This window comes from Bacteroides xylanisolvens, from assembly GCF_018289135.1.
Classification (GTDB): domain Bacteria; phylum Bacteroidota; class Bacteroidia; order Bacteroidales; family Bacteroidaceae; genus Bacteroides; species Bacteroides xylanisolvens.
This window is the reverse complement of record NZ_CP072216.1, coordinates 576,714-692,056: the sequence shown is the minus strand read 5'-3', so window position 1 is coordinate 692,056 and position 115,343 is coordinate 576,714. Positions and strand designations below refer to the sequence as shown.

Below are 115,343 nucleotides of genomic sequence, written 5' to 3'. Positions count from 1 at the left end.
CAAGTATTTATCAATATGAGCAGCGGAAACAATACTGCTTCAGTTAGCATCAGCCCGAACTTCAGCAACAATAACCTGACATTGAACGGAAATATCGTTCCGCTTGACCAGTCAAATATCTTCAAAGGACGTTCCTGGTAATCCGGATACAAGAATCTTATCATAACTCCGCTACAAATCGCGCAAAATGCGTACATTTGTAGCGGAGTTTTTTTATTCATCGTTGCTTATGAGAGAATTTATCATCGCAGACAATCAGGATATCAGTAAGGCAGGAATGATGTTCCTGCTAAGTAAACAAAAGGAAGTGTCCCTCCTTTTAGAAGCTGATAACAAGGCTGAACTGATTCAGCAGCTACGATTGCATCCGCAAGCGGTGATTGTATTGGATTATACACTGTTCAATTTTGCCGGGGCGGATGAATTGATTGTCTTGCAGGAAAGATTCAAGGAAGCCGACTGGATTCTATTCTCTGACGAACTTAGCCTGAACTTTCTCCGCCAGGTACTGTTCAGCAGTATGGCTTTCGGGGTAGTGATGAAAGATAATTCAAAAGAAGAAATCATGACTGCCATTCAATGTGCCACCCGCAAACAACGGTATATTTGCAATCATGTCAGCAATCTGTTGCTTTCGGGCGCTTCTTCTCCGCTGGCTGCCTCAAGCGTAGACGATCATCTATTGACACAAACGGAGAAGAATATCCTAAAAGAAATTGCATTGGGAAAAACGACGAAAGAGATTGCAGCAGAGAAAAATCTTAGTTTCCATACGATAAACAGTCATCGTAAGAATATCTTTCGCAAATTGGGAGTAAATAATGTACATGAAGCTACTAAATATGCGATGAGGGCTGGGATTGTGGATTTAGCGGAATACTATATCTGAGATGCCGCCTTATAAGAATTACCCTACACATCCTATTAGCACAAACTAGTGAACAGTGCCTTTCTCTATTCTATTTCAATCCATTCTGTTTCAGAAGTTGTTCTATTTCCTTTTCTGATATAGACGCTCTATCTGCTTTATCATAAATATAAAGAAGATTCAAAACTGCATCTTGTTGAGAAACGACTAAAGTAAATGTTATAACCCTTGCTCCTCCACTTTTACCTTTTCCTTTTGAAGTTATTTTCATACGAACTTTGCGCAGTCCATGTCCCAAGTCCGTTCCTAGCAGAGGATTCTGTTCTAAATCATCAATCAATGAAACAAAATCCTCCTTAAAAGAGGAATAGTGTTTCGCCAACCTTTTAGCCTCCCGCTGAAATGTCGGCTTAACTATAATTTCATAATTCATTAATGAACTCTCTTGCAGTCTTTACCTCCAACTTACCTTCCATTGAAAGTTTTACCTCTTTCAGTCCGGCGTCAATCCCTGCTAGAACTTCTTCTTTCGTGATTTCTTCCTCTTCTTTTTCAGCTTCCATTTTTTTCAGTCGTTTCAAATAGTTCTTCACTCGATTGAGCATCTCTTTGTCATTCAAACTCAGGAGTTCCTCCACCAAGTCCATTTTCAGACTTTTCAATTCCATCGTTGTCATAAGCAATCCTCCTTTATTTATATTCTACGAAACAAAAGTAGTGAAAAATCTCCTGATAATCCAATCTTCACCAATCAAAATAAACTATTTAACAGATGATTTCACCGCTCCCCACACAAACTTTTACTTCTTCATCATAAATCACCCCAAACTGTCCCGGAGCAATGCCTTGCAACTTTTCGGACGACAAGATGTGAAACTGCTTCTCCCCTTCCTGTATCAGTTTTCCTTTTGTAAATTCGGGAGTGTGACGAATCTTGAAAGTAATGTCTACCTCCTTCTCCTGACCTTTCCAAGGATTATCAGTAATGAAATGGAAATCATGCATCCTGAATTCATTACCATATTGTGTCTCTACACCGTAGCCACGAGATACGTAGATAGTATTTTCCTCAATATCCTTCTTAACTACAAACCAGGGACCACCACTCAATCCGAGCCCTTTCCGCTGACCAATTGTGTGGAACCAATAACCGCGATGTGTACCCACTTTCTTTCCGGTTTCCAGTTCAACAATCGCCCCTTCCTTTTCTCCTAAAAAACGACGAACGAAATCATTGTAGTTTATCTTTCCAAGAAAACAAATCCCCTGACTGTCTTTCCTTTTGGCACTAGGCAATCCGGCACGGTTTGCAATCTCACGTACCTCCTGCTTCATCAACCCTCCAATGGGAAACATGAGTTTGGAAACTTGCAGGTAATCAATCTGGGCGAGAAAGTCTGTCTGATCTTTCACGGGATCTTTTGCCGTGCCCAGCCATGTTTTACCATCACGTTGTAAGGTGGTGGCATAGTGACCGGTTGCTGTAAAGTCGAAATCTTTCCCGACACGCTGTTCAAAGCAGCCGAATTTGATAAGCTTATTACACATCACGTCCGGATTCGGTGTCAATCCCTGCCGAATTTTATCAATGGCATACGCCGCCACATTCTCCCAATACTCCTGATGCAGGTCCACCACTTCCAAAGACAGACCGTATTTACGTGCCGTTGCAGTAGATAATTCAATATCCTCCTCTGCCGAACAGTCCATATATTCCGCTCCATCCATACCTATCTTAATGTAAAAAAGAGTAGGCTTATATCCTTGCTCACAAAGGAGATGTACGACAACCGAACTGTCGACACCTCCTGATAATAATGCAGCTATCTCCATGAATAAAAATCCGTCTATTAATAACTTTCTATATTTTAGCTAATACCTATCGAAAACTTTGATGTTACAAAGATAAGGCAAGATTCTCTAACACCCAATCACACATTGAAGGCATTTTTATACCATAAATGTGGTAGATAAGCAAAGTATTTCCTACATTTGCACAGTAAAAAGCTTTTTATGATGACGAAATTAAGAAAGATAATCCTCATACCTGCCCTGATCCTCGTATCTATCAGTGGTTTCTTCTCCTGTGGTGTCGACCGCTGGCCGGAGTATGCCCATCAAACTGCACTGGATACATGGATGTACGACATCATGCAACAGAACTATCTGTGGTATCAAGATCTACCTTCCTACGATGATGTGAATCTGTTTCTGGAACCTGCCTCGTTCTTATCTAAAGTGAAATCAAAAAAAGACAGCTACTCGTTTGTAGATTCTGTGATGGAGGCTCCGCTGCCTACTTATGGATTCGACTATTCACTGGTTCGCAACCCGGACATCGATACTGCCTACAACGCATTGATTACTTATGTAATTCCTGGTTCACCAGCTGCTGCCGTACTAAAGCGAGGCGACTGGATTGTAAAAGTAGATACATCGTATATCAGCAAAAAATATGAGGCCCAACTACTGCAAGGCACAGGACCTTTGGAAATAACTTTGGGAAAATATCAAAAAGTACCACCTACAGAGCCGCCAGTAGAAGGCGAGGAGGAAGAAGATATTTACCGAGTTGTACCGGTAGGCGACCCTGTAGAAATGGGAGCAGCTGTATCATTGGTAGACAACCCTATTCACTGCAAGAAAATATTAACGTTGACTGATGGAAGTGAAGTCGGTTACCTAATGTACAACAGCTTTACAGCAGGTACTAAAGACAATCCGGAAAAATACAACACCGAATTACGTGAATGGTCGGATGAGCTTGCCCAAAAGAATATCCATCAAGTGATACTCGACCTACGATATAACAAAGGAGGAAGCATTGATTGTACGCAACTATTAAGCACTATTCTTGTGTCTTCTTTTTACCTTGACCAAACAATGGCATTCTTGGAATATAATGATAAGAATACGGCAAAAGATGCAACTCTGATCTTTAATTCTGATTTATTAGGCACCTCCGGTGGCAAGAACCTGGATTTAACGACTCTTATCGTTTTGATTAGTGGAGAAACGGCAGGAGCTCCGGAAATGTTGATGCATAGCCTGAACGGAAAAATCCAACAGTTAATAGCTATCGGCAGTTCAACCAAAGGACAAAATGTAGCTACGGAACAATTTATCAATGAAGAATTTTTGTGGTCTATCAATCCGGCTGTATGCACTATCTATAATTCAGAACATGACACTTATGGTGGATTCAAACCGACATACGCAGTCAATGCTTCAACCGATTACTTAACTTTCCTACCTTTCGGTGATGAAAAAGAGACTTTGTTGAGTGTAGCTCTCGGGGTATTGAACAAAACTTATCCACCAAAGGACGAGGAAACCGAAGAGACGACAAAAGCGCAATTCAAGATAGAGAAAAGCGTAATAAGTCCGGCAAGTAGACGTTTTAGTAGTAACGGATTACGATTAAAATAAGAAAGGATGAAAAAAATAGCTATTTTATTGCTGGCAATACTGACATTCAGTTGTTCGGATGATGACGAAAAGGGCACAGTAGAGGATAAAGGGCAATGGGCTATGATTTTCAATGAAACCGTCAAGAGCGATTCAAATCCTGTAGATAGAACAGAGAAGTTTATGTTCGATGGCGAGCGCCTGATTCAACATATTATAAAACAACGTTATTTCGAAGAAGAAATCAGTAACGAAGTAAACTTGAGCTACTCTGATAATCAGGTAACAGTTACCACTGACTATCTCACTTTAGTATATACATTAAATAGCGAAGGCTATGCCAGTCAATGTGTATACAGTTTGTCTTCACAAAATCGTATTTATCAATTTTCTTACTCTGCAGAAGGATACTTAACCGGAATTGTCGAGAATATTGACGATACAGAATATTCATCAACATCACTTACATACGAGAACGGAGATATAACCTCTATCAGTTCCAAGATGAACGGCCTTGAAAACAAGTTCATTTATGAACCGGGAGAAGAAAGTTCGACATATCATTTGCCCTGCCTCGGTTTATTGGAAATACACCCTCTGACATTCCATATTGAAGCTCTTTACGCAGGGTTATTGGGTAAGGATCCGCGCCATTTCACCATGCACAGTTGTCCTGCAGGAAGTAACGACGAAAAGACAGTCTATTCGTATGGGTTTGATAAAAAAGGAAATCCATCCAGGATGATTTGTCAGACGACCTATGCCGGAGGACAGGCCAGCTATTATCCATACACACGCAACATTTCGATTTCTTTCGAATAATCTTTCATTCGGACATCGAATTCTCTTTTAAAGTAGCATAATCACTCTATTTCTGTCAAGAGCAGAATTATAGATTCTTAACCTATAAAGATACTTTTCATGCCTCAACTTTGTTTATTCCGAAACAAAGGCTCTGATTTTACCTAACAAAGGCTCTAACTTCTCCTAATGCAGCGTTTAATGAGTCGTAACGCACCGTCTAATTTTTATAAAGCTACGGTATAAAACACGTTAATCTCTGGTTTCATCCCTTTTATAAACCGGGATAAAGCTCACGACTCCCAAGGATACAACAAAAAAGGAGAAAGCTTCCGCTCCCTCCTTCTATCGTAGTTTAACCTCAATCTATTTTATGATTCTGTACCAAAGATACAACATTGAAAAGCCAAAGTCAAGTATTCCCGGTTTTATTTCTTGAAAAACTTATCAAAGAACAGAATCTGATAATCAATGGAATTATTCCAATACTGTCCATTATGCGCTCCCGGGCGGGTAATAAAATCATGATCGATCTTTCTTTCCAACAGGCGGTTATGCAAATCCTTGTTCACATTCAGGAAGAAATCATCTTCTCCACAATCGACAATGATAGCCAAATCGCCATTCTCTATCTTATCAATCTGATTGATAACGGTATGATTATCCCATACCTCCTTATTCGATTCATATTCTCCCAACTGTTTAGCCATGTCCCAGTTTTTCGGGAACGGGCGAATATCCATCCCTCCGCTTGTACTTCCACTGGCACCAAACGTATCTTTATGACGGATTGCATTCCACATCGCTCCGTGTCCACCCATACTCAATCCGGTGATGGCGCGTCCCTTACGGTCGGCAATCGTCTTGTAATGTTCGTCGATATACTTCACCAGTTCCGACGAAATAAAAGTTTCATAGCGGAAAGACGGATTGACCGGACTATCCCAGTACCAACTGGTCTTTCCGTCCGGACAAACGAATATGATTCCTTTTTCGTCCGCAATTTGGGGAAGATTCGGTTTAATGCCAATCCATGTTTTAGCATTTCCACCGTAACCGTGCAGTAAATAAATGGTGGGACAAGCCACCGCTTTCTTTCCTGATGCAGCATCCGGCGTAACAACGACCACTTGCACTTCCTTATTCATGGAAGGACTTTTAATTAACAAGGTATCTACTTTGGCAGCAAAAGAGGGAGCTACCCAAATTAAAAGAAGAGCAATTAATAGATTTTTTTTCTTTTCCATTGTGTGTTATAAATAGTTAGATATAATTATTCCTCTGGTTCTGCAGCAGGATTAAATTTAGCAACCGGCATTTCAAAGTTTTTATGACACTGTTTACAGGTATAGTTCCAGTGGTTGTCTCCCGGAGGAATGACCATTAATGCAGAAATGATAGCAGCCCCCATAGCACGCCAACGCTTTTCTTTTCTCAAAACCAACTGGATGTCCGATGAACCGCAGTACGGACAAAGCGTTAACTCTTCCGGCCAACTATCGTTATCCTTCAACACTTGGACAGCATTCTCGTAGTCTTCGTCTGCCACCAATATATCCACCCCTGCTATACTACTTACGCAACTTTTATACAAAGTAGAGAAATTCTCATTGTGCAGAATAGACTCGATGCCTTCATTCTCCAATGCTCCCTGAAGGATATGTGCCTTCATCGCATCATTACAAGTTATCAATTTTACAGTCTTCATAAGGAATCTGTTTTAATATGTCCCACAAAAATAAGATATAAAAATGAAATGTGAAACAAAACCCGACTAACTTTATCAGCAGGTAAAACGAACCAAATCAGAAGTGATTCTTTTTTTATTCACGGAAGGTATCATTATTTAATACTTTTTTCGTACTTTCGCACCGACAATTGGCAATCACATGAAAAAACTATTGACACTGCTACTATTTTCTAACATCCTGTTTTCCCTGTTACAGGCACAACCTGTACATCAAATAAAGGGAACGGTGATTGAGAAAAACAGCCGTCAGCCATTAGAATTCATTAACGTAATGGTTCTTGGGCTGAATAAAGGTGGTGTCACCAATGCGGAAGGTCATTTCACCATCGAACAAGTGCCTCCCGGCATCTACCGTCTGCAAGCGACAGCCATCGGCTACAAGAGTGTCACTACTCCCGAATATATCTTATCTACCAAAGATCTGAACATTTCGATAGAAATGGAAGAGAACCTGACCGAACTCGCAGGAGTAACCGTCACCGCTTCTCCTTTCCGGCGCGACTTGGAAAGTCCGGTCAGCCTGCGCATCATCGGATTGCAGGAAATAGAAAAGAGTCCGGGAGCCAATCGAGACATTTCGCGTATTGTTCAGTCTTATCCGGGAGTTGCCTTCTCTCCTATCGGCTACCGCAATGACTTGATTGTACGCGGTGGTTCTCCTTCTGAAAACCGTTTCTATCTGGACGGAGTGGAAATACCCAATATCAATCACTTCAGCACGCAAGGAGCATCCGGCGGTCCGGTGGGAATCCTTAATGCCGACCTGATACGTGAAGTAAATTTCTATACCGGTGCTTTTCCCACTGATAGAGGGAACGCACTTAGCTCCGTGCTTGATTTCAAATTGCGCGACGGAGACATGGAGCATAACTCACTAAAAGCTACCCTTGGAGCATCCGAAGTCTCTTTGGCCTCCAATGGGCATATTGGAAAAAAGACCTCGTATCTAGTATCCGTGCGTCAATCTTATCTGCAATTCCTGTTTGATATGCTCGACCTGCCTTTCCTGCCGACTTTCACCGATGCACAATTCAAATTGAAAACCCGGTTCAACGAACAGAACGAATTGACGGTATTGGGGCTTGGAGGAATCGACAATATGCGATTGAACACGAAAGCAGATAGCGAGGACAATGAATATATCCTTAGTTACCTGCCAAAAATCAAGCAGGAAACGTTTACCTTAGGTGCTGTATATCGTCACTATGCAGGGCCGCATGTGCAATCGGTGGTAGTCAGTCACAGTTATCTGAACAACCGCAATACCAAATACCGGCAGAATGATGAAAGCATTCCGGAGAATCTGATGCTCCGCTTCCGTTCTACCGAACAGGAAACGAAGTTCCGCTTCGAAAACAATTCTTCTTTCCGCAACTGGAAAGTCAATCTCGGAGTGAATCTGGATTATAGTCAATATACCAATACCACCTTTCAAAAGGCATATACCAATCAGGCACAAACGTTTGATTACCATACCTATTTGGGAATGATGCGTTGGGGACTTTTCGGCACTATCAGCTACTCTTCGATGGACGAACGTTTCACAGCTTCCTTGGGATTGAGAGCTGATGCCAACAATTATTCGTCGGCCATGAAGTCACTCTCCGACCAGCTTTCTCCCCGCATATCGCTTTCCTACCAACTTGCCGAGCACTGGTTCGTAAGCGGAAATGCAGGACTTTATTATCAGTTGCCTCCTTACACGGCACTCGGTTTTAAAGATAATAACGGAATGTATGTCAACAAATACAATCTGCGCTATATGAAAGTCAGCCAAGAAAGTCTGGGCATTAGTTGGCGCAAAGGAGATACGTTCGAAGTCTCCGTCGAAGGATTCTATAAAGACTATGACAAAATTCCGCTCTCCGTTGTAGACGGGATTCCTCTTACCTGCAAAGGAAATGACTATGGAGTGATTGGCAATGAGTTGCTGACTTCTACCGCTCAAGGACGTTCGTATGGCGCGGAGATTCTGGTAAAATGGCTGATCGCCAAGAAACTGAATCTGGCTTCCTCTTTCACCATCTTTAAAAGTGAATACCGCAACGACAAAAAGAGCGAATACATCGCATCCGCATGGGACAACCGATATATTTTCAATTTACGGGGAACTTACAATCTGCCCCACCAATGGAGTGTCGGCATGAAAGTCAGTTGCATCGGCGGTGCTCCTTATACCCCATACGATGAAGAAAAATCATCTTTGGTATCCGCCTGGGATGCACAAGGCAAAGCATATTACGACTATTCGAAATATAATAAGGAACGTCTTCCGGCCTTTGCACAGGTAGACCTCCGCATTGACAAGACATTTTATCTGAAACATTGCATGCTGGGATTCTATCTTGATTTGCAGAATATCACGGCCAGCAAACTGAAACAGCAGGATGTGCTGATGAGCACCGGCATCATCGAGAATCCGGAAGCTCCTGCCGACAGCCAACACTATAAAATGAAACGCCTCAAACAATCGAGCGGGACTTTGCTCCCCACATTAGGAATAACATTTGAGTATTAATTTATGCATAGAACATTAAACTAGAAAAAGAGTATGAAAAGAGAAATCGCTATGATTGCCTTCGTATTATTAGGCATGGGAATGACAGCTTCTGCACAATTCGGCAAGAAGATTAATTTAGGAAAAGCTTTGCAAGCAGGTAAAGATGTAGTATCAGCCGTTACGTTATCTGATGCGGACATTGCTAATATGAGTAAGGAATATATGGCATGGATGGACACTCATAATCCATTGACAAAACCTGATACTGAATACGGCAAACGGTTGGAGAAACTGACGGGACATATCAAAGAAGTGGACGGACTGAAACTTAACTTTGGCGTATATGAAGTAATAGACGTAAACGCCTTTGCCTGCGGTGACGGTAGTGTACGTATCTGCGCCGGTCTGATGGATGTTATGACGGATGAAGAAGTAATGGCAGTGGTAGGTCATGAAATCGGTCATGTGGTTCACACAGATTCCAAAGACGCTATGAAAAATGCCTACCTACGTTCAGCTGTGAAGAACGCGGCAGGTGCAGCCAACGACAAAGTAGCCAAACTGACAGACTCCGAACTGGGAGCCATGGCAGAAGCTCTTGCCGGTGCACAATTCTCACAAAAGCAAGAAAATGAAGCCGATGATTATGGTGTTGAATTCTGTGTAAAAAACGGCATCGACCCTTATGCAATGGCAAATGCCTTGAGTAAATTGGCAGAACTTGCAAAAGATGCTCCTAAAGCATCCTATGCACAAAGAATGTTCTCTTCACATCCGGACACTCAAAAGCGCATTGAACGTACAAAAGCCAAAGCAGACAGCTACGCTAAGAAGTAAAGAGTTTATCTAATATATAAGGAAGAGTTCAAAACTTCCTGTTGATTTTTATTAAGGCACGGATTACACGGATTAACACAGGTCTTATTTAATTGAAACTGTGAAATCTGCGTAATCCGTGCCTCAATTATATTATTATGATTACACAAAAAAGACAACACGATTATTAAATTTTCATTAATATATTACACATATTTGCATAGTGTCCCGATTTCTTGTAATTTCGACCCTATAACCATTTAAATCCATTTATGGAATTTCTTATCATACTTTTCTTACTTATACTGAATGGCATTTTTGCCATGTATGAAATTGCGTTGGTATCATCCAGCAAAGCACGTCTTGAAACACTTGTCGCAAAAGGCAACAAATCAGCCCGAGGAGTTTTAAAACAATTGGAAGAACCGGAAAAGTTCTTGTCTACCATTCAGATTGGTATCACGCTGATCGGTATCGTATCCGGTGCGTATGGTGGTGTGGCTATTGCCGACGACCTCGTACCTTTCTTTTCTCTCATTCCGGGCGCAGAAGCATACGCACGCAACCTGGCAATGATTACTACCGTAGCAATCATCACCTATCTTTCTCTGATTATCGGAGAGCTGGTTCCTAAATCCATTGCTCTTAGTAATCCGGAACGGTACGCCACTTTGTTCAGCCCGGTCATGATTCTGCTGACGAAGGTTTCTTATCCTTTTGTGTGGTTGCTAAGCGTCTCTACCCGGTTACTGAACAAACTTATCGGTCTGAAAAGCGAAGAACGCCCCATGACACAGGAAGAAATCAAAATGATCCTGCACCAAAGTTCGGAGCAGGGTGTGATTGACAAAGAGGAAACGGAAATGATACGCGACGTATTCCGTTTCTCTGATAAACGCGCCAACGAACTGATGACACATCGCAGAGATCTTATTATCCTTCATCCCGATGATACACAGGAAAAGGTGATGAAGATTATTGAAGAAGAACATTACAGTAAATATCTATTGGTAGACGAACGGAAAGATGAGATTATCGGTGTGGTTTCCGTAAAGGATATTATCCTGATGGTAGGCAACAAAAAGGTGTTTAACCTGCGCGAAATTGCCCGTCCTCCCCTCTTTATTCCGGAAAGTTTGTATGCAAATAAAGTTTTAGAGCTATTTAAGAAGAACAAAAACAAGTTCGGAGTTGTTGTTAACGAGTATGGCAGCACAGAAGGCATTATCACACTGCACGACCTGACCGAAAGTATCTTCGGAGACATCCTTGAAGAGGATGAAATGGAAGAAGAAGAAATCGTCACTAGGCAGGATGGTTCAATGCTGGTGGAAGCTTCAATGAATATCGACGACTTCATGGAGGAAATGGGTATCCTATCCTACGAAGATCTGGAATCGGAAGACTTCACCACTCTGGGTGGATTGGCCATGTTCCTGATTGGTCGCATCCCGAAAGCTGGAGACATCTTCACCTACAAGAATCTGCAATTCGAAGTGGTGGACATGGACCGCGGACGAGTAGACAAACTGCTTGTCATCAAACGGGACGATGAACAGGAATAGGATAGCAAAAAACGAGCAATAGCTCACTATATTTATATTAACTTAAAGCACTTAACGATGAAAAAAGTAATTATGTTAGCAGCAGTCGTAGCTGCTTTGGCATCATGCCAATCAAAAGCAAACAAAGCCGCAGAGGCACAAGCAGACAGTCTAGCTCTTGCGATGACTCCGATTACCGAATTGACTGAAGTTTATGAAGGTACTCTTCCTGCTGCCGACGGTCCGGGTATTGACTATGTACTGACCCTGAACGCTGCAACTGACGGTGTGGATACTGCGTATACACTGGATATGACTTACCTCGATGCTGAAGGTCAAGGACAAAACAAGACTTTCACTTCAAAAGGAAAACAACAAACAGTACACAAGGTTGTGAACAAAAAACCTGTTACTGCTGTTAAGTTAACTCCGAAGGATGGTGAAGCTCCGATGTATTTCGTGGTTGTTAACGACACCACTCTTCGTTTGGTGAACGATAGCTTGCAAGAAGCTGTCAGCGATCTGAATTATGACATCATCAAGGTAAAATAATAATAAGCCTAACCCTAACCAGTAAAAAAAGCTCTGCATAGAACCTTCGTTCTTGCAGAGCTTTTCCTTTTTTACACTATCACCTATTCTAATCGGACTATTCACTTTATTAGTTCTACCGATACTTTGATATTACCGTATTCATAAGCCCGGTAATACTGTTATCCCAATACCCCGTGTCCTTCTTGCAGACGTTTCAGCCTCAATAAGGCTTCGATATAATAATAATCTGCATAAATAATAGAAGCATCTATCTCGGAATGAGCCGGCCAATGTCCTACGCTATGAAGCAGGAAGGACGGTTTGCTCTTGCCACTCCGATAACTGTCAGAGTTCAGGCTTGCCAGCATTTCAATAGCTGCATCTTTATAACGTTTTCCTGTTCCATTCGGGAGGTAAGTGGATAATTCAAGCAAAGCAGAGGCCACCACTGCCGCAGCAGAAGCGTCACGCGGAGCATCCGGTATTCCCGGTGCACTGAAATCCCAATAAGGAACCTTGTCTTCCGGCAGACGTTCGAGATAGACATCGGTCACTTTCTGCGCGAAATCAAGATACTTAGGATCTTTCGTTTCACGATAAACTACCGTGTATCCATAGATTGCCCATGCCTGACCACGCGCCCACATGGTACTGTCGGCATAGCCTTGATGGGTTACTCCTTTTATCAGATTACCTGTAATGGTGTCGTATACCGCTACATGGTAAGATGTATAGTCAGGACGGAACTGGCATTTCATCGTTTTATCAGCATGAGAAACGGCAATATCATATAAATAAGGATTTCCACCATTCTTCGCTGCCCAGAAAAGCATTTCGAGGTTAATCATGTTATCCATGATGGTATTGTGCGGCCAGTTGCGGGGTTCCACTTCACGAGGCCATGAAAGGATAGTTCCTACAATGGGATTGAACAGAGTAGCCAACGTATCGGCTGTATCAAGAATCACTTGTTTGTAAGCCGGATTCTTGGTCAGGCGGTAACCATTTCCGTAGCTACAGAACACGAGGAAGCCCAAATCATGGTCGAAAGCCGGAGTCCTGGAAAGGAACTCCAGAGAGTTCGTGAACTTCTCCGCTTCTTCCTGAATCTGTTTATCTTTCGTATATTCGTAATCATACCACAATACTCCGGGCCAGAAACCGGCACACCATTCTTCCTTCGTCGCTTTCCGACAATTCCAATGGTGTTCGTCAGTCATGATATTACGTGGCATCATTGTATAGTCGATGCCGGAGTCTGTTTTCAGTTCCGCAAGCGTACGTTGTGTCTGCTCTGCACAATAGTCCAATGCCTTATTCACATCCAATGTACCGGACGGCTGATGAACACACGTACAGAAACCTAACATCACAGCCAAACCTACTACAATCTTTTTCATCTTAATCTGATATCTTCGAGTTAATTCTTAATCTTTATTTCTCTTTGTCAATTATTGATTGGTCAATTACTTATCCATCCGAAACCAATCGACATCTGCCCATCCCCGATTGCCTTCATTCGGAGTCACACAGAATAGTCCGACTTTGGCTCCAATCCATTTGCCTTGACGGGCTGTGAAAAACTCTCCCACTGTCGTATATTTCTTCCCGTCCAGACTATAAGCAAATGTACAAACAGCTCCTTTACGAACCTTTACCTGTAAATAAACTGTTTGCCATTCATTATCTGCTACTCCCGGCATCTTCAAATATTTTACCGGAATGTTTGCCAATTCTTTTATCTGTTCAGGGTTCTGCTGTTCCGCATCCTTGCAAACTGCTTGTTGCAGAATAAACTTATCTCCCGCTTTGCGGATAGAAAGATAACTGTAATCCCACCCCATCACAATGATTCCGGCTTGTTCTCCATCCTGCTTGGCAGTAAATGTCAGCTTGGTCGTAGCTGTAAATTCTTCAGCCGGAAACTTTTGCATCAGCAGGTTAGGAACTTCCCAGAAGTTCACAAACTCTTTCGAAAGGCTGCCTGCATAAAGACGGATAAATCCCAAATCGGTAGTAAACCCGTAAGTGTCTTTTTTATTGGCATGCCATTGCCATTGTAATCCCAAATGCCGGCTATTGAATTCGTCACTCTCCGGCGGAGTAGCTACCGGATAGGTCTTTCCCACATTCGGTTTCTTATAAGTCGTTACAGGTTCACCGCAACCGTCTTTATCCTTGTCCACTCCGATTACAGGCCAGTCATTTACCCACATCATCGGATTCAGATGAATCACACGTCCGTAAGCGCCTTTATCTTGAAAATGGACGAACCAGGATTCTCCTGTGTTGGTGTCTACCCAGCCACCCTGATGAGGTCCGTTTATCGTTGTCTTTCCTTGTGCCATCACGATTTTCGATTCGTAAGGGCCATAGATGTTCTTTGAGCGAAGTACCAATTGCCAACCGGCTGCGACACCTCCTGCCGGAGCAAAAATATAATAGTATCCGTTGCGTTTATAGAGCTTCGGTCCTTCTACGGTATGATTCTTTCCATCATTTCCATCGAACACCATCACCGGATCGGAAATAACTTCTGTTCCTTCTGGATTCAGTTCGCAAATGACGAGGATACTGTTCACCCCACTACGGCTTCCGGCATAAGCATGTATCAAATATACTTTTCCGTCTTCGTCCCACAAAGGAGTTGCATCAATCATTCCTTTCCCTGCTTTCACCAATACCGGTTTGCTCCATTTTCCTTTCGGGTCTTTGGTTTTAATCATATAGATTCCATAATCCGGATCCCCCCAGTAAATATAAAATTCTCCGTTATGAAAACGAATGGCCGGTGCCCATACGCCTTTGCCATGCTGTGCCTTATCGAAGAAGGTTTCCGGCTCCTGAACCGGTAATGCATAGTTTACCAGTGACCAATTGACCAAATCATTGGAATGAAGAATAGGAATTCCGGGAATACAGTTAAAACTGGATGCTGTCATATAGAAATCATCTCCGGCCGCACAGACATCCGGATCCGAATAGTCAGCATGGAGAACCGGGTTCTGATAAGTTCCATTCCCCTTATCAGCCACCCAGGTCTTAGAAATTTCTTGTGCGCCTGCCAATGAACTGCAAGCCATCATTCCTGCTAAAAACAGAATCTTTTTACGCATATACCTTACTAATCAATTTCATTCAAAACTAGATTCGTTACTCCTAAAAACAGGTTCTTTCTACCTTATATAAAAACCAAGCACTTTTAAAACTGAATCCTATCTCTGATTTCAAAACAATCTATTTACTGACCTATTTACTTATATATACGAAAGGGATTAGGTAAATACCTAATCCCTTTCCAACTTTTTTCTATTTATCTAAAAACTCATACCCATTTTATTCACGATATAACATTAACGTAGCCCAGCCCAATTGGTCAAAAGCGCCACTATTAGAACCATAGCGATTAGCAGTCTCTCCTGCCCCACCTTCAGGACGCATTTTATCCGCCAGTATTTGAGCATACTTATAACCACTGCTCAATCCCTTAATCTTTGCATAGTGAGTATAGAAAATTTCCCATCCGGGACGAACTTCCCCACGACCATCGTCAGATACTACCTTATGATCTTGTCCGTGATTTTTATCTTTACATGTACAATGTGTACAGTACTGATACTCTTTAAAAGGTATTTTTGTTATATCAATCAGCCATGTACCATCCGAATTGTCATTTTTCACTCCATCCGTTGCATTGCTAAGTGCTACATATTCACCCATTTTCATAACTGCGTTATTATTAGCCGCGAAGAAATCTAGTCGGGAAATGTCTTTATTATCCTGATAGAATGTATAAGCTATCTGACAAAGATTAGCTGTTACGGCTACCGACATTTGAGCATGCCCCTGGTCGCGTCCGCTTTCCTGATTCTGACATATCTCTTCACCAGACAGTGGATCAACATGAGTACCCTGGATTAAATTATTTAGAGCTCCATTGCCAACACCATTATAAAAGTAGTTCACAATATAGTTAACCATATCATCATCTTCAGTTAAAATACCAATAGACAAATAGGAGCACATATTAACTAAATCCCAATTCGACCAGTAATGTAAAGCACAATTGTTACTACCTTGATGATTATCCAGAAAATCTTTATTTTTAGAAGCGAATACTTTCACCATCCACGTTTTAAAAGTTGTTTTATCTGCTTCCGTCCAACCATCATAGGTTTGCATTATTTCTGCCGCATTAGCAAAAGTATATCCTTGCGCACCTGCCGCTAATTTATGATTAGCATCATTTGAAGTCACTTCCGTACAGGTTGCAGCCCATTGATTCAAAATGTTAACCACATTCTTTGCATACTGTTCAGTACCGGTAAGTTTCCATAAAAGCGCCATCTGATAAGCAGCTGCAGCATCCTCCATAGCATAGCTGTAGTTTTCACTACTAAATCCCGTTCCAGTTACATCACCACGAACAATCTTTGTCTGTGGTTGCGGGGTATAGGAAGAAGCTGATACATAACTGGAGTTTTTCAGATTTTCAAACTCATCCTTTACTTTTTGAGGTGCAGTCCCATCATTCAGCATTTTCTTTACCCTATCAAAATCTGCCTGATTAAACATCGCACAAGGATGATTGTAAGTATATTCAGCTTCTACCGGAACATATACTCCTTCCGGGAGTGTCAAATCCACTACTCCGAATTCATTCTCACGGCAGGAGCTCTGCACTGCTATCAGCAGTGCGAAAACCATTATCTTAATTGTATTTTTATTCATAAAGAATCTATTTTGAGCCTTAATTTATTATTCTATTATTTTATCACTTCATAAGTCAGCCCTTCTGACTTAATATATGCTTGCACATCCTGTAATGTTTTGAACGTCTGAACCCAGTAAACATTATAACTTACAGCTGTAGACGATACAATATCAGCATATTTGAATTGAAGAGTTGTAAACGATGCAACAGCAGTTGCCGGGAGTAAACCACCTGTACCCCATTTCTGACTGGCCATATCATAAATAAGCACATGACTTCCATCGCTACATTTATAATCATTCAGCCATTTATTGTTATTTCCGTCTAGACCACCGGAATATTTAGTACCATCACACATCCCGGATGCGTCAAGAGTTATATTACGTGCAGTTACTCCCTCATAATCTTTCACATCATCCATGCGAACTGCGAAAATAGGATAATTGCCAGAATGTAACCAAGAAGTTGTACTCTTACAAATCAAATCTCCACGGCATTTACCACCGGTTAATTTTGTATTGATCGTTATATAGCCTCCATCTTTATTCCATGTATGTGATTCCGCATTTGAAGCATTAGCCCATGTATAATTCTCATTACGGAAAAGCTCCCGTATTAATCCTTCTGCCAAATTCAACTCTATAGACGAAGAATTACCTGTTTCCGGACAGGTGGCAGTTATAGTAACCTTGCCAAACACTCCATTCGCATTGAAAGTAACAACACCTGCCTTCACCGTAGCAATAGTTTCATCACTTGATGTCCACTCTATCAATGACTTGGTACAATTCTCCGGCACTGTTGTAAAGTTCAAAGCAACGCTCTTTTCTGCAATAGCAAATTCATAGCCATTAGTCGATGAGTAATTTTGGTCAATAGCTACCTCCTCCGGTTGTACAATTGAGTTCACGATAATTTCTTTAGTTGCGATCACATTTGCGCCATCTAAAGAAGTTGCAGTAATAGTAACGGGCACAGCCGCACCTTTACCGCTGTCCAAACCTGTAACAACTCCATTCTTATCTACTATAGCAACAGTTTCGTCAGAACTTGACCACTTCACAGTTTTATAAGTCGCGTCAGATGGTAAAATCCCAGCTGTCAACTGTACAGTTTCTCCTGCATATACATTATCTGCACTTGAAGTAATCGTAATACTCTCCGCACTAATCAGTGAATTCACAACCAACACTTTCAAAGCACTAGCCACATCGCTACCCGAATAATAAACACTGGGGGCAACTTGAATCACCGCTACACCTGTACCGTCACCACTAATAGCATTTACTGTTCCATTAGCATCTACTGTAGCTACGTTTGCATTACTGGAAGTCCAATTTACCTCTTTATAAGTAACATCATCAGGAGTTATATTATAGCCCAACTCTATTTTCTCTCCTTTTACTAAGGGCAAGACTTTCACTTTCGTGTCATCCACATAAATAAGTTGTTGTAAATCTTCTGAAATAATCATTTCTACCGATTTAGGATAAATCGCTTTAGATAGTGGAGATACCTCATCATTATCATCACATGACAGAAATGTGGAAACGACCGCTGTCATAAACAGACAACCTAACCCATATTTTAATATCTGTTTCATACGTTTTTTCTTTTATTCATTATTACAATAATACATCTTAGTTTTTCCATCCCGGATTCTGTTCCAATTGTGGATTCAACTGCAACTGGTCAGAAGGTAGCGGATAAAGATAAAGTTTATCATTCCAGGTACGATCACTATAGAGTATAAGGCAGCCGTCACTACTAAGCGAACGTTTATGATCAGTCCAGTTGGTTTCAAACCAAGTCCCTGTAACTTGCACTCCAAGCTGATCTTGTGGCATCTCAACAGGTGCAGTAGCCCAACGTTTCAGATCATCAATGCGAAAACCTTCCAGTACAAGTTCAACAGTACGCTCCCTACGGATTTCTTCACGCATTGAAAGATTGTTTGCCGAAACCAATTTGCTACTCAATTTTGGCATATCCGGATTGACACGAAGACGAACCAGATTTAAAGAATAATCTAATTCCGGATCCGTTATAGTACCATTTAGTTCATAAACAGCTTCGGCATAATTCAGCAGCACTTCCGCATAACGAATAACCGGGAAGTCATAAGATTCGTAATAATCTTCCAACTGACGTTCTGTGCCCCACTTACGATTTTGATAGCCACTACCAGAACGTACATTAGCGGTCAGGCTACTTGTCAAATCTGCATCTGTCCAGGTTGTACGCCATTTTCCATCGTTATTCCAATACTGTTGTCCATGATACAGCATATTATTTCCCATACGGTTATCTCTATTTTGGAATTCATCAGTTACTCCGGCATATTGTTGAAACTTGGATGATTTCCCTATAGGCAACCCGTCAGAACAAAGGTACATATTCGCCAACTTACGAGTCACATAACAAGCATTTGCCACCATACCGTGAGTCAGATTCCATGCTGTTTTATCTCCATTACGATGACGTTTCACAAAGATATATTCTGTATTATCACTCTTTGAAAGGTTGGCCGGATTGCATTGTGCTCCATCTTCTAACGTAAACATATAACGATAACTCTCATTCGCTAATTTTTCATTATAGAAGATTTTATATTTACCACCTTTAATAACCTCATTAGCTGCATCCCTGGCAATAGTCAACAGTTCCGTGCTGCGAGTAGTATTTGAAGTAGCATCTTTTCCATTTGTATGAAATTTTTGCCAGGTACCTTCATATAATGCTACCCGTGACAACATGGCATAAGCGATATATTTATTCAATCGTCCGGCTTCGGAAGACGTTTCGGGTAAACTGCCGGCTGCCTCCTTCAAATCTTTAATTACCTGATCTATCACTTCACCGCGATCATTACGCTTCCCATACAATATTTCAGAGTCCAAGTCTAAAGGTTGCGTAAGAACGATGGCGTCTCCATAAAGCTGCACCAACTCAAAATGACTATATGCACGGAAGAATTTTGCTTCAGCAACAGGCACTGCAATATCTGCAGGTACAGCAAAACTTTCAGCATTCTTCAACAACAGGTTAGTATAATAGATACGTTTATATAGTCTAGTGTAATTAGCATCTGTAGCAGGAATAGCATTTGTACCCTGGCTATACACATTCATAGATGAACCCGCCACTAAATCTGAACGAAAATCACTATGAGGCTCGTCTGATACAGCACGGTTGAAGTCATGAGGCCAACTATAAAATTGATTGGCAAATAACTGGAAATTGGTAGCATTGTTCCACACCAGATTATCACCCAAATCCGACAATGGTTCTAAATTCATGCAGGAAGTTGTTACCGCCATGAAGGAAAAAAGACATGCAGCTTTTATATATTGCTTTAGTTTCATATTATCAATTATTTAAAAGGTTAAATTAGCTCCAATGGTAAAGTTACGAGTGAACGGATAACGTTTCACTCCCTTAGCAGCTTGAGTAGTATTATTGGTATCTCGAGCCGATGCTTCCGGATCCCATCCATCTTTAATTTTGGTGGTCTCCCATAAATCTGCTCCTGTCACATATATACGGGCACCTGAAATCGCTTTTGTTTTATTCAAAAGCTTGGCAGGAAACGTATAACCGATTGTCACATTCTTCAAACGAAGGTAACGGCCGTCTTGCGCTGTCAAAGAAGATGCCTGATAATTATAATTATTGATATTACTTTCATTAGTATATGGAGCGTAGTAAGCATCCCGGTTATTTTGACTCCATGTGTTACCAAGAGAAGCAGTGCTTGTATTGGTATAATTACTACGGAATGGAACAGTCCAGTTATCAATCGGACGATAAACAAATCGATTGGCAGCTCCTTGAAAAACGACATTTATATCAAATCCTTTATAATCTGCGCCAAAGTTGAAAGAATAAGATATTTCAGGAGTATCACTACCCAAATAGATATAATCTTTTTCATCCAACACACCATCTCCATTCTCATCGCAATACATATTGTCACCTACACGCAAGTTAGATGGCATACCAATACCATTATTATTATAATACTTAGTCTTGTAAGCAGCCAGCTGTTCCTCGTTTTGAATTTTACCTCCGTAACGCAGACCGAAAATTGAATTTAGTGGATAGCCTTGCTGTGTTTGTACATATCCTGATTTCAACACAGTTGTACCACCATAGTCGACTAATTCATTACGGGCAAAAGTAAAAGTACTACCTACATGATAATTTACGTCTCCAATCCGGTTACGATAATTAAGCTGACCTTCATATCCCCAACCTTCAAACTTTCCGGCATTAGCTTTCGGAGCAGAATCACCTAACGTCCCCGGAAAAGTAACATTCACTAACATATTATTATTATGCTTCATAAACGCTTCAACAGAACCGGTTAGAGTTCCATTTAAAAAGCCAAAGTCAACACCTATATTATAATTCTTAATACGTTCCCAACTACGTGTAGTGGAGGCCAGAGTTCCATTTGTTTTAATATAAGAAAGCTTATTGGAACCAATATATGCACCATCATCTCCAGCCGCAACCAGATTATAGAGCTGTACGCCATCATAATTTCCAATACCACTCTGATTACCCACTTCGGCATAGGAAAGACGTAATTTCAAATCACTTAACCAATCGACTTTCTGCAAAAAAGATTCTTCTTTTATACGCCATCCAAGTGAAACACCATAAAAGAAATCCCAACGGTTTTCAGGTAAGAATTTAGAAGAGCCGTCATAACGTCCATTCAATTCCAACAAATAACGTCCATCATAATCATAGTTGAAACGTCCGAAATAAGAGAGGTTTGCATTCTGATACTTCTTCTCATCACCAGTCAGAGTCACATCCCCCGAACCGTTTACTATTTCCATACCGTTCTGAATATCTTTAACCATTACACCGAAATAAGTGTATTCTTTAAATTCATACTGCGCGCCCAACGTCAAATTCAGCTTATGTTTTTGAGCAAATGTCTTATTAGCCGCCAAATATCCGGAGACAGAGTAAAAATCCGTTCGTGAACTTGTCTGTGTATAAGTTGAGTTTGCCTGGCTTGGGTCTGTCCGTACCTCTACATCACCCATATAATTATAAAAAGTAACAGCGTTTGTTGTTTTATTACGAGCTGCCGTACTTGTACTATATCCTACATTGGCATTAGCTGACAGCCAATCAAAAATCTGATAATTCAAAGTTTCGCTTAATGAAATAGCAGAAACAGAGAGTTTATTGTCGCCTCCATCACGTACAACAGCTGCAGGAGATCCCCATGTTCCCCAAGCATATGGTTTTCCATTCAATGATTCAAAAGGAAGACCGGGCATAGGTAAAGTGGCAGACAAAGCTGATTCAATCTGCGTTGGCGCAACTTGTTCCTGACGATTATACGAAATAGAAGAATCTAATTTCAGGTTCTTAGTAAACTTATACGTATTGTTCATACGAAAGTTATAACGTTGGTTGTTGTTATTACCAAATTGCAAGGTAGAACCATCATAAAGATAACTCATGGAAATACGATAAGATGATTTCTCCGAACCACCGGAAACACTTAAACTATGTTCTGTACTCCATGTATCGCCAAAAAGCGTATCCAGCCAATTTACATCATCCGTAAATACAAAATCAGCAACATCAGTAAAATTGGTTGAGCCGAATGGATTAGGACTGTAACGCATATCAAGATAAGAACCTTTATATTTCTTCGCTAATTCGGCATAAGTATACCATACGTCAGATGTCTTTTTATCATTAGTCAATGCTGTCATTACACCATCTGCCCATTGGTCGATATTCATAGCAGAGGCCATCAAACCAACAGTCTTCAAAGTAGCACTACCACTATACTCTACCTTTACTTTACCTTCAGCACCTTTCTTTGTAGTAATTAAAACAACACCACCGGCAGCGCGTGAACCATAGATTGCAGCCGCACCGTCTTTCAAAAAGTTCATTGATTCAATATCATTGGGATTCAACAGCCGAAGTTCGTTCACACTCTCATACGCCACACCATCAATGATAATTAATGGTTCTGTGCTATTCACAGACACTGAACCGCGCAAACTCAATCCCCAACTCTCATCTCCCGGAGCAGAGGAACTACGAGTAATCATGACACCTGGCACCTGCCCCTGTAAAGCTTCCAATGGACTAGACAGTCCTCCTTTTTCCTGAAGCATTTTAGCTCCTACAACCGTAACAGCACCTGTTAATGAAGATTTTTTTTGGGTACCATAGCCTACAACCACCACTTCATCCAAAACTTCAGAATCTTCCTGCAATATAATTTTCACAGGTGCGCTACCATTCACATTAATTTCTCTTGTTTTATATCCAATATAAGAAACAACCAAAGTCCCCGGATTGATATTGCTAAGTGTAAAGTTTCCATCTATATCCGTGATTGTACCATTAGTAGTTCCTTTCATCAGCACACTAGCACCAATTATTGGTTCATTATTTGCATCCAACACAGTTCCCTTCACAGTCACAGTCTGCATCACAGATTGTGACCTGTCAACTTCTGCATAAGTCTTCTGGGGTATTCCTGTCAATAAGGCAGAAGCAACCACCATTGAAAATAAAAATCTTTTCGGCGAACATTTTAAGATATCATTCATAAAATTAAATTTGAGGTTTAAAAATAGTATTAAATTTTTGTTCTCTAAAATAAGGTGAGGCATACAAGTACCTCTTTGTAAATTCTGACTCCTTTTCCATAAGCACAAAGGGTTATTTATTAATGAATAAGATTATATACAATTCCGGAAAAACTCGCGCATTTCACGACGTCCCAGAAACAGATGGTTTTCCACCGTCCTGCAACTTAAATTCAGTTCATTTGCGATTTCCGGAGACGTTTTATTTTCGAAGCGGTTCAATGTATAAATTAACCGACGTTGTTCGGGCATAGCTGCCAAGCGGGTCCGTTCCATTGTCATTAAATCATCACCGATAATTTTTTCTTCGGTTTCATTGGTAGAAGTGGACATAGTATCATAGATATAGCTGTCTATCTCCTGTTTCTTATAATAACGACGGATATAGTCGATTACAATATTGCGGGCAATGGTGAACAAGAAATATTTCACTGTGTCCGGACGGAGCATTTGCTTGTAGTCCAGCAGACGTACAAATACATCCTGGGTTAGATCCTCCGCTTCGTAGCGATGAGTGATACGATAAGTAATATAGGTAAGAATCACCTGATAATATTCTTCATAAGAACGGGTGATAATGTTGTCGGAAGTGTTAGCTGTTGTCTCCATAATACTATCTTTTTCGGTTTTGATCACGATGCAAATATAGAGGTGATTTTGGATATAACAGCCAGAAAATAAAGCAGATCAATCTCAATGAATCTAGGTAGACTTATTTAAACATATAATTCTAATTATCAATATATTACGTTCACAAAAAGAGAGTATCACTTTATAAAATGAGACTCAAATCACTCAAATCAACGTATCTTTGCTCCACTTACGCTCGTTTGCTCCCATCCTCTTCCCCTCTTCAATTTTATTATTTGATCGTTTCATTGTCACATCAAAGCTATTAATGAAGTACGAACATTAATAGATAAATTCCGTTTCATTAAAGATAAACTTGCTTTGCACTTATTGCAAAGTTACGTTTGATTAAGGGCAAACTATAAATGAAAGCTTCAATTATATAATTGCAAGCTTTGTTTTTATAAACGCAAGTTGCATTTATAAAAACAAAGCTTGCGTTTATAGATTACTCCCTATAGAAAACAACTTTACAATAGGACCAAAAGAAGTTTATATAGGGAGAAGAAGAACTTATCTATTAATAGATTACGAGAAAAAGACTAGTAAAAGGAAAATCCACTTGGTGAAGGGAGGTCCTTCACCCTATAACCCCGATGAATAGGGCGGTGTGAAGGGTGAAAGGGATATGAGTATAAAATAGATTTCAGTGATAATAAGTCGAAAAGTTACTCTTCTTTGGCTGTTCCACCTATACTACGAATATATTCATTCGGAGTGACTCCCGTACTCTTTTTGAATGAGCGGAAGAAAGAAGCACGAGAACTGAAGCCGCAAAGTTCTGCCAGTGCAGTTAATGTATAGCGGGAATATTGACTATCCACCACCATTTTCTTGAATTGAGTGACGCGGTATTCGTTTATAAAATCATAATAAGACTGATTGAGATATTGATTCAAAAGATACGATAATGAATGCGAAGAAGTATCCAGAGCAGAAGCCAGGTCGCCCATTTTCAAATCAGGATTAATATATGGCTTTTCTTTCTCCACATAAGCAACCAGTTTCTTATGGAGTTCTTTACATTCTTCTTCAGTCAGCCTGTTGGTTTTATACTTTTCTTCGGTTGCAGCGATAGAAGACTCTTCAGAAATCACTTCCGCCTGTTCTATCGTTCGGTCTTTCTGCTGTGTCTTCTCTATGGACGCGGAGATTGCCGATGCAGGAGAAGTAAGCAGGCGGCGCATACGATTCCACACATAATATCGTATAAAAGCAATAATGCCTACAATTAATAAAACAGAAAGTGCCCATCCCCACCAAGGTATCATAGGACGCACCGTCACTTGATAAACAGCTTCCGACTGTTCATTTCCCGGAAGGCGCACACGGAACGTATAAGTTCCGGAAGATAATCCATAATAGGAAACCTCATTCTGCGCAGCCAATAGTTTCCAGTCTTTATCCACTCCTTCCAACTGATATTCGTACAATAGAGCAGAAGGCAGACCATAAGCAAAATCCGTAAAGCAGAAAGTCAGATTATTCTGATTATATTTTAAAGACGGGTTGGTAAAAGAAATACCATTAGCCAATATATCCGTAAACACAATCGGACGGACTTTACCACGCACTTCATCCACGCGCTTCGGATCGACATAAATCAAACCTTTGGTGTTGCCGAACCATAATATTCCTTTTTCATCTTTATAAGCTGCCCCATTCGTAAAAGTGGGTCCCGGTACTCCATCATTGAAAGTGAAGGCATCGTACTCTTCTCCTTCTTCCTTTATGCGTAACAATCCATCATTGCAAGCCACCCACAACCAACCCTGGTTATCTTCCACGATCGACATCAGCGAATTGTCAGGAAGCGTAGAAAAGACGGAACGGTTCCGAAAACGATCCATCGTTAAAGTAGAGGTAAACAGACTTCCCTTTTCACGAATAAAATAAAGGTTGTGTCCTGTATCTTCATAAATGGTACGCACCTTATCCCTATGCACAAATCCTTCAGGGAACACATTCGATCGTAAACTTTGAGAAGCAGGATCATATATACACATACCGGTTTCCGTGGCAATCCATCCTTTGCCGGTAGAGTCAAAACTAACTTCATAAACGTTACCTTCCGGCAATTGGGAATTGGCGCTGGTAAAGTGTTTGATCTGTTTTGCCTGTTTATTATAACAGAACAATCCCTGTGAAGTGCCTATCCAGAGATTTCCTTTCTCATCCGGTCGCACACAGAAGATATGTCCTTTCTGAAACAGCTCTGCATCTCCATCTCCTCCCTGGGCAAAATATTTTAGAGATAACGTCTCCGGATTCAACACCATCATGCCTCCGCCATACGTACCAATATAATATTCGCCTTCATAAAAACAGATAGTCAATATCAAATCCGAAGTCAAAACAGGTTTCACAAAACTCTTTACGACTCCGGTAGCTTCATTTATATAATACAAGCCGTCACGTGAACCGATGACTTTTTCGTGTCCTCTGTTGACAAAAGAACGAATGGAAAGATTGGCAGAGTTAAACAGAGGAGGATAAGCATAAGTTTGGAAAAGACCATTCTGATAAAGTGAGTAATCTAAACCTGCCTGAAAGTGCCCCACCCAAACAGCACCTCTGTCATCCACCAATAGTGAATAAATGGAATTACTGCGAATACCTTCTTTATCACTTACATCGTGACAAAAACGACGTGTCACTTGTTGGGCTTTATGCGAAAGGAAATGAACGCCATTGCCATCTGTTGCAATATATACTGTCTCCTTTCCATCACTGGATATGTCGGAAATGACATCACAGCCTAAAGACACTGTATGCGAAAAGCTCTTTTTGTTTATATCGAAACGAACTACTCCCTGACTCATTGTACCTAAATAAAGGGTTTCTCCGATACGAGTCAGGCAGCGGAAATAATCGGCCTCGGGAACATTCTCCTGGAAATGCCAGGAATCAATCTTACCATCTTTCAATGAATAAGAGAACAAACCTTGCACTGTAGCCAGCCATAACGCACTTTTATCTTCATTCAGACAGAGATCCATAATTCGATTACAGGCAGCCAGCATATTCCGGTCGGTCAAGACTTGGAGCAATTGCCCGTCCTTTTGAATGAACAATCCTTTCTCCGTACCGATATAGAGAATATCTCCATCCGGAAGTAAGGTATTTACAGCAAAATCTATTTTTTCGGGAACAATTCTCTCCAACTGGCCGTTTGCACGATTCAGACGCCAAAGTCCGATACCGTTTCCTACCCAAAGCTGATTATCGGCTGTTTCCGTGATGCAGTTCACCCGTTTCTTCCTTCCGGAATCCACGCCTCGAAATTCATAATGTCGAACTTTCACACCATCAAAACGATCGAGACAATTATCTGTTCCTAGCCAGACAAAACCTTCCGAGTCTTTATAAATGGCGTTCACCAATAGCCCGGACAGTCCATCGGACATGACTACATTACGAAATGTATAATTCTGGGCTTGCAGATTTACACCACAAACCAAGTATATGATTAAAAGAATCAGATATTTAATCGTGTTCTTCACTTACAACCGCTTCCTTTCATATTAAACATGTGACAAACATACATAAAAATCTCCAAAAGAGCACATTCCTTCTTATAAAAAAAGTCTCCCCTTCGTATCTGTTATATGTGATAAACAAATACGAAGGGGAGAAATTATTTACTCAATGCTATTGAAGATTTATTGATATTTCACTTTCACATGAGCGTTTTTGTAAACAACAGGGAAGTTATTACCATTCACAATAACAGTTGTCGGTTTCTTCTCACTTCTGAACGTTGCATGAATCTTCGGTTGCCCGTCTATCCAAAGGTTCAACTTTTTACCTTCTTCTTTCTGAATTACAAATAATTTGGAAAGAGAAGAAAAATAAGTCTCCTTATCGCGTCTCAATGCACTGCCATGACAGATAAAGAAATCTTTTGCGTCAGCAGCTTCAGTACCTTCGGGATAAGAGACAGCAAACATATAAGCATCTGTCATCCAGCCGTCCGGCATAATCCATGAGTTGCTGTGCATTAGCCTGCCGTCTGCTAATTGATTAATATAAAGATCAGTCACTTTCCCTTTATGACGGATACGAAGCCCAATCCAATCTTGTCCTTCCCGCCGTTCCATTTGTGGCAAGTCTTTCTCATTGGGAGTCTCCTTTAATATAATGGCTGTCAGCCCTTTTACACGATTGACTTCTGCCGGCAAATGAAATGAATAATAGGTTTCAGTGCCTTTCAAATCTTCAGTGGGAGCTTCTATTTCCTCCCAATACAAATCTTCCGGGTAGTCATGCACAAAATCGGATTTAGCCAGCAAACGAGGATATAACGGACGAATCACAACCGATGAGTTACCATTCGTCACATTCACGTCAACTCCCGACTTTTTATATGTCCCGTTTGTATGCCATAACCATTCAAATTGTCCTATTTTATGTGTTTTCAAATCATCAATCATATAAATAACATTATCCATCCAAAGGAAATGGCGGAAATTACGGCTGAAATTGTTTGAAACAGGCCCCGTTCCATTAGCCAGGACATACTTCACATTTCCCGCATCCAGAAGATGATGCAAATATCCTCTCAAAGTAGAACCGCCGTACTGCTGCTCACGAGGTTGTCCCTCTCCATTAAACAATACTACATTATGCGCTTGGCTTTGAAAGAAATAATTCCGATAAGCAGGATTAGGATACCAGCAGTTTCCCCCGTCTTTAATAATATCTACCCCTTTATGAAAGACAATAAATGAATTGGCATCTGCGTGAGAATGATTCCATGTATGACCGCTTTTTACAGCCAGCATCGTAGCATCCTTTTCCCACGAATCACGCATCGTAGCCCAACCAAAATCGGCAAATAATTGAGAAGTCGGCAGTTGAGGGACAGCGGGCGCCTTACTCAAATCAGGAGTGTAAAGGAAGCCCATGGGACGATTCAGGAAAAAGCCATCACGATGTTGTCCTTGTTCCACCTGGGCTATATACCACAAAATAGTTGGATCTTTCACCCCCAATGCATACAATAACATCATGCTGGATTCTGCTGATACATTTTTATGGCTATCTCCAAAATTCAAACTATGCAGCATACCTGTACGCGGATAGCAGACTTGTGAGAAGTAACTCGGCAATTTTGCCAATTGAGGAATATCACCCGGATTCTGTCCGGGATGAGTATTTATCCAAGCTATCCTAAACAACAAAGCTTCCTGAATACCAAAGTTGGCGTAATTCAGACTTTCATACATTCCACCGGCCTCATCAAAACTCTTTGCTTTCTGTTGCAATACATCACCGGCAAAATCAAACCATTCAGGAAGTGATTCGTGAAGTTGCTCCACCCATTCTTTAACTTCAGGAAGTTCATTTTGAAGACTCAAAGCCAATATTCCACCCTGACAAACACAGGAGGTCCACCAATTATGTCCCATCGAATTCAATGAGTGAATACGGGTCGGTTCCAACAACCAGTCTCCCAATGCCGGTTCTACGGCTAACCGTTTCAATCCTTCGGCTATCTTTTTTCTTTCTGAAGAAGACATGACATTGTATGCAGCATCATACCCCACTGCGGAAAGAAAACTCTTATGAGCCATACCCAGTTGTGAACGCCATGCAGGAATACGTGCCATCATTTCCACATCTCCCCATGATTCGGCTTCCACAGCTTTCAGGAGGATTTCTTTGATTGCGTCTGCATACTCCTTATTATCAGTCATCAAATAAGCTAACGACAAATAGTCTAATCGATTAAAATCTTTCTTTTGCAAAGCTTTATCTGCTGTTTTCTTAATATCTCCCCATGCTTCCTGCAATTTAGGTTCATGCTGCATACGCTGTTTCACTTGCTGTATGCGTTGTGGAGTATACAGTAATGAAGGATGATTTATTTTTTGTGCTTGTATATATAATGAAGAAACACACAAAAAACAGATAACAGCAATAATAGTTTGTTTCATGGTACTTAGTCTATTCTATATATAATCAGTTACAATATTATTCTTTATTGAACGTTTTTCAAAAATTCTTCCAATGCTGCATTAAATTCTTCCGGGCGTTCCATATTCAGCATGTGTCCGCAATCGTCAATTACTTTCAGTTTTCCATTGGGAAGATATTGTAAGATGGGAGGTTCTTTTGAGAATCGGTTGCCGGAAGAATGACCTTCAACAATTAAAGCAGGTACATCGGGATGATTCTTTTTCAATTCCTCAATGGCATCCAAACCAGCTACCACCCGTACTTCTTTGTGTAAAGGTTGCCACGCATCCCACTCATCGATCATTTGCCATAGAGACTCACGCATTCGTTCCCGCTGACTTCCTCCTGACTTCATTAATCCTTCAAACCACTCTTTCTTCATCACATCTACCCCTTTCTCTTTCAAAGCAGCAATCTCCTTATCACGTACTCTTGCTTCTTCCGGAGTCATCGGTTCACTGGGACCTTTCGATTTCCGAATGTTTCCACTGGCTAAAAAAGCAGATAACATCCGGTCAGGGAAATACGCCAACATATCAGCAGTAATAAACCCACCTAAAGAAAGTCCGACGATATGCGCTTTCTTGATGTGCAAAGAATCCATCAAAGTAACTAAATCTTCAGCGTGTGTGAATTGATAGTCTTCCGTTTGTGAAGACGAAATGCCATATCCTCTCAAATCATAGCGGATCACACGATATTTTTTTGCCAGTACAGAAAATTGTTCATCCCACATACGATGATCCAAGGAATGCCCATGAACAAAGATGACGGGGGCACCTGTGCCGGCTTCCTCATAGTAAAGAGAACCGTTGCCCACTTTAACGCGGCCTTGTTTAACAACCAACGGATGTCCCTTTACAATCTCTGAAACAGTTCTCGAAATTACAGGACTACCATAAAAAGATGAGAAACCATCTTCTTTACTGGAAGCACCGACTACATGAGCAATAAAGAAGCCATAAACATTCTCCCGTTTATTGATCCACGGGTAAGCGCCAGCCCATCCTGGTGAACTGATTTGATAGGCTTCTCCTGTCTTTTTATCGACCAGTTCACGCCACTCACCTAATCCGTAAATGCCATTATGAGACTGTCCCAATGCTCTTTCCGTATATTCTTCGGGAGAAACAACAGCATTTTTCACTTGGTCGGCCTGCATTTCCTTTACAGTTTTTGCTGATATAATCCGCTTATCGTTATACATTCCATCATGATAAATCATAGATAGGAAATGAATATAATCGTTCAAGGTAGTACACAGACCACCACCTAACATCGGGGCATGTCCGCCATCTGTATTTATCGGAGTAAAATGAGAATTTTTCATTTCTAATGGCTGTGCTAATAATTCCTGAAAAAGAGTTTCAAACTCTTTCCCCATTGCCACTTCCGCCATTCTTCCGGCAATCTGCATGGCAAGTCCTCCATATTGGAACCGGCTTCCCGGAGTAAAAACCGTATCTAACGGCAATATCTCAATAATGGCGGAATCCAGATGATTGTAATTATCTACGCGCGGTTCAGGAAGATAGGGACGCACTCCGGAAGTATGAGATAACAATTGTCGCAAAAGGATTTTTCCTTTAGCATCTCCCTTAAATTCCGGCAACCACTTTTCCACAGGGTCATCCCAGTCCAAACTGGTACTGTCCACTACCGCTCCGATAACAGCAGCCGCCACCCATTTTCCGGCAGAGGCTACGTATACTTTTGTATCAGGAGTATAGCTACCATAGTTCTTCTGAAAAATGACAGAATCATTCTTTACTACACAAATAGAAGCACCGGGATAGTACTCTTTACTCACCCAGCCTTGAATAACAGAATCTAATGAAGAGAAGTTATAACGACTCCCTTGTACGGATGATACATTGCAGGAACCTGCAATAAAACAGATACTTATAAAAATTATGATTAATAATCTTCCCTTCATTTTCGTTATCTATTAACTTCGTATTAAACACAAATTACACGAACTACGCTGTTGTTTGATGCAATTATATTTGATGCAATTATAATTATAAAACCGCGTAATTCGTGTAATTCGTTCTTAAAATTTTCTATTTCGACTGCAAATCCCAATATACCACATAACGCTGATGATGCAAATCATAAAGCGGACGAATCACATCTCCTTGTTCTGTTGTAAATTCCAGTTCTTTTCCTGTACGCTGCAAAGTACGTTCCGGATGTTTCATATCTACTTTCAATGAGGTACGCAAATCGGCAGGTACATGGAAATTATAAGTATAATAATCATTATAAAGAGCTGGATTAGAGAAAGGTGCGGGAGCCTGCATACCTTCCGTACCCCGTTCTCCGGCAAGCACTAACGGGCCATACAATAAAGCTACCTTATTCGGATTATCGGGAGTGGCTTCCAATGCAATCTGCATCGGGTAAGTAGCCGAGATACGGTCATTATCTTTCCAGTCACGGGTGATAGCGATATAAGAACCTGGCTTTTGTTTTACTGCTACTTTTTTACCGTTCACAAGAACTTCCGCTTTTTTACTCCATGAAGGATATCTTAGATAAACAGTAGTACGAACCGGTTTCTCGGCACGAATAGTAAACCGGGTCGTTTCCTCTTTCGGAAATTCCGTTTCCTGGAGAAGGGTTAACCCTTTTTCTTTCCAGGTGACTTGGGAAGGAATAAACAGATTTACGTAGATTCCCTGGTTGTTGCGGTAGTAGATAGCTTCTCCATACTTAGCATGATTTTCGAATCCACTGCCGACACAACACCAGAAAGAGTTCTCTTTGGTACTATACAGTTTATGTGAGCCCGAAAGTAAGGGCAAGAAATAAGTGACCATTCCTGTTTCCGGATCTTGCTGTCCCAGGATATGATTATATAGTGCCCTTTCATAATAATCGGCAATAGATGAATCGCCCGTCCAACAGAAAAGATGACGACTAAGTTTCAACATATTATAAGTACAGCAGGTTTCTCCCGTATAGCCGGTCAAGTGTTTAGAAAATTTCTTCGGGTCGAAAAAATGCTCCTTATCACTACTGCATCCCGGAGCAAAAGTATGGTGGTCAATCATGGTATGCCAGAAGAATTCCGAGAGCTTTTTGCTGGTCTCATTCTCTGTCAACTCATAGTTACGCGCTTCGGCTATGACTTTCGGGATAAACGTATTCGTATGTTTGGTTCCCAAATCGTCCCGAAGTTCTTTCAACGGGTCAATTACATCATTATGGTAGAAATATTCAGCCAACCAACGGTAACGTTCATCTCCTGTGATAGCATACAAATTGTAGAATGATTCATTGACACCTCCAAACTCATTACGTATCATGAGTTTGCGGGTTTCTTCACTAAGTGGTTTCAGTTTGTTATAAGCCCAGTCGCCCATTTTGGTCACTGTTTTCAAGGCCTGCTGATTATCCGCATACAGATATTGGTCTATCAGGCCGGAATAAAGCTTATGCAAAGTGTACCAAGGTGCCCAAACACTCTTTCCCCGGATATTACGGTTTATCAGTTCTTCGGGAAAAGCACTTAAATATCCGCCTTTCAAAGCATTCTGAACTTCGGTCAGCCCGTTGACAAGGCTATCCCCTTTCAACTTGAAAATCTCACTTCCGGTAGCAGCATACATCAAAGCGTAAGCCGAAAGCAGATGTCCGGTAGTATGTCCGCGAAGCTCACAGTCCAAGGATTCCCAACCACCGAGTTTTTTCACTGTCATATAACCGCCTTCACGACCGGCAAAGACTCCGGCATTTGTCCGGAAACTATGCAACAGACGACTTACGTCGATAGAGGTCATCCATGCGGAATCCCGCAACATATTGTCACGAAAACGACTCGGTAATAAACGGACGTCTTTCAAATCAAAACTTTCTACCCGAACAGGAGCCACTGTCTCTTTTTTCATTTTCCCCTGGTGCTGTCCAGGGTACACAGATTGAGCCGACGATATAGCCGATACTGCCAATAATGCGATTGCAACTAAAGATTTCTTATTCATAATCATTTTTAATATCCTTATTTATTATTGGATACGAATAGACTCCGCCTATTACTCAATGCAAAAAAACGAATTCCAACTTATAGTGCCATAATCTTTCATTTATCAATTGCCTATTGATAAATGAAGAAACTCCGTTCTACCGATTCGGCTGTCTGCACTTCTCCTGCCAATCCATATTGCCATGCCACCACAGTCACTTTCAATGGGAACTTACTGCGTGGGGGAATTCGAGTAAATACCAACTTGTTTCCCTCTATTTCTGCCGGCCCTTCTTTCACGTAGTAATATACGGGTAGCCCGCAATCGGAGGTTGCATGTAAAGAGATAGTTTCCGTGCCTTTCCTCACATCGTCAAGACCCGGGAAAAGAATATGCTGGCGTTTACCTTCCGTATTGCGATAGGGAATCCGAAAACTAAGTTCCTGAACTGTGCTTTTATAATGTTTGTCACCATCATTACCAGCTAGAAGGCAAATATCTCCCGTACGACGCTTATTGTACATTCCCATACGGTAGAAACGGACAGTAAAGGTGGTGTCGTTCACTTTCTGAACCGGGCCACAGATACGGGTTATTTCAGGAGGAGTGAGCGAATGTTCGTCAGAAATTGCAGTATGCAAACTATCCGTATATACAGCTTTCAGATGAAAAGTCAATCCGTCTTTTTCCGGCAGGAAGCTGGCGGCAACTTTCACATGGGATTTGGGATTATATGTGAGTAATTGCCCCTTTTGTACAAAACCTAAGTATTGTGGTTTCTTCCCTCTCTCCCGGCGATAGCGTTCTTCCGTCATTTCAGCCATTTCCTTATCGAAATACCAGAATGCGTCGTGCGAGTCTCCTTTATACTCTTTATAAGGAGCAGCTTTTGCACGTTTCTTCTGATTCGGATACCACCTTTCGGCAAGCCAGCCATTCTGCGGATTCAGCTTCTTCAATTCCACAGGCTTATTCAAATCATACGTTGCAGGCATACGATATTCCAGTGCTTTCTTTAAGAACAACGCAATATAACCAGCGGTGCGGTCGGCTATATCGAAATGTCCTCGTCCTGTGTCGCAAAGGAAAGAGACGCAACTTTTAGGATACATCATACGGAATGCCAAAGCCGGATTTACACGGTCTTCCCACCATTCGTATTCGCCTTCAATCATCAATCCAGGGATGCCGTCAATCGTACGTTTCCCCCACTCCATATTGTCACGACCATATCCGGTAAGGTTGGTGCGTGGCGCATCTCCATGCAAAGAGATAATGGCTAGTGTGCGGTCGGGATTCCAGGCTGCGAAGTTCCACGGATAGGTAGCCATTGCCGAATGTCCGAACGGAACAATAGGCGCATATTTCAATTCACTATAGCCACTGACATTCGCAAAATCCTCCATCATCTTTTCAAAAGCTTCCTGACATCCGGTAGTTATATCCCATCTTTGATCCCATCCGGGAGTAATCCATATCAGTGCTATACCCGCTTCTGATAATCTTTCACGAAATAGAGAATTTTCAAACAAAGTTTCCTCTGTCATATTATGATTGCCTATTATCACAGCTTTCAATTGAGTACAATCGGAAGGTATCCACAAGAATGCTTGCGGATGATCGTTCGTTTCGTTGGAAATAATACTTGGTAGTTGTACAGACCACTGCCATTCGGCTGCTATAATGCTGGGTAACAGAATAACGGACATTATTCCAAACACCAAAAATCGAAGTAGTTTCATGTTTAATTCATTTATCATTGTTTTATATAATACGTAGCAGGAAGAAAGTATACTCAACCGAAAAATATAAAAAAACTATTATTATAGGAAGCCTTTCACTGACTATTCCATAAAAACGTTGTATCTTTATTCTCAATTTAAGAAAGGAGTGATATGGATTTACGTACAGCAAACGTAACAAGATATATTCTTCCCTTGCGGGAAGGAGGGTCATTGCCGGCTTTGGCTGAAGCGGATGATGAATTTAAATATGTCGTAAAATTCAGAGGAGCAGGACATGGGACTAAAGCCCTTATTGCCGAATTGATAGGGGGAGAAATAGCCCGTACACTGGGATTCAGAGTTCCGGAGATTATATTTTTGAATCTGGATGAGGCTTTCGGGCGGACAGAAGCGGATGAAGAAATACAGGATTTACTGCAATGGAGCCGTGGGTTGAACATGGGTCTGCATTTCCTGTCCGGTTCATTGACGTTCGACCCTGTTGTGCATAAGGTGGACGGTAAAACTGCTTCGCAAATTGTATGGCTGGATGCGTTATTGACCAATGTAGACCGTACAATCAAGAATACGAATATGCTGATGTGGCATAAAGAATTGTGGTTAATCGATCATGGAGCTTCCCTTTATTTCCATCATTCGTGGACGAATTGGCAGAAACACGCACTTAGTCCGTTCGTACAAATAAAAGATCATGTACTATTGCCGTTTGCCGATCAGCTGGAAGAAGTAGACGCAACATTCAAACAACTACTTACCGATGACAAGATACGAGAGATAGTCAATGCCGTCCCTGACGACTGGCTGAACTGGACGGAAGGACAGGAAACTCCGCAAGACTTGAGAGATGTTTATATTCAATTTTTAGAAGAAAGGATCAAGCATTCCGAAATATTTGTAAATGAAGCGCAAAATGCAAGAAAGGCACTTATATGAATACGCAGTTATCCGTTTCGTTCCTAAAGTAGAACGTGAGGAATTTATTAATGTAGGTATTGTACTGTTTTCCAAACGGTGCAAATATCTCAAATCTCTTTATACAATAGATGAAAACAAATTGAAACTGTTCTCTTCCGAATTGGACATCAACTGTCTGATAGAAGGTCTGAAAGTCTTCGACAAGATTTGTCAGGGAAATAAAGAAGGAGGAGTTATTGCCAATATGGACATTCCGGACCGCTTCCGGTGGCTGACTGCGGTAAAAAGCTCCTGTATTCAAGTATCCCGTCCTCATCCGGGATTCTCTACAGATTTAGATAATACTTTAGAAAGGTTGTTCAAGGAATTAGTTCTTTAATTCCTTGAATAACCTTTCCACTCAATGAATGAGAAAACTCTCCTCTTCTCTCATTACGACCCGGAAATGGTGAAGTGGTTGATTAATTATAGCAAATAATACCTCACTATATTTTTCAGGCACGGATTACACGGATTTCACGGTTTTAGAAATGATGGTTGCATAAAGCAACAGTGTAATCTGCGTTATCCGTGCCTAAAAAGAAACATAAACTTGCCTACTTAAGCGGAATAAAATGCAATGCGGTTCCGCCACTTGCTTTTAGCTTCAAAACAAGCTTATCTCCGGCTTTTATCTTTTTATGAGTACTGCGTACTTTCGTTCGTGTATTCAGCTTGTCATCATCTTCGTACAGATGAAGCATATACTTCTTACCCGGTTCCAGAAAATCCGTAGTCAATGTAATTGTGCGGGCTTCCGTATTCGTCATTGCTCCTACAAACCAGTCATTCCCCGAACGACGTGCTTGAACGATATATTCACCAATTTCTCCATCTAACGCGCGGCTGTCATCCCATACACTCGGAATTGCTTTCCAAAATTCCAGTTCTTCTTCTCCCTGGTAGAATTCCGGTCTGTCATACCAAAACATAAATTGCAAAGGACTGTAATACACAGCTGCCATCGCCAACTGATGTGCTTTCGTATTCTTCACCCGATTATTGAAATAGCAAAGCGTATAGTCTCCTGCACCTGCCAGATAGCGGGTAAAAGGAAGAGTCGTATTGTGTGTGGCATCCGGCATTTCTTCATTTCCACGAATACCTTCCTGCGTCATCAGGTTAGGATAAGTACGGCTGAAACCTGTCGGACGATATTCGTCATGAATATCTACCATCAGACCATATTCTCCACATTTACGAACTGCATCATGCAGCCAAGTACTCCAACGCTGATTACCTATCTGTACAAAACCGAACTTGATACCCTTCAATCCCCATTTTTTATACAAAGGCAACAGAGTATCCAACTGCTGCACTAATGCACGCTGATTGACATACACCATAAGTCCGATTCCTTTCGATTCGGCATATTTACACAAAGCGGGTATATCAAGGTCTTTATCAGGAGAAACAGTAGTAGCGTCCGAACTCATTTTCATCTCTGGTCCGTACCATCCTGCATCCATGTGCACATACTGAATACCACGTTCTGCCGCAAAGTCAATGGCTGCTTTTACTCTATCTTGTTTCAAGTCGCCCGAACGGAATACCTTCCCGGGTTTAATCCAAGAAGTATCAGCCAGCTTACAAGCCGGATTCAGATTCAAGACAATATCATTGTTATTAATTAAATCGACCGGACGTTCGGCAGCCATGATTACACGCCACGGAGTGCTGTAAGGAGAAATAATATCAACGCTACTATACAGGCTTGTCTCCAAAGTGGAAGGTTTCTCTGCCGATAAACGGAATTTACCACGAACATAATCCACCATTTCCGCTTCCAACAAAGCTACAGATAATCCATCAGGCAGTTTCAAGGTCAAAGGACGCTCACTCTCCTCTTTGCCCCATCCTTCCAACGGACGAAGTTCATAAGATCCTTGCGCCCAACGTTCATAATACGCCATCGTTCCTTCAGGCATTGTGAAGCTAGTCTGCTCACCGACGATATGCAAGAAAAGCCCGTTTGTCATTTCCGGAAAATGATAGCGGAAAGCAACTCCTTCATTATAGGCGCGAACTATGATATTCATAAAGTAATTCTTACGCTTATCATAACCACCGTCCTGATTGCCATTTCCTTCTCCCTTCTTGAGTTTCAAAGTCATCTCATTGTAGCAATCACGTACTTCCGCACGTTCGCCATATACAGGCTTCCATCTCTCGTCCGTCTTTTGATGTTCAGTCTCTGTCAACTTCAGATTCTCACACCAAAAATGACAAGTATCATTCGGTATACCCAACGCCGATTCAAATAACTGATTTTCAATCAGAACACCCAGTTTACTTTCTTCAATTACCGGACGATTCTTATAAGTCAAGGTATAATACATTTGTGCATTATCCTCTCCTACCGCACGTTGATAAAAGGTAAAACGATAAGCTCCATCAGGAGACGTCAGTTCCTGACGGGTTTCTGTCATCACATCTTGCGCTTTTATCAATGCCGGTATCACCAACAACAAAAGCAAAATTCTTTTCTTCATTCTATTTACGTTCATGTTTATTCATCTTTCCTATTATATACGAACGAGAAAGAAATTATACTCAAATGTTTATTGCCTGAAAAGCTTATTCCATCTGTTCCCTATAAAAAGTAGGTGTCATTCCTGTCACCCTTTTAAAAATGCGGTTAAAATGTACAGGTGATTCAAATCCGCAAGTAGCACTGATTTGAGATATATTCATCATACTACTATTCAATAGTTTACAAGCATATCCGATACGCATATCAAGTACATACTCTTTGAATGTTTTTCCTGTGTTTTCTTTAAAGTATCGGCAGAAAGCAGTAGGGTTCATCGCTGTATAAGAAGCAATTTCATCCAGACCGATAGACTCGGTATAATGTTTATTCAAATAGGCAATCACTTTTTCCATTCTTTCATTACGCATAATCGAAGGAGACGGAGTATAATGAGAAGTAGTCAGATACTTCCTGTGATTACTGGTAGCCATCATTTGTAGGAGTGAAAGCAACAGGATAATTTGATCTACTCCTTTGGCAGAAGGTATTTGTTTTAATAGCTTAATGATTTTCCCCGAACGGGTAATTGTGAATTTAATTCCTCTGCAAGCATCCTCCAATAAATTCCTGATAGGAATAAACTGGGAGTATTGAGATATAGAATAATGCATGAAGTCTTTTTCAAACTGAATATTGACTCCTCTTACTTTCAGTTCGGATTTTTCTTCGTTATCAGATTCTTCCCCGCCGTCCGGTGGACTTTGCATACTATGAGGCAGTTCGGAACCGAAAAGAATCAAATCACCTTTTGAATAGGAGATAATGCTGTCACCCACCAGACAATCCCCCTCTCCCTTCTCCACATAAATAATTTCATACTCACTATGAAAATGCCACGGATACGTGAAACGTGGATATTCATAAAAGCGGGCACGGACGGGATTAGAAGTCGTAATAGTCAACTTCTCATTCATTATCTTCTTCATAAATCTCCTTTCTAAACTGCTTTTGCAAAGATAGGTAAATATCTTGCAAAAATACGCATCATAGCATGTATAAAAACCCGCTATTTTTGCATCCATTCATAAAAACATTTGATAGAAAACATGAACGAATTATTTAGTATTGCCGGTAAAGTTGCTGTTATTACCGGAGCAGGTGGTGTACTGGGCGGAAATATTGCCCAACACTTTGTACAGCAGGGAGCAAAAGTTGTAGCTATTGACATTCGTCAGGAGCAACTGGACAACCGCGTAGCTGAACTTAAGCAATATGGTAACGATGTAATCGGCATCATTGGTAATGTACTTGACATCGCCAGCCTGGAGAAAGTAGCCGAAGAAGTTGTAGCCAAATGGGGAAAGATCGATATTCTATTGAACATTGCCGGTGGCAATATGCCGGGAGCCACTCTCGAACCGGATCAGCACTTCTATGATATGGACATCTCTTGCTGGGAAAAAGTGACTAACCTGAATATGAATGGGACAGTCTATCCGTCTATGATATTCGGTAAGGTAATGGCAAAACAGAAGAAAGGATGCATCATCAATGTATCTTCTATGGCTGCTTATAGTGCTATCACCCGTGTACCGGGTTACTCGGCCGCTAAAACTGCAGTAGCCAACTTCACCCAATGGCTGGCAAGCGAAATGGCACTGAAATACGGTGATGGTATCCGTGTTAATGCTATCGCTCCGGGATTCTTTATCGGTGACCAAAACCGTCGTGTACTTATCAACCCGGATGGTTCATTGACCGACAGAAGTAAAAAGGTGTTAGCCAAAACTCCGATGAATCGTTTCGGCGACATCAAAGAATTGAATGGTGCTGTACAATTCCTGTGTAGTGAAGCCGCTAGTTTCGTAACGGGAGCTATGTTGCCTATCGATGGTGGTTTCAGTGCATTCAGCGGCGTTTAATATTTAATCTTTTAATTTATTCAAACGCTATGATGGAAAAAACATGGAGATGGTTCGGCAAGAAAGATAAAATCACCTTGCCGATGCTCCGTCAGATAGGTGTTGAAGGAATCGTCACTGCATTACACGAGGTACCGAACGGAGAGATTTGGACAGTAGAAGCCATCAACGATTTAAAATCGTATATTGAATCGTATGGGTTGCGCTGGTCGGTCGTGGAAAGCCTTCCGGTTTGTGAGGCAATCAAGTATGCGGGTACGGAACGTGAACAGTTGATTGAAAATTATAAAGTAAGTCTTGCCAACCTGGGTAAATGCGGAGTGAAAACAGTCTGTTACAACTTCATGCCGGTAATCGACTGGATACGTACGGATTTACAGTACCCTTGGCCGGACGGTACCAGTTCGCTTTACTACGACCGTATTCGTTTCGCTTACTTCGACATCAAAATACTAGAACGTGAAGGAGCTGAAAAAGACTATACAGAAGAAGAACTGCATAAAGTTGCCGAACTGGACAAAGTGATTACAGAGACCGAAAAGGATGATTTGATTGATACTATTATCGTCAAGACACAAGGATTTGTGAACGGTAATATCAAAGAAGGAGATAAAAACCCGGTTGCTATATTCAAACGTCTGTTAGGTTTATATAAAGACATAGACCGGGACGCTTTACGAGAGAATATGTGTTACTTCCTTTCTGCAATTATGCCTGTATGCGATGAATATGGTATCAACATGTGCGTACACCCGGATGATCCTCCATTCCAGGTTCTCGGCCTACCCCGTATTGTCACCAATGAAGAAGATATAGCCTGGTTCCTGAATGCCGTAGACAATCCGCATAATGGGCTGACTTTCTGTGCAGGTTCTCTTAGCGCAGGCGCACATAATGATACTCGTGAATTGGCAAAGAAGTTTGCAGGAAGAACCCATTTCGTTCATCTACGCAGTACAGAGGCCATGCCGGGTGGAAACTTCATCGAAAGTTCTCATCTATCAGGAAGAGGACATCTGATTGATCTCATCCGCATTTTCGAGAAAGAGAATCCGGGACTTCCCATGCGCGTAGATCATGGACGAATGATGCTCGGAGATGAGGATAAAGGCTACAATGCCGGTTATTCTTTCCACGGACGTATGCTGGCTTTAGCACAGGTAGAAGGAATGATGGCTGTGGTGGATGATGAGAAACAACATAAGATAGAGTTTTAATCTTATTTTTCATCAATATACTTTGAAATACAGGAAAGGAGCTTTACTTTTGTGAAGAAATAAAAAAGAAGAATATTATGAAAGCAAAAATGGCGAAGCTCTGTCTACTATTTATTCTATTATGCTCCCTTCCTGTATTTTATTCATGCAGCGACGAAGCTGATGCTTTTTACCTATATGAATATTGGGAAGTGATGTTCGACCCGGAACCTCCAATTAGTGAAACCAGTTTGTCAATCACGGGAGGAACAAAGTTGGGAATTAAAGGTGGCGTAGCTCCTTATACAGCAGAAATAGCCGATGGGCAAATTGCTACAGCTTATGTGGACGAAAACAATGATATTCGGATCAGCTCTATAAAACTGGGCAGCACGTCATTGATGGTGAAAGACGCTGATGGAAGAATCATAAAAATAGGACTAAAGGTCGTCAACGGCAAACAATCTTTTTCAGTAAATTCCGTGGAAGCAAGAATCACAGGAATAGATGAAAGTCTGTTGGATGAACAACAAAAAGAAAAACTAGAAGCGGTCATAAAAATGATAAAGGATGAAGCGGGTATACAAGCTACAGGAGGAATAGCTTTCTCTTATGACCAAAAAAGTAGTGGTAAAGTGACAATTGTTACTAGTAAAGATAATGCTCCGAAAATAGAAGGAAGCTTCTCCCGCTCCACATCAGAGTCAGGCACTACATTCCAAATTACAATCAATGGTAAAGAGTATGACTGCAAATTTAAACTTCCCGAACGTCCCGATACTTCAAAGAGTATCACCACACGAGACCTTGGCCCGATTCCTTATTGGTTAGTGGAAGATGTGACTGAAGATTATAAATCAGATGTGACCGACCTATTCGGAATAAATGCCACCTCCCTGAAAATAGAACGCATTTATATAGGTTCATTCACTCCTTTACGATAGGTTTATTCCTCTTTCTATAAAATAGATGCGGCAAAAAGCACGAAAAACTGTTTTTTGTCGCATCTTTCATCTTTTAGTTATTAGCTACTTTATCCGTATTTTCTCTACAAAATCTTTTTTATCTATATTCAATTCTTCCAAAGAAGTGATCCGCCTACCGTTCAACACAATGTTTTCGAACAAAATATTCTCAATCTTCCTATTTTTATCATAACCTTCTATTAAAGAAGAATTGATATATTTCCCGGTACATGAAATATTACGGAATGTTATGTTCTTGACACCTCTGCCGGGACCTGTATTGTATTTTTGATTATACATCACCCGAAGATGAAATAACTGTCCTTCCTGAATATGTTCCACACGAATGTCCTCAAAAGTAATGTTTTGTGCCAGGTTGTGATCCCCTACATTGATAGTCATACAGCCTTGGTAATCACGATCATCCTCATCATGCTCCAATATATCAATATTCCTGAATACTATATCTTCCAAAACTTCATCTCCCGTTTCCGTATTTCCATGTGTACCGATATTGATAGGATGCGCAATATCTGCCCATAGAGTAGAATTAAGTACATGAACATTGCGACAGTCTCCATAATAATTCCAACGATGCGTATAAAGAGCTATACAATCATCCGAATTACGAAGAAACACATCATCAATCATCACATCCGAGCAGGACATAAAATCCAGCCCATCACTCCAACCCTGATAGCTGAATGATTTCAGATTTTTAATAGTAATTCCGGTAGATTGTCCCCCAGAGACAGTATAATGCCGTGGATTTACCACCGTAACTCCATCAATCAGTACATTCCGGGAGTAGGTAACCGAAATTCCCTGTTGCGGTTCAAGCAACATGCCATGTCCCAATATTTTCACATTCTCTACACTGTCGCAAGTGAGACAACCTTTCAAAACGGCACCACCTTCTAAATAAACCGTCGTATTACTGGGAATACGGAAGCATTTTCCAGCCGTATCAGTCGGTTCATGTATTCCAGCTTCAAAATAAATCACGTTCGGATCATTCTTATCCGGCACATTTTTGATGATAGGATTGGCAAATACATGCAAATTATTCAGGCGATCTCCATTAAACTCGACCGACAACTTTTGTGGTTTATCTATCGTAAACAATAGAAAGTTACCATCAATCTCCGGTTGGATACCTTTGGATAAAGGACGCACCACTGCCGAACGGATCTCCCCATTGTTCTTTTGTACCAATACTTCCACTTTCCCTGAAAAGTCGAACTGAACCATCGTGGCATCGGACTTCGTATCCATATCCACCTTTACGTTATACTCATAAAGGTCTACCCAGTCTTTTTCTCCCACTTGCCGTACTTTTACCGTATAGTCATCATTGTGACGGGCATAATAGATGCCTTGAGGTACCGGATAGATGACTATTTCTGCTTGTATGACTCCTGTGGTCATTACAAGTAAAAATGTGAGCGCTATTCTTATTAGTTTATTCATTTCAAGTTTTTACTAATACCGTTAATGTCCTGGAATTCACCACAGATTGAAACAAATAATCCATCCACACTGGCATATCCGAATCTGTGGCGAAGTCTAACACATTTTATTCATTTTATCTTGCATACATCAGCGTACCGAGCCCAAGTACGTCATAGCCACCGGAGTTAGCGTCATAATACCCACCTCCTCCTTCTATTCCTACATATTCCGTAGCTATCTTAGTATATTTGAGATTATCATTCGAGATATTTTTTATCCCTTTGTAATGATAATAAGGCAATGCCCATATTGCACGTTTGATCCATTTGCCGCCACCAAGTGTTGTTTGCTCTTCCGGAATCGGATATCCCCATTGACTCTGTTTTTGCCATATATAAGTAGTATATGGTACAGTCTCATTAGTGTAATTACAACAAGCAGCATATTCACAAGCCCGCATGAACAGATTGTCATCATAAGCAAAGAAATCGTCTCCCTGACTCCATGCCAACTGACAAATAACTCCCATCAATCCGACACACATCAACGTGTGCCCTTGGTCACGTCCACTTTCCTGCCATTGAGCAAAGTTATAGTCCGGTGCATAATCGTGATAGATAGCACGACGTAAACGTCCGTTTGTATCACCCGTCTGCAAATGGTCGATACCTTCATTATAAATATCACGACGATCGGTTACAATGCCGATAGCCATTTTAGCCGCTATATTACAAAGACACCAGTTAGCCCAATAATGTAACGCATTCGTATCGTGATGACGTTTCAAGAAATCATCATTAGCAGGATAGAACACTTTAAGCAACCAATTCTGGAACGCTGCGAAGTCCGCACGATCCCATCCTTCATAATCCCTCAATAATTCACCGGCAATAGCAAATTCATAACCATAAAGTCCTGCGGCAAGCGATAAATTCGTATTACCTGTTACACCTACACAAGTCTGTACCCACTTATTCAGATTCTCCACTGCTTTTGCCGCATATTCATCATCCTGTTCAATCTTCCAACGAAGCGCCTGCTGATATGCAATAGTGGCCCCTCTGGCTGCATTCATATAATTTTCATCACCGGAAACTCCACGTTTAATCCATTCCGTAGGATAAGTATCTGCCGTCTTCTGCGAAAACTGACTTTCTACTAATAATTGATAAGCGCTAACCCAAGGCTCTTCTCCGGCAGCTTTTTTATCCCGGATACGCTGGAAGTCTTCCTCCGTATGCAACCCTTCATGCAGCATGGGTTCCGTTGACGGTTTAAGTTCAACCTGTTCCAAATTTACGTTATTATCAGGAAGAGGAATTTTATTCAAATCAGTTTCCACATTGACACCCGGAAGGTCAATGCCGTCACCACATCCTGCCAAAAACAGGATAGCGAATACCACGGCTATATAATATATCTTTTTCATCATATTTTTGGTTTAATGGTACACCGTACCATTGATTACGGTGCACCCAATTATAGTTTATTGCTCTACTAACTCTAATTTGAAATTATCTATCTTAGCCCGTCCTTGTTTTACTGTAATCGTACATACAAAACCAATGACAACATCGGTAGGCTCTTCAACAAGAATATCAACTACTACATCACCCGTACCCGAAATAGAAGCGTTTGCCAGACTCTTACTTGGTATATCACTCGTATTTGCCATCTCGTTACCTTTACAAACCGCAACATAACCGGTAAAACCTCTGCCGTCATATTCATAAACGTGTGCCGTCAACTTATATTTTCCTTTTTGAAGATGAGAAGTCTGATATACCTTACCATCATTTTTAGGATTGTCAAATCCCCAATCTGTTTGTAAAGCCAAACCTGCATCACTTCCATCACCATATTTCGTTTTAAATGCCAAATCAACAGCAGCACCTCCTTCACCAGCAGTCAAGTTAGAGTTCTGAACTATCCAATAAGCAGCTTTTGCCCACTCTCCTTTTTTATGGAATCCTTTATCCCCACCTTCTTTTACATATTCAAAAGGCTGTTTATAGTTCATGAGTACATATTGAGAAATATCTCCATCCACCGGCAGAGGTTGTAACATATCACTCTCTACGGGTTGTGCAATACCTTCAAACACCATTGTTACTTTTCCACCATTGAAACCTTGCGGAACCGTTACAGTAATAGAAGTCGTAGTAATCTCTTTAACCGTAACGGGTACGGATATTCCCTCAAAAGTAACTGTAACAGAATTCTTATCCGTTCCAAAACCTTTTCCTGTAAATGTTATTTCCTGCCCGGCTTTTACTAATGTACCATAAGGATAAATATACGGTGTTTCAACAGAAGTGATTTCCGGAGTTTCCCAAACCTCAAATGTGCCCGATTCGCCCATCTCTATTTCCTTACCCTGAATTATCAGCTTAATCTTCACCGGAGCTTCCGATGAAACTCCTTTGGGAACATTCACTACGATATTACCTTTATCATTCAGTGTCACTTTATCACAAACTGTTTCTCCGAAAAAGACCTGAATATTTTCAGCTTTCGTACCAAAGTTCTGACCAATGATCGTTACTTCCGTATTAATATATCCGGCTTTCGTTGAAATGCCTGTTACTGTAGGCATCGGTAATACCGTATATTTCAACTGTGTCCCGATAGTTTCAAACGGAGTAATGACAGTAATTGTATAATCTCCAGCTTCCAACGAAGCAGGTACAGTGAGTGGAATACTCTTATCCGTCAAATTATCTGTATCTATTACAGCTTCTACAGGTTCTCCGCCAGCTTTAGAAAAAGTTACTTTCAAAGGCTCCAACCCTTCAACAGACTTATCCAGCAATTCTTGCACAAGATTGGTTCCTGTTATTGCAAATTTACTGCCAGCAAAACCTGATGTAACCGGTTCGTCTTCCTTAGGAATATCAAGCGTTGCATGCTTCAACACCGTGAAAGGATAAGAAGTCAAATCAATCGTTTGTTCTGCCATAACAAGTGTCATGACTCCACTGACAGCCGTCTCGGGAACTTTTGCTGTAAATTCGGTATCAGTAGGCGTTCCCACAATCTCTGCCTTATCCGTAGAAGTTCCGAAAGTCAAAGTATATAATGTTTTGGAAGACACAAACTCTTGTCCTTCGAAAACAATACTGGTACCGGGAAAACCATAAGAAGGTTTCACTGCGCTAACACCCGGTTTACCAAGTACACGATAAACAAGATCAGTTTCTACACGTTGTCCGAAGACTTCAACAGTTATTTTTCCGTTTGTAGCCAATTGCGGCACTTTCGCTAGAATAGCATCATCGGCACAGGAGATGACTGTTGCCTCCTGGGAACCGATAAATACTTTTACATCTTCGGTTCTGATTCCAAAATCATCACCATTAATGGTAAATTCATTTCCAACATATCCTTCGACGGGTTCTATCTTTGTTACGGTCGCCACAGGATCAGTGTAACTCATTGGAACAATTTCTTCATTGTCCTCGTCACAAGCAGCTAATGCGAAAAACGAGAGAAAAACGGGAAACAGATAGTTATATATTTTCTTCATAATCTTAATTATATTATCATGATGGATTACTCTTTTTTCTTTTCCACATTATTCAAGAATCAATTTCAATTCTGTCACCTTAAAGTATGAATTACCCTTTGCCAATGAAGTCAGGAATCCAATAACAACGTCCGTTGTCTCCGTTACTTCAAATGAAGGTGTAACCAACGTACCCGAATCATTCGCTGTTCCCATTTTATCATAGGCCACATAAACTCCATTTAATTGCTCAAGATCAGCGACATTCGGTATATCACTTTCACTATCTCCTTTAGCTATCAATACGGAAATAAAGTTCCCCGCATCAGTAACTACCAATGTATATGCATAAGTGACTTCCAGTCTGTATTTACCAGGACGGAGCGTAGCAACCTGCCACATTTTCCCATTCGTATAAGCTTCTTTATCCCATCCATTCTGGAATGCTAACGTTAAGCCTTCTTCTGATTTATATTGCATTCCGGAAACAGTCGTATTGCCTTTTGCATTGAACGATGCTGCATTTTGATTCCACACTGCCGGAGTCCACCATTCACCGTTCTTCCAACTTTCATCATTTGCCTTGGCAAACGGCTGCTTATAGTTTTGAAGATAAAGCACTGTCACATCACCCTTCGAATTAGGATTGAACATTGCACCACCTGTCATTGTATATCCGTGAATAGTCACAGTCACACTACCTGTCTGATAATCAGCAGGAGTTGTCGCAACAATAGTAGACTCATCCACCAGCTCAAATTCGGCCGGCGTTCCATTGAAACTAACAGAAATATCGGATGGATCCGTACCAAAGTTTTCACCTGTTATAGTAACCTTGTCTCCCGTATCGGCTACCCCTTCACCGTCTTCACTATCAGAAGTCACTGTAATGACACGTGGTGTAGGTAGTACTGTATAATGACCGATATTCTCCACCTTTTTATTATAAATCTGTAAAGACAGATTGCCTGTTACTGCCGTTTCCGGCACCTCCACTACCAAACGGTTGTTCTTGCAGTCGAGCACTTTATTGGATTGGGCTTCACCGAAGAAAACTTTCACTGCTTCAGCACGATCACCGAAATTGGTTCCTGTAATAACAACCTGCGTAGTGACATATCCGTCTGTGGGATATATACTCTCCACTACCGGCACAGGATAATCATAAACTCTGTACTTGGGGTCTTGCTCACAACCGGAGAAAAGTGCGGAAACATAAGCAAGTATTGCCAAGTGAAATGTATATTTGAATAAAAACTTCATATAATCTATGGTATTATACGTTAAACAATTGAATGATTAATATCCCGGATTTTGTACCAGATTCGAATTCAGATTGATTTGATTTCTTGGAATCGCCCACAAATAATCTCCTTTAGTAAATGCACAGTCAGATGATTTGAGAAGCACTACACAAGGTAACTTACCTTTACCTGTTTCTACAACTTCCGTTCCTTTCGTAAAAATAGCCGGATTGAAAGCACTGGTAGCATTCCCGTTTTCGTCTACAAATGCTGTAGGATAACTAGCATTACCTACCACCGCACCGCAACGAGACTCATTCAGATTCTCTTCCGCAATACCCCAACGTTTCAGGTCGTCACAACGGAAACCTTCCATATAGAGTTCCAATGCACGTTCACGACGGATCTCATCCAGCATCACCTGATTGACTGTCTTATTCGCATTTGCCGGTACCCCTTCCTGAATTCGCTTTGCCAATGCATTTGTCAAGTTGGCAATTCCAGCACGAGCACGGATCTTATTGATAGATTTATTCAACTGGTCATCCGATATTTCACCATAACGCTCCATCACAGCTTCGGCATAGTTCAAGTATACTTCTGCTAACCGAAGTACCGGATAATTGGCCGATTCATCTTTACTTTGGCGTTGAATATCGGTAATAGCAAACTTGGAAACACCATACCCACAGTTCTCAACTGTCAGGCTCGTAGCATATGAACCTACATAAGAAGTCAAACGGAAATCCCGATTCTGAAATTCATCTCCCGGATTCTTATATCCCTGGAACTTATCAGACATGCTGACCGGAAGCCCGTCAGTGCATAAAAACATATCAATCAATTTCCGGCTGGGACGCATATCCGTATAAATCACCCGATTCAAATCTACCTGTCCTTTACGCGTTTCCTGACTATATACAGAAGCGATGATAAATTCCTTGTTCGTCGCTCTTCCGGCACCGGCAGGATTACTAGCTTCTTCTTCAATATTAAACAGGTAACGATTGCTCATATTTCTCATAGCTGCTACATTGTTATAATTCCAAAGGGAATAAGCAGCATCTCCCATCACTGTTTCGGATAGTTGAACAGATTCTTCCAGGAAAGTATTTACCTGATCGGAAGCCGGACCGGCAGAACCTTCAAAATCAGTAGAAGTGCCATTGTACTTACGCCAGGTAGCTTCATAAAGTAACACACGAGCCTTAAAAGCCTGTGCAGCCTGTTTGCTAATTTTGCCTTTGTCGGCAGAAGTGATATTCTGTTCCAACGGCAATCCTGCGATAGCTTCATCCAAGTCGGACAAAATCAAATCGACAACTTCATAACGACTGTTACGTTTTCCATATAACTCCGGTGAAGTCACGTCGAGAACCTTCGTAACGACAGGCACTCCGCCAAAAAACTTCAATAAGTAAAAGTAGTTGTAGGCACGAAAAAAATGACCTTCGGCTAATTCTTTTTTAATATCTGCCAAATTACCTGTATAGGAAGAAACAGCTCTTTCAAACATGTGATTAGTGGCACGAATATTGCCATAGCAATTACCCCAACGACTATCGTCATTAGGAACTCCCATCACACCGGTTCCCACACCATACGAATATCTGAAACAAGTAGAAAGATCGGATGCCGCATCCATGTGATCGAATATACTTCCATAAGAAGACTGCCATCCCAATAATTGCCCGTAAAGCCCGTTAGCATATTCACGGAAATGTTCCGGTGTCTTGAAATAAATCACATCTGTCTTGGCATCTAGGGGTTCCAAATCAAGGAACGTATTCACGCATGAAGAAAATCCCAATGCGCAGGTACAAATTAATATATAGTTCGTTATCTTTTTCATATCTTCTGTTCTGTATTTAATTTTCCATAGCTACTATAAAGTGATGTTCAGACCGAACGACCAAGTACGTGCAAACGGGTATCCACTGTTGTTGGAGGCTGCTCCCATTTCCGGGTCGAAACCGTCTCGAATACTGGTAGCTTCCCATAAATCATTACCAGAGAAGTAAACACGCACTTTTTCCAGTTTCACCTTGCGCGTCCAAATCTGCGGCAATGTGTAGCCGACTATTAATGTTTTCAAACGGATATAGCGGTTATTCTGCATCATAAAGTCGTTATTCTGATAATTCCAGCGTGCAAGATTCGCATTAGTAGTCAGACGAGGGAATTCCGCATTCGGATTGCTCTCTGTCCATGTTTTGCCCAAATATGTCGGATTCTGATTGGCAGTACGTGTTTGAAAAGGATAAGCCATCCAGTCATTACGGATAACATACTGCTTACCGACACCTTGGAACATCGCGTTCACATCAAAACCTTTCCATGATCCTCCCAATGTGAAACCGAAAACAAAATGTGGATTGGAGTCACCGAGATATTGCAAATCGCTATTCTCATTCCCTGCACCGGAAATCTTATAATCACCATTCAAATCCAAACGTTTGGTATCACCCGGACGCAACCGGCTTGCACTTCCTGCTCCTACACCAGTCAGATCTTCTTTACCCTCTCCATAGAGTGCATAATAGCGGTCTACTTCTGCCTGATCTTTAAAGTAACCATCTGTACGATAAAGGAAGTACGAATTCAAAGGATACCCATTCACGGCTGCATTCCAACCAGCCCCATAAGAATCTGCTCCTTCCATCTCTTTCAACAGACTCTTTGTATCACCAATATTAAAGTTGGCATAGTAAGAAAAGTCTTTAATCTGATCGCGCCATCCAATAGTGAACTCCCAACCTTTTACATTCAAATGACCACTATTCGTTTTAGGAGCTTTACCTCCTAAAACACCCGGATATGTGACATTTACCAACATACCGGTATTATCTTTTATAAAATAATCGAATGTAGCTTTCAAACGATTATCGAAAAAGTTAAGATCGATACCAAAGTTTTTCTGTGAAACTTTCTCCCAAGTACGGTCATAAGAAATTAAACCGCCAAAACCTGAAGATACTTGATTAGCAGGTATAGTTCCAAAACCGGCTGTTCCAAGAGAGACAGTAGACACATAATCGTAATCACCCAGCCCGACATCATTACCCGAACTACCGTAACTTAAACGCAACTTACCAAAAGAAAGAACAGGTTTTAAAAATTCTACAAATTGTTCTTCCGAGAACGCCCAGCCCAAAGAAACGGAACCGAAGCTCTTAAAACGATAACCGGGAGCAAACTTGGAATTTCCGTCACGACGCCCCATCAATTCAACCATATATTTTTCCGCATAGTTATAATTCAAACGGGCAATATATGAATAGGTACCATTATGAGTCTTTCCTCCACCGTTACCCTGTGTACCCGTAGCCAAATTCAAATCGTAAATTCCGGCATCCTCAAACTTCTCACGGGCGGTAACGACTTTTTTATTTACCCACTTCTCGGCACTGATACCGAACATAGCATCTATATTATGTACTTCGGCAAATGTACGCTTATATTTCAATAACCCTGAATAGTACTGATACCGGGCATTATTTGCCTGTACCAAATATCCCGGCTGATGAGAATCTTTAAAGTTCATCACATCTTGCGGAGTACTAAGGGTTTGTGTTGTTTCATATACTAACTTCGCCGTCTGCTCGCCGAACCAATTGTAACACTGTACCGGAAGCGAATAGCGTTCTCTACGGTATTCCTCATTTTGAAAGGAAGCAGTACCCTCGAAAGTGATTCCTTTCCAAATATCCACCAATGCTTTGAAATCGACACGGGTAGTCAGTTTTTCCCTCTCGTCACGTCCTCCATCTGTTGTAGCTGCCGCCGCATTGCGGTCGCCCACATTACCAAAGTTGGCATACCATTGTCCATAGGGATTCTTAGCCGGAAAAAACGGAGCATCATTTCCGTAAAGTGTACGGTCGATACCATGTGTCGGTGTTTCAGTATTTGTTTTAATCATACTTGCCGAAGTTTCCAATTTGAACCAATCAGTCAATTTGATTCCATAATTCAAACGCAAGTTCAACTGTTTCTGCCCGTCATAGGCAGTGGCCAAATTGGCTTGATTATCAGCATAAGCCAAAGAAATACGGTAATCAGATTTATCCGTAGAACCTGCTACACTCAAATTATGCTGATAAGAATAACGACGGGCAAACAATTCATCCAAGCGATTGGCATTGCCCACAAACATTGTACCCCAATCGGCTACAGTCGACTCGTAAATTCCTTCAATGCCTTGAGCCATCTTTTTCAGGTTTTCTTCTCCCCAGCCCCACCAGTCATGTTCCGGCATTTCTTTATTGGCTTCCAACCACATGGTGGCATATTCCTGCATACTGGGAGAAAAAGCCATAATACCATTGGTAGTGAAACGCATATTGAAGCCATAATCTACCGTTGTCTTGCCTTTACCTTTTTTGGTAGTTACCAATATAACACCATTAGCTGCTTTTGCACCGTAAATGGAAGCTGAACCGTCTTTCAATACACTAATATTCTCAATATCATCCGAATTTAGATTTTGAAATGACTCTGAATTCAATACGGGTACTCCATCCACAATAATCAACGGACTACCGCCATTGACAGATGTCAAACCACGAATCTGAAAATTTAATCCTTCATTACCCGGACGTGAAGAAGAACGAGTGACCACCAATCCCGGAGTAGCTCCTTGCAAAGCAGCACCGACATTGGTAATGGCACGACTTTCCAATACCTGGCTACCAATTTGTTCTACCGCCCCTGTCAACGTCGCTTTTTTCTGCGTACCATAACCTACTACCACCACTTCGTCCAATGCATTATTATCTTCTTTCAACACAACCTTGAAATCTGACCGCCCATTCAAATTGACAATCTGATCTGCATACCCGATATAAGTAATTCTAATTTGTTTTGCATCCGCAGGAACATTCAGCGCGAACCGACCGTCAATATCGGTAATTACCCCTGCATTGCTTCCTACGACCACCACATTACAACCAATCAGCGGTTCACCATTCGCGTCCGTAACAAGTCCTTTGATGGTACGCCCTGCCTGGGCTACCATCAAACTCTCTTCTACAGAATCATTTGCATAGAGCAATACACCGGGCGAACCACCCAGCAGCATGGCGAAAGCCAATGCGACTCCTTTTGAACATAAGAATTTGGATTTAATTTCCATAATACTATTAAATTGTTAAAGTTAATATGTGTTTTTCCGAATCTGGTATCTAACCGACTTTGGAGAATTCATTTTTCAAATAAGTACGAACCGTTTTACGAGCCAGTAATAATTGACATTCTACTGTACGGGGAGATAAGGACAGCTTTCCTGCAATGGCAGGACAAGAGAGTTCATGATTGAAACTAAGTTCATAAATCTGACGGCGTTTGACAGGAAGAGTTTCCATTACCTGGTCGTGCATCTTCTTTAGTTCACGAAAATGAATGGTATCTTCTGTGGTATTCCGACTGGTGTCTTCCATCCTATTATATACGTAGGCGACGAAATCTTCCTGCTTATAATAACGACGTATCTTGTCCGTTACGATATTGCGGGCGATGGTGAAGAGCAAAGACCAGACAGTGTCTTTATTCACGAATGCCCTGTGTTCCCATAAGCGGACAAAGACATCCTGTGCCAGATCTTCCGCTTCGTGCGGATGGCAAATGCGGATAGCGATATAATTTTTGATATACTCCCTATATTTAAGGTAGCATTCGGAGAAGAAGTCGTCAAATGTAGTCTGCTGTTTATTCATGGCATTAAATTTATCCGTTTAACGATGATACAAAAGTAGGAACAAGTTTCAAATTCAAATATCACAAAAGTAACAGATAACAAAACTATCGTAACAAGCGTGTATTTTTGCAAAAACTTCCCATTTCATCGGGATAAATCTAACCGTCACACCAATAAAAAAGGGGAGGTCGTTACATTTGACGACTCCCCTGTTCTTATATTTGCATGGATGAAAGCTTTCATCCGGAAGGATTCATTATTTATTTTCCTGTGATGCCTGGAAATCCGGTATACGTTTTACGTTCGCACCTTTCATCACACCTCTTTTGATCGCTTCATTCGTATCGGTGATTTCTTTCTTCACACGTTTATAGTATTCTTTTGTCAGTCCTTTCTCTACTGCTTCCGATTCTGTTACGGCCCAAAGATACTGATAATCCATCAACATCAAATCCGGTGCCACTATTTTAAAGAAAACACTATCATTTGCAAATTTTTCACGTAAGTCTCCCAAATAGATGGTATCTGCAGGATTTACCTCCTTAACATTTGCATTATTTTTTGAACTGCTACCTCCGCAAGAGGATAACATCAAACCTCCTACCAATGAAATTAAAACTAATACTTTCATATCAACATATATTATAAAATAAAACTTCTTCTGCCCCAATGTGAACAAGAACTTACAATTATCTCACTTATTCAGCGCAAATGTAATAATTAAACTACAAACACAGGCACAATGTCATTCTTTTCTTCCCGATTCCTCGGCATATTGCTTGGGAAGCATACCGAACATTTCTCTAAAACACTTCGAGAAATAGCTGGGTGAACTGAATCCTACCCGGTTCGCTATTTCAACAATCGGCAACTGACTTCCTTGTAATAATTGTGCCGCCCGTTTCAAACGGATGCTGCGAATAAAGTCTGTCGGTGTGTGTCCGGTGATGGATTGTAACTTACGGTAAAGGCTCATACGCACCATCCCCAGATCGCCACTCAATTCTTCTACGCCATATTCCGGATTATCCATGTTCTTTTCTATGTATTCCAGACACTTCTGTATGAGCTGCTCGTCTACTGAAGTAATGGTGATAGCACTCGGATTTACTTCTATGTTCTTACGGAATTCTTGTTTTCTCTTTTCCTGCTGCTCTATCAGCTTTTCAATGCGTACCATCAGCATATCAAAGTTGAAAGGTTTCGACATATAAGAGTCTGCTCCTACTTCATAGCTGTTAATCTTGATGTCATCGGCAGTACGGGCTGTCAATAATATCACAGGTATATGGGATGTCTGCACGTTCGTCTTGATCCGACGGCAAAGCTCGATACCGTCTACTTTTGGCATCATGATGTCACTGATAATCAAGTTCGGGTTTTCCTCTATCGCTTTCCGCTCTCCTTCCTCGCCGTCTGCCGCTTCAATAATCTGATAGAAATCTTCCAGCTGTTCTTTCAGGAAAGTACGGAATTCCTGATTGTCCTCCACTAACAACAGTTTCTTCAGGTTATCATCGACTGTAGATGTAGTGGTTTCTTTCTCTTTAACATCTGATGCTTCCGTTCCGATGATTTCTTCCGGCAGTTCGTCCGGTTCCGGTTTCAGGTCCATCGGCAACCAAACGGTGAATACTGATCCACGATCTATCCGGCTGTCCACTTTAATACGGCCACCATGTATATTTACATATTCCCTTACCAAATGAAGTCCGATGCCACTACCTATTTTTTCGTCTCCTTCATTTCCTACCTGATAGAAACGGTCGAAGATATAAGGAAGGTCTGATTCGGATATTCCGATTCCAGTGTCGGATACGGATATTCTCACGTAGTTTCTTCCTTCTATTTCTTCTGTTGCAAGCAGTAAGTCGACCGTCCCGCCTTCCGGCGTATATTTGAAGGCATTGGACAAAAGATTATTCACAATCTTATGTACCTTATCCCGGTCGAAGAACATATAAAGCGCTCTATGTTCCGATTGGTTCACAAAGTTAAGGTGCTTCTCTACTGCCATTGGCATGAAGTTGTTATAGGCAGAAACAATAAATTCCTCCATATCGCCGTTCATCAGATGCAACCTCTCTCCTTTCATTTCCAGTTTGCGGAAATCGAGTAGCTGATTCACCAATGACAATAGGTTTTGAGCATTCTTATAGATGGTATTCAGTTGTTTTTTCATCGCATCGTCTGTCAATCGACGTATCACCATGTCTAATGGCGTGATAATCAATGTCAGCGGAGTGCGGAGTTCATGGCTTATATTTGTGAAGAAGCGGAATTTCATCTGATCCAGTTCTTCTTTCTGCTTCAACGCTTCCTCTTCTTGCATACGAATCATCTTCTGCCGGTTGCGGCGGTTTATTACGTAGATCAACCCGAAGATTAAGAGAATAACTAAAATTGCATAGAAAAAACGAGCGGCCAGTGTATCCCAGAACGGGGGATGAATTACAATTTTGAATGCAGACTCCGGTCCCCATATCCGGTCGTTTCCGGCAGCGGACACACGGAAAATGTATTCGCCCGAAGGGAGATTATTATAGACCACACGTCCTTGTCCATTCTCAAAAAGGGTTTCCGTCCATTCTTTGTCAAATCCTTCCAGTTGGTAACGGAAAGAGGTTTGAGAAGGATTAGGGAAGTTCAGACCGGAGAACTCAAGTGTAATATAGTTCTCATCATATTTTAATTGTACTTCGCCCGAATAACTTAATGCTTTATCAAATAAGACACGTCCGTTATATGTTTCGCCCGAAACAACCGGAACATTAAACAAGCGGAATGAGGTAAACAGAGGACGATTGAGGCACTGATTATCTATCATGTTTTCTGGTGAGAAAGCGATAAAGCCGTTCATCAGCCCCAGGAAAAGCTGATTGTCCCTGGTCATTAACGAAGGGAAACTATATAAATCATCCTGACGGATTTCATCTTCCGACAGACAGCTGATTACATGAAAGCTGTATTTATCTGCTCTTCTGTCTACTTTTATCTTATAAATAGAAGTGACTGTCGAAATCCATATATCATGGTTCTTATCTTCCACTACGTTCAGGATAGCTTTAGACAGACCTTCTTCTTTCCCTAATGTGTAGCTTTGCCCATTGTAAGTCAAAACGCTCAAGCCATATTGTGTAGCAAACCATAAAGTTCCCTCATGGTCTTTGAGTATCTGATTATACTTGATACTTCCCTGATTGAATATAGAATTAGCCTGGCCATCTTCCTCCGGTATCCATATTTTATTCGTTGCAGGATCGTAAATGTAGAGTCCGTTATCACTGCCTACGACCAACCGGGATTGATTATCTATGGCCAATGCATTCGCTACTTTGTATTTTTTGAGTTCGGGAAACTGTTCGGACAATAAGTTTATTTGCCCGTTTTCAGGATTAAATAATCCTACACCCCCATATATACTTACCCACAATCGACCGGAAGAATCTTCGACCATGACACGGATATTACTGAAATCCAATTCATTCTGATAATCCGTATCGGGATAATCGTAAGATTGTACCTTTCCATGATCTATGCAGTAGAGCCCATCGTGGTATGTTCCGACCCAAACACGCTTCTTGCTATCCTCATAAAGTACACGGCAATTCTTCTGACTGAATTCATGATAGAATCTGTTCATGCTTTTAGTCTCCGGTTCATAGCGATAGACACCCTGCGTAGTACCCATCAGAATTTCTCCTTTAGATGTTTCGAGCATACAACGGATTTCCTCTCCTTTCCAGTCGCCATTTATCATCTTCTTATTGTACAGCACTATTTTATTCATGCTGGGATGATAATAACACATTCCCTGATTATAAAGTCCTATCCAAACGGAATTATTTTCCCGGTCGCAATAGATGCTTTGAATACCGTTTCGTACTGTATTACCTGATAATAAAGGAATATCCAGTGTCCGGGTTACAGAGAAATTGTGCATATCAATGATATAGAATCCATCAATAACGGTTCCTACCCATGCATTTCCACCTTTATCCACATCCATAGAAGTAAACCATGAATAGTGTCCGAGTTGGATACCTGAAATTTGGTTCCATTTTTTATTATAGACATCATAATAGCCTACTCCACGATCCCACATCAACCAAAAGTCACCATTATCGAGTATCTTCAAAACCACACGGTCATCCGGTTTCAGTTGGTCTTTCAGGAAATCAAGTTGATGCACGAAACGTTTCTTTTCCAAATCGTAGCAACGGATAGCCCCTTTCTGATGAACCATCCAACTGTATTTTCCATGACTTTCTACTCCGAGTAATCCTCCATAGTATTCCATAAACTCATCATTCCTGCAAACCTGTTCGATTGACTTTGTCTCTGCATCGTACATATAGACAGAGGAACCCGGCGTCAGAAACCAACAATGTTTCTCTGAATCAATAATCAGGTCCGCCACTTTATCCTTTAAGCCGAATTGTTGAAATAAAGAATCTACGTTATAGATGTACTGTTCGGTAGTCAAATCGAAGACGCGTAGGCTCTTGCGTTCTTTCATCCACAAACGTTTGTCGGCATCAATATATTGTTCGGGAATAATATGGTTATATGCTATCGAATATTCGCCATGAATATTGAAAGGGAAATTTGAATAGTTCGCACCATCATACAGGCTTAATAACACAGTACTTCGCACACCGATACGTCCGTCGGGAATGGGGAAAACGCTTTTTACATAGTTATCCGGTAATCCTTCGACAACTCCAATCTGGCGGAATACATAAGGGGATTCTTGCGAGCTAATATAACCCGGATACAATAATCCCATTAGTATGATTAACAAACATATTCGAATTTTCATGGCCATCTTTTTTTGTAGTACTATTATTAAGTACGAACGAAGAATCAAATCCCCTTATCCTACTTTACTATTATTTTCTGAATTTCGAGTTTATCTCCGGCTTGCTCTATCTGTAAACGAAGTACACAAGCTCCTGCGGGAAGAGTGAGTTTTCCTATTTCTCTTTCCGTCCATTGTATAGAACTGGGTAATTGCATGGGTTCTGTCTTTACTTCTGAATCAGAAGCTACGGACAATAAAGAATTTCCTTTTGATTGATAAACAAGATAAACGGTATAATCTCCATCGGTAGGAATACTTACAGTATAATTCATCCATTCTCCATCTTCTATTTGGGTAACGACGTAATTATCTTCTTCTTTTCGTAGCTCTACTGCTCCGTCAGGTCTGTATTCGTTGCCACGTTTCTTTCCTACATTGTGATAGGTATGCCCTTCGGGATCTTCCGCAAGACAATAATAATCGTAATCGGCAGCCGATATTTCACAAGGTAGCAAATGAATTCCTGATACACGCTTTCCCGTAGAGAAAGAAACGGGATCGCCTGCCATCCAGGGAGTCAATCGCTTGGTCAATGTTCCCCAGCCAGTCCATTCATAAAACCAGTTGGGTGCTATCCCCCAGTTTTCGCAACCGTGATGTTCTATCATATAATCACGGTAACGTTTCAACCAGGTATAGTTGTTCTCCGGCAATCCAGCACGTACTGCATAATGCGCCAATGCCATTTCACGAGTTCCGCCACTACCTGCTACGTCTCCACGTCCGTGAGGAGATACGGCTACGGATTCCCAACGTCCACTACGGCTTTTTATCTGGAGAAATTTTCCGTTCTCAAAGGTAACTTCATTTGAATTCTTACTATAACTTGTCGGTTCCCAAGGCTCTTTTTGCTCTTCATAGGTCTGGACTTTAGAGAGGTTATAACGATAGTTCCATTCCAAACCAAGAAGCAAACGGTTATTGAGACAATTATACAAAGAATCTCCCTGATTCCATGCCATTTCTGCGATAGCTACATAATTGTGGATACCTGCCAATACATGTCCCTGGTCGCGACTCGACTCCTGACATTGACCGTTTGGATAGATATAATACTGTAGCTGTTCATCGTATCCATAATCTGAAATCTTGTTTTCTCTTCCTTCCAATTTATAATCAAGCATGGTTGGTGATTTCTTAATCGGTTCTTTGCTAGTGACCGTCGGTCCTGAAGGATAAGGTAAATCATCCGGTCGATGCTTCATTCCCAATAAATAACGGTAAGCACGGTCATACATTACTTCGTTATCTAAGTAAATCCCCATTGCCATCATTCCACGAGCAGCGAAAAGTCCTTGATTACCAAACCTTGCGGCATCGAAATTAAAAATATTCCAATAGAATGTAACTCCGTTCTTTGAATCATCCCAGTAATTTGCATATTTGGAAGAGAAATCTTCCGTATTGCTATATCCAGGATAGACCAACATATTTTTAAAACGTTGCTGGTCTTCTACTTTCCAACCGGAATAATCACGCATTAATTCGGCGGCATCAATTAAAAGGTAAATCTTTCCGTTATCTAATGGTCCTGTTCCACGACTACTTGTATTGGTATAATAAGAATTAGCATTCAGATATTCGACCGCTTTACGGGCATAAGCCTCATCGCCCGTCAGATGCCAAAGCAATGCTAAGTCATGTGCCCGCCTGCCATCTACTCCGATAGTAGCATTAAAACGTCCTTCTCTGATTTGTTTTCCCCGATTGATAACTTGCGTATTGAGTGAAGAATAGGGAGATTCCTTTAATTTCAGAAAAGTAGAATAATAAGGCTCATGTTTCGCCTTGACCATAGCTTTCATCCGGTCTAAATCACCTTGGGTATAGGTGATTCCGGGATGGATAAAGTTACGTCGTTGCGCTTGCACTCCATTTTGAATATTCCCAATCCATACAATCCCAATAATCCATATAATTTTGTTAATCATAGTGCGATTCGTTTTTTATACAAGTGATAAGCAAAGATAGTATTTAGTAATAAAAAGGAGTTCAAAGTGAATGAAACATTTACTTTGATTAGCATAAACCCGGGAATAAAACTCTTGTATTTATACTCATGGTTCTCTTCCAGACTCCTTAATTCTGATTCCAGTGCAGCTTTGCTCTCATCTATTAATAGATAAGTTATTATCTTCCTATTGCAAAGTTCTTTCCTTCTAATACTAAAGTTACTCTTATCTAATAGAAATCTATAATTGCAAGCTTTGATTATAAAAACGAAAGTTTCATTTATATAATTGCAAGTTCTAATTATATAAATGAAACTTGCATTTATAGTTTATGTTTAACCTAAAGAAAGTTTGATATTAGAAGAAAAGAAGTTTGCACCTAATACAAAGAGATTTTTCCATTCATACTTCATATACCAGATTATGCTATTTGACTGTGATATTCTTTATGTATTCATTCGTGATAAAATCATCTATATTTTTCATCTTCATGCCGTTGATAATCACATTATCGAAGATGATATTCTTGACGGAACGTTCTTTATCAAACCCTTTCAATAGAGATGGATTCTCCCCTACTCCATTATAAATGATATTCCGAAAAATAATATCTTCAATTCCCCGGCCGGGTTGCTTATCATACTTTGAATTGAAACGAACATTAATATGAAACAATCTTCCCTCCTGGATATTCTCTACACGGATATCCTCAAATAATACTTTGCGTACCAAGTTTTTATCACCGCAATCCACTGCCATACAGCCCTGATAAAGAAGATCATCTTCATCATGTTCCAGAATATCGACATTACGGACAGTTATATTCTCAAGAATCTCTCCAACCTTATCGTCCGGGTTACCGTGTCCTCCAATGTTGATCGGATGAGCAATATCCGCCCAAAGGATTGAATTCTGTAAAGTCACGTTACGACTTCCTCCGTAATAGTTCCAGCGATGGGCATAGATGGCAATACAATCATCACTGTTCCGCATAAAAACATTGTCTATTAATACGTCACTGCAACACATCAGATCTATGCCATCACTCCATCCTTTACAACTAAAAGACTTTAAATTATTGATGGTCAACCCTGTAGACTCACCACCAAATACTGTATAGTGATCTGGATTTATAACTGTAATACCGTCAATCCATATATTTTTAGAATGGGTAACTTCTATTCCACGGATCGGATGGTCGAGAATACCACGCCCGACAATGCGTACATTTTCAGCTTTGTCAATCAATAATTTAGCTTTTACAACAGCTCCGGGAGCTAAATAAACAGTAGTATTGGAAGGAATCTGTATCTGTGTGTTCGGCAAATCTTTCGGACGATGGACACCCGGTCCGAAATACATTACTTTGTCACTGCTTTCAGTATAAGTTTCTGTTTCCAAAGGATTAGCAAACAAATGAAGATTATGCAAACGATCACCGTTAAACTCAATCGACAGGCATTGAGGTCTAGTGAGTGTAAAAAAGATAGCATTGTGGTTTACCGTATGTTGTATACCTATTGCTAACGGACGGATTTTCACATCCTGAATGGTGCCATTGTTCTTTTTCACCATCACTTCTACGGGACTGCCTATATCAAACTGTACCATTGAAGCAGATTGTACCCGATCCATATCTACTTGGACTTCATATTCGAATACATCTTTCCATTCACCACCTGCTTCACGTACTTTGACTGTATAATCATCATTATGTGGCATACCAGTGTTCAATCCTTCCGGATAGGTTACTAATTGGGCATTCCCGAATGTCGAAAATGCAATAGCTATTGCTAACAAACATTTTCTTTTACCTGATAAAACTCCTACTATATTCATATCACTAAACTATGTTATATTTTAATTATTCTGTTTATTGAAGTTCTTTCTAAAACTATACTTTCTATTCCACCCAGGTTGGCAAACTGGTAACAGAAACTATAGAAAAAATAACCAATGCAAAAAATCTCCTTTATTGTCTATTACGAACAATAAAGGAGATTTACCTAGAACATTCCAGTTTTTTCTGTCTTCTTATTTTTTACTTTTTACATACGGTTCTGCATATTGAGTCGGCAGTGCTCTCGATATGTCTTTGAAACATTTAGTAAAACTAGTATACAATACACCTTCCTATTCTTTATTATAGCTTTATTCGAACGGAACTGCCAAGTACTAGAATATGAATTGAAAACGTCCCTGTACTACACTAAAGTTTGTGCTTTCGATCTCTTTGATATGCGAGCCGGGGATGAAGTAGCTATAATTCAATTTGACAGCAATGTGTTTATTGATATAGTAATTCAATCCGAAGGAGAGGTCTTTCTGTGTTCCGCCTTTTATTCCGGCATCATTCAGAGAGAGATAATTGAAACGGGCACATAGTTCGAGTGCTTTTCCTTCCGGTCTTCCGGGACAGGCTACTTCTTCGTCATACAGATAATTCTGTCCCAACAATAGCCAGGAACATTGCAGATAAGCTCCTTGTGCCGTATAGTTCTCAAAACCCTTTTCCCGTTTTACATGGGCGCGGATGTATTCACCCTGAAGAAAGAATTTATGATAGTAAATTAGCAGTTCGGTTCCTATTTTAAATTGGGATGCTGCATGATCTACATCTGCTTGTATTAATGTACGATTATCAATCGTGCTCACGCCCGGAGATTTATAAGTAAACGTATTCCTGTTCTCATCTTCGGGAAGCGTGCCGTCCGGTGTACGATGGATAGCTGCTAATCCTATATGTACCAGTTTCGCTTGCTCATAAAGTGGACGGTAAACCAAACGTCCGTCAATGGCATATCCTTGCGATGCGTTTTTCAGGTTGCTCAAATCATTATCGGTAAAGAATCCGCCACACAGATAGTAATATTGGGTACGATAGGAATAGGCTACTCCCATACGTCGGCTATTTGTCAATGCCAGCACAGCTCCCGGAGATTGGTTGAAGCGAAGATCAAATGTACTACAAATCATATCGAGACTGAATGGCTCATAGAATTGTCCTATCTGAATGGAACTATTCTTATAGGAATAGGTGGCAAAAGCATCTTTGATGGCTACTTTGTTTCCGGCATATCCCATTTCCAGTTTCATTCCCCAGTTCTGATAGGTAGCTTTTACACCGATGCGAAGGTCATTAAATTCCGTGCCGTTGCCAAAGTTATTCGGATTCTTCAGATACACTCCTCCATCCATTAATAGACGCCCGGTGATTTTATATTGTATGCCATCGGGCAGATTCTGTGCCGTTATCCGGGAAGTCGTTAGTATTAGAGATAGAAGGAAGGAGAATTTCAAATATAGTCCTATTATTTTCATCGTCCACCTTTTATCAAATTTGTGAAAAAGTAGTTGGCTCCATACCTTCTCCCGTAAATTTTATCCCGTTGCTCATTTCGGCTTCTTTCGCTTTCTTCAGTTGTTTCTCTTTTTTATAGCGCTGTATCAGGTAAATCATGGAGCAGGTGAAAGCAACCGTACAGATCAGTCCTACGTAACCGGATAATATATTATAAAATTCCAACCAGTTTATGTCTGCATGGGCAAATTCTTTGAACATCAAGACAAGTACAGTTCCCGTATATCCGATAAAATCAATGGTCACAATGAAGAAACCGACATTTCCTTTTATCTTGAAACAAGCGATGAAGCGGTCGAAAAAAATGCTTTGAAAACAGAGGTAGGCAATATACAGACAGAGACTTTGGACAAACAGCCAGGTGATTGCATCCAATTGCAGAGAATCATAATTGAAAGATATAAAACTCATGGTGGCTGTCCCAAGTACGACCAATCCCAGCAGGGCAACCAAAACTTTTATGTTACTTTTCACAAAGGCCATCGCTCCGAATAACGCCAGAATTATTAATGTAACGACTGTATCTACCTGCGCAAACATCCATGAGGACTGTCCGTTCATATCAATAATCTTCACCAGGAAATCTTCCTTAATATCTCTAAGCACTACCAACATTAGGTTAGCTACAAACAATAATACAAGAAATGGCATAAAGTCGATGAACAGTTCTTTCCGTTGCTTGCCATTCAGAGTTACACGACTACTTTTTTGTTCTATATCTTGTGCCGTAGGTTGTGGCAAACGGGTTAAGCTATATCCCAAAAGAGCCAATAAAGGAAGTGCAAAAGCACCGATAAGTGCCGGCATCCAAAATTCGCTGACGTTCAATGTATTCATAACGAACAATCCGATGGATTTTGCCGTTCCCGAACTGATAACAATACTGATTCCTAAAAGACTGGCCAAAATATCCGTAGTGCGGCGACCTTCGATAAAACTGAAAATAACTCCCCACATACAGCCCAATGACAATCCATTGAAGAACATGGCAAACATATTATAAGGAGTGGGAAGTGCTCCGAACGCAACCAATGACAATTCCGCTACGGCAATGGAAACGAGTATAAACTTCAGGCGATTCTCTCTCTTCAATTCGGAAATCAACTTGATACCTATAAACTTGGCTATCAGATAACCTGCTATCTGAATGATAGTAACCAGTACTTTATAATCAAAACCGAATGCTTCTATCCCGTCAAAAGTAGCAGCTGTGAAAGGTTTACGCAATGCATAAACCAGTGAGTAAGAAAGAAGGGCTGCTCCACCTGCCCATAGAATAAAGAGGAAATCGGCTAATCTTCTGTTTGAACTTTGTTTCGATATTGCTTCAGTAATCGTTTTCATACGTTTTCGTTTTAATTTCTGGAGCAAAAGTAGAGGAGAATAGCAAGGGAGAAAATGAATTCTAAAGATTCATTTTATTCATTATCAGGTAGAAATGGAAGTAATATTAATGTAACGTTTATGTAACCGTAATTTCTTGGAAATGGAATACAAAAAGGGTTGCACAATCACTAATCCGGTATTGCGCAACCCTTTTTATTCGATTTCTTATTTTTCTTCTTATTGGAAAGTAGGCATCTTGAATCTGTACAATAATCCACCTACCATGGAAGCTACGCGGTCAGGTCTTCCCTGTTCGGAGCCATCGTATGTATCGGTACGGATACCGACTTTAGGTTCGGCATACAGATACAAAGAAGAAGCCACTTTCAGCTTTACCTGCACACCGGCATCCAGTCCCGGCACTGCTCGGAACTTACCGTAACGGCGTACCAGTCCGGCCGTAACTCCCACAAAAGGAACAACATCTATCACATGGTCGGGGCTGTATCCTTTTGCCAATGTGGCCAGACTCATCATATAATCCATACCCAAACCGGCATAATGAAGATTCATCTTCGACGACGTTTTGGCCTTGTACATAATTGTTCCATTTACCCGCCATGCAGATAACGGAGTGTACCATTTACCTATGCTTCCTTTTGCTTCTACACCTGCATTCTTCACCAAATCTTTGTTGGCTACGAGCAAGCTACCCAATCCAAGTGCACCGGAGATGAAGTAACGCTTGTCATCCTGACCAAACACGCTGCGATTGGCTGCTTTTGAATAAGGAACAAAGCGATAGTGGAAACCTGCATTGACTCCTACCATTACGTCTTTCTGCATAAAGCCCAGATTACCTTCAATGAATTTATCTCCATACAAGCGAATCTGCGGTTCAATGTACAAACCGAGAAAATCATTCACATGCCATAATCCCTGTATGCCTGCATTAATACCCAGTTGGAACTTATGGTCTGATTTGGAAGTATAAGCAAGGTTGACACCTACCGAACCTATTAAATCAAAGATACGATCGGAATTATATCCACTCATGGTAGACGTTATGTTCCACAAGTAATCAAGACCACCACTGACGCTGGCATGTCTAAGTTTGCCCGCTTTAACACTTCCCGGAACTACATAGTTCGTAAAGAATCCACCCGTACCCACCAGGCGCAAACCGGAATAAGGGCTCAACCACTTACCGATAGAGACAGAAGCCTGCGGACCTAAAGAACCAAGGTTTTCAAGATTCGTCTTATTCAGGAACATTTGCACACCGATTCCCGAAGTCATAAACAGATTGTCTGCGATGTGATTGCTTGAGAATCCGTTCTTCGGACGTGCCGCACGGTCAATCGTATGATAAGTCAAACCAAAATTCAACTCTCCGAGCTGATCCGTATTGCCACCTACTCCGCGACCTCCTGCATATCTCTTATTATACACATTGAGGCGAGGTTCTATAAATAAATCCACAGAACGGTTGATACGGAAACTTCCTTGCACACCGACTCCTATTCCCGGAGCATACTTGGCGGTTTTATCCACTCCTTTCGTACCTGCCAGGTTAACTCCGGCAATACCGATCAGACTAAATATTCTGTCTTCATCATATCCCCAAAGAACATTATTGATATTCAACAGATAGTCCGCATGCAGATCGACATGTTTAAAGTAGCCGCTTGCACTGCCCGAAGGGGTGTCTGAAAGTCCAACCGTCCCGGACAAACGCAGACCGGAAGAAGGACTGAACCATTTACCGATTCCGGCAGAGAACTGGGGACCTAATCCTTTAATCGTATTCTTGATTCCCGGAACTTTCAGTGTACTGATACCACCGGATAAAGAGATAAACATATGATTCAGGAAGGAACTTTTATCGAAATCATCGAAATGAATCTTAGTTCCCATCGGAGCAGCAGGCATATAGGTCAGACCTACCAGAACCGAACCAGCCATTTTATAGTTTCTCCAACTTTCCGTATACGCAAAACCGTCATTATACCATCCGATCCGCGGTTCTACAAACAAATCCAATGTAGAAGAAAGACGTACATTTCCCTGTAAACCGAGATGAGCGCCGTAATAAAGCTGACCGCCGCCTTTCAAATCCGGATACTTTTCGGAACGATCGCTATTGTCGCCCACCTTAGAATAACCGGCTTCTATACCTGCAATCCCTACTAACTCAAAACAACGGTTTGCATTGTATCCGTATGCCAGGGAGGACATATTCAACAGATAGTCCAGGCTGCCGCCACCCATTTTTATTTTAGAATCGTAGATACTCGACGGCAGATAACCTAAATTCACCCCTATCCGAAGTCCATGAACCGGAGTAATCCACTTTCCCATAAAGAGATGGGCGGTCATTCCCATTCCATCCTGACTATCTCCACTTGTTAACAAGCTGTATGGCCCTATTCCGGCAGAGAAAAAGAGATGTTCATTGAATTTATTGCTCTCGAACTTTTCATTTGCAGGCCGTTTCTGTAACATATATTGCAATGCACCATAATCCTGTGCCTGTAAGGTAACAGCAAGCATCAGGAAGATTGCCACTGCTACATATTTATTGTTGATTCTGAAGATATTCATCGTTTACTCTTGTTGTATATATCATTATTTAATTTTCTGCTCTTCCGGCAGCAAGTCAATAATATCACCGTCCACCTTCGCTACTTCCAATAAGGAAGGATCAAGTTCAAGGGCCTTCTCAATGCTCATAATCGCATCACCTATTTTCTCCAGGCGGTTGGCGGCAATCGCTTTTATATAATATTCGCGGGCGGTCTCTACATCTATGGTAGAAATCTTATCCCATGCTTCCTGATTCTTCTTCATTGCCAGCAGCATCACCACCTCATTGAAAGGGCTGGTAGCCGCCACCTTTTCGAAAGCATCATTATAATAACCGGCCAATGCCTGAACGATGGCCTGCAAATCTTCAGAAACCGCTTCTTCGGGAACCAATGTCAAGACTGAATCCGCTTTTGTATATTTCCCTTCGTGTAGCAAGGCAATAGCCTGATTAGACAATAACTCCGCCGGTGCCGATTTACTGACAAACGGTTCGAGAATACGTGAATCCGGAGTATCTTTCTGTATCGTTGCCACTGCCAGTTCATTGGCTGCATACGTAAAGTTATCATAAAGTTCAAGAGCTTCCCTACAATACTTTTCCCTTTCGTCGGGAGTTTTTGCTGTCGTAATCATACGGTAATATTCGAAACGGGTCAGTTCCTTCGGATTCTTTCTGTAAAGTTCTCTAATCTCGTCGTCCGTCAAAGAACGGAAGATTGAATAACCATAGGTATATTGCACCTTTCTCAATTTAGGCAAATAAGTAGCCGCAAGTTCCTTGTAGAAAGGTTTCGATTTCAAGACCCCATTCAACCGGTAAGGAGTAGCTGTATATTGTTTGATTAAGTCCTCTACTTCTTTAGCCAGTTCCGGCTTGGAGTTTTTTTTCAGCAATTCAGCTACCTCCTTCCAGGAGGCAACCGATGCATCCGATTTCACCTCCAACAGTTTACGTGTTTCCGGGTCCAGTTGTGCCAGTATACGTTCCAGGGCCTTATCCGTACGCAATTTTGCCAGACGAAGATTCGTCGCGTAAGAACCGTCCGGCGAAGCCACCCCCGTAATATGAAAACTCTTCAAAGAGGCATCCGGGTTCGTCTCAATACCACGCAATTCCTGATTCAACCGGTTCAGTTCCACCTGATTTTGTGGATTCTTATCATCCAGGTCGGCTTTACCTACCAGGAAGGTTAAGTTTACCTCACCTTTCGTATCCCGCAACTGCATCACGGGTTTCGGAAGGTATTTCTCGTCCGTCAGGCTGAAAGCGGAGAATTTATACTCCAAGAAGCGAAGCGGGTTGACCGTTCCGCGTGCAATGGAGAAAGAGTCACGATAAATGATATTCCGGTAATTTTCCATCGCCAGATGCACATCTGCACGGTAGTCATGTTGCAGATATTCTATATAGATAGAATCATGGTAAGCAATAATATCCCCCTTGCGTGAAGAAGTAGTTTTCACACGGATGTAATCGTGCAAAGGATCTTTATCCATATCATAATCGTACATTCGATTTTGCGTTGTATTATAAGTATCCCCGTCGAATACAACAGGACGCATCAACAGACGCTTTTTCAGTGTCACATCATAAATGGAAGGCTGCAATACCAAGCGACGATGTGAGTTAAACATCTCCTTAGGCACCGGGACACGAGTTTTCAGATGGAAATAATTACCTTTGATTTCGATGTCCGTAGGTTCCGGAATCACTTTGTCCTTCACTTTGGAAGTAATTGTAACTTCGTCCAGTTCGATGACGGCATCTTTCAATACTACATTCAGAATCTGCTTTCCTGCCACCTTCACTGTTTTGTCTTCATAACCGACACATGTAAACTTCAACGAGCCGTTTTTCTCAACCAAGACACTGTAACGGCCATCCTCGTCGGACATTTCTATACGTTCGTCATTGACCGGATTCAACACATTTACATTCGGAACACTTTTTCCCTGCGGGTTTGTGATATGCCCCTGCACGCGGATCCGTTGGGCGGATACATTCATACCGACGAACATCATCGCCACGAGAAGTATACCTGTTAATCTATCACGTTTCAAATTGATTTTCATTCTCTTTTCTGACTAGCTAATGTTCGTTATCGAATAATATAAACAAAGGATACCCCCAGTTTGACAGGTGCAATGGTGGTCTTACTATCGTTGACCGCACCCGGTTTCGGAGTACCCTTATCATACTTAAACTGACGGTAGCGCAACACACCCACTCCGGCAGTTGCTTCGATGTTCCAATGATCGCCCAGCACCCATGCGTATCCATAGGTCAAACCAGCGGCGTATGCATCGCCTTTGTGATGCACATCTTTTACCATCATATCAAAATTATTCACGAAAGCGGTGATTCCAAGAAAATGACTCACCATCGGACGATTTAGCCAGTAACGAACTTCAGGCTGAAAATGCGTGAAAGTCGTTTTAAAGTTGTCTGTACTGATTGGGTTCGCAGCAATCCCCATGTTCAAGGAGACATGACTACCCAATACAAATTCTGCTTCTACATTCGGACTGGCGGTCAGCCAACCCAATGCATTTGTCTTTACAGCCACCCGTTGTGCGTGCACATGTACACCACAACATAATAACAGAAATGATAACGCAGCTATTACCCTGCGACCATTTCTCATCACATATACCATCATTTATTTCCCACTAAATATTTCCCACTAAATATTTACCCACAAAAAAGGGCTTACTGTCCATTTTATATACTACTTGGACAGAAAGCCACAAAATTAGAAAAAATATAGTATTAAAAACGTTTAAACACGCTTTTTTTGTTTTTTATTGCAACAATTTCCATCTTAGGCCATAATATACCATACTACGGATAAGATATACAATTTTTCTTTATTACCAATGAAACATCAGATACGCAACAACATAGGCTCCGACGCAGCATCGGGTTTTATCTTCTTATCGCCGATAACAACCGTACAGGGAGCAGAAGAAATAATATACCATTTCCCTTCTTTCTTTTCGAGCAATACATTAGCGGCATTGTCGGTCTGAATCATTACCCCGGGTGCAACCAATTGGGTTCCATTCCCTAAAAACAACGTCCGGTTTCCTGCATATTCATTGCTAATAACAGCATAATCCGCTTTCACTTTCATTCCTTGATAAGTAGCGGTTTGTGCAGCATCAGATAGAGAGAAGATATGATCTATACGTCCGTTTTTGCTTTTCACACAGATTCCGGCAAAATCTTCCAAACCTGCTCCTTCTGCATCAAAGTAAGAGACGGACTGAATAGCAGACGGTTCCTTTTTCGTACTCGGTTCATATATCGAGACAAAAGGACGATTCCAAGCTTCTCCATGCTGACGGGCAACAAATGTCAGCGTCGGCTGCTCCTTTATATTATAGGGCATATTCGGTGTACGGCTTAGCCCTTCGGTCATTGGCGCCAAAGCCGTAAAGACTTCACGATCCGGTTCGCCTTTCATCCAAAGATTCATGTATATATCATCGCCGTCCTTATCTTTCATATCTATGGTGAAAGTTGCCTTGACATCCTTATTGGTCGCAGCCACTTTCTTATCATATAAATAGGAATAAGCGTAAAGATGTGCGCCTGCAAAGGCGAGTTCTTCCGTAGGCTGGAGATTCAGGTCGCTGCCATCTGCTGCCGTCAATGTCAAAGTCTGCCCAAGGTTGTGATAGAAGTAATCGTGCATCTTATCGCCTCCTTTCTCTTTCCGGCTGCGGAATACATCGACATAATACCCCGTCTCCGCCCCAGTAGTGACAATACTCATCATACGGGTCTGATCCGCCCTGCTTTCCGGTTCACGAAAATAAAGGTTACTGTAAGTAACGGACGTAAATGCTTTGCCCGGTTCCGCTGATGCCGGGAAACAGGAAAGCAAATCAAAAGAATGGTTACTTTTCATCACCGGATAGCTCGATATTCCATCCACACAAACTGTATTATGACTGGGGAATTGAGAATAATATTCCGCATAATCAAGTCCGCTATACAGGAAAAGCCCGATACCTGCATCCGGCCCCAGTACGTATCCTTTTCCATAAAGTTCCATCGAAATGCCGTTAGCGTGCATGTGGTTCCCTTCACTGCCATTCAACGAAATCATCAAACTGTTGCGCGGATGCATACCGTTGCGCTGTACCAGCCATGACACATTGGGAGCATAAAACAAAGGAGAAACATAATCTTCTATCTTTCCCGGCTGCACTTTGGGATTTAGCGCCAGCGGTTTATCTTCAAAGAAAGAATTGACAGATACACGCACATTCTTCTTTTCTGTTTTATCATTTCCCAAATCCGGGTTCAGGCATTTCAGCAAAGCCGTGAAATAATTTTCCTGTTCTTTCTTCCCGTTCGCCTGTGCATTCTGTATCATACGGATAAAGAAATTCGTACTCAAATATCCCGGATGCGTATCTCCAAAGCCACAAATCATACGGTTGGGAAACAGATATTCGGGAGTGGTTGCTACCGCTTTCGACAATATAGGCATTGCTTTCACCAAATCATATTGCAGATTCGTATCAAACTGATTCACAAAATTGGCATAATCATTGATTACCACACTGCTATATCCCGGACATTCTGCCCAAATTCCCGTATTTATATCGAAACCATAATCTGCCAATCGCGTCAGACTCCACTGGCGGATGCTGGAACGGTTCATCACATAGTCGATATAATATTCACGTCCTTTTCCGTCGGCATATTCTTTATTGTCTTCCAATACCAATCCGACATTCATAACAAACCGTGCCTGTAGCAAATTCCAGTTGTTATGAGGTACACCGTTCGCAATGATATTATCCGCCCATTTCTTAAAAGCTCCGGCGTAGATTTCCATTTTATCCGGGTAATTGGCCTTTAGGTAATTATATAGAAAATCATATAAAGGGACAGCGATATGGAGTGCGTCTTCATGGATGACTTCGAAAGAAGTCAATCCTACCAATGTTTGCTGATGGCCGTGATTCAGGTCGATGGGCACGTTTCTATAATAAATGCCTGTCATATATGTATCAAAGACCCCTGCGGCAAGTTTAGCGAATTTCTCTTCATCCGTCATCCAATAAAGGAAAGCGGCATCACGGGCAATTCCCAGGATTTCGCAGTTCAGGCTTTCAATATTCCGGCCTGTTTTGGATGGGTGTACACTTTCCATAGGACGGTCAGGAAGTGCATTATTGCAGAAAGTGACATTCCCGTCCTCATCATCATAAGGAACGACATCCGCCAATTTGGGACGACCGTGGGTGGCAGCTGTGCCACGGGTTCCCGTGTAGCGCACAGTGGGATAAGGAGCTCTTTCACCACCTGCATGGTCGAACGTTTCACCTTTCACATATACTTCCGTGGCATGAGACTTCCAGTACATTGCCAAACGAGACAGCAACCACGCCGGTTGAGCATCCGTCAGGTTCGTATATACTTCCGTCCGTTCCTTCAATTTATTGAAAACATCTTTCGCCCATTCTTCTTTTTTAATCAGCTTCCATGTTTCCTGCTTTCCCGCCGGAGTAGTCAGTACCCGCGGATGTGTCTGCGGCATCTTTTCCGGCAAAGGAATCTCTTGTCCGGATGCGCTGTTCAGAAAAGATAGAAAACATAGTCCAAGTAAAATTCGTCTCATACTTCAGTTATATTTTTTAGGTTTGATACCTATTAAATACGAAGATAGAGATTTATTTACCTAAATCCTCCGTCAAAGAACAATTTTATTTGTACGAGACTACGCTGTTATTTCAAACAAAGAATTATATTTGCAAAAAACCGACTAACAATTCTGATACTTATGAAAATTTTATCTATCCATGATTTGGCAACAATCAGGAAGAGAGCAGAGCACAATCTTTCATTGCGCGAAGAAAGTAATGAAAAGGTGACTGAAAAGTGTTACGGACTGGCATCCGGTGCGCAACATCTTCAGATTCTGATCTGCGGTGGTACAGGCTGTAAGGCATCTTCCAGCCAGGGTATTACAGACAATCTTCTAAAAGCCATCAAAAAGAACGAAATCACCGATAAAGTAGAAGTCATCACCGTAGGCTGTTTCGGCTTCTGTGAAAAAGGTCCTATCGTGAAAATTATCCCCGATAATACCTTTTACACCCAAGTCACTCCCGAAGATGCGGAAGAAATCATCAACGAGCATATCATCGGAGGACGAAGAATCGAACGGTTGCTGTATGTAGATCCTAAAACGGAACATACCGTCAGCGACTCCAAGCACATGGATTTCTACCGGAAACAACTCCGCATCGCATTGCGTAACTGTGGTTTTATCGACCCCGAAAATATTGAAGAATATATCGCCCGTGAAGGATACTTTGCATTGGCCGATTGCCTGCTTAACAAACAGCCGACGGACGTTATTGATATTATCAAACGTTCGGGACTTCGCGGACGTGGCGGTGGCGGTTTCCCGACGGGACTGAAATGGGAATTTGCCAACAAACAACAGTCGGATGTCAAATACGTGGTTTGTAACGCCGACGAAGGAGATCCCGGTGCATTCATGGACCGTTCCATTATGGAGGGCGACCCACATTCGATTGTAGAAGCGATGTGTGTCTGCGGTTATTCCATCGGGTCCACCAAAGGATTAGTATATATCCGTGCGGAATATCCGCTAGCCATCAACCGACTGAAAACAGCTATCAATCAGGCACGCGAATACGGATTACTGGGGGATCATATCTTAGGAACAGATTTCAGTTTCGACATAGAAATACGATATGGAGCCGGAGCTTTTGTCTGCGGAGAAGAAACTGCCCTTATTCATTCGATGGAAGGAAAACGGGGAGAGCCGACTCTGAAACCTCCCTTCCCTGCCGAATCCGGTTATCTGGGAAAACCAACCAATGTAAATAATGTGGAAACGCTTGCCAATATTCCCATTATTCTAACCAAAGGAGCCGACTGGTTTGCAACGATTGGCACAGAACGTTCCAAAGGAACCAAAGTGTTTGCTCTTGCCGGAAAGATTAATAATGTCGGACTGATCGAAGTGCCGATGGGAACTACTCTTCGGGAAGTAATCTACGAAATCGGAGGAGGCATCAAAGGCGGAAAGAAGTTCAAAGCTGTACAAACAGGAGGACCGTCAGGCGGCTGTCTGACAGAAAAACATCTGGACACTCCCATTGACTTTGACAACCTTCTCTCGGCCGGTTCCATGATGGGTTCAGGAGGGATGATTGTCATGGATGAGGACGACTGCATGGTATCCGTAGCCCGCTTTTATCTGGATTTTACAGTGGAAGAGTCCTGCGGGAAATGCACACCTTGCCGCATTGGAAACAAACGTCTGTTGGAACTACTGAACAAGATTACAGAAGGAAAAGGCACAGAAAAAGACCTGGACACACTTGCCACTTTGGGACAAGTCATCAAAGATACGGCCCTCTGCGGACTGGGACAAACCTCTCCGAATCCCGTTTTATCCACATTGGATAACTTCTACGATGAATATATGGAACACGTACGGGATAAGACTTGTCGTTCCAAGCAATGTAAATCACTATTAACATATACCATCAGTCCGGAACGTTGCATTGGTTGTCATCTATGCGCCAAAAACTGTCCGGCGGATGCTATCAGCGGGCTGGTGCGCAAGCCACATGTCATTGCTCCTGATAAATGTATCAAGTGCGGCATGTGCATGGCACGCTGCAAATTCAATGCTATTCTTGTCTGCTAAAATCTTATTTACTATGGAAGAAAAACAAATTACTCTCCAGATAGACGGTCATTTCATCACTGTGCCCGAGGGAAGCACTATTCTTGAAGCCGCTATCAAAATCGGTATCAATATACCTACGCTGTGTCATATCGACCTGAAAGGAACCTGTATAAAAAATAATCCGGCTTCCTGCCGTATTTGTGTGGTTGAAGTGATGGGACGGCGCAACCTGGCTCCTGCCTGCGCTACCCGTTGCACGGAGGGCATGGTAGTAAAAACCAGTACCCTGCGCGTAATGAACGCTCGCAAAGTGGTGGCTGAACTGATCCTTTCGGATCACCCCAATGACTGCCTCACTTGCCCTAAATGCGGCAACTGCGAGCTCCAAACGTTAGCACTGCGTTTCAACATTCGCGAAATGCCTTTCAATGGCGGTGAACTGTCCCCCCGCAAACGGGAAATTACCGCTTCTATCGTCCGTAATATGGATAAATGTATTTTCTGTCGCCGTTGTGAAAGTGTTTGCAATGATGTACAGACGGTCGGAGCATTGGGTGCCATCCGTCGCGGATTCAATACAACCATCGCTCCTGCCTTTGACCGAATGATGACGGAAAGTGAATGTACTTACTGCGGTCAGTGCGTGGCTGTCTGTCCCGTAGGCGCATTAACAGAACGTGACTACACCAACCGTCTGCTCGACGATCTGGCTAATCCGGACAAAGTAGTGATTGTGCAGACCGCACCTGCCGTACGGGCGGCCCTAGGTGAAGAATTCGGATTTCCTCCCGGCACTCTGGTAACCGGGAAAATGGTGTATGCACTTCGCGAACTGGGATTCGACTATGTATTCGATACTGATTTTGCAGCCGACCTTACCATTATGGAAGAGGGTTCTGAAATTCTGAACCGCCTGACACGTTATCTCAACGGAGATAAATCCGTACGATTACCTATCCTGACTTCCTGCTGTCCGGCATGGGTCAACTTCTTCGAACATCATTTCCCGGACATGCTGGACATTCCGTCCACCGCCCGCTCCCCACAACAGATGTTCGGTTCCATTGCTAAATCCTATTGGGCGGAGAAAATGGGCATACCCAGAGAAAAACTGGTTGTCGTATCTATCATGCCTTGTCTGGCTAAAAAGTACGAATGTGCACGTGATGAATTCAAAGTGAACGGTATCCCCGATGTGGATTATTCTATCTCTACCCGTGAACTGGCACGACTAATTAAACGTGCCAATATCGGGTTCCCTCTCGTACTGGACAGCCCATTCGACAACCCGATGGGTGAATCGACAGGTGCCGGTGTCATTTTCGGAACAACAGGTGGTGTAATGGAAGCCGCCCTCCGTTCTGTCTATGAAATCTATACCGGAGAACCTTTGAAAAATGTAAATTTCGAACAGGTACGCGGACTAAATGGCGTCCGTCGTGCTACCATTAACCTAAACGGATTTGAATTAAAAGTAGGCATCGCACACGGACTAGGCAACGCTCGTCATCTACTGGAAGATATACGGAACGGACATAACGAATATCATGTAATCGAAATTATGGCTTGCCCCGGAGGCTGTATCGGTGGCGGCGGGCAGCCTTTGCATCACGGCAACTCGGAAATACTCTATGCACGCGCCAACGCACTTTACCGTGAAGACGCCAACAAACCTTTGCGCAAATCGCACGAGAATCCGTATATCAAGACATTATACGAGGATTATCTCGGCAAACCGCTAGGTGAGAAATCGGAAACTCTCCTGCATACGCATTATTTCAACAAAGCGATTGATTAACTTTTAAATGAAGAGTATTATGTCAGATATCAAACTAGCCTGTGACATGGCAGAGCAAATCAAAACGATCTGCGACAAGCATGGAAACAAACCGGGCGAACTTATCAATATTTTGCATGAGGCACAGCATTTGCAAGGGTATCTACCCGAGGAAACGCAACGGATTATCGCTTCCAAACTTGGAATTCCCGTATCGAAAGTGTATGGTGTCGTCACTTTCTATACTTTCTTTACCATGACTCCCAAAGGAAAACATCCCATCTCTGTTTGCATGGGTACAGCTTGTTATGTACGTGGTTCAGAAAAACTGCTGGAAGAGTTCAAACGTGTATTAGGTATCGAAGTCGGTGACACTACCCCGGACGGAAAGTTCTCATTAGACTGTCTGCGTTGTGTAGGCGCCTGCGGACTGGCTCCGGTAGTGATGATCGGCGAGAAGGTATATGGTCGATTACAACCGGTAGATGTAAAGAAGATTATTGAAGAATTGGAATAACCGAATTCCCGAAAACAATATAAAACAAACGGCTGCCTTGATAAGTCAAAACAGCCGTTCATTAATATTAAAATGTAAAAAAATGATGCGGAGAGAACGAGATTCGAACTCGTGATACCCTTTAGGGGTATACACGCTTTCCAGGCGTGCCTCTTCAACCACTCGAGCACCTCTCCTTACAATTACCAACTAGAGAAAAAACTCTCCATAAAAACAGAAAGCAGCAAAAAGCTGCTTTCTAGCGGAGAGACAGGCTCTTGAACCTATACTTTCAAGAAATATCATAAAATTGCAAATCACTGATAATCATATACTATCCAAGGTGTAGAGTAAATCTAAATCTTTCTAAATGCCTTTTGCTATTCCGAATATTGGGTGTATATTTGGGTGTAGAATTTCAAACGCACCCAATTATGAATATCAAACGTAACATCATTTTTGCATTGGAGAGCCGGAAGAAGAACGGTGTGCCAATCGTGGAAAACGTCCCCATCCGTATGCGTGTCATATATGCAAGCCAACGCATCGAGTTTACAACAGGCTACCGGATTGACGTAGCCAAATGGGATGCCGACAAACAACGGGTAAAGAACGGATGCACCAACAAGTTGAAGCAAAGCGCATCCGAAATCAATGCGGACTTGCTGAAATACTATGCCGAGATTCAAAACGTGTTCAAGGAATTTGAGGTACAGGAAGCCATGCCAACCACCCAACAGCTAAAGGATGCGTTCAACCTGCGGATGAAAGATGCCAACGAAGAGCAGCAGGAAGAAACACAGATAAATTTTTGGGAAGTATTCGATGAGTTTGTAAAGGAGTGTGGCAATCAGAATAATTGGACGGCATCCACCTACGAGAAATTCTCAGCAGTGAAAAACCACCTCAAAGAGTTCAAGGAAGATGCAACCTTTGAATACTTCAACGAGTTCGGCTTGAACGAGTATGTGAACTTCCTGCGTGACAAAAAGGACATGAGGAACAGTACCATCGGCAAACAGATGGGATTCCTCAAATGGTTTCTGCGCTGGAGCTTCAAGAAAGGACATCATCAGAACATGGCATACGATACATTCAAACCCAAATTGAAAACTACCTCTAAAAAGGTGATATTCCTGACTTGGGACGAATTGAACAGGCTGAAAGATTACCAGATACCAAAAGAAAAACAATATTTGGAACGTGTCAGGGATGTCTTTTTGTTTTGCTGCTTCACGAGTTTACGATATTCGGATGTCCGTAACTTGAAAAGAAGCGATGTGAAACCTGACCACATAGAAGTTACCACAGTCAAAACGGCAGACAGCCTGATTATTGAACTGAACGACCACAGCAAAGCCATACTTGAAAAATACAAGGAAATCCATTTTGAAAACCACATGGCATTGCCTGTCATCAGTAACCAAAAGATGAACGATTACTTGAAAGAGTTGGGAGAACTGGCTGAAATCAACGAACCTGTACGGGAAACATATTATAAAGGGAATGAACGTATAGATGAAGTCACCCCAAAATACGCATTGCTAAGCACCCATGCAGGAAGAAGAACATTCATTTGCAATGCGCTGGCTCTCGGTATTCCGGCACAGGTCGTAATGAAATGGACGGGGCATAGTGACTATAAAGCCATGAAACCCTACATTGACATAGCGGATGATATTAAGGCAAACGCCATGAACAAGTTTAACCAACTATAAAAGTATCAATCAGTTTCATAGATTATCCGCTATTTGAATTATATTTGCGACAACAATAGACATTAAAACATGGAAAACAACAAAGAACATCATATAGAAAGAACGGACTTTGACGCATTTGTTCATGCTGTTGGTTCGGAAATAGAACAGGCACAAGTCAGGTTGATTACCGCAGCCAATGCGCAAATGCTGTTCCATTACTGGAAAATAGGCAACTATATCCTGTATCATCAGAACCTACAAGGCTGGGGAAGCAAAATCATCAAGCAACTGGCAAAGGCTATCCGATTCAATTATCCTGAAAAAAAAGGCTATTCGGAACGCAACCTTACTTATATGTGCCAATTCGCACGGTCATATCCGCTGAACGTGCTACGAAGTTTCATTGATACGGATGCAAAGCTATCTGTTCCAAGCATACAGAATGTCACAGATGAAGTCTTGAAACTAAACAACGGACAATTTACGCAAGAACTTACTGCGCAAATACAATCCACTGATAGTCAGTTGTTAGAATTTACGCAAGAACCTCTTGCGCAAATTCAGAATGTTGCCAAAACTGTATCTGCCATTTACCGGATAACGATTGAGGATATAGAAAAATTATTTTTGGCATCCCCTGTTGCCAGAATAAATTGGGCAAGTCATGTAATCATGCTCAATAATTCGCTTCCATTAGGTGTAAAATATTGGTACATGAAGCAATCGGTAGAAATGGGCTGGAGCAGCAATGTTCTCAAAATACAAATTGAAACCAACCTATATAACAGACAAATCAGCAACAACAAGGTAAACAATTTTACAGCCATACTCCCGGCACCACAAAGTGACCTTGCCAATTACTTGTTGAAAGACCCGTATATCTTCGATTTGGCAGGAGCGAAAGAAAAGGCAGACGAAAGGGATATAGAAGAGCAACTGGTAAAGCACGTTACCCGTTATTTGTTGGAAATGGGCAATGGTTTTGCCTTTGTCGCCCGGCAGAAGCATTTTCAAATAGGAAACAACGATTTCTTTGCCGACCTTATTCTATATTCCATTCCCTTACACGCATACATCGTAGTGGAATTAAAGGCTACCCAATTCAAACCGGAGTATGCAGGACAACTGAACTTCTACATCAATGTGGTGGATGACAAGATGAGGGGAGAGAATGACAACAAGACTATCGGGTTGTTGCTGTGCAAAGGAAAAGACGAAGTTGTAGCACAATACGCATTGACAGGCTACGACCAGCCGATAGGTATCAGCGATTACCAGTTGAGCAAGGCTATACCTGAGAATTTAAAATCAGTTCTGCCAAGTATAGAAGAAGTAGAGGAAGAACTGACTTCCTTTCTTGATAAAGATAAGAATCCATAAACTAAGTGTACATGGCAGTAGAAATACAGATTATGATTCCCCAATATGGCGAACTCAATCGAATATACAGCGATTTTATAATCAGCCATACTTTCTCTTTTGACAAGCAGAAATTCATCACGGATTTCTATAAGCAATACAATGATACAACAGCTTTTGAAGCCGCTATCCTTGAACTGGTGCTTGACAAACATAAAGAACAATATACTCTGATTCTCAACAGCCTGAGAACCGAGATAGAGAAGAACATACTGATTTACGAAAAACACCCATTGTTTGATAATGAGATAATTTCCCGTGTATGCTACAACTTCGCTGGCAGATATGACACTGATATAGAAGCGCAGTTGAGAGTTACACAAAAATTAAGCAAGCCCTTGAATGAAGCATATAACAGACATGATTCCATTGGCTACAGAGAACATACGGCAGAGGAAGAGAAGCAAGCCGAGAAGGAGTATGAACGCTGCAAGGCTGAATATGACAAGGAAAAGAAGGAATTGGACAAACTCTATGAACTGCAAAAGCAAGACAGAAAAGAGGCTTTTCAATATATGGAGAACCTTTCCGGTGATGTTTACCGCCTGAGCCTTCTTTTTATGGAAATCCTGAAAAAGTACCTTCCTGATGATGTGGAAGTAAAACGACAGGATGAACCGGTCAAGCAAAATGAGCAAGAAGAAATGCAGAATACACCGGAGGGACAGCATGAATATTTTGACATGAAGTCGCTTTCGTCCATTCATGAAACCTGTGTCGGGGAACAGTTCGAAGCCATTACTATATCGGATTTTTATGCCAATATAAATCTGCACCCCTGCAAGAACAGACTAAAAATCAAGGCAAGGGAAAAGATACGGGTGTGTTACCTGATATTCCTGATGAGCGAAAAACTATCCAAGCAATACAGGGACGAATGGCGAGACAAGATATTGAAACTACTGGATATTGACGAGAGCTATTACAGATCGAAGTACAAAGAACCCGTTTCCGATTTTCCGAGTGATAGTAACCAGAAATTCGCCAAAGAAATGGAAAGCATATTCAGATAATTCGTGATATATCCTGACATTCCACGAAATTACCACTTTTACCACTCAAATTAATTTTTGAGTGGTATTTTTATTGACTGATATTCAGTGAGATATAATAGATTCAGATTTATATCATCCACATCCTTACCACTTATAACCATACCTAATTTTGCATCGTTCGAGAACAGAAATAACAGCCAGTGCGCAGGGCTAATTGTTTAACGACTAAATAGATTGGACGATGACAAATCTTCAAGAGTTATTATTAAAACCCGTCTGGCAGATGACAGGCGAAGAGTTCATATTCCTAAGCAAGCACGCTTCCAACCAAACGGAAGCGCAACCGCAATCCGTCACGGACACAGAAAGAAAGTATGTGTACGGAATACTTGGCATTGCCAAACTGTTCGGATGCAGTCTGCCCACCGCCAACCGTATAAAGAAAAGCGGAAAGATTGACAAAGCCATTACGCAAATAGGGCGCAAGATTATCGTTGATGCGGAACTTGCCCTTGAACTGGCCGGAAAGAAAACCGGAGGACGAAAATAACGGGAGGTGTACTTATGGATTATATGAAAGACAACAAGGAAATATCGGCAGAAGAAGCCGTAATCCTTTGGCAAGCCTCACGTTTGAGCCTGTCGAAAAGTTACGAGAAAGCACCTGAAATTCTCAAAGTACATGGTTCCGTCATAGGGACATTGGGGAATTTCAGCGCATCCATCGGCAAAGCCAAGAGCAAAAAGACGTTCAATGTGTCGGCTATCGTAGCCGCCGCATTGAAGAACGGCACCGTATTGCGATATGTGGCGGAACTTCCGGAAGACAAACGGAAAATCCTTTATGTGGACACGGAACAGAGCCCTTATCATTGCCTGAAAGTCATGAAACGTATTTTACGGATGGCCGGGCTTCCCGATGACAGGGACAATGAGCATCTGGAATTTCTCGCTTTGAGGAAATACACGCCCGAACAGCGTATCAGAATTGTAGAGCAGGCTATTTACAATACGCCCGACATAGCCCTTGTAATCATAGACGGTATCCGTGACATGGTATATGACATCAACAGTCCCGGTGAATCGACACGCATCATATCCAAACTAATGCAGTGGACGGACGACAGGCAGATACATATCCACACGATACTCCACCAGAACAAGGGGGATGAGAACGCGAGGGGGCATATCGGTACTGAACTGAACAACAAGGCAGAAACCGTACTCCTTGTAGAAAAGGACAAAAGCAACGGGGATATAAGCAACGTTTCAGCCATGCACATACGGGCAATGGATTTCGAGCCTTTCGCATTCCATATCAACGACAACGCCCTGCCCGAACTCATGGAGGGGTACAAGCCCGAAGCCAAGAAGCCGGGAAGACCGGAAGAAGAAAAGTTCGACCCTTACAGACATATCACCGAACAGCAGCACCGCATCGCGCTGGAAGCAGTTTTCGGACTGAAAAAGGAATACGGCTACAAGGAGCTGGAAGATGCCTTAATCAAAAGCTACACGTCAATAGGTGTAAAGCTGAACCATCAAAAGGCGGTACCGCTCATCATCATGCTTCGCAACAAACGGATGATAGTGCAGGAGAACGGCAGGAAGTACACGTTCATGCCCGACTTCCACTATTAGCCCACACCTTACAATCACTTCACTTTATTCCGAGGGTCTATATATTAGGGATAAAGCGAAGTGGTTGCGGAATGTGGCAAAACCACTTCACTTTATTACCGTATTCTATATATACGAGAATAAAGTGAAGTGATTATAGACCGTACTTCATAAAGAGGTACGAGCGAAAAGAGAAATAAACCAATTCAATTATCATTAAACCTATCATTTTATGGATATACAGACAGCGAAACAAATCAAAATAGCAGATTATCTGCACAGTTTGGGCTTTTCTCCAGTCAAACAACAGGGCATAAATCTGTGGTATAAATCACCGCTAAGGGAAGAAACGGAAGCCTCGTTCAAGGTGAATACAGAACGTAACCAATGGTATGATTTTGCACTCGGCAAGGGTGGGAATATCATCGCACTGGCACAGGAACTTTATTGTTCCGACCATGTGCCATATCTCCTGCAAAGAATCGAAGAACAGACACCCAGTATTCGTCCCGTGTCTTTTTCTTTTGGCAAGCAATCATTTTCCGAGCCAAGTTTCCAACAACTGGAGATTGTACCGCTTTCTTCTCCTGCCCTGTTCGCCTACTTGCAGGAAAGGGGAATCAACATTGCACTGGCAAAAAGAGAATGCCTTGAAACACATTTCACCCATCATGGCAAACGCTATTTCGCCATCGCCTTTCCTAACGTATCGGGCGGATATGAAATTCGCAACCGCTATTTCAAAGGCTGTATCGCACCAAAGGAAATATCCCACATCAGACAATCAGGAACAGCGAGGGAAACGTGTTATGTGTTCGAGGGATTTATGGACTATCTTTCATTTCTTACTTTGAGATTGGAGAATTGTCCGAAATATCCCGAACTGGACAGGCAAGATTATATGGTGCTGAATTCCGTAGCCAATGTTTCCAAAGCTCTCTATCCGTTGGGGAACTACGAGCGCATCCATTGTTTCTTTGACAATGACCGTGCAGGGATGGAAGCACTCCAACAAATCCGTATGGAATACGGCAGAGACTTATACATCCGTGACGCTTCGCAGACATACAGCGGATGCAAAGACTTGAACGAATATTTACAGAAACAGACTGAAAGAAACAGGCAAGTCCAATCTGTAAAAGGGACACGCAACCAGCCACCGAAAAAGAAAAACGGCTTTCGGTTATAGCCCACTATAACTACACGCTTCGCTTTCGTAGTTGTGGGCTCTCCCGAGGGGCTTATGGCTCTGCCCTAAGAACCCGGCAAGGGCTGTCAGCCCTATGCAACCCGATCAAAGAGTGACCCTCTCTTTGGAAACTCCGCTTATGGGTTGCACCCCTAAGTACCCCTCTGCGAAAGCGAACAAAGTAATCTATCGTAAACAATAAATCAGAATAGTAGTATGGCAATAAAATCAAGCATACATATCAAACCTTGCAACACCAAATCAAACGAGGCTCATAACCGCAGGACTGCCGAATACATGCACAATATCGGAGAGTCCAAAATCTACATCGTGTCCGAACTCTCTGCCGACAACGAGCAGTGGATAAACCCGGACTTCGGTAGTCCCGACCTGCAAACACACTACGACAACATCAAACAGATGGTAAAGGAAAAGACTGGCCGTGCTATGCAGGAGAAAGAGCGTGAGCGCAAAAGCAGGAACGGAAAAATCATCAAAGTGGCAGGATGCTCGCCCATCCGTGAGGGTGTGTTGCTCATCAAACCGGACACCACACTGGCAGACGTGAAGAAATTTGGCGAAGAGTGCCAAAGACGCTGGGGTATCACTCCGCTTCAAATCTTCCTGCACAAAGACGAGGGGCATTGGATGAACGGACAGCCTAATGCAGAGGACAAGGAGAGTTTCCAAATAGGTGAAAAATGGTTCAAGCCGAATTACCATGCACATATCGTATTCGACTGGATGAACCATGACACAGGCAAGAGCCAAAAGCTCAATGACAATGATATGATGGAAATGCAGACTTTGGCATCCGACATCCTATTTATGGAACGTGGAAAATCCAAAACCATTACAGGCAAGGAGCATCTGGAACGAAACGATTTCATCATTGAGAAGCAGAAAGCCGAACTACAACGTATAGACGCTGCAAAACGGCACAAAGAAGAACAGATAGGTCTTGCTGAACAGGAGCTGAAACAGGTGAAATCAAAAATACGCACTGACAAGCTAAAGAAAACAGCCACCAATGCAGCCACCGCCATAGCAAGCGGTGTCGGTTCTCTTTTCGGCAGTGGAAAATTGAAAGATTTGGAACAAGCCAATGAAAAATTGCGTCAGGAAGTTGCCAAGCGTGATAAAGGCATTGATGAATTAAAAGCCAAGATGCAACAAATGCAAGAACAGCACGGCAAACAAATACGCAATCTTCAAGGAATACATAATCAAGAACTTGAAGCCAAAGACAGAGAAATATCAAGACTGAACACCTTGCTTGAAAAGGCATTCAACTGGTTTCCGATGCTCAAAGAAATGTTGAAAATGGAAAAGTTGTGCACAGTCATTGGATTTACCAAAGATATGATAGATTGTCTTCTAACAAAGAAAGAGGCTATCAGATGCAATGGAAAAATCTATTTCGAAGAGCATAAACGAAGATTTGAAATCAAAAATGATGTTTTCAAAGTTGAGAAAAGTTCGGTTGATAATAATAAATTGGTGCTTACAATAAACAGGCAACCAATAAGCGAATGGTTCAAAGAGCAATGGGAAAAACTTCGACAAGGTCTGCGACAATCAGCAGAAGAACCAAGAAAAAGTAGAGGATTCAAATTATAAATTTTGCTCTCTATAATGCAAAACATCAACAAAATAACTATTTTTGTATTCGGATTGAAGCAACTCTCTCCGAGACATATTAGAAATTGAAGAAGCGTTATGCTTGTCTTATAGTTGAAAACCTAGGAAATTTTCAAATGAACAAAGAGAGCATAGTGGTTCTCACGCTATAGCGTGGGCTGCTATTCTTACATCTTGTTCATTGGGTTTTCCTAGGACCTTCAGCTAAGACGTAATTTTGCAGTGCCACGCTTTTTTTGCAAATTTACCGTGACAGGTAAGACGTTTTTTGTCTGAGGAGTAGAGTTATTTTGTAACCGAATAAAGAAAAACACTATGGGAAAACTTGAAAAATGCCTGTACATCATAGAGCTTCTGTCGCGTGGCAAACCGATGTCGCTCAAGGAAATCAACCATCATTGGGAATATTCCTCTCTCTATGACGGAGAAATCATACCCAAAACATTCGGACGATACAAGGAGTATGTCTCCAATGTCTTCGCCATTGACATAGAGTATGATACGGGAGCAAGGAAGTATTACATCTCCAATTTTGACTATATAAAGAACAACTCGCTTTACAAATATCTGCTTTCCGCTTTCCACATGCAAGGGCTCTCCGAACTGGCCATGAAGCATCGCAGAGAGTTGGTCTTGGAAGATGTGCCCAGCGGTGTGGAGCATCTGCATGCTATTCTCGAAGCCATTGACCGCAAGGTAGTGGTTGAGTTCGACTATCACTCTTTCAACCGGCAAGCAGTAAAGCACCACGAATGTATTCCTTGCTTTCTTAAGACATGGGAACAGCGCTGGTATCTCATTGCCGAGCCGCTGAATCGCAAGAATCCCTCAGTCTATGCACTGGAGCGCATCAGCAACTTGCGGCTGACGGAACAACAACTTTCCCCCTCACCATATATCAATCCGCAAAGCTATTTTGAAGGTTGTTATGGCGTGAATCATGAAGACTGCCCTCCTGTACCTATTAAAATAAAGGTGTATGGCAGTCAAGTGGATTATGTGAGGGCACGACCTATTCATTCTTCACAAGAGGAAGTGGAGCAAGGGGATGGCTGGAGTGTGTTCAGCTACTGGCTTCGTCCGAGTTATAACTTTTATCAGATGCTGTTGTGGCATAGGGAGAAGGTGGAGGTGATGGAGCCGAAAGAGGTGAGGGAGGAGATGAAGAAGATAGTAAATCAAATATCAAAACAATATAACATTTATGGATAAGTTAAGAAAACAAGAATTGGAGCATAAAATTGAAAATGCTTCTCCATTAGATTTTGTTTCCGTTCTTCAAGAGATCGAACAATACGAGAAAGAAGAAACAAAAGCTGTAATTGATGATTTATATAAAGAATTCAAAACGGAAGATGATATGATAGAAAAGCTAGTTGTACCTGTATTCACTTCTGTTATAGATGGTTTTTTAGAGGCAAACTCTGCAACTCGTAAACTTAGGAAGAAAGGGATAACAGCAAGTAAATTGGTCTCAGAATGTTCTTCGTTTACATACGAGCAGTCCCAACAAGCATCTTATTTGTTGGATGGCTACATGGAGTATAAGAATATACGAGAAATTACAGCTGAGGATTTTCAGGAATATGGCGATGATGTGCGGACTCAATATAAGGGAAACAGAAATTATTGGGAAGCCAAAGAATCTTTGGATAAATATAAAAATGAAAAATTTGAAAACAATGACAATAAAATAAATGCAGTGGATGAATACACAGGAAAAAAAAATGTGTATAAAGAACAGGCACACCCGGATGGGCGTAGAAATATAAAAGAGTATAAACATCGAAATCAAGCACATGTAGATCACATTGAACCATTGTCTAAAATCCATGAACGCCTGAAAGGTAATTACGCATTAAGCGATGAAGATATAACGAATATAGCAAATGCAGATTATAACTTTGCCCTAACAGCAGCTTACATCAATAATGGTACAGGTGTGAAAGGTAAAGGAAATAAAGGTGATATGACAATTCCTGAATTTATTGCAGATCAAGAAAAACGTGAACGAAATGGAGAACCCCATTTAGGATTGACGCCAGAAACCAAACAAAGGATGATGCAGGAATGGAAAAAAGCAAACGCAGGAATTAATGACGCTGTCAATAAAACAACAGGGAAAAATATCACTAATTTGGGGAGTGAACAGCAAAAAATAATTTTAGATAAAACCTCTAAGAATGCTTTGAAGCAATCTCGGGATTATATGGTTGGGAATATAATCCTATTTATTATTAAGCCTTTGTATTTTGAACTCTCTGATATTTTTCGCAACGGGCTTAAGGAAGGAGTAAATGCACATACTATTTCAGATGCACTTCAAATAAGGTCTAATCGAATAAAAAAATTTGTCTTGAATAATGCGTTGACTTTTTTAGGAACAAGTGTATGGGATTTTGTCAAAGGTTTTATTTCCTCCTTGATAGAAGGATTGATAAGTCTTTTTGTGGGTGTGTTCAAACAAATTCTCAAACTTATCAAAGAAGGAATTAAAGTTTTTGTACAAGCAGGGAAAATTCTATTTGGAGAACAATCTAAACAAATGACTACTGCACAAAAGGGAGATGCCATTATCAAGATTCTTGGAGGTAGTGTAATTACTATTTGTGGAATAGGAATTGAAGCACTCATTAACAAATTAGGTATTGGTGAACCGTGGTCTGTAGTACTTGCAACTATGATGTCGGGTATAGCATCGGTGTTATTTATGTTTTCTCTTGATAGAATGGATCTTTTTAATGCCAGAGCAGAAACTAGACAAGCAAGAATTAAAGATATTTTTAATGAAAGAATTAAAGATATTAAAGACGCAACAACTGAAATGACTAAAAATGCTATGGATAAGCTTAAGCAGCAAAGATTGGAATTTAATAAATCCATGGTGGAATTTGATAAAGCAGTATCATGCAGTAACTATACTTTGCTAAATGAGATTGTAATAAAACAAGCTAAATTGTTAGGTATAAATTTACTTCAAACAACAAATAATAACAAAACTAATTGGAGCTTATAATTATGATTGCAGAAAATTTAACAAAACGAGCAGCCAATATAGCTGCTAATGCATTTGTACCTATTGTTTTTGGTATTGCAGCAAAAGCAGCTTTAGGAGCCGCAGCTTACGCAGCTAAACACATAGAATTTCCTGAAGATGGTTTTGTTGAAGTACAGCTAAAAAAAGTAAGAAAATTACTTACTGGCACACCTAATAGTCTGAAAAAGGAAAAGGAAATCCTTCAAAAAAGAATCGCCCAAGCAAAACAGAATTTTAACTACTATAAGTCTAAACATGAAGAATTACTTTTAAAAGACATTCAACATCCTATCGATGAAATCAATAAAAACAAAGCGGTCATTAAAGAAGCTGTTTTAAAGAGATTGGCTGATGCTTTAATAAAAGTTGGAATTAAAAGCGATATTAAAGACTATCCTTTGGAAGTGTTAGACTATAGAGAATTTCCCATATCAGATAACTTTAACATAGTAGAGAAGCATCATAAAAAATTAGAGAAATTAGGCTATGAACTTAATGATGCTTATTTGGTTGTAACCCCTATGCTATACATTTTTAAATCTATAAAAGATTTAAAGAAGTTGCATGATGAATCAGAAAAGTTTAAAGATGAGGCTAATAATGTATTAGCAGAAATGAAAAATGAACTCAATCGGATGAATGAGTTACAAATGACTTTAGATAATATTTCTGGAATATTCAGTGACTTAAAGAGTAAATATGTGCCATTTATCGAAGATTTCACAGAAGAAGTCGCAAAAGAATACTCCTCTTATGAAGAAATACCTGAAAAATATTTATATTTTATAAAGAATTGCACCATTATATTAAGAGAAATTTGCGAAAAGAAAATTGTGAATTGCGGCTCTTTAGAGAAAGTAAAAGAGTATAGTGATGAAGTGTCAATAAAGTATTGTGACTTGAAAGCACAATTTGGAATTGCTGCTTAATTGCTCAACTATACAATATAACACGAGTTCGATATAGCTCACATTATATATCAAATTTAACAAAAAACATTGAACAATATCGAACCACATAAAAAAACAATACGTTATCATTCTTAAAAATATGGAAAACGAGAGTACCGCTGAAAAGCTATTAAACGAAGGACTGGAGCTACTATCTAGCGAGAAGCCCCAAAAGCAGAAAAAAGGATTTTACTCATTGCGAGGAGCAACCGCTTTAGGTCATATGAAAGCCTTCTATTATGAAGGAGTATGCTATAAAGAAGGTCTTGGAATATACCAAAGCGATGAACAAGCTTTTGAGCGTTTTTTAGTAGCTGCGGACGAAGTACCGGAAGCTAAGTATGAGCTTGGCCTGTGCTATATCCATGGAATGGGCACTGAACAGGATATAGACAAAGCCGTTGCATGCTTCAGCGATGCTGCACAGCGTGGAGTTCCTGAAGCCCAGTATGAATTAGGTGTTTGCTATCGGCGTGGTGAAGGTGTGGAACAAGATATAAAAGTTGCACTATACTGGTATGAAAAAGCTACCAGCCAGGGATATTTGAGAGCTTACCATAATATAGGCATTGTCTATCAACACGGTCTTGGAGGGATACCTACTGATTATAACAAAGCTTTTAATTACTTCTTGAAGGCGGCAAATGAAGAAAGCACTGAACCATACTTCTGCATCGGTAATTGTTATCTGAACGGATTGGGAGTTGAAAAAAATGAAAAGGAAGCAGCCCGCTGGTTTCAAAAGGCAGCAGAACTGGGAGAGCCAGACTCCATGTTCCATTTGGCTTGGATGTATCAAGAAGGTGTCGGAGTTGAACGGAACAGTGAATTATCTACAGAATATCTCTATAAGGCAGCAGAAGCCGGATGGGAACCTGCTATTAGAATTATAAAAGGAGAAAATTAACTGTAAAATTCTATTTTGACCAAACAATTCGGAGACTTTTGTCCCCCTCCCTATCTTACTTTGCAATGCAAAACGATAAAAGGCGTAGCATTATGAAGAAAGATAGGGATTTGTCATTATTTGTCGGCAATAGAAGAATTATTATTCCAAGAAATATAAACAACCATTAAAGAAAGGAGAATCGATTATGCTTAGAGATACATCTATTTTTATTTGTGACAATTGTGAACATATATTCAAAGCTTTGGATATAGAATATAATTGTATGGCACTCAGTGCTCCGCAGAAATGCCCGAAATGCGGCAGCTATCATACGATGCCGGTGAATGATTTAGATTTTCCCGGCAAGACTATCTATGAAGGAATCTGGGAAAAGCAAGATAAGACTGGCAATCATAATGTCACTTGCTACTATCCAAGTGACATACTTGCAAAGAGTCTGAAAGAACGTGAAGAGTGGAACAGCCAAGACCACACGGAGGAATTCAAGAAGAAACTAAAGAATGGTTGCTTAGATTACAAGGAGAAGCCAATTGAAGATTTAGATAATCTCTTAGAATATTTGAAACAATGAGAGCATTTATACAATGCGATTTTACCGGACATCCATGCAATCCTAATGCGTTTGTGGCATTCAGCGGTTTGAAGGGATACGAATGTTCTTTTTTCAGAGATATGAAGAACTCATTGCGAACAGTCATCTTAAAGAAGACCTCATTATTAGTGGCATCGGCATCATCAAACGAAGATTACAAGATTTCAGGATTGAATGTACCGAAATAGACTATCCGCAAGAAAAATACATTCCGGTAACCAAAGCATAATACCAAAGGCTTAAATAATACAAAAACACCCAACTTTACATTCTTGGGTGTAAAATTGGGTGTTTGCTTTGCAATTTGCTGATTTTCAGCGTTTATTGCGGAGAGGGAGGGTTTTGAACCTACAACCCTAACCGCTTATATTTCAGCTACTTTGCTTTCAAAATTTCAAATAGGTAACGAAACAGTAACGATTTTCAGATGTTGGGTTTGTCCAACTTTGACCGCTGTTTGTCTGCCTAACTTTCGGGTTCAAAGATACGGCTTTCTTTTGAAACTCGCAAATATCTGATAATAAATATTTTTGGGTTAGTGCAAGGTGCAAGCTATATATATAAATATATACTTGCACCTTGCACTAAAAAAAAGCACTGGGGTACAAATGCTTAAAACAAAATCCGTATCTTCGTAACCGATTAAAAACAAACGTGTATGATAATAACTAACCGTGAAGAAGTAATAGATAAAGCGTTCGGCGTATTTGTCAGGATGAACTACGAGAAAGCAAGCATCATCACGCTTGCCAAAGCCTGCGGGGTGACAAAAACGGGTATCGTTTATTATTTTCCGCACAAGCTGGATTTATTCATGGCTGTGGCGGACAAATACGTGTTGCAAATGCACGAACCGGAAAACAAGTTTGCCGCTCCTGCCGATACGTTGGCGGAGTTCATCGGGCAATACGTGGCGGGGGTAGCCGCTTCCATGAAAAGGATTGTTGAACTGATTGGTGATAATAGCAGCCCGCATGATTGTAGTCCTAACTTCTACTACTTTCACTTTCTGTCACAAGTGCGTATGTACTATCCGGGCATCAGGCAGAAAATTGAGAAAATCTACCGACAAGACTATGACCTATGGGAGAAAGTCATACAGAAAGCAAAAGAAAGCGGGGAAATCAGGAGTGACACGGACGTGAAGAAAACGGCTATCATGTTCCGGCAAATGTTTTTAGGACTGTCATACGAACAAGCATTTCTGAACGGTCTGAACGTGGACGAACTGGCAGAAAATTTTCGCCATATCTATTCGCTGCTTAAAGCCTGATACTCTTTTGTTTTTTTAACCTCTATTATTTTTGAACAGATGTTCAAAAAGTGATATTTTTATCTTATCTTTGGAGCGAAGCAAAATTCAGCGACATGGATAAGGTTCAGAAACAGAGAGGAAGCATCGTTCTGTACAAGGAAGAAAGAAACGGTGCGGACTACATACGAATAGAGTATGTAAACAGTCAGGCTGTCGCCCTGCTGCTCGCCCAAGATACGGACGTAGAAAAGGCAGGCAACAGTTCTGCCTACATGCCTGCCACCGCTTTTAAACTGCCGGATTTCTACGACCGCTATTCGCCCCACGCCTATATTGATTACAGCCGGGTTTACGTGCGGCATCCAAAACCCAAAAGGGAATACACACTGCCGAAAGGCTACCTCGAACTGCTGGAACAGAAGCGGTACAGCCTTTCCACCATAAAAGCCTATAAAATCTATTTCAGCGACTTCATGGAATACCACAAGGGGCAAGACCTTGACCTGCTGACGGTCGAGGACATAAACAGCTATATGCTCCACATGGTAAAGGAAAAGCACATATCCGCCACCCAGCAGAATATGCGTATCAACGCTATCAAGTTCTATTACGAGAAAGTCCGGAAAGGCAAGCGGCAATATTATGGCGGGATAGCCCGTGCAAAAGAGTACAAGGCATTGCCCGAAGTATTAAGCCGGGAAGAAATGAAAAGCATCTTCGCACAGTTATCCAATCGGAAACACAGGTGCATGATTTCTCTCATTTACTCTGCCGGGCTACGTCGAAGCGAACTTCTGAACCTGACACCCCAAGACATCATCAGCGAACGGATGCTAATCAGGATTGCCGGGAAAGGCAAGAAGTGCAGGTATTCCCTACTGTCGGAAAAGCTGCTCAACGAACTAAGGGATTACTACCGGGAATACAGACCGCAAAAATGGCTTTTTGAGGGCGAACAGGCAGGCGAACAATACTCACCCAGCGCATTGGTTAAGATATTGAAAGAAGCGGCAAGGAAAGCCGGAATAAAGCATCGGGTACACCTGCACATGCTCCGGCACACGTTCGCCACCCACCTGCTGGAACAAGGGACAGACCTAAGAACCATACAGGAACTTATGGGACATACCGATATAAAAACAACAGCAATTTATCTGCACGTATCGAACGCCTATAAAGCAAAAATCCCCAATCCGCTGGATTGTTTGGATGATGATTAGGCAATGATTTAATAGTGAATAGGAACTACACCATAAGGTGCGTTTATCGAAAAATTAGTGTTTAATATGATGAATGAAAAATTAAAAGATAAAGTCGTTGCTATAGAATTGGCAGGAAATAATATATTGCTTGTCAATGATAATGATAATTTTAAGAATGAACTTATCAGTCTTGGATTTGAAAAAGTAGAACCATATTATTCTATTTCTATGCCTATTGATGATGTTGAAAAGCGTGCAGCTCTTTTTCAAAAGTTAATGGAAATCGGAACATTATTTTCCAATGGCAGGGATTGGTCGCCCTCTGAAATAGTTAGATATTACCGTGATAAAGGTTTAATAAAAGGTGATTATCTTAGGATAGTATGGAGAAATGAACAAGATTTTGATATTACTACTGAATAGATTCTTAAAATTGCAAGGAATAAACACTAACACGCACCTCAATCGCCTTAAAATGGCGATTAGCTACAACCCATTATCAACCATAAAGCGCACAAATATGTACGAGAATTTTTTAGAAAAGAACCTCAATAGTATCAGACAAGCGATAGATGATTCCTTTATTGCTAAATATGCCGATTTGTCTTATGCCGAACTGACTACCTTATGGCAGGAAGTCGGATTGGGTAGTTATTGTGACGGAATGATTAAAATCATCAATCCGTCCGATTACCAAGATGTGATGAACTCTTGCTATGTCATGGACTATGATATGTCGTTTTTACCATTCATGTGCACAGCTTTCGGTGATGTCTTTGCCTATGTAAAGAACCCCCAATTAGATAATTACATCGTTTATCTGAATATCAGATATGGAACATATTTAATACTCCCTGACAATCTCACATTGCTGCTAAATAAAATAATTTTCAACAGAAGCACCTTGAAAGGCTGGTTTGATTTGGAAGATTATCCTGTAATGCAAGAGAAAATAGGTACGCCGGGCTTTGACGAGTGTTTCGGATATTCTCCACTGTTGGCAATGGGTGGAACTGAAAGCATTGAAAATGTCAGGATAGTTAAGACGCTTCCATACATTGATATTAATACCCAAACAATCGGCAGATTCAAAGAGTCTGATAAACTTTGAGGTTAAAATAGGTTGATAACAACGCAGGATAACGGACAAGCCGTTCCCTGCTGAACCATTAACATCAAAAAGCAGTGTACCATAATGGAAACAAGAGATAAACTTTTTACAGAAGAACAGTATTTGAAGCAACTGAAAATGTATGATGAAGATATTAGTTATTATGAACAAATGCATCTTTCAGGAAAACATATAGGTTACGATTCTTTGTTCAATTATAGGCTTCGTTATTTATTAGTACAGTATTCTATGGGACAGGATATTGATAAGCTGAAAAACAATTATGTGAAAGCCCTCAAAACAATGCCGAGATTTTGGACGGACAACGGATTTTATATTGAAATGTTGTGGCTTCTGTCAATAGGCATTATGTTGGATTACGAAGACGACCTTATACATGGTCTGGTGCAACTGATAAAAGACAGAGAAGCTAAAGACTATATTTATGATACATTGATTAGATACAGATTTCCTGATTGGGAAAGGACAACAAACCAAGTATTATATCCGTCACCCTATCGAATTGCTATCACTGTTACAGAGTTGGCTGAACAAGACAAAGCAGAAGCGGTGAAACGATTGGAAAAATACCTCAAAAAAGAATGGTATCGAGGACATTCTGATTTATCTTGGCATGACGACCATAAATATGGTATCAACCATGACGGTTATTGGTGTTTTGAAAGCGGTGCATTGGTCAAGGTCTTGGGGCTGGATGATAGCAGCCTGAAAGGGTTGCCCTACTATCCATACGACATGGTACACTGGAATGACAATATTAAATGAAGAAAAGGTATGAGTTACTCTGTTTGTGCATATTTGACAGAAGCCGATAAGGTAAAGTCTGTTTATGGAACTTGTGATAATCAGCTTATAAACCAATTAAAGGTTGCGTTGAAGCAGGAACTTGACACTCTGAACGATTATTTCAGCGATAGCCTGAACACGGATAAAGATGCTTATGCAGCGTTGGCAGATATAGTGAACGGAGAAATCCGTTATCCCGAAATTGCTTTCATGTACGGGTATGTATATGAAAAGATTTGCAACCATTATGGAACGCAAATCTACTGTGCGGAAAACCTTTGGCAATTGGATAGCCAAAGTACATTCATCCCTATTCCATTGAGCAGTGATTTTCCCTATATCATCAGCATACCCATTTCAGATTTGGAGAGCAAGCGGACGGAATACACCTCACTACAAGAGGGTAACGGTATCGGAGATTATGATTACGAGCAGGAAATGGACGACTTGAATTTCATTTTCGATGAAGCCGTTGAAGCGCAAAAAGACCTTGTTATTATGGTGTATTGATATGGTACACTGGAATGAGAATAAAATATGATGTTAACGAAGCAGGATAACGGACAAGCCGTTCCCTGCTAAACCATTAATCAATATGAGTAACCTTATCACAGTAAATAGATTTGGAAAAGTTCTGATATGGGTATGGAACAGATGTATAAAGAAAACTGCCATTCCTTATGAAGAACTTGATTTCCATTACCCCGATTGGGCTTTCATTATTACAGGTTGTATCTTTTTCGGGGTTGTGGTAGGTGTTACCCTCCTTTATTTTGCTTTTATAAAACAATAGACTATTTACAATGAAAGCCCGACTTAAATACCCGATATTCAGCTTTGCCCCCAAAGGCAACATGATATACGTGTTTCGCAAGGAAGAACTGTACACAACGACCAATACCGAGTTGTTGAAGAAGCGGAAGAACTACATTGTAGTGGATGCAACCGGGACGAAATATGTTGAAAAGGGGGCGCACAAAGTGAAGTGGCAAGGGATATTCGGATATTGTATCAGGATGCAGGGACGTGTGATTTCCATTGAATACGAGTACGGGGACAACCCCGAACCGTTCCCACTACGAAAACTGCAAGAACTGGTAGCGGAACGATACCCCAAGACACGGTGGTTCAAGGAAGAATGCTGGAACAGCGCAGACGAGTTCCGGCAAGCGATTTTCGCCTGCAAGACCTTTGAGGAAGTGGCGGACATACTGATGCCCGAACGAAAAACGAGCGTTTGGCAGCGCATTGAAGAATATTTCCTGCGGGCAGGTTTTCTTATGCTTGCCGCCATGTTCCTTTATCACGTGGTTTGGCGGCTAATCCAAAAGTTTTGGCTATGGGCTACCGGGTAACGTACAGAAAACAAATCAATTTATTCAGATATGGAACAACGGATTACATCATTATTGCTTCCCGCTCCCGAAGCGGAGTTGGAAGCGTCCTGCAAGGAACTGGACGAAAAGGTAACATGGCTGCTGCACAACAGCCGGAAAATGGACAACTACTTGGAACTTGAACCGTTCAGCAAGGACGTGCGGCTGTGCGCCCACGTGTGCGACACGCTCAAAAGCCTGCCGGAAACGCCGACACTGGCGGCATACAAGGACTACAAGGCAATCATTATCCTGCTGGGTATGTCCACCACCCATTACGCCATACTGGACGAACTGGCGGAACAGCACCGCAAGCGGGACGAGATACCCGAACTGACCGCCTACTGCGATGCGCTCCACTGGATGCGACCGGGACGGCAGTACCTCTGCAACGTGTACAACACGGTATGCCACGCTTTCCACCTGCTACGGAGAAACCCGGTAAGGGACAACCGCCTGCTGGTGACGGAAAAGGAACTGCGCCACGCCGAACGGATGCTGCCGGAGCTGGGCAGGCAGACATTCACCGAAATGGTGCGTCTGAAAGGCTACATGGTCTATGATGCCGAGCAACTGGCGGACAAATGCGGCATGGAATACGGCTCGTTCCGACGGAAGGTAAAGAAAATGACCGGGTACACGGCTAAGGAATGGGTGATAAAGGAGCGTGCAAAGGACGTGGAACACTACCTGAAGAACACCAACCTCACGCTTACGGAAGTGGCGTTCACCACCGGGTTCGCATCGACATCGAACCTGAACGACTTCTGCAAGGCTTACTTGCTGGACACACCGGGCGAGATACGCAGAAAAGCGCAGGAAACAAGAAAATGCACAGTTACAAGAACGTAATGTGAAAAATCAAGAATAAAACAGATTTTTTATGCCCGTAACTTTGTGCTTCATAAAAGATAAGCACAAGGTTATGGAACATAAGATACCGTTGGAAACATACTTCGCCGGACTGCTTCAAAAAGTGGAATGGCAGATACAGGAATACGAGGACACCGCAGCGGACACGCTGACGCTCTGCCGCCTGTGCGTGGACTACCTGCAAGAGATACTGGGCGAACTCAAAAACTTTATAATCTCCTACCCGTTCGCCAGCACGGAAGAGGAAATACACTTCTTCAAGGAACTGAAACCGCTTTTAGCGAGCAAAATCATCTATTACAACACCGTTTACAAGATAGAGGTGCGCTTCCCCAGCGGCAGCGAGGAAGTGCAAAGGGACTACCTGCTGTCGGAAACCGACCGGATTTCAAAGTCGTTCCAGCGGAACTTGGCGTTCTACCAGTACCACCGAACGAAAGCCACCTACTTGGACAGGCAGTATTTCATGCGTGGGAAGCCTGACATACAAATCATCGTGGACAGTTTCTATTACGAAACAGACCCACAGTTCAGCACCAGTCACGATTTCAAGGTAGCCAAGATTTTAGCCAACGAACTGCTGGAAATATACCTCACCAACCGTCTGCACGAGCTGGAACGCCGGGAACAACGCAAGCGGGTGAAGAACGGCTTCATGGGAAAGGTGTTGCGCTGGACGGGGACGAAAAGGGCGTTGGTGGAACTTATCTACGCACTGGACGCCTGCGGCTGTCTGAACAAGGGGACGGTTGATATTAAGGAGATTGTAGCCTACTTTGAATACGTGTTCGACATCGACCTCGGCGACTTCTACCACACCTACATGGAACTAAAAGCCAAGACCAAAGACCGAACGGGCTTCCTCTCCACCCTGAAAGACAGGTTGCTGATGCGCATGAGGGAGCAGGATTAGGCAACCGTGCTTTAACAAAATTTATTTCGCCACAGGTGGGTACATCTGTGGCGTTTTATTTTTCAGGACACCCGAACTTTGCGGCAAATCAATCAGTTACCGTTATGGAAATAATAACATTCGAGTCCAAAGCCTACAAGGAACTGGACAACAAGATTACCGCCATTGCCGACTACATCTTCAACCACATGGAAACGGCAAGGCAAAGCGAGGAAGACATGTGGGTGGACAGCTACGAGGTCTGCACGTTCCTGAAAATAAGCGAAAAGACCCTGCAACGCCTGCGGGTGTCGGGAACTATCGCCTATTCCAACATCAGGGGACGCTACTTCTACAAGGTCAGCGAGATACGCCGGATGCTGGAAGAACGCCTGATAAGGAGCAACAAGGAGAACATCGACAACCTGATAACCAACCACCAGTTGTATGCTAAGGAAAGAGGAAATCTTAGAAAGAACAAGTAACGGGCTGGCGGTGTTCAAACACTACCTGCCCGGCAATTGGCGCATAGGTCGCAACTTCCTTAACCCGCTGTACGAGGACAGCAAGGCTTCCTGCAACATCTATTTCGACCGCCGGGGCGGTATCTACAAGATGAAAGACTTCGGCAACGACAGTTACAGCGGCGACTGTTTCTTCCTCGTGGGGCAGTTAAAGGGGCTGGACTGCAACCGGGCGGCTGACTTCGTGGAGATACTGGAAATCATCGACCGGGATTTGGGCTTGGGGCTGGCTTCCGGCATTCCGGTTTCCGTTCCCCCGGCAACCGTCTGCCGGGCAGTGCCGGACAAACCCGAAGAAACGCCCGAAAAGCCCGTCAAGCCCTACCAGTTCCGGGAACAGAAGTTCCCGCTTGCCGAACTGGTGTACTGGCAACAGTACGGCATCACGCCCGAACTGCTGGAACGTTACAAGGTCTGTTCGCTCCGGGAATACAACAGTGAAACGGCAGAGGGCAAACCGTACACCTACACTTCATCGGTGGCAGAACCCATGTACGGCTACAAGGGCAAACAGCACATCAAGCTGTACCGCCCGTTCTCCACGCCCCGTTTCCTCTACGGCGGCAGCTTCGGTGAGAACTACTGTTTCGGGCTGGAACAACTGCCAGCCAAAGGCGACACGCTATTCATCACGGGCGGCGAGAAAGACGTGCTTTCGCTGGCGGCGCACGGTTTTCACGCTATCTGCTTCAACAGCGAAACGGTGACAATACCGCCCACGCTGGTTTATCGGCTGACATTCCGGTTCAAGCACATCGTCCTGCTCTTTGACATGGACAAGACGGGCAGGGAAAGTTCATGCAAACAGGAAAAACTACTGGAAGAATTTGGAGTGAAACGCCTGCTGCTCCCGCTTCCGGGAACGAAAGAGGAAAAGGACATATCCGACTACTTCAAAGCCGGGAACACCCGTGAAGATTTCCTGAAACTGTTTATCGAATTTTTAGACAACCTGTATAGCGACACATTGATTATGCTTAAATCATGCGAAATAGATTTCAACAACCCGCCCGCCAAAGCGCAAGAGATTATTTCGGCGGGTGACGTTCCGCTGGGGACACAAGGCAACCTGTTCGGCATCACCGGGGGCGAGGGAACGGGAAAGAGCAATTATATAGCCGCAATCGTGGCGGGCTGCATCTGCCCGGCTGGTGCGGAAGTAGATACGCTGGGCATACAGATAACCGCCAACGGCAAACACAAGGCGGTCTTGCTCTACGACACCGAACAGTCGGAAGTGCAACTGTTCAAGAATGTAAGCAACCTGCTGGCACGTGCCAAACAGCCGGACAAACCCGATGAACTGAAAGCGTTTTGTCTTACCGGCATGTCACGCAAAGAACGCCTGAACGCCATTGTACAAAGCATGGACAAGTTCTACTACCAGTACGGCGGCATCCAGTTGGTCGTCATTGACGGCATCGCAGACCTTGTTAAGAGTGCCAACGATGAAGCGGAAAGCGTGGCGGTGATAGATGAACTTTATCGGCTGGCGGGTATCTACAACACGTGTATTCTGTGCGTGCTGCACTTCGTCCCCAACGGATTGAAACTGCGGGGACATTTGGGTAGTGAGTTGCAGCGTAAGGCGGCTACAATCCTTTCGATAGAGAAAGACGAAGAACCCGCCCAGTCGGTCGTGAAAGCCTTGAAAGTAAGGGACGGAAGCCCGTTGGACGTTCCTTTGATGCTCTTTGCATGGGACAAGGAAGCGGGGATGCACGTGTACAAGGGCGAGAAGCCCCGTGAGGAAAAGGAGAAGCGCAAGGAAAGGGAACTGGTGAATGTCGCACGTGACATCTTCGGGCGGCAGACACGCATCACCTACATAGACCTTTGCGAGCAGTTGCAGCAGGTATTGGACATCAAGGAGCGCACCGCAAAGAGCTATATCCGCTTCATGCGGGAAAGGGACATCATCACCAAAGACACGGCGAACCAAAGCTGTTTTGTCATCGGTTCATATAATCTTCAAAGGAACGCAAGCTGCCCGTAGGCGTATGGGCTGAACTTGTGTATTTTTAGGTGCTTGTGTCCTGCCCTGTTGTGATAACACGGCAGGATTTTTTCTGTTTGCACGTGATTTTTCAGGGTATTTGCTTAACTTTGCAGAAGTTACACGGAAAAGTAACGGCAGTTGGACGGCGGTTGCCGGAATATTGCCTTTATATATAACATATACGTTCGCCGAACGTCCCGATGCGAAAACTGGCACTTTTCAAAATGTGGGGATATTCAGCGCAGGATATGCTATGCGTTTGTCATAGCGTGGCTGCACTGTTTCCACATTTGGGTATGCCAGTACCTCGCATCGAAACAGCGTCATGCCACGCTTTCTTTTTTGGGGTTGCGGCTAACGTGCCAAGACAGTAGGGATTTATATCACTTTAATACCTGATAATATGGAACAAATCAAAGCGCACATCGCCGTATCGCTGGACGGGCATACCGCCACGCCGGACTATGAACTGGACTGGATGCCCCGTGAGGTCAAGGAACTGGCGGCAAGGGAACACGCCGCCGCAAGCTGCCTGCTTATGGGGGCGAACACCTACAACTACATCTTTGAACACTGGGGCGGGTGGCCGCACAAAAGCAAACGGTCTTTTGTGGTGTCACACTACGACACCAACGTTACACCGGACTGCGGGGTGGAGTTCCTGACCGAAGAACCGCTGCAAAGGGTTTATGAACTGAAACAGGAAACCGACATGCTGGTGGTGGGTGGCGGCAAGCTGCTTACTTCATTGATTAAAGCCGGACTGCTGGACAGCCTGACAATCTACACCGTCCCGGTCATGGCGGGCAAAGGCATCGGTTTTGTCGGGGAAACATCCGGCTCGCTGTGGAAGCTCTCGGAAAGCAGGGTGCTGGATAACGGGGTGGTCTGTTCGACCTACCTGTTTGGCGGGAACATATAAAAAATGCGCCCGGTTTCCCTCCGGGCGCAACCACTAAAATTTCAATTATTATAAGCTGTAAAACCTATCACAATGAAATTTCAGCGGCAAAGATAGGCTATTTCTTCGGTTTCGCTTTCTTTTCGGGGAATGAAAAACCGACATTGAACTGCTCGTCCAGTACCAGCGAAGCATCGAAAGCCTTGCCGTTCTTGCCCTTGAAGCCCTTGATTAACCCGGTCTTGCGTTTCGTCACCAGCTCGACAATCTGCTTGTCGGAAAGCTGCTTGTCGCACTTGTTGCGGAATATGGTAAGCGTGCAGTCCACGTTGGAACACTTCGCCACTTTCGGGTAGAACAGGATGCGCCCGCTGCCGCATTTCGGGCAGGGGCAGGTTTCACCAGTAGCGACAGATAGCTGCACCGATAGCAGTTCTGCGGTGATTTGCGTTGCGTACACCTCGATGCCCTTCCGGAACGTGTCGGCATCCATGCTGCCCGCTTCTATCTTGGCAAGGGCGGTTTCCCACATGCCCGTCATTTCGACATCGGCAATCTTCTTGTCCTTGACTATCTTGTAAACGGCAAGCCCCTTGTCGGTAGGCACAAGGTTCTTCTTCTCACGCACGATGTACTGGCGGGCGAACAGCGTTTCGATAATCGCCGCACGGGTGGCGGGCGTGCCTATCCCGGCATCTTTCAGGCTGGCTTTCAGTTCGGCATCTTCCAGTTCCCTGCCTGCGTTCTCCATTGCCGCCAACAGGCTGCTTTCCGTGTGCAGCGGTTTCGGCTTGGTCTGCTTTTCGAGCAGATCCACGCCGGAGAGTGGCAAATATTCTCCCTCTTGGAGTGGCGGCAGGCTGGCGGCTTCTTCATCCCCGCCCGTTTCCTGCTCGCCGAACACGGCACGCCACCCGGCTTCTTTCATCACAGACCCTTTCACCGTGAAGTCGGTATCTCCCCCTGACAGCAAGGCGGTGGTAACGTCTTTCACGCACTTGCCCGAAAAGGCTTCCAGCATACGCCCGGCTACCAGCTCGTAAACCGCCCGCTCGTCTTTGGAAAGTTCGCCGGGCAGGTTCTCGGTAATGATTAAGGCGTGGTGGTCGGTCACTTTGCCGTCATTCACGCTGCGGCGGTTCAGGGGTGTGCCGTCCAGCCCGGCGGCATACCCGGCAAAGCGGGGGTATTGCCCTAACAGGGCGACACGTTCCGGCATTTCATCGAAAACGTCCTCCGGAATATAGCGGCTTCCGGTTCTTGGGTAGGACATCACTTTCTTTTCATACAGGCTTTGCGCTATGGAAAGCGTCTTGTCAGCCGAGAAGTTCAACTTCGTGTTCGCTTCCTTTTGCAGCGTGGTAAGGTCGTACAAAAGCAGCGGTTCTTGGCAGGCTTCTTTCCTCTCAACGGATTTAACCACAAGTTGCCCGGCATCCTTTACCCGTTGCAGGACGGCTATGGCTTCGGGCTGCTGTTCCCACTTGGCGGTCGATTGGGCGGTAAAATTTATTCCCCCGCTGGCGGTCGCCGCTTTGAGTTGCCAAAACTTGGCGGGTACGAAATTCTTGTTCTCCAAATAGCGGCTGCATATCATCACGAGCGTGGGTGTCTGCACCCTGCCCAGCGAGAACACCCCCTGCCCGGCGGCAACGCTCAACGCTTGGGTGGCGTTTATCCCTATCAGCCAGTCCGCTTCGCTGCGGGACTTGGCAGAGAGGTAGAGGTTATCGTAACGCTCTCCCGGCTGCAAGTTATCCAGCCCCTCACGGATTGCCTTGTCGGTAAGGCTACTTATCCACAGGCGCACAAATGGTTTCCGGCAGTTCAGGTAATGGAAGATATAGCGGAAGATTAACTCACCCTCACGCCCGGCATCGGTGGCGACAATAATCCGGTCGCACCGGTCGAACACTTCCTTTATCACTTTCAACTGTTTCAGCACGCCGGGGTCTGCCTTGTAGCCTTTCTCCGCTTTCACCTGACGGGGGATTAGCTGGAAATCGGGCGGCAGTATGGGCAGGCTCTCCCTGCGGAAGTTCGCCACGCCGTAGGCTTCCGGCATGGCAAGCTGGATTAAGTGGCCGAACGCCCATGCCACCATATACCCGTTGCCGGAAAGATAACCGTCATTACGTCCGGTCGCACCGATGATGCGGGCGATGTCCTTTGCCACGCTGGGCTTTTCTGCTATCAATGCAATCATAATTCTTTACTTTTTAATGGTGGATATTACATTTTCATTCCTCTGGACTTCTTGGGCTTGTCAGCTTTCAGGCTCTTGTCCTGCACTTTCTCCTGCTTCTCTTTCTGCTTGGCGGTGGGCTTGTCCTGACCCTGTTTCAACGGCTCTTTGCCCTGCTTGGTGGCTTCGTTGGTCTTGCCCCCCGAATTGACCGCTACCTGCGTCCGGCTCTCGGCGGCGGGGGTAACGTCTTTCGGCTGCACCTTGTCGGGGGATTTGCCCTGTGCGCCGGGCTGCACATGACCGTTGAACTCAACGCCCTTACCGTCCTTTAGCCCGGCGACCTGCTGCTCTGCGGGCTGCTGTCCCTGCTGCAAGAACTGGACGGCGGCACGGGGCAGGAACTCCAAGCCACGCTCCACCGCACTGACCTGCAAATAGGCACTGCGCTGCGTGCCGTCTCTGAATTGCAGGTTTTCCATTTTCACCGCTTGCCCGGCTTCAAAGGCGGCTTTCTGTTCCGGGCTGACTTGCACGTTACAGATTGTATCGGGGCATTTCCACTTGTCAGCCCGCATATACTCCAGTTCGTGCGTGTACCTGTCCCGGCTGACGAACACGGGGATTTGCTCGCCGCTTTTCGGGTCTTTGATTTCAGCGATGCCGCCCAAGTTGCCAGTGCCTTGCAAGTTGCCCTGTTCCTGCTTGGTGAACTCGTGTTCATGGAACGGGCGTTGTAACAGTTTCTCGTCCTGCTGCATGCCGTGTAGCTTGGGTACTACCGTGCCGTCCTTTGCCTGATAGAAAGAGAGCTTGACATCGGTAGGTTTGAGGTAGAAGCCGCCCACCGTCCCCGAAACGGTGTAGGTGTTGCGGGACTTGTAGCCACGCATCACCCGGTCGAAGTCCCTCGTGTTTTTCAGGGTGTCGGCGGTGATGCCGACTTTTTTCAGGTTCTCCCAGTCGATTTTTGACGGGTCGAAGCGGTAGCCCTGCTTGAACTCGTGGAAGTCGGGCTTCGGAACTCGAAGCATTTCAGCCCGCTTGTCACCCTCCGGTGTAGGGTTGCGGTGGTTGTCCTCGATTGCCTTTGCGTCCTGCTCCGCTTCGGAAGCCTTGACGCTGAACAGTTCCAGCCCGGAAGTGTCCTGATACTTGCGGTAGAAGTTGGAAATGAAGTTGCTGAACACATCGCTGTTCTTGTCCACCTGCATGAACTCGCCGCCGTGTCCGGTAGTGGGTGGCACGGTCTGCAAATTGCCGTCCTTGTCGATACCCTTAACGGCACTCACCTTTCCCTGCTGTTTATCCAAGACCAGCAGCACGTCTTTTTCCTGCCCCTCTGCGGGTGGGGTCATTCTGTTTGCCATAAATAATTGGAATTTTAGTGGTTACGGGAATAGTCCCGCCCAAAGGTAGCGACTAAATATGCTATATTTGGACGGGCGGCAAGGACTGTCCGAATTTGTCCTGCGCTGTCTGAAATTGTCCGGTCGGGGTAAATCTCCAACTGACGGTTGGAGAATTGAAAAGGGCATAAAAAAAGAGAGCGAAGTTAATCACTCTCTTGGGGTGAGCCATTTATGAGCCATTTAATTATAGGTCTTATACCTTATAATCAACGACTTATTAAAATTTGCATTATGCTTGCGAGCCATTTGTGAAGCGTTTATGAAACGTTTGCTATTTTATCAATAGGCTAATAATGAGCCACATATCAAAATTAACACTGAAATACAGCTTATTTTTGGAACGTTTGTGAAGCGTTTGGCAAGCCTTTGATTGAGTTTCCGTTATTCTCCTATTATCAGGTGACACGACAAAAAGAAAACATCTTCGGCAAAATCTTTGTTATGTTTTTGCAGGTGATTACATAATATACTATCTTTGCATATAGAAACAAAGGACATAAATATGGCTTCATTCAGAAAAGAGATACTTGGGCAGATTGAACGGATAGATACCGGGCGTATATTCACGTTCCGGGATTTGTCGTTTGAAACGGAAAAGACCGCCAATGTTGCGGTGCTACTTTCCGAACAGAGCCGCAAAGGGGTACTGGTACGGGTTGAAAAGGGGGCGTACTACCGTCCCAAGAAATCAGTGCTGGGACTGGGAAAGCTGCCTGTCTATCAGGATGAACAGTTCCGCTACCTGACTGAAAAACTGAACGGCTATATCACTGGTGCTTACGTCTATAACAAAATGGGGCTGACCGAACAGGTAGCCACAACCATAACGATAGCCACTCCTAACCCGGTTCGCCGTTTCCGTTTCAAGAACTTGGATATAGAGTGCGTGAAAGCCTACTGCATGGTCTATCCGGATGAAAGCCTTGTCCCATACTTGCGGCTGCTCGATGCGATAAAGGACATGAAGCGCATACCCGGAACAACCGGGCAGGACATCTACAACCGGGTCAAAAGCCAATATTTCAACGGGTACAGCCTGCCGGAACTGGAAAAAATCGTATCTTTGGCGAAAAGTTACCCGCCACGTGTCAGAAAGGTGGTGGCGGACATACTGGGCGACATCAGACAAACCGTGTTGCAAACGGAAATGGCAAAGACCATTCTTCCCACGACACGGTTCAACTTGGATTATAAAACGGCATAGGACAGAAATATGAATTTACATTCGGACAAGGAAGCGTTCAAGGAAATCATCGCACTGGCGGCTGAACATTTCGGCTACGAGCAGTCGCACGTGGAAAAGGATTACTGGGTATCGAAGATACTGCGGGATATTTCCATGTCCGAATATGCGGATAAGACCTACTTCAAAGGCGGGACTTCACTTTCCAAAGCCTACGGGCTGATAGAACGTTTCTCGGAAGATTTGGACTTGTTCGTGTTCACGGGTGACAAAGGTGCGTCCAAGCAGGCTGAAAAGACATTGAACAAGAAACTTTCCAAATACATAGCCGAACTTAACAGTGACATATACAAGGAAGATTTGTCGGAAACGGGCGGTAATTACCGCAAACTGTATTTCTCGTATGACAATGTATTTCAAGGCGTGGGACTTAAAGAGCATTTGGAAGTAGAGATAAAATCCTGTGACCTGCCGGACAAAAAACTGATGTTCTACCCGGCGGACAAGCGGGTTATCAAACCGATTGTGACCGCCTTTCTTGAAAGCATCGGGCAAGAGGAACTGATAAGCACCTACGGGCTGGGAAGTTTTGAAACGCAGTGTATCAACCCCCGAAAGACTATCTGCGACAAGGTTTCAAGGCTGGTAAAGCTGTCTTACAATGAGGATGCAGCCGCACTGTTGGCAAAGCATATCCGTGACGTTTACGACTTGTCGGCACTCTACCACAATCAGGAATATAACGATTACCTACATTCGGAAGATTTCTTGGATGCCATGTACCGGGTGACGATAGAGGACGGACTAAATAAAAACTCCCGTTCGCACTTGTCGCTGGCTGATGCTCCGATATTCAAGGATGCCGAAGCGGTCATGGCGTTGCCCGAAGTGGCTACGGCGTACACTGCCGATTTGAAGAAACTGACTTTCGACAAAAGCAAGATGCCGCCGATAGGCAAGGCTGTGGAAGCATTGAAGAACCTGCACGAAATATTAGTGCGTTTTGAAGCCTACCGCACCAAAAAGCAAAATGAAGAACAACCGTAAAGCTACATCGGCTGTTCTTCACTCCATACATTATTATATACAGCTATTCTTCCTCCTTAATCAAGTGGCATAGCTCCGGGTCGTTCTTAATCCGGGTTATCTCGTCCTCGACTATCTGCCGGACTTCCTGACGGATGCGGTCATAGTTGGCTTGTATCTCCTCCTGCATCCGGTCGTTGCCGTCCTTGTCGGTGAAGTCGATTATCTGCGGCAACTTCACGTAACGGGCGGTTTCCCGCTTCACCTTTTCATTGTCCACCACGATTTCGCAGTGGAAAATCTTCTGCTCTATCCGTTCATCGAAGTTGTCCGCCACAGCCCCCACGAACATACCTTGCGTGAGGTTGGATATTTTGCTGGCGGGTATCAGGCTGTCCATTTGGGTGCTTATCGAGGTGGACTTCTCCCGCTGGTTGATTGTCATGCTCTGCCGTTTCTGCAACACCTTTCCGAAACGCTCCGACAGTATTTTTGCCGTTTCACCGACCACCTGACCGCTGAACACGTTGCCCACAGTATTTTGTATCACCCGGCTTTCCTTGTCCCCGTAGTCACGGGTAAGCTGGCTGTAATCCTGAAAGCCTAACAGAACCGCTACCTTGTTGCTTCGTGCGGTTGCAATCAGATTGTCAAGCCCTCGAAAATAAATCGTTGGCAGCTCGTCTATAATCACCGAACTTTTAAGCTGACCTTTCTTGTTTATCAGCTTCACGATACGGGAATTATATAATCCCAGTGCTGCCGAATAGATATTCTGACGGTCGGGGTTGTTACCGACAACCAGTATTTTAGGCTCTTGGGGATTATTTATATCCAGTGAAAAATCATCGCCCGTCATTACCCAGTAAAGAGCGGGTGAAATCATCCTTGAAAGCGGGATTTTCGCACTTGCTATTTGACCCTGCAACTGCTCTTGAGCGTCTGATTCCCAAGCATCCACGAACGGGGAAAGGTAGTTTTCCAGTTCGGGATAACTGCGCAAAATAGTGAATACATCGGCGTATTTCTTGTTCAATAGTTCAATGGCATGGGGGAACGTGCAATACCTGCCGCCCTGATAAATGCGCAAGTACCAAATAATGGCTGCAAGCAGGATAATCGGGCTTTCCACGAAGAAATCGCCCTGCTTGCTTATCCAAGAGCGGTTAAGGTTAAGCATAATCGTGTAGCTGGCTTCGTAGGCATCCGCAATGTCCGACATGAAGCTGGCGTTTATCGGGTTGCATCGGTGGCTCTTGCGTGGGTCGTCAAAATTGATAATGTAGAATTTAGGCTTTACCTTATACCCGTCCAAGTGGTTAAGCAAATGATTATAAGCGATTTCCGATAAATCGGGAAACTTATAATCATAGCAGTAAAGCGCAAAACCTTTCTCGATTTGCTGTTTTATGTAACTGTTTACCACCGCATACGATTTGCCACTACCCGGCGTACCCAACACAAGGCTGGCACGGAACGGGTTCACGACATTTATCCAGCCGTTATTCCATTTCTTCTTATAGTAGAACCGGGTAGGCAGATTTACGGAATACTCGTTCTCGATAAGCCTTGTTTCCTGCTGGAAACTTTCGTTCTCTGTATTAAAGACATCATCCATTAGGTTGTTCTTCAACAGCCGGGACATCCATGTACCCGCCATGAGCATACAGATATAGCCCGCCGACAGCGTGGCGATATAAAACACAGTGTCCGCCGTGTGTGGCAGCGGAAGTTCCAGCAGCCACCAGTTCAGGAAAAACAACACGACACCCGCCGCAAGGCTGCAATGTATCTTCGCCCACGTTATCTTTTCCTCTTTCACGCCCTTAGTGCCGATGCACGACAGGGCGAGGAACACCACCGCAAAAAGTTTTGTCCAAAGGACGGACGAGAACAGCCCGGTGGTGCGCTGGAAATTCCACAGTATCTTGTCTATCACCTCAAACGTCACTCCCCATTCTTTCAGGGTGGAGTAACAGAACCAGTACACGTTTATTCCCACGAATAGAATACTGACAGCCCGCATAAAGTCCATGACCCGTGCAAGCCCTCTCAAATCATCTTCCTGTTGCATGATTGTAATGTTTTTTCAAGTTAGTCGATGCGCCTTGTGCGCTTCTTTTTCTTCTTTCTCTTTTGGCGGGCGGTGTCCTGCGGCTCGTCACCGCCTGATGCACCGCCGCCCAGCAATCCACCGAAAGCACCCAGCACAGAAGCCACGCCCGGAACGATGTCGGATTTCGGCATGAACCCCGGTTGTTCCTGATGCGTGGGCTGGTCTTGCTGCGGTGCTGACACTTCGGGCTGGTGCATCTTTCCGGTTTCGCCCGAAAAACGTTCGTTGAACACGTTCGCCGAATACTCCTTGCCCAAGCGTGAACCGTTCAGCACCACCCGGCTGTCGTGGTCGATGAACGTAACGCCGTAGATGCGCCCGCTGTCATTCTGACGGAATACCACGTCAATGCCCTGCTTCTTTAGCTGTTGTTCCAGTTCTTTGCGGCTGCGGGCGGTCTGCATGGCAGTGGCTACAATCTTCCGGGTGCGTTCTTTCAGTTTCCCGTTCTTGATTGCTTCGCCCGATTTCTCCATTCTGCGCTGCACCGCTTCATAACCCACCGACTTGCCGATGCGGGAAGCCTTTACCGGATTGCCTGTCTTTTCGCCCTTGTCGTTCATGGCGGAATAGACAATGCCCTGATAGGGCTTGCCGTTTATCTCGCCCTTGACTTCCTCGGCGCACACGTTGTAAGAGGCAAGCAAAGCCTTGTACTCCCCGAACGACTGAAAACGATAGCCATAGCAAGCCGCTTTCACGGTATTGCCGATTTGGTGCTTCACATCCCCGGCGGCATAGTCCACCTTTTTAAGTTCCGGGCGTTCGGCACGTTCCTTTCGCTCTGCCGGGTGCAGCCCGTATTTCTTTTCCAGTTCACGGGTGATTTGCTTGCTGCGCCGATGCTCGAACTTGTCATTCAGCGGCTTGCCGTTCTCGTCCACCCGCAACCCCACGATGTGGATGTGGTGGCGGTCGATGTCGGTATGCTTGTACACCAAATAGGGCTGGTCGCCATAGCCCAACTTCCGCATATACTCTTTGGCGATGTCGGAAAGCTGCTGGTCTGTCAGCACGTCTTCCGGGTGCGGGTTTATGGAAATATGAAGTATCGGCTTCTTGGTGGATAGCTGGACGGGCATCTGCATTTCAAAGCTGCGCATACACTCGCCGATAGAGAAATTCCCGTCCTCGCTCAACAGCATCCGGTTGGAGAAAAGCACCTTTGCTTCCCCGCTGTCCACCTTGTTTTGGTTGTACGCCAGTGCGCCGAACATATTGCCGCCCGTGCTTATTTTGGCAACCATAGTTCCTTGCACTCGTTTGTCAGGTCGATAACCTGACGGTTCAACATCGCCAGTTCGGTGGTCGCTTTCTCCAGTTTATAGAGAAAAGCCAGTGTCTTTTTCTCCGAAAAGTTGTTGTGCAACGCCTTTACAACTTGGTTGTAATTGACCGCCACGGCTCTGAATTGTGCATAAAATTCGGTCAGCCGGGCACAATATTCTACTGCCGACTTGTCCACTTTCACCACCCGGAACGGCTCGCCGAACAGCCGGGCGGCGATGAAACGGGACTTGCTCGTGACGCCCGACTGCTCCCATTGCGAGAGGAAGCGGGCGTTCTCCCGGTCGTTCAGGTAAAGGACATGGCGATGCTTCGCCGGGTCTGCGAGGGCGGGGCGACCGCCCTTGTTAGGTTTTCTTGTTTCCATGCTTCTTTGGATTAAAAAAATTACGACTTCGGAGTGATTTTTACCCCCGCAAGGGGCAAGGCGTTTTCAGGCACGGAAAACGGTTTTGTAGCATACAAAACACACCTTGCTATTTTCTGACGAAAATCGAAATCCGTCACGGACGGATTGGGGTTAGCGTGGAACGGTAAGCCCTGCGTTCACCAGCCCGGTTTTACACCTCCGCCCCCGGCGGTTCGTTACTCCGCTGCAAAGTAACGGTGATTTATAATGCTGTAAAATAGGTGGTTGGTGGACAAATCGGGACAGCGCAGGACAAATCGGGACAAGGTTTTCAGGGGATGTTTTTTCTCCCTTTTTTTGCATCGGATTTCAAGATTGAAAGCAAGATTGAAAGAAATATTCCAATCAGGAAAGAATGATTGAAAGCAGGATTTCAATAAAACGTGATTGCAGGATTTCAATATTTCAAGAAAGAATGAAAGCAGGAAAACAAGATTGAAATAAAACAATCTTTCAATATTTCAAGATTGCAATATGGAATGAATGATTGAAAGCAATAAACAAATCTATCAACCAATAATGAACGGAAGCAATATGGAAAACGAGAAAACACCCCTTTATGTCGCCTTTTCCACCCAAAAGGGCGGGGTCGGCAAAACCACCTTTACCGTGCTGGCGGCGAGTTACCTCTATTACCTCAAAGGCTACGATGTGGCGGTGGTCGATTGCGACTACCCGCAACACTCCATTGCCGGGATGCGCAAGCGGGATGCCGAGCAGGTCGGGGCGGATGAAGATTACAAGCGAATGGCGTATGAGCAGTTCACCCGGCTGGGGAAGAAAGCCTACCCGGTATTGTGCAGTTCACCTGAAAAGGCGATTGCAACGGCTGACGAACATATAGCCACCGGACACGTGCCGGATATAGTGTTTTTCGACCTGCCCGGCACGGTGAACAGCGAGGGCGTGATAAACTCCCTTGCGGGCATGGACTACATTTTCACCCCCATTTCAGCCGACAAGGTGGTGCTGGAAAGCAGCCTGTCGTTCGCAATGGCTATCCAAAAGCTATTAGTGAAGAATGAAGCCTGCCGACTTGCCGGGCTGTACCTCTTTTGGAACATGGTGGACGGTAGGGAGAAAACAGACCTTTACACCGCCTACGACAAGACCATTAAGGAACTGGAACTGCCGCTGATGAAAACCTTTATCCCCGATACCAAACGCTACAAAAAGGAACTGGTGGCGGATAAAAAGGCGGTGTTCCGCTCCACGCTCTTTCCCGCCAGCCGCCCGCTGGTAAGGGGAAGCAACTTGGAAGAACTGATAACCGAAATAGTGTACTACATCAAATTAAAATGATATGGCAAAGCAAAGCGGCGGGATGCCGAAGATAGACGAGGATTTCATGAAAGAGCTTATCTCGCAGGGTGTTCCCAGTAAACAAGAT

At 42.7% G+C, this 115,343-nt stretch carries 87 protein-coding genes and 1 tRNA gene (2 of these 88 cut by a window edge); 46 read left to right on the top strand and 42 right to left on the bottom strand.

Translation table 11 applies throughout. The features are described 5' to 3' along the window. On the top strand, positions 1-141 hold the 3' end of the coding sequence (locus INE92_RS03050; protein ID WP_004305931.1) for a DUF4251 domain-containing protein. It extends 450 nt beyond the left edge of the window; 141 of the gene's 591 nt are visible here — the last part of the coding sequence; its start codon lies off the left edge, out of view; the stop codon is at positions 139-141. A gap of 88 nt (positions 142-229) precedes the next feature. Continuing rightward, complete coding sequence (locus INE92_RS03045) at positions 230-889, top strand: LuxR C-terminal-related transcriptional regulator (protein ID WP_008770885.1); 660 nt, start codon at positions 230-232, stop codon at positions 887-889. Between the two features lie 70 nt (positions 890-959). Here INE92_RS03045 and INE92_RS03040 read toward each other — a convergent pair whose 3' ends face one another. The 3 genes from INE92_RS03040 to mnmA form a co-directional block, all read right to left on the bottom strand. Next, positions 960-1,301: a type II toxin-antitoxin system RelE/ParE family toxin gene (locus INE92_RS03040; protein ID WP_008643242.1), complete on the bottom strand. Its 342-nt coding sequence runs from the start codon at positions 1,299-1,301 to the stop codon at positions 960-962. Beyond that, positions 1,291-1,545, bottom strand: a complete 255-nt coding sequence (locus tag INE92_RS03035; RefSeq protein ID WP_004316007.1) for a hypothetical protein — start codon at positions 1,543-1,545, stop codon at positions 1,291-1,293. The genes INE92_RS03040 and INE92_RS03035 overlap by 11 nt, the downstream gene beginning before the upstream one ends. Positions 1,546-1,633: 88 nt before the next feature. Beyond that, positions 1,634-2,701, bottom strand: a complete 1,068-nt coding sequence (mnmA, locus tag INE92_RS03030) for a tRNA 2-thiouridine(34) synthase MnmA (protein WP_008643240.1) — start codon at positions 2,699-2,701, stop codon at positions 1,634-1,636. A gap of 180 nt (positions 2,702-2,881) precedes the next feature. Here mnmA and INE92_RS03025 point away from each other — a divergent pair, with 180 nt between their 5' ends. Next, the gene (locus INE92_RS03025; protein WP_151927095.1) at positions 2,882-4,297 is read left to right on the top strand and encodes a S41 family peptidase; all 1,416 of its coding nucleotides are present in this window, start codon (positions 2,882-2,884) and stop codon (positions 4,295-4,297) included. A 6-nt stretch (positions 4,298-4,303) separates the two neighbouring features. Continuing rightward, positions 4,304-5,098: a DUF4595 domain-containing protein gene (locus INE92_RS03020; RefSeq protein WP_004316011.1), complete on the top strand. Its 795-nt coding sequence runs from the start codon at positions 4,304-4,306 to the stop codon at positions 5,096-5,098. Between the two features lie 407 nt (positions 5,099-5,505). On the opposite strand, the gene INE92_RS03015 is transcribed toward INE92_RS03020, so the two are convergent. Then, on the bottom strand, positions 5,506-6,324 hold the full coding sequence (locus INE92_RS03015; protein WP_004316012.1) for an alpha/beta hydrolase: 819 nt from the start codon (positions 6,322-6,324) through the stop codon (positions 5,506-5,508). A 26-nt stretch (positions 6,325-6,350) separates the two neighbouring features. Next, on the bottom strand, positions 6,351-6,785 hold the full coding sequence (locus tag INE92_RS03010; protein ID WP_004316013.1) for a putative signal transducing protein: 435 nt from the start codon (positions 6,783-6,785) through the stop codon (positions 6,351-6,353). Between the two features lie 181 nt (positions 6,786-6,966). Between INE92_RS03010 and INE92_RS03005 the strand changes: the two genes are divergently transcribed. The 4 genes from INE92_RS03005 (at position 6,967) to INE92_RS02990 (ending at position 12,239) form a co-directional block, all read left to right on the top strand. Beyond that, entirely contained in the window at positions 6,967-9,345 is a 2,379-nt protein-coding gene (locus tag INE92_RS03005) for a TonB-dependent receptor (RefSeq protein WP_008643231.1), read from the top strand. 33 nt (positions 9,346-9,378) lie between these two features. After that, positions 9,379-10,164: a M48 family metallopeptidase gene (locus tag INE92_RS03000; RefSeq protein ID WP_004296962.1), complete on the top strand. Its 786-nt coding sequence runs from the start codon at positions 9,379-9,381 to the stop codon at positions 10,162-10,164. A gap of 251 nt (positions 10,165-10,415) precedes the next feature. Beyond that, positions 10,416-11,708, top strand: a complete 1,293-nt coding sequence (locus INE92_RS02995) for a hemolysin family protein (RefSeq protein ID WP_004296963.1) — start codon at positions 10,416-10,418, stop codon at positions 11,706-11,708. Between the two features lie 57 nt (positions 11,709-11,765). Then, positions 11,766-12,239 (top strand): copper resistance protein NlpE N-terminal domain-containing protein, encoded by a 474-nt coding sequence (locus INE92_RS02990; protein WP_008021672.1) that lies wholly within the window; start codon positions 11,766-11,768, stop codon positions 12,237-12,239. 161 nt (positions 12,240-12,400) lie between these two features. Here INE92_RS02990 and INE92_RS02985 read toward each other — a convergent pair whose 3' ends face one another. The 12 genes from INE92_RS02985 to INE92_RS02930 all read right to left on the bottom strand — a co-directional run bounded on the left by INE92_RS02985 (position 12,401) and on the right by INE92_RS02930 (position 35,877). Then, the gene (locus INE92_RS02985) at positions 12,401-13,621 is read right to left on the bottom strand and encodes a glycoside hydrolase family 88 protein (RefSeq protein ID WP_004316016.1); all 1,221 of its coding nucleotides are present in this window, start codon (positions 13,619-13,621) and stop codon (positions 12,401-12,403) included. Positions 13,622-13,687: 66 nt separating this feature from the next. After that, a complete protein-coding gene (locus INE92_RS02980; RefSeq protein ID WP_195435671.1) occupies positions 13,688-15,337 on the bottom strand; it encodes a glycoside hydrolase family 43 protein in 1,650 nt (549 codons plus the stop codon). A gap of 220 nt (positions 15,338-15,557) precedes the next feature. Further along, positions 15,558-16,952, bottom strand: coding sequence for an alginate lyase family protein (locus INE92_RS02975; protein ID WP_032842078.1), 1,395 nt, complete (start codon positions 16,950-16,952; stop codon positions 15,558-15,560). 35 nt (positions 16,953-16,987) lie between these two features. Next, positions 16,988-18,538, bottom strand: a complete 1,551-nt coding sequence (locus tag INE92_RS02970) for an Ig-like domain-containing protein (protein ID WP_008643226.1) — start codon at positions 18,536-18,538, stop codon at positions 16,988-16,990. 37 nt (positions 18,539-18,575) lie between these two features. Further along, positions 18,576-20,300, bottom strand: coding sequence for a RagB/SusD family nutrient uptake outer membrane protein (locus INE92_RS02965; RefSeq protein WP_008648422.1), 1,725 nt, complete (start codon positions 20,298-20,300; stop codon positions 18,576-18,578). A 12-nt stretch (positions 20,301-20,312) separates the two neighbouring features. Then, entirely contained in the window at positions 20,313-23,600 is a 3,288-nt protein-coding gene (locus INE92_RS02960; protein ID WP_195435669.1) for a SusC/RagA family TonB-linked outer membrane protein, read from the bottom strand. Between the two features lie 69 nt (positions 23,601-23,669). Next, on the bottom strand, positions 23,670-24,185 hold the full coding sequence (locus INE92_RS02955; protein ID WP_008021654.1) for an RNA polymerase sigma-70 factor: 516 nt from the start codon (positions 24,183-24,185) through the stop codon (positions 23,670-23,672). A 689-nt stretch (positions 24,186-24,874) separates the two neighbouring features. Further along, positions 24,875-27,709, bottom strand: a complete 2,835-nt coding sequence (locus INE92_RS02950; RefSeq protein ID WP_151939793.1) for a ligand-binding sensor domain-containing protein — start codon at positions 27,707-27,709, stop codon at positions 24,875-24,877. Between the two features lie 159 nt (positions 27,710-27,868). After that, a complete protein-coding gene (locus INE92_RS02945; protein WP_074707739.1) occupies positions 27,869-30,145 on the bottom strand; it encodes a heparinase II/III domain-containing protein in 2,277 nt (758 codons plus the stop codon). A gap of 44 nt (positions 30,146-30,189) precedes the next feature. Further along, on the bottom strand, positions 30,190-32,103 hold the full coding sequence (locus INE92_RS02940; RefSeq protein ID WP_074707742.1) for an alpha/beta fold hydrolase: 1,914 nt from the start codon (positions 32,101-32,103) through the stop codon (positions 30,190-30,192). A gap of 127 nt (positions 32,104-32,230) precedes the next feature. After that, complete coding sequence (locus INE92_RS02935) at positions 32,231-34,159, bottom strand: glycoside hydrolase family 127 protein (protein ID WP_139220841.1); 1,929 nt, start codon at positions 34,157-34,159, stop codon at positions 32,231-32,233. Between the two features lie 107 nt (positions 34,160-34,266). Further along, entirely contained in the window at positions 34,267-35,877 is a 1,611-nt protein-coding gene (locus INE92_RS02930) for a hypothetical protein (protein WP_074707781.1), read from the bottom strand. 153 nt (positions 35,878-36,030) lie between these two features. Here INE92_RS02930 and INE92_RS02925 point away from each other — a divergent pair, with 153 nt between their 5' ends. Together INE92_RS02925 and INE92_RS02920 are read left to right on the top strand one after the other, a co-directional pair. Continuing rightward, positions 36,031-36,813 carry a HipA family kinase gene (locus INE92_RS02925; RefSeq protein WP_004316035.1) on the top strand — a complete coding sequence of 261 codons (783 nt, stop codon included), beginning with the start codon at positions 36,031-36,033 and terminating at the stop codon, positions 36,811-36,813. Beyond that, complete coding sequence (locus INE92_RS02920; protein ID WP_004316036.1) at positions 36,791-37,174, top strand: DUF3037 domain-containing protein; 384 nt, start codon at positions 36,791-36,793, stop codon at positions 37,172-37,174. The genes INE92_RS02925 and INE92_RS02920 overlap by 23 nt, the downstream gene beginning before the upstream one ends. Before the next feature lie 217 nt (positions 37,175-37,391). Here INE92_RS02920 and INE92_RS02915 read toward each other — a convergent pair whose 3' ends face one another. Continuing rightward, complete coding sequence (locus INE92_RS02915) at positions 37,392-39,341, bottom strand: glycoside hydrolase family 97 protein (protein WP_195435667.1); 1,950 nt, start codon at positions 39,339-39,341, stop codon at positions 37,392-37,394. A gap of 70 nt (positions 39,342-39,411) precedes the next feature. Further along, entirely contained in the window at positions 39,412-40,293 is an 882-nt protein-coding gene (locus tag INE92_RS02910; protein WP_004310215.1) for an AraC family transcriptional regulator, read from the bottom strand. Positions 40,294-40,413: 120 nt separating this feature from the next. Here INE92_RS02910 and INE92_RS02905 point away from each other — a divergent pair, with 120 nt between their 5' ends. The 3 genes from INE92_RS02905 to INE92_RS02895 all read left to right on the top strand — a co-directional run bounded on the left by INE92_RS02905 (position 40,414) and on the right by INE92_RS02895 (position 43,369). Beyond that, positions 40,414-41,229 (top strand): SDR family oxidoreductase, encoded by an 816-nt coding sequence (locus INE92_RS02905; protein WP_004310214.1) that lies wholly within the window; start codon positions 40,414-40,416, stop codon positions 41,227-41,229. 29 nt (positions 41,230-41,258) lie between these two features. Next, on the top strand, positions 41,259-42,446 hold the full coding sequence (uxuA, locus tag INE92_RS02900) for a mannonate dehydratase (protein WP_085931479.1): 1,188 nt from the start codon (positions 41,259-41,261) through the stop codon (positions 42,444-42,446). A 77-nt stretch (positions 42,447-42,523) separates the two neighbouring features. Beyond that, positions 42,524-43,369: an Ig-like domain-containing protein gene (locus tag INE92_RS02895; protein WP_134993375.1), complete on the top strand. Its 846-nt coding sequence runs from the start codon at positions 42,524-42,526 to the stop codon at positions 43,367-43,369. An 84-nt stretch (positions 43,370-43,453) separates the two neighbouring features. Here INE92_RS02895 and INE92_RS02890 read toward each other — a convergent pair whose 3' ends face one another. The 17 genes from INE92_RS02890 to INE92_RS02810 all read right to left on the bottom strand — a co-directional run bounded on the left by INE92_RS02890 (position 43,454) and on the right by INE92_RS02810 (position 75,017). Beyond that, entirely contained in the window at positions 43,454-44,860 is a 1,407-nt protein-coding gene (locus INE92_RS02890) for a glycosyl hydrolase family 28 protein (RefSeq protein WP_120067422.1), read from the bottom strand. Between the two features lie 115 nt (positions 44,861-44,975). Continuing rightward, positions 44,976-46,274, bottom strand: coding sequence for an alginate lyase family protein (locus tag INE92_RS02885; RefSeq protein WP_212701947.1), 1,299 nt, complete (start codon positions 46,272-46,274; stop codon positions 44,976-44,978). A gap of 54 nt (positions 46,275-46,328) precedes the next feature. Beyond that, positions 46,329-48,368: an IPT/TIG domain-containing protein gene (locus INE92_RS02880; protein WP_115484098.1), complete on the bottom strand. Its 2,040-nt coding sequence runs from the start codon at positions 48,366-48,368 to the stop codon at positions 46,329-46,331. 48 nt (positions 48,369-48,416) lie between these two features. After that, complete coding sequence (locus INE92_RS02875; protein WP_115484099.1) at positions 48,417-49,610, bottom strand: DUF5013 domain-containing protein; 1,194 nt, start codon at positions 49,608-49,610, stop codon at positions 48,417-48,419. A gap of 36 nt (positions 49,611-49,646) precedes the next feature. Beyond that, positions 49,647-51,443: a RagB/SusD family nutrient uptake outer membrane protein gene (locus tag INE92_RS02870; RefSeq protein WP_120067424.1), complete on the bottom strand. Its 1,797-nt coding sequence runs from the start codon at positions 51,441-51,443 to the stop codon at positions 49,647-49,649. 33 nt (positions 51,444-51,476) lie between these two features. Beyond that, complete coding sequence (locus INE92_RS02865) at positions 51,477-54,725, bottom strand: SusC/RagA family TonB-linked outer membrane protein (protein ID WP_115484101.1); 3,249 nt, start codon at positions 54,723-54,725, stop codon at positions 51,477-51,479. Between the two features lie 49 nt (positions 54,726-54,774). Beyond that, positions 54,775-55,305 carry a sigma-70 family RNA polymerase sigma factor gene (locus INE92_RS02860; protein ID WP_115484102.1) on the bottom strand — a complete coding sequence of 177 codons (531 nt, stop codon included), beginning with the start codon at positions 55,303-55,305 and terminating at the stop codon, positions 54,775-54,777. Between the two features lie 237 nt (positions 55,306-55,542). Further along, positions 55,543-55,917: a hypothetical protein gene (locus INE92_RS02855; protein WP_004305864.1), complete on the bottom strand. Its 375-nt coding sequence runs from the start codon at positions 55,915-55,917 to the stop codon at positions 55,543-55,545. A gap of 114 nt (positions 55,918-56,031) precedes the next feature. After that, entirely contained in the window at positions 56,032-60,108 is a 4,077-nt protein-coding gene (locus INE92_RS02850) for a hybrid sensor histidine kinase/response regulator transcription factor (protein ID WP_115484140.1), read from the bottom strand. A gap of 59 nt (positions 60,109-60,167) precedes the next feature. Beyond that, positions 60,168-62,081 (bottom strand): alginate lyase family protein, encoded by a 1,914-nt coding sequence (locus INE92_RS02845; protein ID WP_004302341.1) that lies wholly within the window; start codon positions 62,079-62,081, stop codon positions 60,168-60,170. Between the two features lie 447 nt (positions 62,082-62,528). Next, positions 62,529-63,941: a glycosyl hydrolase family 28 protein gene (locus INE92_RS02840; protein WP_004305858.1), complete on the bottom strand. Its 1,413-nt coding sequence runs from the start codon at positions 63,939-63,941 to the stop codon at positions 62,529-62,531. A 336-nt stretch (positions 63,942-64,277) separates the two neighbouring features. Further along, a complete protein-coding gene (locus tag INE92_RS02835) occupies positions 64,278-65,423 on the bottom strand; it encodes an OprO/OprP family phosphate-selective porin (RefSeq protein WP_004305856.1) in 1,146 nt (381 codons plus the stop codon). A 13-nt stretch (positions 65,424-65,436) separates the two neighbouring features. Next, positions 65,437-66,807, bottom strand: a complete 1,371-nt coding sequence (locus tag INE92_RS02830; protein WP_004305854.1) for a DUF5690 family protein — start codon at positions 66,805-66,807, stop codon at positions 65,437-65,439. A 219-nt stretch (positions 66,808-67,026) separates the two neighbouring features. Further along, entirely contained in the window at positions 67,027-69,393 is a 2,367-nt protein-coding gene (locus INE92_RS02825) for a hypothetical protein (RefSeq protein ID WP_004305853.1), read from the bottom strand. Positions 69,394-69,417: 24 nt separating this feature from the next. Beyond that, the gene (locus INE92_RS02820; protein WP_004305851.1) at positions 69,418-71,451 is read right to left on the bottom strand and encodes a tetratricopeptide repeat protein; all 2,034 of its coding nucleotides are present in this window, start codon (positions 71,449-71,451) and stop codon (positions 69,418-69,420) included. A 26-nt stretch (positions 71,452-71,477) separates the two neighbouring features. Continuing rightward, entirely contained in the window at positions 71,478-72,023 is a 546-nt protein-coding gene (locus INE92_RS02815) for a DUF3575 domain-containing protein (RefSeq protein ID WP_004305849.1), read from the bottom strand. Positions 72,024-72,263: 240 nt separating this feature from the next. Continuing rightward, positions 72,264-75,017: a heparinase II/III family protein gene (locus INE92_RS02810; protein WP_008643162.1), complete on the bottom strand. Its 2,754-nt coding sequence runs from the start codon at positions 75,015-75,017 to the stop codon at positions 72,264-72,266. Between the two features lie 162 nt (positions 75,018-75,179). Here INE92_RS02810 and nuoF point away from each other — a divergent pair, with 162 nt between their 5' ends. The 3 genes from nuoF to nuoE are packed head-to-tail and all read left to right on the top strand — an operon-like array spanning position 75,180 to position 79,363. After that, the gene (nuoF, locus tag INE92_RS02805) at positions 75,180-77,087 is read left to right on the top strand and encodes an NADH-quinone oxidoreductase subunit NuoF (protein ID WP_004310195.1); all 1,908 of its coding nucleotides are present in this window, start codon (positions 75,180-75,182) and stop codon (positions 77,085-77,087) included. Positions 77,088-77,100: 13 nt separating this feature from the next. Further along, positions 77,101-78,867, top strand: a complete 1,767-nt coding sequence (locus INE92_RS02800) for an NADH-dependent [FeFe] hydrogenase, group A6 (RefSeq protein WP_004305843.1) — start codon at positions 77,101-77,103, stop codon at positions 78,865-78,867. 19 nt (positions 78,868-78,886) lie between these two features. After that, positions 78,887-79,363: an NADH-quinone oxidoreductase subunit NuoE gene (gene nuoE / locus INE92_RS02795; RefSeq protein ID WP_004305841.1), complete on the top strand. Its 477-nt coding sequence runs from the start codon at positions 78,887-78,889 to the stop codon at positions 79,361-79,363. Between the two features lie 88 nt (positions 79,364-79,451). On the opposite strand, the gene INE92_RS02790 is transcribed toward nuoE, so the two are convergent. Beyond that, positions 79,452-79,539, bottom strand: a tRNA-Ser gene (locus INE92_RS02790). Positions 79,540-79,776: 237 nt separating this feature from the next. Here INE92_RS02790 and INE92_RS02785 point away from each other — a divergent pair. The 26 genes from INE92_RS02785 (at position 79,777) to INE92_RS02660 (ending at position 104,356) form a co-directional block, all read left to right on the top strand. Then, on the top strand, positions 79,777-81,060 hold the full coding sequence (locus INE92_RS02785; protein ID WP_195435653.1) for a site-specific integrase: 1,284 nt from the start codon (positions 79,777-79,779) through the stop codon (positions 81,058-81,060). Between the two features lie 69 nt (positions 81,061-81,129). Next, positions 81,130-82,422: a PDDEXK nuclease domain-containing protein gene (locus INE92_RS02780; protein ID WP_195435652.1), complete on the top strand. Its 1,293-nt coding sequence runs from the start codon at positions 81,130-81,132 to the stop codon at positions 82,420-82,422. An 11-nt stretch (positions 82,423-82,433) separates the two neighbouring features. Next, positions 82,434-83,474, top strand: coding sequence for a hypothetical protein (locus INE92_RS02775; RefSeq protein WP_195435646.1), 1,041 nt, complete (start codon positions 82,434-82,436; stop codon positions 83,472-83,474). 223 nt (positions 83,475-83,697) lie between these two features. Then, positions 83,698-84,006, top strand: a complete 309-nt coding sequence (locus INE92_RS02770) for a DUF3853 family protein (RefSeq protein WP_195435644.1) — start codon at positions 83,698-83,700, stop codon at positions 84,004-84,006. Positions 84,007-84,020: 14 nt separating this feature from the next. Beyond that, positions 84,021-85,097, top strand: a complete 1,077-nt coding sequence (locus INE92_RS02765) for an AAA family ATPase (protein ID WP_195435642.1) — start codon at positions 84,021-84,023, stop codon at positions 85,095-85,097. A 211-nt stretch (positions 85,098-85,308) separates the two neighbouring features. Then, entirely contained in the window at positions 85,309-86,265 is a 957-nt protein-coding gene (locus INE92_RS02760; RefSeq protein WP_195435640.1) for a toprim domain-containing protein, read from the top strand. 216 nt (positions 86,266-86,481) lie between these two features. Then, a complete protein-coding gene (locus tag INE92_RS02755; RefSeq protein ID WP_195435638.1) occupies positions 86,482-87,885 on the top strand; it encodes a coiled-coil domain-containing protein in 1,404 nt (467 codons plus the stop codon). Positions 87,886-88,221: 336 nt separating this feature from the next. Continuing rightward, positions 88,222-89,118 carry a helix-turn-helix transcriptional regulator gene (locus INE92_RS02750; RefSeq protein WP_195435636.1) on the top strand — a complete coding sequence of 299 codons (897 nt, stop codon included), beginning with the start codon at positions 88,222-88,224 and terminating at the stop codon, positions 89,116-89,118. Beyond that, positions 89,111-90,922: a DNA repair protein gene (locus tag INE92_RS02745; protein ID WP_195435633.1), complete on the top strand. Its 1,812-nt coding sequence runs from the start codon at positions 89,111-89,113 to the stop codon at positions 90,920-90,922. Before INE92_RS02750 ends, INE92_RS02745 begins: the two co-directional genes overlap by 8 nt. Positions 90,923-90,924: 2 nt before the next feature. After that, positions 90,925-91,872: a hypothetical protein gene (locus INE92_RS02740; RefSeq protein WP_195435630.1), complete on the top strand. Its 948-nt coding sequence runs from the start codon at positions 90,925-90,927 to the stop codon at positions 91,870-91,872. Positions 91,873-91,993: 121 nt separating this feature from the next. Then, positions 91,994-92,800, top strand: coding sequence for a tetratricopeptide repeat protein (locus INE92_RS02735; RefSeq protein ID WP_212701945.1), 807 nt, complete (start codon positions 91,994-91,996; stop codon positions 92,798-92,800). 187 nt (positions 92,801-92,987) lie between these two features. Further along, entirely contained in the window at positions 92,988-93,374 is a 387-nt protein-coding gene (locus tag INE92_RS02730; RefSeq protein WP_212701943.1) for an FmdB family zinc ribbon protein, read from the top strand. Beyond that, the gene (locus INE92_RS02725; protein WP_195435619.1) at positions 93,371-93,583 is read left to right on the top strand and encodes a hypothetical protein; all 213 of its coding nucleotides are present in this window, start codon (positions 93,371-93,373) and stop codon (positions 93,581-93,583) included. Before INE92_RS02730 ends, INE92_RS02725 begins: the two co-directional genes overlap by 4 nt. A 470-nt stretch (positions 93,584-94,053) precedes the next feature. Beyond that, on the top strand, positions 94,054-94,668 hold the full coding sequence (locus INE92_RS02720) for a TetR/AcrR family transcriptional regulator (RefSeq protein ID WP_007845701.1): 615 nt from the start codon (positions 94,054-94,056) through the stop codon (positions 94,666-94,668). 95 nt (positions 94,669-94,763) lie between these two features. Beyond that, on the top strand, positions 94,764-95,870 hold the full coding sequence (locus tag INE92_RS02715) for a tyrosine-type recombinase/integrase (RefSeq protein WP_117867094.1): 1,107 nt from the start codon (positions 94,764-94,766) through the stop codon (positions 95,868-95,870). A gap of 66 nt (positions 95,871-95,936) precedes the next feature. Next, positions 95,937-96,275 (top strand): hypothetical protein, encoded by a 339-nt coding sequence (locus INE92_RS02710; RefSeq protein ID WP_211421294.1) that lies wholly within the window; start codon positions 95,937-95,939, stop codon positions 96,273-96,275. 97 nt (positions 96,276-96,372) lie between these two features. Next, positions 96,373-96,963, top strand: coding sequence for a T6SS immunity protein Tdi1 domain-containing protein (locus INE92_RS02705; RefSeq protein WP_211421293.1), 591 nt, complete (start codon positions 96,373-96,375; stop codon positions 96,961-96,963). 84 nt (positions 96,964-97,047) lie between these two features. Continuing rightward, entirely contained in the window at positions 97,048-97,749 is a 702-nt protein-coding gene (locus INE92_RS02700; RefSeq protein WP_007480240.1) for a PoNe immunity protein domain-containing protein, read from the top strand. A 9-nt stretch (positions 97,750-97,758) separates the two neighbouring features. Then, on the top strand, positions 97,759-98,280 hold the full coding sequence (locus tag INE92_RS02695; protein ID WP_211421292.1) for a DUF7691 family protein: 522 nt from the start codon (positions 97,759-97,761) through the stop codon (positions 98,278-98,280). An 85-nt stretch (positions 98,281-98,365) separates the two neighbouring features. Continuing rightward, the gene (locus INE92_RS02690; RefSeq protein WP_005924149.1) at positions 98,366-98,563 is read left to right on the top strand and encodes a hypothetical protein; all 198 of its coding nucleotides are present in this window, start codon (positions 98,366-98,368) and stop codon (positions 98,561-98,563) included. Between the two features lie 10 nt (positions 98,564-98,573). Then, positions 98,574-99,125 carry a hypothetical protein gene (locus INE92_RS02685; protein WP_004326093.1) on the top strand — a complete coding sequence of 184 codons (552 nt, stop codon included), beginning with the start codon at positions 98,574-98,576 and terminating at the stop codon, positions 99,123-99,125. Between the two features lie 30 nt (positions 99,126-99,155). After that, a complete protein-coding gene (locus INE92_RS02680) occupies positions 99,156-99,998 on the top strand; it encodes a helix-turn-helix domain-containing protein (protein WP_033572530.1) in 843 nt (280 codons plus the stop codon). A 31-nt stretch (positions 99,999-100,029) separates the two neighbouring features. Continuing rightward, complete coding sequence (locus INE92_RS02675; RefSeq protein WP_004326095.1) at positions 100,030-100,932, top strand: RteC domain-containing protein; 903 nt, start codon at positions 100,030-100,032, stop codon at positions 100,930-100,932. 35 nt (positions 100,933-100,967) lie between these two features. Further along, entirely contained in the window at positions 100,968-101,396 is a 429-nt protein-coding gene (locus INE92_RS02670; protein WP_007845709.1) for a helix-turn-helix domain-containing protein, read from the top strand. After that, a complete protein-coding gene (locus INE92_RS02665; RefSeq protein WP_211421291.1) occupies positions 101,359-103,431 on the top strand; it encodes a bifunctional DNA primase/helicase in 2,073 nt (690 codons plus the stop codon). Before INE92_RS02670 ends, INE92_RS02665 begins: the two co-directional genes overlap by 38 nt. Positions 103,432-103,837: 406 nt before the next feature. Then, positions 103,838-104,356: a dihydrofolate reductase family protein gene (locus INE92_RS02660; protein ID WP_004326099.1), complete on the top strand. Its 519-nt coding sequence runs from the start codon at positions 103,838-103,840 to the stop codon at positions 104,354-104,356. 97 nt (positions 104,357-104,453) lie between these two features. On the opposite strand, the gene INE92_RS02655 is transcribed toward INE92_RS02660, so the two are convergent. Then, positions 104,454-106,541 (bottom strand): type IA DNA topoisomerase, encoded by a 2,088-nt coding sequence (locus tag INE92_RS02655; protein ID WP_211421290.1) that lies wholly within the window; start codon positions 106,539-106,541, stop codon positions 104,454-104,456. Between the two features lie 26 nt (positions 106,542-106,567). Continuing rightward, entirely contained in the window at positions 106,568-107,890 is a 1,323-nt protein-coding gene (locus INE92_RS02650; RefSeq protein WP_211421289.1) for a DUF3945 domain-containing protein, read from the bottom strand. A gap of 544 nt (positions 107,891-108,434) precedes the next feature. Between INE92_RS02650 and INE92_RS02645 the strand changes: the two genes are divergently transcribed. Together INE92_RS02645 and INE92_RS02640 are read left to right on the top strand one after the other, a co-directional pair. Next, positions 108,435-109,136 (top strand): DUF6088 family protein, encoded by a 702-nt coding sequence (locus tag INE92_RS02645; RefSeq protein ID WP_005924175.1) that lies wholly within the window; start codon positions 108,435-108,437, stop codon positions 109,134-109,136. A 9-nt stretch (positions 109,137-109,145) separates the two neighbouring features. After that, positions 109,146-110,162, top strand: coding sequence for a nucleotidyl transferase AbiEii/AbiGii toxin family protein (locus INE92_RS02640; RefSeq protein ID WP_005924177.1), 1,017 nt, complete (start codon positions 109,146-109,148; stop codon positions 110,160-110,162). Positions 110,163-110,205: 43 nt separating this feature from the next. On the opposite strand, the gene mobC is transcribed toward INE92_RS02640, so the two are convergent. Genes mobC through mobA form a run of 3 tightly spaced genes read right to left on the bottom strand, consistent with a single transcriptional unit; the run spans position 110,206 to position 113,911 of the window. Further along, a complete protein-coding gene (mobC, locus tag INE92_RS02635) occupies positions 110,206-112,215 on the bottom strand; it encodes a conjugal transfer protein MobC (RefSeq protein WP_033572569.1) in 2,010 nt (669 codons plus the stop codon). 20 nt (positions 112,216-112,235) lie between these two features. Beyond that, positions 112,236-113,504 (bottom strand): conjugal transfer protein MobB, encoded by a 1,269-nt coding sequence (mobB, locus tag INE92_RS02630; RefSeq protein WP_087879958.1) that lies wholly within the window; start codon positions 113,502-113,504, stop codon positions 112,236-112,238. Then, on the bottom strand, positions 113,489-113,911 hold the full coding sequence (gene mobA / locus INE92_RS02625) for a conjugal transfer protein MobA (RefSeq protein ID WP_007754154.1): 423 nt from the start codon (positions 113,909-113,911) through the stop codon (positions 113,489-113,491). The genes mobB and mobA overlap by 16 nt, the downstream gene beginning before the upstream one ends. Before the next feature lie 561 nt (positions 113,912-114,472). Between mobA and INE92_RS02620 the strand changes: the two genes are divergently transcribed. Both INE92_RS02620 and INE92_RS02615 read left to right on the top strand, forming a co-directional pair. After that, positions 114,473-115,255 carry a ParA family protein gene (locus INE92_RS02620; RefSeq protein WP_212702060.1) on the top strand — a complete coding sequence of 261 codons (783 nt, stop codon included), beginning with the start codon at positions 114,473-114,475 and terminating at the stop codon, positions 115,253-115,255. A gap of 1 nt (position 115,256) precedes the next feature. Then, positions 115,257-115,343 carry the 5' portion of a DUF3408 domain-containing protein gene (locus tag INE92_RS02615; RefSeq protein ID WP_074857163.1) on the top strand. The gene runs 315 nt beyond the window's last position, so 87 of the gene's 402 nt are visible here — the first part of the coding sequence; it begins with the start codon at positions 115,257-115,259; its stop codon lies beyond the right edge, outside the window.

Coding starts and splice junctions, on each gene's coding strand:
- INE92_RS03045 (WP_008770885.1), top strand. CDS start 230: ATGAGAGAATTTATCATCGCAGACAATCAGGATATCAGTAAGGCAGGA.
- INE92_RS03040 (WP_008643242.1), bottom strand. CDS start 1,301: ATGAATTATGAAATTATAGTTAAGCCGACATTTCAGCGGGAGGCTAAA.
- INE92_RS03035 (WP_004316007.1), bottom strand. CDS start 1,545: ATGACAACGATGGAATTGAAAAGTCTGAAAATGGACTTGGTGGAGGAA.
- mnmA (WP_008643240.1), bottom strand. CDS start 2,701: ATGGAGATAGCTGCATTATTATCAGGAGGTGTCGACAGTTCGGTTGTC.
- INE92_RS03025 (WP_151927095.1), top strand. CDS start 2,882: ATGATGACGAAATTAAGAAAGATAATCCTCATACCTGCCCTGATCCTC.
- INE92_RS03020 (WP_004316011.1), top strand. CDS start 4,304: ATGAAAAAAATAGCTATTTTATTGCTGGCAATACTGACATTCAGTTGT.
- INE92_RS03015 (WP_004316012.1), bottom strand. CDS start 6,324: ATGGAAAAGAAAAAAAATCTATTAATTGCTCTTCTTTTAATTTGGGTA.
- INE92_RS03010 (WP_004316013.1), bottom strand. CDS start 6,785: ATGAAGACTGTAAAATTGATAACTTGTAATGATGCGATGAAGGCACAT.
- INE92_RS03005 (WP_008643231.1), top strand. CDS start 6,967: ATGAAAAAACTATTGACACTGCTACTATTTTCTAACATCCTGTTTTCC.
- INE92_RS03000 (WP_004296962.1), top strand. CDS start 9,379: ATGAAAAGAGAAATCGCTATGATTGCCTTCGTATTATTAGGCATGGGA.
- INE92_RS02995 (WP_004296963.1), top strand. CDS start 10,416: ATGGAATTTCTTATCATACTTTTCTTACTTATACTGAATGGCATTTTT.
- INE92_RS02990 (WP_008021672.1), top strand. CDS start 11,766: ATGAAAAAAGTAATTATGTTAGCAGCAGTCGTAGCTGCTTTGGCATCA.
- INE92_RS02985 (WP_004316016.1), bottom strand. CDS start 13,621: ATGAAAAAGATTGTAGTAGGTTTGGCTGTGATGTTAGGTTTCTGTACG.
- INE92_RS02980 (WP_195435671.1), bottom strand. CDS start 15,337: ATGCGTAAAAAGATTCTGTTTTTAGCAGGAATGATGGCTTGCAGTTCA.
- INE92_RS02975 (WP_032842078.1), bottom strand. CDS start 16,952: ATGAATAAAAATACAATTAAGATAATGGTTTTCGCACTGCTGATAGCA.
- INE92_RS02970 (WP_008643226.1), bottom strand. CDS start 18,538: ATGAAACAGATATTAAAATATGGGTTAGGTTGTCTGTTTATGACAGCG.
- INE92_RS02965 (WP_008648422.1), bottom strand. CDS start 20,300: ATGAAACTAAAGCAATATATAAAAGCTGCATGTCTTTTTTCCTTCATG.
- INE92_RS02960 (WP_195435669.1), bottom strand. CDS start 23,600: ATGCCTCACCTTATTTTAGAGAACAAAAATTTAATACTATTTTTAAAC.
- INE92_RS02955 (WP_008021654.1), bottom strand. CDS start 24,185: ATGGAGACAACAGCTAACACTTCCGACAACATTATCACCCGTTCTTAT.
- INE92_RS02945 (WP_074707739.1), bottom strand. CDS start 30,145: ATGAAACAAACTATTATTGCTGTTATCTGTTTTTTGTGTGTTTCTTCA.
- INE92_RS02940 (WP_074707742.1), bottom strand. CDS start 32,103: ATGAAGGGAAGATTATTAATCATAATTTTTATAAGTATCTGTTTTATT.
- INE92_RS02935 (WP_139220841.1), bottom strand. CDS start 34,159: ATGATTATGAATAAGAAATCTTTAGTTGCAATCGCATTATTGGCAGTA.
- INE92_RS02930 (WP_074707781.1), bottom strand. CDS start 35,877: ATGAAACTACTTCGATTTTTGGTGTTTGGAATAATGTCCGTTATTCTG.
- INE92_RS02925 (WP_004316035.1), top strand. CDS start 36,031: ATGGATTTACGTACAGCAAACGTAACAAGATATATTCTTCCCTTGCGG.
- INE92_RS02920 (WP_004316036.1), top strand. CDS start 36,791: ATGCAAGAAAGGCACTTATATGAATACGCAGTTATCCGTTTCGTTCCT.
- INE92_RS02915 (WP_195435667.1), bottom strand. CDS start 39,341: ATGAACGTAAATAGAATGAAGAAAAGAATTTTGCTTTTGTTGTTGGTG.
- INE92_RS02910 (WP_004310215.1), bottom strand. CDS start 40,293: ATGAAGAAGATAATGAATGAGAAGTTGACTATTACGACTTCTAATCCC.
- INE92_RS02905 (WP_004310214.1), top strand. CDS start 40,414: ATGAACGAATTATTTAGTATTGCCGGTAAAGTTGCTGTTATTACCGGA.
- uxuA (WP_085931479.1), top strand. CDS start 41,259: ATGATGGAAAAAACATGGAGATGGTTCGGCAAGAAAGATAAAATCACC.
- INE92_RS02895 (WP_134993375.1), top strand. CDS start 42,524: ATGAAAGCAAAAATGGCGAAGCTCTGTCTACTATTTATTCTATTATGC.
- INE92_RS02890 (WP_120067422.1), bottom strand. CDS start 44,860: ATGAATAAACTAATAAGAATAGCGCTCACATTTTTACTTGTAATGACC.
- INE92_RS02885 (WP_212701947.1), bottom strand. CDS start 46,274: ATGATGAAAAAGATATATTATATAGCCGTGGTATTCGCTATCCTGTTT.
- INE92_RS02880 (WP_115484098.1), bottom strand. CDS start 48,368: ATGAAGAAAATATATAACTATCTGTTTCCCGTTTTTCTCTCGTTTTTC.
- INE92_RS02875 (WP_115484099.1), bottom strand. CDS start 49,610: ATGAAGTTTTTATTCAAATATACATTTCACTTGGCAATACTTGCTTAT.
- INE92_RS02870 (WP_120067424.1), bottom strand. CDS start 51,443: ATGAAAAAGATAACGAACTATATATTAATTTGTACCTGCGCATTGGGA.
- INE92_RS02865 (WP_115484101.1), bottom strand. CDS start 54,725: ATGGAAATTAAATCCAAATTCTTATGTTCAAAAGGAGTCGCATTGGCT.
- INE92_RS02860 (WP_115484102.1), bottom strand. CDS start 55,305: ATGAATAAACAGCAGACTACATTTGACGACTTCTTCTCCGAATGCTAC.
- INE92_RS02855 (WP_004305864.1), bottom strand. CDS start 55,917: ATGAAAGTATTAGTTTTAATTTCATTGGTAGGAGGTTTGATGTTATCC.
- INE92_RS02850 (WP_115484140.1), bottom strand. CDS start 60,108: ATGAAAATTCGAATATGTTTGTTAATCATACTAATGGGATTATTGTAT.
- INE92_RS02845 (WP_004302341.1), bottom strand. CDS start 62,081: ATGATTAACAAAATTATATGGATTATTGGGATTGTATGGATTGGGAAT.
- INE92_RS02840 (WP_004305858.1), bottom strand. CDS start 63,941: ATGAATATAGTAGGAGTTTTATCAGGTAAAAGAAAATGTTTGTTAGCA.
- INE92_RS02835 (WP_004305856.1), bottom strand. CDS start 65,423: ATGAAAATAATAGGACTATATTTGAAATTCTCCTTCCTTCTATCTCTA.
- INE92_RS02830 (WP_004305854.1), bottom strand. CDS start 66,807: ATGAAAACGATTACTGAAGCAATATCGAAACAAAGTTCAAACAGAAGA.
- INE92_RS02825 (WP_004305853.1), bottom strand. CDS start 69,393: ATGAATATCTTCAGAATCAACAATAAATATGTAGCAGTGGCAATCTTC.
- INE92_RS02820 (WP_004305851.1), bottom strand. CDS start 71,451: ATGAAAATCAATTTGAAACGTGATAGATTAACAGGTATACTTCTCGTG.
- INE92_RS02815 (WP_004305849.1), bottom strand. CDS start 72,023: ATGAGAAATGGTCGCAGGGTAATAGCTGCGTTATCATTTCTGTTATTA.
- INE92_RS02810 (WP_008643162.1), bottom strand. CDS start 75,017: ATGAGACGAATTTTACTTGGACTATGTTTTCTATCTTTTCTGAACAGC.
- nuoF (WP_004310195.1), top strand. CDS start 75,180: ATGAAAATTTTATCTATCCATGATTTGGCAACAATCAGGAAGAGAGCA.
- INE92_RS02800 (WP_004305843.1), top strand. CDS start 77,101: ATGGAAGAAAAACAAATTACTCTCCAGATAGACGGTCATTTCATCACT.
- nuoE (WP_004305841.1), top strand. CDS start 78,887: ATGTCAGATATCAAACTAGCCTGTGACATGGCAGAGCAAATCAAAACG.
- INE92_RS02785 (WP_195435653.1), top strand. CDS start 79,777: ATGAATATCAAACGTAACATCATTTTTGCATTGGAGAGCCGGAAGAAG.
- INE92_RS02780 (WP_195435652.1), top strand. CDS start 81,130: ATGGAAAACAACAAAGAACATCATATAGAAAGAACGGACTTTGACGCA.
- INE92_RS02775 (WP_195435646.1), top strand. CDS start 82,434: ATGGCAGTAGAAATACAGATTATGATTCCCCAATATGGCGAACTCAAT.
- INE92_RS02770 (WP_195435644.1), top strand. CDS start 83,698: ATGACAAATCTTCAAGAGTTATTATTAAAACCCGTCTGGCAGATGACA.
- INE92_RS02765 (WP_195435642.1), top strand. CDS start 84,021: ATGGATTATATGAAAGACAACAAGGAAATATCGGCAGAAGAAGCCGTA.
- INE92_RS02760 (WP_195435640.1), top strand. CDS start 85,309: ATGGATATACAGACAGCGAAACAAATCAAAATAGCAGATTATCTGCAC.
- INE92_RS02755 (WP_195435638.1), top strand. CDS start 86,482: ATGGCAATAAAATCAAGCATACATATCAAACCTTGCAACACCAAATCA.
- INE92_RS02750 (WP_195435636.1), top strand. CDS start 88,222: ATGGGAAAACTTGAAAAATGCCTGTACATCATAGAGCTTCTGTCGCGT.
- INE92_RS02745 (WP_195435633.1), top strand. CDS start 89,111: ATGGATAAGTTAAGAAAACAAGAATTGGAGCATAAAATTGAAAATGCT.
- INE92_RS02740 (WP_195435630.1), top strand. CDS start 90,925: ATGATTGCAGAAAATTTAACAAAACGAGCAGCCAATATAGCTGCTAAT.
- INE92_RS02735 (WP_212701945.1), top strand. CDS start 91,994: ATGGAAAACGAGAGTACCGCTGAAAAGCTATTAAACGAAGGACTGGAG.
- INE92_RS02730 (WP_212701943.1), top strand. CDS start 92,988: ATGCTTAGAGATACATCTATTTTTATTTGTGACAATTGTGAACATATA.
- INE92_RS02725 (WP_195435619.1), top strand. CDS start 93,371: ATGAGAGCATTTATACAATGCGATTTTACCGGACATCCATGCAATCCT.
- INE92_RS02720 (WP_007845701.1), top strand. CDS start 94,054: ATGATAATAACTAACCGTGAAGAAGTAATAGATAAAGCGTTCGGCGTA.
- INE92_RS02715 (WP_117867094.1), top strand. CDS start 94,764: ATGGATAAGGTTCAGAAACAGAGAGGAAGCATCGTTCTGTACAAGGAA.
- INE92_RS02710 (WP_211421294.1), top strand. CDS start 95,937: ATGATGAATGAAAAATTAAAAGATAAAGTCGTTGCTATAGAATTGGCA.
- INE92_RS02705 (WP_211421293.1), top strand. CDS start 96,373: ATGTACGAGAATTTTTTAGAAAAGAACCTCAATAGTATCAGACAAGCG.
- INE92_RS02700 (WP_007480240.1), top strand. CDS start 97,048: ATGGAAACAAGAGATAAACTTTTTACAGAAGAACAGTATTTGAAGCAA.
- INE92_RS02695 (WP_211421292.1), top strand. CDS start 97,759: ATGAGTTACTCTGTTTGTGCATATTTGACAGAAGCCGATAAGGTAAAG.
- INE92_RS02690 (WP_005924149.1), top strand. CDS start 98,366: ATGAGTAACCTTATCACAGTAAATAGATTTGGAAAAGTTCTGATATGG.
- INE92_RS02685 (WP_004326093.1), top strand. CDS start 98,574: ATGAAAGCCCGACTTAAATACCCGATATTCAGCTTTGCCCCCAAAGGC.
- INE92_RS02680 (WP_033572530.1), top strand. CDS start 99,156: ATGGAACAACGGATTACATCATTATTGCTTCCCGCTCCCGAAGCGGAG.
- INE92_RS02675 (WP_004326095.1), top strand. CDS start 100,030: ATGCCCGTAACTTTGTGCTTCATAAAAGATAAGCACAAGGTTATGGAA.
- INE92_RS02665 (WP_211421291.1), top strand. CDS start 101,359: ATGCTAAGGAAAGAGGAAATCTTAGAAAGAACAAGTAACGGGCTGGCG.
- INE92_RS02660 (WP_004326099.1), top strand. CDS start 103,838: ATGGAACAAATCAAAGCGCACATCGCCGTATCGCTGGACGGGCATACC.
- INE92_RS02655 (WP_211421290.1), bottom strand. CDS start 106,541: ATGATTGCATTGATAGCAGAAAAGCCCAGCGTGGCAAAGGACATCGCC.
- INE92_RS02650 (WP_211421289.1), bottom strand. CDS start 107,890: ATGGCAAACAGAATGACCCCACCCGCAGAGGGGCAGGAAAAAGACGTG.
- INE92_RS02645 (WP_005924175.1), top strand. CDS start 108,435: ATGGCTTCATTCAGAAAAGAGATACTTGGGCAGATTGAACGGATAGAT.
- INE92_RS02640 (WP_005924177.1), top strand. CDS start 109,146: ATGAATTTACATTCGGACAAGGAAGCGTTCAAGGAAATCATCGCACTG.
- mobC (WP_033572569.1), bottom strand. CDS start 112,215: ATGCAACAGGAAGATGATTTGAGAGGGCTTGCACGGGTCATGGACTTT.
- mobB (WP_087879958.1), bottom strand. CDS start 113,504: ATGGTTGCCAAAATAAGCACGGGCGGCAATATGTTCGGCGCACTGGCG.
- mobA (WP_007754154.1), bottom strand. CDS start 113,911: ATGGAAACAAGAAAACCTAACAAGGGCGGTCGCCCCGCCCTCGCAGAC.
- INE92_RS02620 (WP_212702060.1), top strand. CDS start 114,473: ATGAACGGAAGCAATATGGAAAACGAGAAAACACCCCTTTATGTCGCC.